General features: G+C 31.6%; 112 protein-coding genes, 7 tRNA genes, 1 other RNA gene and 1 riboswitch (2 of these 121 running past the window's edge). Of the genes, 51 read left to right on the top strand and 69 right to left on the bottom strand.

From position 1 onward, the window contains the following. The 4 genes in view from FH779_RS13795 to FH779_RS13780 are tightly spaced (at most 21 nt apart) and all read right to left on the bottom strand, a layout consistent with a single transcriptional unit that may run on beyond the window. On the bottom strand, nucleotides 1–4 hold the beginning of the coding sequence (locus tag FH779_RS13795; RefSeq protein WP_125349612.1) for a DHA2 family efflux MFS transporter permease subunit. 1,568 nt of this gene lie to the left of the window's left edge; the window shows 4 of its 1,572 coding nt (coding positions 1–4); its start codon is at nucleotides 2–4; its stop codon lies beyond the left edge, outside the window. Nucleotides 5–25: 21 nt separating this feature from the next. After that, nucleotides 26–1,219: an HlyD family secretion protein gene (locus FH779_RS13790; protein WP_038332984.1), complete on the bottom strand. Its 1,194-nt coding sequence runs from the start codon at nucleotides 1,217–1,219 to the stop codon at nucleotides 26–28. A gap of 11 nt (nucleotides 1,220–1,230) precedes the next feature. Next, on the bottom strand, nucleotides 1,231–2,526 hold the full coding sequence (locus FH779_RS13785) for a TolC family protein (protein ID WP_180905118.1): 1,296 nt from the start codon (nucleotides 2,524–2,526) through the stop codon (nucleotides 1,231–1,233). Then, on the bottom strand, nucleotides 2,516–3,145 hold the full coding sequence (locus FH779_RS13780) for a TetR/AcrR family transcriptional regulator (RefSeq protein WP_180905117.1): 630 nt from the start codon (nucleotides 3,143–3,145) through the stop codon (nucleotides 2,516–2,518). The genes FH779_RS13785 and FH779_RS13780 overlap by 11 nt, the downstream gene beginning before the upstream one ends. 105 nt (nucleotides 3,146–3,250) lie before the next feature. Between FH779_RS13780 and FH779_RS13775 the strand changes: the two genes are divergently transcribed. The 3 genes from FH779_RS13775 to FH779_RS13765 all read left to right on the top strand — a co-directional run bounded on the left by FH779_RS13775 (nucleotide 3,251) and on the right by FH779_RS13765 (nucleotide 6,527). After that, entirely contained in the window at nucleotides 3,251–4,522 is a 1,272-nt protein-coding gene (locus FH779_RS13775) for a DUF2851 family protein (RefSeq protein WP_180905116.1), read from the top strand. Then, the gene (locus tag FH779_RS13770; protein WP_038332996.1) at nucleotides 4,523–4,744 is read left to right on the top strand and encodes a PspC family transcriptional regulator; all 222 of its coding nucleotides are present in this window, start codon (nucleotides 4,523–4,525) and stop codon (nucleotides 4,742–4,744) included. A 583-nt stretch (nucleotides 4,745–5,327) separates the two neighbouring features. After that, nucleotides 5,328–6,527, top strand: a complete 1,200-nt coding sequence (locus FH779_RS13765) for a helix-hairpin-helix domain-containing protein (protein WP_180905115.1) — start codon at nucleotides 5,328–5,330, stop codon at nucleotides 6,525–6,527. Between the two features lie 85 nt (nucleotides 6,528–6,612). Here the strand turns inward: FH779_RS13765 and FH779_RS13760 are convergent, their stop codons facing one another. The 4 genes from FH779_RS13760 to FH779_RS13745 all read right to left on the bottom strand — a co-directional run bounded on the left by FH779_RS13760 (nucleotide 6,613) and on the right by FH779_RS13745 (nucleotide 11,818). Then, nucleotides 6,613–9,525 carry a M16 family metallopeptidase gene (locus FH779_RS13760; protein ID WP_180905114.1) on the bottom strand — a complete coding sequence of 971 codons (2,913 nt, stop codon included), beginning with the start codon at nucleotides 9,523–9,525 and terminating at the stop codon, nucleotides 6,613–6,615. Nucleotides 9,526–9,594: 69 nt separating this feature from the next. After that, nucleotides 9,595–9,972 carry a fluoride efflux transporter CrcB gene (crcB, locus tag FH779_RS13755; protein ID WP_180905113.1) on the bottom strand — a complete coding sequence of 126 codons (378 nt, stop codon included), beginning with the start codon at nucleotides 9,970–9,972 and terminating at the stop codon, nucleotides 9,595–9,597. Continuing rightward, nucleotides 9,972–10,118, bottom strand: coding sequence for a hypothetical protein (locus FH779_RS13750; protein WP_180905112.1), 147 nt, complete (start codon nucleotides 10,116–10,118; stop codon nucleotides 9,972–9,974). The genes crcB and FH779_RS13750 overlap by 1 nt, the downstream gene beginning before the upstream one ends. 131 nt (nucleotides 10,119–10,249) lie before the next feature. After that, nucleotides 10,250–11,818, bottom strand: a complete 1,569-nt coding sequence (locus FH779_RS13745; protein WP_180905111.1) for an NAD(P)/FAD-dependent oxidoreductase — start codon at nucleotides 11,816–11,818, stop codon at nucleotides 10,250–10,252. A 105-nt stretch (nucleotides 11,819–11,923) separates the two neighbouring features. Here FH779_RS13745 and FH779_RS13740 point away from each other — a divergent pair, with 105 nt between their 5' ends. Continuing rightward, nucleotides 11,924–12,316: a protease inhibitor I42 family protein gene (locus FH779_RS13740; RefSeq protein ID WP_180905110.1), complete on the top strand. Its 393-nt coding sequence runs from the start codon at nucleotides 11,924–11,926 to the stop codon at nucleotides 12,314–12,316. Nucleotides 12,317–12,365: 49 nt separating this feature from the next. Here FH779_RS13740 and FH779_RS13735 read toward each other — a convergent pair whose 3' ends face one another. The 3 genes from FH779_RS13735 to FH779_RS13725 form a co-directional block, all read right to left on the bottom strand. After that, nucleotides 12,366–13,559 (bottom strand): C1 family peptidase, encoded by a 1,194-nt coding sequence (locus FH779_RS13735; protein WP_180905109.1) that lies wholly within the window; start codon nucleotides 13,557–13,559, stop codon nucleotides 12,366–12,368. A 432-nt stretch (nucleotides 13,560–13,991) separates the two neighbouring features. Then, nucleotides 13,992–14,507, bottom strand: coding sequence for a hypothetical protein (locus FH779_RS13730; RefSeq protein ID WP_180905108.1), 516 nt, complete (start codon nucleotides 14,505–14,507; stop codon nucleotides 13,992–13,994). A gap of 38 nt (nucleotides 14,508–14,545) precedes the next feature. Beyond that, nucleotides 14,546–16,174: a BamA/TamA family outer membrane protein gene (locus FH779_RS13725; protein WP_180905107.1), complete on the bottom strand. Its 1,629-nt coding sequence runs from the start codon at nucleotides 16,172–16,174 to the stop codon at nucleotides 14,546–14,548. Nucleotides 16,175–16,282: 108 nt separating this feature from the next. On the opposite strand from FH779_RS13725, the gene FH779_RS13720 reads away from it, so the two are divergent. Next, the gene (locus FH779_RS13720) at nucleotides 16,283–16,594 is read left to right on the top strand and encodes a DUF3817 domain-containing protein (RefSeq protein WP_180905106.1); all 312 of its coding nucleotides are present in this window, start codon (nucleotides 16,283–16,285) and stop codon (nucleotides 16,592–16,594) included. Between the two features lie 119 nt (nucleotides 16,595–16,713). On the opposite strand, the gene FH779_RS13715 is transcribed toward FH779_RS13720, so the two are convergent. The 3 genes from FH779_RS13715 to FH779_RS13705 all read right to left on the bottom strand — a co-directional run bounded on the left by FH779_RS13715 (nucleotide 16,714) and on the right by FH779_RS13705 (nucleotide 17,001). Continuing rightward, nucleotides 16,714–16,786 (bottom strand) — tRNA-Gly (locus FH779_RS13715). A 26-nt stretch (nucleotides 16,787–16,812) separates the two neighbouring features. Further along, a tRNA-Leu gene (locus FH779_RS13710) sits at nucleotides 16,813–16,896 on the bottom strand. 32 nt (nucleotides 16,897–16,928) lie between these two features. After that, a tRNA-Gly gene (locus FH779_RS13705) sits at nucleotides 16,929–17,001 on the bottom strand. A gap of 143 nt (nucleotides 17,002–17,144) precedes the next feature. Here FH779_RS13705 and FH779_RS13700 point away from each other — a divergent pair. Next, nucleotides 17,145–17,477, top strand: a complete 333-nt coding sequence (locus FH779_RS13700) for a hypothetical protein (protein WP_180905105.1) — start codon at nucleotides 17,145–17,147, stop codon at nucleotides 17,475–17,477. Further along, nucleotides 17,474–18,190 (top strand): DUF2071 domain-containing protein, encoded by a 717-nt coding sequence (locus tag FH779_RS13695; protein WP_180905104.1) that lies wholly within the window; start codon nucleotides 17,474–17,476, stop codon nucleotides 18,188–18,190. Before FH779_RS13700 ends, FH779_RS13695 begins: the two co-directional genes overlap by 4 nt. 1 nt (nucleotide 18,191) lies before the next feature. Here the strand turns inward: FH779_RS13695 and cobC are convergent, their stop codons facing one another. From cobC to FH779_RS13675, 4 genes are all read right to left on the bottom strand, one after another. Then, nucleotides 18,192–18,752: an alpha-ribazole phosphatase gene (gene cobC, locus FH779_RS13690; RefSeq protein ID WP_180905103.1), complete on the bottom strand. Its 561-nt coding sequence runs from the start codon at nucleotides 18,750–18,752 to the stop codon at nucleotides 18,192–18,194. Continuing rightward, nucleotides 18,737–19,513 carry an adenosylcobinamide-GDP ribazoletransferase gene (locus FH779_RS13685; RefSeq protein WP_180905102.1) on the bottom strand — a complete coding sequence of 259 codons (777 nt, stop codon included), beginning with the start codon at nucleotides 19,511–19,513 and terminating at the stop codon, nucleotides 18,737–18,739. Before FH779_RS13685 ends, cobC begins: the two co-directional genes overlap by 16 nt. Next, nucleotides 19,507–20,526 carry a nicotinate-nucleotide--dimethylbenzimidazole phosphoribosyltransferase gene (gene cobT, locus FH779_RS13680; protein ID WP_180905101.1) on the bottom strand — a complete coding sequence of 340 codons (1,020 nt, stop codon included), beginning with the start codon at nucleotides 20,524–20,526 and terminating at the stop codon, nucleotides 19,507–19,509. Before cobT ends, FH779_RS13685 begins: the two co-directional genes overlap by 7 nt. A 100-nt stretch (nucleotides 20,527–20,626) precedes the next feature. Next, nucleotides 20,627–20,747, bottom strand: a riboswitch (cobalamin riboswitch). Nucleotides 20,748–20,757: 10 nt separating this feature from the next. Further along, nucleotides 20,758–21,402: a hypothetical protein gene (locus FH779_RS13675; protein WP_180905100.1), complete on the bottom strand. Its 645-nt coding sequence runs from the start codon at nucleotides 21,400–21,402 to the stop codon at nucleotides 20,758–20,760. 145 nt (nucleotides 21,403–21,547) lie between these two features. Here FH779_RS13675 and FH779_RS13670 point away from each other — a divergent pair, with 145 nt between their 5' ends. After that, nucleotides 21,548–24,808 (top strand): PAS domain S-box protein, encoded by a 3,261-nt coding sequence (locus FH779_RS13670; RefSeq protein ID WP_180905099.1) that lies wholly within the window; start codon nucleotides 21,548–21,550, stop codon nucleotides 24,806–24,808. Here the strand turns inward: FH779_RS13670 and FH779_RS13665 are convergent. After that, nucleotides 24,788–26,134 carry an IS5 family transposase gene (locus FH779_RS13665; RefSeq protein WP_180904470.1) on the bottom strand — a complete coding sequence of 449 codons (1,347 nt, stop codon included), beginning with the start codon at nucleotides 26,132–26,134 and terminating at the stop codon, nucleotides 24,788–24,790. The genes FH779_RS13670 and FH779_RS13665 overlap by 21 nt on opposite strands. 116 nt (nucleotides 26,135–26,250) lie before the next feature. Here FH779_RS13665 and FH779_RS13660 point away from each other — a divergent pair, with 116 nt between their 5' ends. Genes FH779_RS13660 through FH779_RS13645 form a run of 4 tightly spaced genes read left to right on the top strand, consistent with a single transcriptional unit; the run spans nucleotide 26,251 to nucleotide 31,808 of the window. After that, nucleotides 26,251–26,940: a response regulator gene (locus FH779_RS13660; protein WP_180905098.1), complete on the top strand. Its 690-nt coding sequence runs from the start codon at nucleotides 26,251–26,253 to the stop codon at nucleotides 26,938–26,940. Between the two features lie 11 nt (nucleotides 26,941–26,951). Next, on the top strand, nucleotides 26,952–27,308 hold the full coding sequence (locus tag FH779_RS13655; RefSeq protein ID WP_180905097.1) for a response regulator transcription factor: 357 nt from the start codon (nucleotides 26,952–26,954) through the stop codon (nucleotides 27,306–27,308). Nucleotides 27,309–27,312: 4 nt separating this feature from the next. Continuing rightward, on the top strand, nucleotides 27,313–28,377 hold the full coding sequence (locus tag FH779_RS13650) for a HEAT repeat domain-containing protein (protein WP_180905096.1): 1,065 nt from the start codon (nucleotides 27,313–27,315) through the stop codon (nucleotides 28,375–28,377). A 2-nt stretch (nucleotides 28,378–28,379) separates the two neighbouring features. After that, entirely contained in the window at nucleotides 28,380–31,808 is a 3,429-nt protein-coding gene (locus FH779_RS13645; protein WP_180905095.1) for a sulfatase-like hydrolase/transferase, read from the top strand. Here FH779_RS13645 and FH779_RS13640 read toward each other — a convergent pair. The 8 genes from FH779_RS13640 to tamL form a co-directional block, all read right to left on the bottom strand. Continuing rightward, nucleotides 31,805–33,052: a YaiO family outer membrane beta-barrel protein gene (locus FH779_RS13640; protein ID WP_180905094.1), complete on the bottom strand. Its 1,248-nt coding sequence runs from the start codon at nucleotides 33,050–33,052 to the stop codon at nucleotides 31,805–31,807. The two genes, FH779_RS13645 and FH779_RS13640, sit on opposite strands and share 4 nt — an antisense overlap. Nucleotides 33,053–33,142: 90 nt before the next feature. Further along, nucleotides 33,143–33,226 (bottom strand) — tRNA-Leu (locus FH779_RS13635). Nucleotides 33,227–33,249: 23 nt separating this feature from the next. Then, nucleotides 33,250–33,322: transfer RNA gene (locus FH779_RS13630), tRNA-Gly, on the bottom strand. A 29-nt stretch (nucleotides 33,323–33,351) separates the two neighbouring features. Then, nucleotides 33,352–33,435, bottom strand: a tRNA-Leu gene (locus FH779_RS13625). A gap of 35 nt (nucleotides 33,436–33,470) precedes the next feature. After that, a tRNA-Gly gene (locus FH779_RS13620) sits at nucleotides 33,471–33,543 on the bottom strand. Nucleotides 33,544–33,631: 88 nt separating this feature from the next. Beyond that, nucleotides 33,632–34,480 carry an acetyl-CoA carboxylase, carboxyltransferase subunit beta gene (gene accD, locus FH779_RS13615; protein ID WP_180905093.1) on the bottom strand — a complete coding sequence of 283 codons (849 nt, stop codon included), beginning with the start codon at nucleotides 34,478–34,480 and terminating at the stop codon, nucleotides 33,632–33,634. Nucleotides 34,481–34,523: 43 nt separating this feature from the next. Then, nucleotides 34,524–35,591: a class II fructose-bisphosphate aldolase gene (gene fbaA, locus FH779_RS13610; RefSeq protein WP_115001650.1), complete on the bottom strand. Its 1,068-nt coding sequence runs from the start codon at nucleotides 35,589–35,591 to the stop codon at nucleotides 34,524–34,526. A gap of 37 nt (nucleotides 35,592–35,628) precedes the next feature. Continuing rightward, the gene (gene tamL, locus FH779_RS13605; RefSeq protein WP_180905092.1) at nucleotides 35,629–38,232 is read right to left on the bottom strand and encodes a translocation and assembly module lipoprotein TamL; all 2,604 of its coding nucleotides are present in this window, start codon (nucleotides 38,230–38,232) and stop codon (nucleotides 35,629–35,631) included. Nucleotides 38,233–38,236: 4 nt separating this feature from the next. On the opposite strand from tamL, the gene FH779_RS13600 reads away from it, so the two are divergent. From FH779_RS13600 to FH779_RS13585, 4 genes are all read left to right on the top strand, one after another. After that, on the top strand, nucleotides 38,237–38,980 hold the full coding sequence (locus FH779_RS13600; protein ID WP_115001648.1) for a TrmH family RNA methyltransferase: 744 nt from the start codon (nucleotides 38,237–38,239) through the stop codon (nucleotides 38,978–38,980). Nucleotides 38,981–39,068: 88 nt separating this feature from the next. After that, nucleotides 39,069–40,337, top strand: coding sequence for a serine hydrolase domain-containing protein (locus FH779_RS13595; RefSeq protein WP_180905091.1), 1,269 nt, complete (start codon nucleotides 39,069–39,071; stop codon nucleotides 40,335–40,337). Between the two features lie 145 nt (nucleotides 40,338–40,482). Next, on the top strand, nucleotides 40,483–40,866 hold the full coding sequence (locus FH779_RS13590; RefSeq protein WP_125350470.1) for an HU family DNA-binding protein: 384 nt from the start codon (nucleotides 40,483–40,485) through the stop codon (nucleotides 40,864–40,866). Between the two features lie 181 nt (nucleotides 40,867–41,047). After that, nucleotides 41,048–41,461, top strand: a complete 414-nt coding sequence (locus FH779_RS13585; protein WP_180905090.1) for a GxxExxY protein — start codon at nucleotides 41,048–41,050, stop codon at nucleotides 41,459–41,461. Between the two features lie 470 nt (nucleotides 41,462–41,931). On the opposite strand, the gene FH779_RS13580 is transcribed toward FH779_RS13585, so the two are convergent. Then, nucleotides 41,932–43,044: an ABC transporter permease gene (locus tag FH779_RS13580; protein ID WP_038333070.1), complete on the bottom strand. Its 1,113-nt coding sequence runs from the start codon at nucleotides 43,042–43,044 to the stop codon at nucleotides 41,932–41,934. Next, nucleotides 43,044–45,116, bottom strand: coding sequence for a carboxy terminal-processing peptidase (locus FH779_RS13575; protein ID WP_180905089.1), 2,073 nt, complete (start codon nucleotides 45,114–45,116; stop codon nucleotides 43,044–43,046). The genes FH779_RS13580 and FH779_RS13575 overlap by 1 nt, the downstream gene beginning before the upstream one ends. 193 nt (nucleotides 45,117–45,309) lie before the next feature. Here FH779_RS13575 and surE point away from each other — a divergent pair, with 193 nt between their 5' ends. Then, a complete protein-coding gene (gene surE, locus FH779_RS13570) occupies nucleotides 45,310–46,074 on the top strand; it encodes a 5'/3'-nucleotidase SurE (protein ID WP_038333074.1) in 765 nt (254 codons plus the stop codon). A 202-nt stretch (nucleotides 46,075–46,276) separates the two neighbouring features. Here surE and FH779_RS13565 read toward each other — a convergent pair whose 3' ends face one another. Further along, the gene (locus tag FH779_RS13565) at nucleotides 46,277–47,473 is read right to left on the bottom strand and encodes a tetratricopeptide repeat protein (RefSeq protein ID WP_180905088.1); all 1,197 of its coding nucleotides are present in this window, start codon (nucleotides 47,471–47,473) and stop codon (nucleotides 46,277–46,279) included. A gap of 3 nt (nucleotides 47,474–47,476) precedes the next feature. Further along, entirely contained in the window at nucleotides 47,477–50,050 is a 2,574-nt protein-coding gene (gyrA, locus tag FH779_RS13560; protein ID WP_180905087.1) for a DNA gyrase subunit A, read from the bottom strand. A 364-nt stretch (nucleotides 50,051–50,414) separates the two neighbouring features. Between gyrA and rpmH the strand changes: the two genes are divergently transcribed. The 4 genes from rpmH (at nucleotide 50,415) to FH779_RS13540 (ending at nucleotide 53,372) form a co-directional block, all read left to right on the top strand. Next, nucleotides 50,415–50,573, top strand: a complete 159-nt coding sequence (gene rpmH, locus FH779_RS13555) for a 50S ribosomal protein L34 (RefSeq protein ID WP_019974979.1) — start codon at nucleotides 50,415–50,417, stop codon at nucleotides 50,571–50,573. An 82-nt stretch (nucleotides 50,574–50,655) separates the two neighbouring features. Next, complete coding sequence (locus FH779_RS13550; RefSeq protein ID WP_038333079.1) at nucleotides 50,656–51,348, top strand: cell division ATP-binding protein FtsE; 693 nt, start codon at nucleotides 50,656–50,658, stop codon at nucleotides 51,346–51,348. 76 nt (nucleotides 51,349–51,424) lie between these two features. After that, on the top strand, nucleotides 51,425–52,540 hold the full coding sequence (locus FH779_RS13545) for a hypothetical protein (RefSeq protein WP_180905086.1): 1,116 nt from the start codon (nucleotides 51,425–51,427) through the stop codon (nucleotides 52,538–52,540). Nucleotides 52,541–52,550: 10 nt separating this feature from the next. Next, nucleotides 52,551–53,372, top strand: coding sequence for a 2OG-Fe(II) oxygenase (locus FH779_RS13540; RefSeq protein ID WP_180905085.1), 822 nt, complete (start codon nucleotides 52,551–52,553; stop codon nucleotides 53,370–53,372). Nucleotides 53,373–53,385: 13 nt separating this feature from the next. On the opposite strand, the gene FH779_RS13535 is transcribed toward FH779_RS13540, so the two are convergent. After that, entirely contained in the window at nucleotides 53,386–54,504 is a 1,119-nt protein-coding gene (locus FH779_RS13535) for a glycosyltransferase (protein ID WP_180905084.1), read from the bottom strand. 18 nt (nucleotides 54,505–54,522) lie between these two features. Continuing rightward, entirely contained in the window at nucleotides 54,523–54,756 is a 234-nt protein-coding gene (locus FH779_RS13530; RefSeq protein ID WP_052217635.1) for a hypothetical protein, read from the bottom strand. A 76-nt stretch (nucleotides 54,757–54,832) separates the two neighbouring features. Here FH779_RS13530 and kdsA point away from each other — a divergent pair, with 76 nt between their 5' ends. The 4 genes from kdsA to FH779_RS17585 all read left to right on the top strand — a co-directional run bounded on the left by kdsA (nucleotide 54,833) and on the right by FH779_RS17585 (nucleotide 58,258). Then, nucleotides 54,833–55,642, top strand: a complete 810-nt coding sequence (kdsA, locus tag FH779_RS13525; RefSeq protein WP_038333085.1) for a 3-deoxy-8-phosphooctulonate synthase — start codon at nucleotides 54,833–54,835, stop codon at nucleotides 55,640–55,642. A gap of 72 nt (nucleotides 55,643–55,714) precedes the next feature. Further along, the gene (hemN, locus tag FH779_RS13520; RefSeq protein ID WP_180905083.1) at nucleotides 55,715–57,076 is read left to right on the top strand and encodes an oxygen-independent coproporphyrinogen III oxidase; all 1,362 of its coding nucleotides are present in this window, start codon (nucleotides 55,715–55,717) and stop codon (nucleotides 57,074–57,076) included. Between the two features lie 60 nt (nucleotides 57,077–57,136). After that, a complete protein-coding gene (hpt, locus tag FH779_RS17590; protein WP_038333090.1) occupies nucleotides 57,137–57,673 on the top strand; it encodes a hypoxanthine phosphoribosyltransferase in 537 nt (178 codons plus the stop codon). Between the two features lie 6 nt (nucleotides 57,674–57,679). Then, entirely contained in the window at nucleotides 57,680–58,258 is a 579-nt protein-coding gene (locus FH779_RS17585) for an adenylate kinase (RefSeq protein WP_244957965.1), read from the top strand. 64 nt (nucleotides 58,259–58,322) lie between these two features. On the opposite strand, the gene FH779_RS13510 is transcribed toward FH779_RS17585, so the two are convergent. Genes FH779_RS13510 through FH779_RS13500 form a run of 3 tightly spaced genes read right to left on the bottom strand, consistent with a single transcriptional unit; the run spans nucleotide 58,323 to nucleotide 60,442 of the window. After that, the gene (locus FH779_RS13510) at nucleotides 58,323–58,751 is read right to left on the bottom strand and encodes a hypothetical protein (protein ID WP_180905082.1); all 429 of its coding nucleotides are present in this window, start codon (nucleotides 58,749–58,751) and stop codon (nucleotides 58,323–58,325) included. Nucleotides 58,752–58,759: 8 nt separating this feature from the next. Beyond that, nucleotides 58,760–59,791, bottom strand: a complete 1,032-nt coding sequence (locus FH779_RS13505; RefSeq protein WP_180905081.1) for a quinone-dependent dihydroorotate dehydrogenase — start codon at nucleotides 59,789–59,791, stop codon at nucleotides 58,760–58,762. A gap of 45 nt (nucleotides 59,792–59,836) precedes the next feature. After that, nucleotides 59,837–60,442 (bottom strand): hypothetical protein, encoded by a 606-nt coding sequence (locus FH779_RS13500; RefSeq protein WP_180905080.1) that lies wholly within the window; start codon nucleotides 60,440–60,442, stop codon nucleotides 59,837–59,839. A 398-nt stretch (nucleotides 60,443–60,840) separates the two neighbouring features. Here FH779_RS13500 and obgE point away from each other — a divergent pair, with 398 nt between their 5' ends. After that, nucleotides 60,841–61,827 (top strand): GTPase ObgE, encoded by a 987-nt coding sequence (obgE, locus tag FH779_RS13495; protein WP_038333097.1) that lies wholly within the window; start codon nucleotides 60,841–60,843, stop codon nucleotides 61,825–61,827. 23 nt (nucleotides 61,828–61,850) lie between these two features. After that, the gene (locus tag FH779_RS13490; RefSeq protein ID WP_038333099.1) at nucleotides 61,851–62,171 is read left to right on the top strand and encodes a YbaB/EbfC family nucleoid-associated protein; all 321 of its coding nucleotides are present in this window, start codon (nucleotides 61,851–61,853) and stop codon (nucleotides 62,169–62,171) included. A gap of 77 nt (nucleotides 62,172–62,248) precedes the next feature. Here FH779_RS13490 and FH779_RS13485 read toward each other — a convergent pair whose 3' ends face one another. Further along, complete coding sequence (locus FH779_RS13485; RefSeq protein ID WP_180905079.1) at nucleotides 62,249–64,507, bottom strand: zinc-dependent metalloprotease; 2,259 nt, start codon at nucleotides 64,505–64,507, stop codon at nucleotides 62,249–62,251. Between the two features lie 51 nt (nucleotides 64,508–64,558). On the opposite strand from FH779_RS13485, the gene FH779_RS13480 reads away from it, so the two are divergent. Beyond that, entirely contained in the window at nucleotides 64,559–65,008 is a 450-nt protein-coding gene (locus tag FH779_RS13480; RefSeq protein WP_180905078.1) for a hypothetical protein, read from the top strand. Here the strand turns inward: FH779_RS13480 and FH779_RS13475 are convergent. From FH779_RS13475 to FH779_RS13465, 3 genes are all read right to left on the bottom strand, one after another. Further along, the gene (locus FH779_RS13475; protein ID WP_244957964.1) at nucleotides 64,972–65,745 is read right to left on the bottom strand and encodes a rhomboid family intramembrane serine protease; all 774 of its coding nucleotides are present in this window, start codon (nucleotides 65,743–65,745) and stop codon (nucleotides 64,972–64,974) included. The two genes, FH779_RS13480 and FH779_RS13475, sit on opposite strands and share 37 nt — an antisense overlap. Before the next feature lie 67 nt (nucleotides 65,746–65,812). Next, nucleotides 65,813–66,799 (bottom strand): ATP-grasp domain-containing protein, encoded by a 987-nt coding sequence (locus FH779_RS13470; RefSeq protein ID WP_180905076.1) that lies wholly within the window; start codon nucleotides 66,797–66,799, stop codon nucleotides 65,813–65,815. Then, entirely contained in the window at nucleotides 66,796–67,293 is a 498-nt protein-coding gene (locus FH779_RS13465; protein WP_125350525.1) for a hypothetical protein, read from the bottom strand. The genes FH779_RS13470 and FH779_RS13465 overlap by 4 nt, the downstream gene beginning before the upstream one ends. A 50-nt stretch (nucleotides 67,294–67,343) precedes the next feature. Between FH779_RS13465 and FH779_RS13460 the strand changes: the two genes are divergently transcribed. From FH779_RS13460 to rnpB, 3 genes are all read left to right on the top strand, one after another. Further along, complete coding sequence (locus tag FH779_RS13460; protein WP_115001619.1) at nucleotides 67,344–67,994, top strand: NRDE family protein; 651 nt, start codon at nucleotides 67,344–67,346, stop codon at nucleotides 67,992–67,994. A gap of 119 nt (nucleotides 67,995–68,113) precedes the next feature. Further along, a complete protein-coding gene (locus FH779_RS13455; RefSeq protein ID WP_125350523.1) occupies nucleotides 68,114–70,639 on the top strand; it encodes an ATP-dependent Clp protease ATP-binding subunit in 2,526 nt (841 codons plus the stop codon). Between the two features lie 83 nt (nucleotides 70,640–70,722). Then, nucleotides 70,723–71,032, top strand: an RNA gene (rnpB, locus tag FH779_RS13450) — RNase P RNA component class A. Here the strand turns inward: rnpB and FH779_RS13445 are convergent. The 8 genes from FH779_RS13445 to FH779_RS13410 all read right to left on the bottom strand — a co-directional run bounded on the left by FH779_RS13445 (nucleotide 71,032) and on the right by FH779_RS13410 (nucleotide 78,735). After that, the gene (locus tag FH779_RS13445) at nucleotides 71,032–71,805 is read right to left on the bottom strand and encodes a LuxR C-terminal-related transcriptional regulator (RefSeq protein WP_180905075.1); all 774 of its coding nucleotides are present in this window, start codon (nucleotides 71,803–71,805) and stop codon (nucleotides 71,032–71,034) included. The genes rnpB and FH779_RS13445 overlap by 1 nt on opposite strands. Before the next feature lie 185 nt (nucleotides 71,806–71,990). Next, nucleotides 71,991–72,932, bottom strand: a complete 942-nt coding sequence (locus tag FH779_RS13440) for a transketolase family protein (RefSeq protein WP_180906861.1) — start codon at nucleotides 72,930–72,932, stop codon at nucleotides 71,991–71,993. Next, nucleotides 72,932–73,636, bottom strand: coding sequence for a hypothetical protein (locus FH779_RS13435; protein WP_180905074.1), 705 nt, complete (start codon nucleotides 73,634–73,636; stop codon nucleotides 72,932–72,934). Before FH779_RS13435 ends, FH779_RS13440 begins: the two co-directional genes overlap by 1 nt. A 22-nt stretch (nucleotides 73,637–73,658) precedes the next feature. Continuing rightward, nucleotides 73,659–75,125: a hypothetical protein gene (locus FH779_RS13430; protein ID WP_180905073.1), complete on the bottom strand. Its 1,467-nt coding sequence runs from the start codon at nucleotides 75,123–75,125 to the stop codon at nucleotides 73,659–73,661. A 24-nt stretch (nucleotides 75,126–75,149) separates the two neighbouring features. Next, entirely contained in the window at nucleotides 75,150–75,995 is an 846-nt protein-coding gene (locus tag FH779_RS13425; protein WP_115001610.1) for a transketolase, read from the bottom strand. A gap of 145 nt (nucleotides 75,996–76,140) precedes the next feature. Continuing rightward, nucleotides 76,141–76,386, bottom strand: coding sequence for a hypothetical protein (locus FH779_RS13420; RefSeq protein WP_115001608.1), 246 nt, complete (start codon nucleotides 76,384–76,386; stop codon nucleotides 76,141–76,143). 2 nt (nucleotides 76,387–76,388) lie between these two features. Further along, nucleotides 76,389–77,171, bottom strand: coding sequence for a pyrroline-5-carboxylate reductase (gene proC / locus FH779_RS13415; protein WP_115001606.1), 783 nt, complete (start codon nucleotides 77,169–77,171; stop codon nucleotides 76,389–76,391). Between the two features lie 25 nt (nucleotides 77,172–77,196). Continuing rightward, complete coding sequence (locus tag FH779_RS13410) at nucleotides 77,197–78,735, bottom strand: sodium:solute symporter (RefSeq protein ID WP_180905072.1); 1,539 nt, start codon at nucleotides 78,733–78,735, stop codon at nucleotides 77,197–77,199. Between the two features lie 107 nt (nucleotides 78,736–78,842). Here FH779_RS13410 and recR point away from each other — a divergent pair, with 107 nt between their 5' ends. Beyond that, complete coding sequence (gene recR, locus FH779_RS13405; protein ID WP_180905071.1) at nucleotides 78,843–79,457, top strand: recombination mediator RecR; 615 nt, start codon at nucleotides 78,843–78,845, stop codon at nucleotides 79,455–79,457. After that, nucleotides 79,458–80,528, top strand: coding sequence for a glycosyltransferase family 2 protein (locus FH779_RS13400; protein ID WP_180905070.1), 1,071 nt, complete (start codon nucleotides 79,458–79,460; stop codon nucleotides 80,526–80,528). Nucleotides 80,529–80,547: 19 nt separating this feature from the next. Here FH779_RS13400 and FH779_RS13395 read toward each other — a convergent pair whose 3' ends face one another. The 6 genes from FH779_RS13395 to rsfS all read right to left on the bottom strand — a co-directional run bounded on the left by FH779_RS13395 (nucleotide 80,548) and on the right by rsfS (nucleotide 85,532). Continuing rightward, complete coding sequence (locus FH779_RS13395; protein WP_180905069.1) at nucleotides 80,548–80,811, bottom strand: hypothetical protein; 264 nt, start codon at nucleotides 80,809–80,811, stop codon at nucleotides 80,548–80,550. Nucleotides 80,812–80,894: 83 nt separating this feature from the next. Then, on the bottom strand, nucleotides 80,895–81,545 hold the full coding sequence (locus tag FH779_RS13390) for a phosphatidylserine decarboxylase family protein (protein ID WP_038331813.1): 651 nt from the start codon (nucleotides 81,543–81,545) through the stop codon (nucleotides 80,895–80,897). Then, nucleotides 81,542–82,390 (bottom strand): phosphatidate cytidylyltransferase, encoded by an 849-nt coding sequence (locus tag FH779_RS13385; protein ID WP_180905068.1) that lies wholly within the window; start codon nucleotides 82,388–82,390, stop codon nucleotides 81,542–81,544. Before FH779_RS13385 ends, FH779_RS13390 begins: the two co-directional genes overlap by 4 nt. A 2-nt stretch (nucleotides 82,391–82,392) precedes the next feature. Then, nucleotides 82,393–82,998, bottom strand: coding sequence for a hypothetical protein (locus FH779_RS13380; RefSeq protein ID WP_180905067.1), 606 nt, complete (start codon nucleotides 82,996–82,998; stop codon nucleotides 82,393–82,395). Nucleotides 82,999–83,128: 130 nt separating this feature from the next. After that, nucleotides 83,129–85,141: an ATP-dependent zinc metalloprotease FtsH gene (gene ftsH / locus FH779_RS13375; protein WP_038331821.1), complete on the bottom strand. Its 2,013-nt coding sequence runs from the start codon at nucleotides 85,139–85,141 to the stop codon at nucleotides 83,129–83,131. A 22-nt stretch (nucleotides 85,142–85,163) separates the two neighbouring features. After that, on the bottom strand, nucleotides 85,164–85,532 hold the full coding sequence (rsfS, locus tag FH779_RS13370; RefSeq protein ID WP_038331822.1) for a ribosome silencing factor: 369 nt from the start codon (nucleotides 85,530–85,532) through the stop codon (nucleotides 85,164–85,166). Nucleotides 85,533–85,625: 93 nt separating this feature from the next. On the opposite strand from rsfS, the gene FH779_RS13365 reads away from it, so the two are divergent. Genes FH779_RS13365 through FH779_RS13350 form a run of 4 tightly spaced genes read left to right on the top strand, consistent with a single transcriptional unit; the run spans nucleotide 85,626 to nucleotide 87,754 of the window. Then, nucleotides 85,626–86,339: a biotin--[acetyl-CoA-carboxylase] ligase gene (locus FH779_RS13365; RefSeq protein WP_125350509.1), complete on the top strand. Its 714-nt coding sequence runs from the start codon at nucleotides 85,626–85,628 to the stop codon at nucleotides 86,337–86,339. 27 nt (nucleotides 86,340–86,366) lie between these two features. Continuing rightward, entirely contained in the window at nucleotides 86,367–86,882 is a 516-nt protein-coding gene (gene idi / locus FH779_RS13360; protein WP_180905066.1) for an isopentenyl-diphosphate Delta-isomerase, read from the top strand. A gap of 12 nt (nucleotides 86,883–86,894) precedes the next feature. After that, complete coding sequence (locus FH779_RS13355; protein WP_180905065.1) at nucleotides 86,895–87,305, top strand: 6-pyruvoyl trahydropterin synthase family protein; 411 nt, start codon at nucleotides 86,895–86,897, stop codon at nucleotides 87,303–87,305. Then, the gene (locus FH779_RS13350) at nucleotides 87,302–87,754 is read left to right on the top strand and encodes a peroxiredoxin (protein ID WP_180905064.1); all 453 of its coding nucleotides are present in this window, start codon (nucleotides 87,302–87,304) and stop codon (nucleotides 87,752–87,754) included. Before FH779_RS13355 ends, FH779_RS13350 begins: the two co-directional genes overlap by 4 nt. On the opposite strand, the gene FH779_RS13345 is transcribed toward FH779_RS13350, so the two are convergent. From FH779_RS13345 to FH779_RS13315, 7 genes are all read right to left on the bottom strand, one after another. Next, the gene (locus tag FH779_RS13345; protein ID WP_180905063.1) at nucleotides 87,751–87,933 is read right to left on the bottom strand and encodes a hypothetical protein; all 183 of its coding nucleotides are present in this window, start codon (nucleotides 87,931–87,933) and stop codon (nucleotides 87,751–87,753) included. The genes FH779_RS13350 and FH779_RS13345 overlap by 4 nt on opposite strands. Nucleotides 87,934–87,949: 16 nt before the next feature. Beyond that, nucleotides 87,950–88,270, bottom strand: a complete 321-nt coding sequence (locus FH779_RS13340) for a hypothetical protein (protein ID WP_180905062.1) — start codon at nucleotides 88,268–88,270, stop codon at nucleotides 87,950–87,952. Between the two features lie 38 nt (nucleotides 88,271–88,308). Beyond that, a complete protein-coding gene (locus FH779_RS13335) occupies nucleotides 88,309–89,568 on the bottom strand; it encodes a CinA family nicotinamide mononucleotide deamidase-related protein (RefSeq protein WP_180905061.1) in 1,260 nt (419 codons plus the stop codon). A 50-nt stretch (nucleotides 89,569–89,618) separates the two neighbouring features. Beyond that, nucleotides 89,619–90,260, bottom strand: coding sequence for a GLPGLI family protein (locus FH779_RS13330; RefSeq protein WP_180905060.1), 642 nt, complete (start codon nucleotides 90,258–90,260; stop codon nucleotides 89,619–89,621). A gap of 120 nt (nucleotides 90,261–90,380) precedes the next feature. Then, nucleotides 90,381–91,139, bottom strand: coding sequence for a GLPGLI family protein (locus FH779_RS13325; RefSeq protein ID WP_180905059.1), 759 nt, complete (start codon nucleotides 91,137–91,139; stop codon nucleotides 90,381–90,383). Between the two features lie 81 nt (nucleotides 91,140–91,220). Further along, nucleotides 91,221–92,090, bottom strand: a complete 870-nt coding sequence (lipA, locus tag FH779_RS13320; protein ID WP_180905058.1) for a lipoyl synthase — start codon at nucleotides 92,088–92,090, stop codon at nucleotides 91,221–91,223. Between the two features lie 39 nt (nucleotides 92,091–92,129). Continuing rightward, complete coding sequence (locus tag FH779_RS13315) at nucleotides 92,130–92,636, bottom strand: methylated-DNA--[protein]-cysteine S-methyltransferase (RefSeq protein WP_180905057.1); 507 nt, start codon at nucleotides 92,634–92,636, stop codon at nucleotides 92,130–92,132. Nucleotides 92,637–92,721: 85 nt separating this feature from the next. Between FH779_RS13315 and FH779_RS13310 the strand changes: the two genes are divergently transcribed. After that, nucleotides 92,722–93,177, top strand: coding sequence for a copper resistance protein NlpE (locus FH779_RS13310; RefSeq protein WP_180905056.1), 456 nt, complete (start codon nucleotides 92,722–92,724; stop codon nucleotides 93,175–93,177). Between the two features lie 54 nt (nucleotides 93,178–93,231). Here FH779_RS13310 and FH779_RS13305 read toward each other — a convergent pair whose 3' ends face one another. The 3 genes from FH779_RS13305 to FH779_RS13295 all read right to left on the bottom strand — a co-directional run bounded on the left by FH779_RS13305 (nucleotide 93,232) and on the right by FH779_RS13295 (nucleotide 95,865). After that, nucleotides 93,232–93,636, bottom strand: a complete 405-nt coding sequence (locus FH779_RS13305; RefSeq protein WP_115001561.1) for an NUDIX hydrolase — start codon at nucleotides 93,634–93,636, stop codon at nucleotides 93,232–93,234. A 3-nt stretch (nucleotides 93,637–93,639) separates the two neighbouring features. Then, on the bottom strand, nucleotides 93,640–94,653 hold the full coding sequence (galE, locus tag FH779_RS13300) for a UDP-glucose 4-epimerase GalE (protein WP_115001563.1): 1,014 nt from the start codon (nucleotides 94,651–94,653) through the stop codon (nucleotides 93,640–93,642). Nucleotides 94,654–94,749: 96 nt separating this feature from the next. After that, nucleotides 94,750–95,865, bottom strand: a complete 1,116-nt coding sequence (locus FH779_RS13295; RefSeq protein ID WP_180905055.1) for a DegT/DnrJ/EryC1/StrS family aminotransferase — start codon at nucleotides 95,863–95,865, stop codon at nucleotides 94,750–94,752. A 100-nt stretch (nucleotides 95,866–95,965) separates the two neighbouring features. Between FH779_RS13295 and FH779_RS13290 the strand changes: the two genes are divergently transcribed. The 9 genes from FH779_RS13290 (at nucleotide 95,966) to FH779_RS13250 (ending at nucleotide 106,960) form a co-directional block, all read left to right on the top strand. Beyond that, nucleotides 95,966–97,216 carry a 3-deoxy-D-manno-octulosonic acid transferase gene (locus tag FH779_RS13290; RefSeq protein ID WP_180905054.1) on the top strand — a complete coding sequence of 417 codons (1,251 nt, stop codon included), beginning with the start codon at nucleotides 95,966–95,968 and terminating at the stop codon, nucleotides 97,214–97,216. A gap of 154 nt (nucleotides 97,217–97,370) precedes the next feature. Further along, nucleotides 97,371–98,006, top strand: a complete 636-nt coding sequence (locus FH779_RS13285) for a porin family protein (RefSeq protein WP_180905053.1) — start codon at nucleotides 97,371–97,373, stop codon at nucleotides 98,004–98,006. A gap of 134 nt (nucleotides 98,007–98,140) precedes the next feature. Then, nucleotides 98,141–98,518, top strand: a complete 378-nt coding sequence (locus FH779_RS13280; RefSeq protein ID WP_038331851.1) for a BlaI/MecI/CopY family transcriptional regulator — start codon at nucleotides 98,141–98,143, stop codon at nucleotides 98,516–98,518. An 84-nt stretch (nucleotides 98,519–98,602) separates the two neighbouring features. After that, nucleotides 98,603–100,237, top strand: coding sequence for a M56 family metallopeptidase (locus FH779_RS13275; protein ID WP_180905052.1), 1,635 nt, complete (start codon nucleotides 98,603–98,605; stop codon nucleotides 100,235–100,237). A 54-nt stretch (nucleotides 100,238–100,291) separates the two neighbouring features. Continuing rightward, nucleotides 100,292–100,906, top strand: a complete 615-nt coding sequence (locus tag FH779_RS13270; RefSeq protein WP_180905051.1) for a porin family protein — start codon at nucleotides 100,292–100,294, stop codon at nucleotides 100,904–100,906. 125 nt (nucleotides 100,907–101,031) lie between these two features. Next, the gene (locus FH779_RS13265; RefSeq protein WP_180905050.1) at nucleotides 101,032–104,142 is read left to right on the top strand and encodes a UvrD-helicase domain-containing protein; all 3,111 of its coding nucleotides are present in this window, start codon (nucleotides 101,032–101,034) and stop codon (nucleotides 104,140–104,142) included. After that, a complete protein-coding gene (gene uvrC / locus FH779_RS13260; protein WP_180905049.1) occupies nucleotides 104,142–105,950 on the top strand; it encodes an excinuclease ABC subunit UvrC in 1,809 nt (602 codons plus the stop codon). Before FH779_RS13265 ends, uvrC begins: the two co-directional genes overlap by 1 nt. Then, nucleotides 105,931–106,371: a hypothetical protein gene (locus FH779_RS13255; protein ID WP_244957963.1), complete on the top strand. Its 441-nt coding sequence runs from the start codon at nucleotides 105,931–105,933 to the stop codon at nucleotides 106,369–106,371. The genes uvrC and FH779_RS13255 overlap by 20 nt, the downstream gene beginning before the upstream one ends. Before the next feature lie 88 nt (nucleotides 106,372–106,459). After that, the gene (locus tag FH779_RS13250) at nucleotides 106,460–106,960 is read left to right on the top strand and encodes a DinB family protein (protein ID WP_180905047.1); all 501 of its coding nucleotides are present in this window, start codon (nucleotides 106,460–106,462) and stop codon (nucleotides 106,958–106,960) included. A gap of 284 nt (nucleotides 106,961–107,244) precedes the next feature. On the opposite strand, the gene gcvT is transcribed toward FH779_RS13250, so the two are convergent. Together gcvT and FH779_RS13240 are read right to left on the bottom strand one after the other, a co-directional pair. After that, a complete protein-coding gene (gene gcvT / locus FH779_RS13245; RefSeq protein WP_180905046.1) occupies nucleotides 107,245–108,321 on the bottom strand; it encodes a glycine cleavage system aminomethyltransferase GcvT in 1,077 nt (358 codons plus the stop codon). Between the two features lie 78 nt (nucleotides 108,322–108,399). After that, nucleotides 108,400–108,762 (bottom strand): hypothetical protein, encoded by a 363-nt coding sequence (locus FH779_RS13240; protein ID WP_180905045.1) that lies wholly within the window; start codon nucleotides 108,760–108,762, stop codon nucleotides 108,400–108,402. Nucleotides 108,763–108,805: 43 nt separating this feature from the next. Here FH779_RS13240 and FH779_RS13235 point away from each other — a divergent pair, with 43 nt between their 5' ends. Further along, nucleotides 108,806–109,480, top strand: a complete 675-nt coding sequence (locus tag FH779_RS13235; RefSeq protein ID WP_244957962.1) for a YiiX/YebB-like N1pC/P60 family cysteine hydrolase — start codon at nucleotides 108,806–108,808, stop codon at nucleotides 109,478–109,480. A gap of 170 nt (nucleotides 109,481–109,650) precedes the next feature. Further along, nucleotides 109,651–110,811 (top strand): dicarboxylate/amino acid:cation symporter, encoded by a 1,161-nt coding sequence (locus FH779_RS13230; RefSeq protein ID WP_180905044.1) that lies wholly within the window; start codon nucleotides 109,651–109,653, stop codon nucleotides 110,809–110,811. A 65-nt stretch (nucleotides 110,812–110,876) separates the two neighbouring features. Here FH779_RS13230 and FH779_RS13225 read toward each other — a convergent pair whose 3' ends face one another. From FH779_RS13225 to FH779_RS13215, 3 genes are all read right to left on the bottom strand, one after another. Then, entirely contained in the window at nucleotides 110,877–112,112 is a 1,236-nt protein-coding gene (locus FH779_RS13225) for a DEAD/DEAH box helicase (RefSeq protein WP_180905043.1), read from the bottom strand. Nucleotides 112,113–112,188: 76 nt separating this feature from the next. After that, nucleotides 112,189–113,280, bottom strand: a complete 1,092-nt coding sequence (locus tag FH779_RS13220; protein ID WP_180905042.1) for an RluA family pseudouridine synthase — start codon at nucleotides 113,278–113,280, stop codon at nucleotides 112,189–112,191. Nucleotides 113,281–113,291: 11 nt separating this feature from the next. Next, nucleotides 113,292–114,260, bottom strand: a complete 969-nt coding sequence (locus FH779_RS13215; RefSeq protein WP_125348649.1) for a PASTA domain-containing protein — start codon at nucleotides 114,258–114,260, stop codon at nucleotides 113,292–113,294. Between the two features lie 91 nt (nucleotides 114,261–114,351). On the opposite strand from FH779_RS13215, the gene FH779_RS13210 reads away from it, so the two are divergent. Further along, nucleotides 114,352–115,341, top strand: a complete 990-nt coding sequence (locus FH779_RS13210) for a D-alanine--D-alanine ligase (protein WP_180905041.1) — start codon at nucleotides 114,352–114,354, stop codon at nucleotides 115,339–115,341. Next, nucleotides 115,329–115,343, top strand: partial view of a pantetheine-phosphate adenylyltransferase gene (gene coaD, locus FH779_RS13205; protein ID WP_038331887.1) — the 5' portion only. The gene runs 447 nt beyond the window's last position; the window shows 15 of its 462 coding nt (coding positions 1–15); its start codon is at nucleotides 115,329–115,331; the stop codon falls past the right edge of the window. Before FH779_RS13210 ends, coaD begins: the two co-directional genes overlap by 13 nt.

Raw genomic sequence — 115,343 nt, 5'->3', positions numbered from 1 at the left:
CCATAATTTTTCTGAATAGGTGTTATTACTTTGCAGAAGTATTCGATTTTAAAAGAATATCAGCTTCCACGTTCATACCTGGACGAATCATTTTCAACATTTCGTCTTTTTGATCGATAAATTCGATTTTAATCGGAAGACGTTGAACTGTTTTTACGAAGTTACCAGACGCATTATCTGGAGGTAATAACGCAAATTTAGCACCAGTTGCAGGAGATAAAGACGTTACTTTCGCTTTGAATTCGTGGTTTGGATATGCATCTACTTTGATGATGGCTTCTTGTCCAACTCTAATTTTTTCTAATTGAGTTTCTTTGTAATTTGCCACAACCCAAATATTATTTGTTGTCACAATATTAAACAAAGATTGACCAGCTTGAACCAATTGTCCTGGTTGTAAATTAATTTTAGAAACTTGTCCATCTTCAGCTGCAATTACATACGTATAAGACAAATATAATTTTGCATTATCGATGTTTGTTTTGCTTTGACCAATTGCTGCTTCCGCAACTTTAATTTGTGCTTTTGAAGCATCAGCTTGTGCTTTCGAAGTGTTCACTTGTTTTGCTGTAGCTTGCGCTTGTTTTGCTGTAGAAGCTAATTGAGCACGAGAAACACCTAATTGTTCTTGTACAATTCGCAATTGCTTTTCAGCTGTTTCTTTTGCTGCTAAAGCTTGCTCGTATTGTTGTTTTGTGATCGATTGATTTTGGTATAATTTATTGTAACGATCAAAATCATTTTTCGTTCTCCAAACTTGTACTTTTGCTGCTTCTACATTTGCTTGAGCTGTATTAACACTTGCTTGAGCTGTTTCGATTGTTGTATTTGCTGCAACTGCACCAGCTTCTGTCACTCCAATAGCTGCACCAGCTTGAGAAACACCTGCGTGAGCAACTCCTAATTGACCTTCTGCTTGTAATAGAGCATCTTGCGATTGTTGCAATTTCAAGGCAAATTCAGATCCATCCAAAACAACTAATGTATCACCTTTGTGAACCATTTGGTTATCTTCTACTAAAATCTTCTGAATGTATCCTGAAACTTTAGGTATAACAGGTGTTATTTTTGATTCAATTTGTGCATCATCAGTAATTTCGTGCGCTTGTCCGTGTAAATATTTATAAACTCCATATCCACCTCCAAGGATGATTAATGCTCCTAAAACGATGATAAATTTTGAATTTATTTTTTTCTTTTCTTGATTATTTTCTTCCATATCGAGAGGTGTTATTGTACGTTTTCTAATAAAATTCCTGTAGTATAGTAATATTCGTAGATCGCTAATTGTTCGTCAGCATCTCCGACAACTTGATTGATTTTTGCTTGCAATTGTTGTACATCCGCTTCTAATAAATCGTCTGTATCAGCCAATCCGTTGTCATTTTTATCTTTTACAATTCTGTAGTTTTCGTTCGCTTGTTCTACAGCTTCTTTGTAAACATTATTTTTCTTTTTTGCTAAATCATACTTTTGAAAAGCTTCGTTCATTTCAACTTTAGCTTTATCAATTGTCGTTTCTTTTTGCATCTCATTTTCTAATTTCTGAGCTTTTGCAATTTCAACTTCTGCTTTATTTTTATACAAAGAAGATAAATCATATTTCAATCCGACACCAACATTTGTTGCATTTGTAACCGAAGCAACTTTATCAATATCCATCGCAATATATCCAGCTGAAACCGCTAATTGAGGGTAATAAGCTGCTTTCGCAATTTTGATTTGACTATCAGCAATCTGATTTTTTACATCATATGATTTAATATCTGTACGATTGACGTAATCTTGAGAATTTTGATTGATGGTTTTCAAGGTTTCTACATTATCAACATGAACGATTTTACTTTCGTCTTGTCCAGTCAATAAATTCAATCGGTAATTGATGTTTTTGTATTGCGTTTCGGCTTCATCAATTGCAACTTGCACATTCGATGCTTGCAATTTTGCTCTCAACAAATCATTTCTCGCGATGATTCCGTTATCCAAAAAGTTTTGAAAATCTTTCACACGTTGATTTGCTCTCACTAAGTTTTCATTCAACACATCGATAGAACGTTGCGTTTTGTACAATCCAAAATATAAATTAATAGCTTGCCAAACTACATTTTCTTTTGTTGCTTCGATTTGTAAGTTTGATAAATCAACCATCAATTCACTGCTTTTGATTGCATTTTTAATTTTAAATCCAGCAAAAACAGGAACAGAAGCACTTGCTTGTCCTAATAATAATTGATTTGGTTCAACTCCCATTCCTCCACCAGAAGATTGCATCGGAAGTTTGATGTCTACATTTGTTGTAGTAAACAAATGCATGTATTGTCCACTCAACGAAATGTCTGGTAAACGATTGTTTTTAGCGCTTTGTACTTTATACTCACTTGTATTTTTGGCAGCTTCGGCAACTTTCACAGATTTGTTGTTCTGCAAACTTTGTTGAATAACTTCCTGCAAAGAAACGTTGGTTTCCTGCGCATGAGCGAAAGTAGCAACAACTAAACAAATCGGTAAGAAAATTTTATTTTTCATCGTATAGTAAAATTGCTTTTAAAGAATCTATTAAATAAGGGTAATATTCTTCGTGAATATGTTCTGTAAACTCTTCATGAGAAGATAATCCCCATTGTTTCATATATGTTTTTTCGTTCAAAATCAAATAAGATGTTCCGCCAATAACTACCATTACAACAGCTTCGGCAGGAGCTTTTCGTTTAAAAACGCCTTCAGAATATCCTTCACTAATAATATTTGTGATATATTCTAAATTCATTGTTTTTAGCTCATTTACTTTGTTGTCAATCTCAAGAATAGAATCTCTTTTCGAATATTCTCTTGCCATAATTCGATGAAATTCAGGTTTATCCAAAATTCTATTCAAATAAGCTTTTAGGATTGACTGTAACTTTTCAAATGGAGAAAGTGTCGAATTTTGAGAAATCGAAGCCAATGATTCATTGAAAGTTGAGATACGCCAACTAAATAAATTCTCGACCAATTTATCTTTCGATCCAAAATAATAGCTAATCATCGCAATGTTAATGTTTGCTTCTTTTGCAATTTCACGAACACTTGCAGCGTCAATTCCACGTCTTCCAAAAACTCGTTCAGCCGCGCCCAAAATTTCTATTTGCTTTTCACTTAATTCCATCTTATAAAAATTGAACGCGCAAAGTTAAACAAACGTTTAATTAATTTTTAAAAAATAAGTATTTATTTTAATAATTTTTTATAATTCATTGATTAACTTTTGTCTATGAAAGAAATTTTTCTACATCATATTTGGAAATTGAATCAATTTTCACATCAAAGCTTACAAACTTTTCATGGAGATTTCATTGAAATTGTGAAAGTTGGAAAGTTAAATCATCATGCTGGACCAGATTTTTTGGAAGCTGAAATCATTATTGGTGACAAATTGTGGATTGGAAGTGTGGAAATGCATGTCAATTCTTCGGATTGGAATTTGCATCAACATTCGAATGATTTATCGTATCAAAATGTGATTTTACATGTCGTTTGGAATCACGATTGCGAAGTTGATATTTTGCGTCAACGTAATGTGCAAACTTTGATTTTACAAGATTTTGTAAAACCGGAAATTGTTTTTAATTATCAAAATATCATCAATTCTAAATTGGATAAAATTTATTGCGAAGAGTTTTTAAATTCAATTGATTTGAAACAGTTTTCTTTTTGGTTTGAACGAATTTTAATTGAACGTTTCGAAGAAAAAACAAATGATATTATACAAATTTTAGAACACAATAATTCGAATTGGGAAGAAACATTGTTCAGAAGTTTGGCAAAGAATTTTGGCTTGAAAGTGAATGTAGAAAGTTTTGAGATTTGGTCAAATTCTTTTCCGTTCAAAGTTTTGCAAAAAATACAATTTGATGCTCAAAAAGTTGAAGCCTTATTTTTTGGACAAGCTGGATTTTTAGAAGAAAATTATGAAAATGATTATTTTAAACAATTAAAAAACGAATATCAATTCCTGAAAAATAAATATCAATTACAACCAATTGAAAATAGTTTGTTTCGATTTTCGAAAATGCGACCAATTGGTTTTCCAACGATTCGCTTGGCGCAATTAGCATCGATTTATGTGAATTATCAAAGTTTGTTTTCGGAAATTATTCAGCCCAAAAATTTGAAAGAATTCTATAAAATCTTCGAGAAGTTGGAATTAAATTCTTTTTGGGAAACGCATTATACATTCAAAAATGAATCAAAATTTCAGCTCAAAAATCTTTCAAAAGATAAAATAAATAATTTGCTCATCAATTCAATTATTCCGATTCGTTACGCTTTTGAACGTCAAAAAGATGAGATAGAAATTGATTTTTATTTGGATTTATTGAATGAAATGGAAGCGGAAAATAACTCGATTTTAGATGAATTTGAACGAATTGGTTTCGAAAATAAATCGGCAAAAGATTCGCAACAATTAATTCAGCTCAAAAAAAGATATTGCTCCGAAAAAAAATGTTTAAATTGCGCTATCGGACAACAAATTTTACGTTAAATGAAAGATCAAATAAGGAATTTTACAGAAACAGAATGGTTTAATGTTATCTCTCGTTTTGCAGATAAATTAGGAATTCGTGTTGCAAAATTACGCTTGATTTTCATTTATTTAACCTTCGCAACTTTCGGTTTAACATTTGTTGGTTATTTTATTATGTTATTCTTTTTTTGGGTAAAAGATTGTTTTGTCATCAAGCGAAAATCTGTTTTTGATTTGTAATTAATTTATGAAACAAATGAACTTTAGAAAAATTGGTTTTTTAGGTGAAAGATCAATTTTTATAATTTGTTTTATATTCTACATAACAGTCTCTATTCTAGAAACTATTTTTTCTAATTGGACTTTTAAAGATCCTTTTCTAATAGATTTTTTTCATAGTCTTACAAGTTTTTCTCTAATTTTTATCTTATTTATTACTCCAGTTTTCCTTTTTCCTAAAACTAGAATTTTCTTTTATTTTCTAATATTAGCTTTGACTATCGTTTCTACATATTTAAATTTTAAACCAATTGATACATATTAAACACCTAAAGATTATAAAGTTTTAGATGTAAATAATCAAGAAGAAAAATTGATAATTCAATCGAAGTATAGCCTTAAAAATGATAGGATAAAGCATGATACAATATTGGTTAGAGATTATTTTATTTTTCGTAAAATAATCAAATAATCTATTTACAAATACTTAAAACCTATTATTTATTTTAGACTTCTTAACTTGTTAAATATTTGATGGTTATATTGTTTTTCGATATGGTGAGTGTATGATAAGGATTTTATTTTCATTTCTTTTTCAACCAAGATGAAATATTTAAAAAAATCTACTTTTTACCTGAATAAATCACAACGATTTGGCTTGTATTTATTATTTGTTTTGATTCTGTTATTTGAGATTTTTCAACATATTTCAGTTGAAAAAGAAACGTATCAATTATCAGAAGCAGATAAAGTTTTGCTAGCAAATTATCAAACAACTTCGAAGAATTATACATATAATTCTACTTCAAAAAAGCAATTAAAAGATTCAATCAAACCTTTTAATCCAAATGATTTGTCTTTAGAAGATTGGATGAATTTAGGATTTTCGGAACGTCAAGCCGAAGTTATTTTGAAATATAAAGGAATTGTTGGTGGAGAATTTACATCGAAAGAACAGCTTAAGAAATGTTATGTTATCGATGAAGAAAAGTACAAGGAATTAGCTCCTTTTATTCTTTTACCAGAACAATCTAAATCTAGTTTTATAGATTATTCATCACCAAAAACTAAAATCGTTTACAAAAATTTCAATCCAAATGATTTGCCACAACAAGGTTGGGAAAAACTTGGTTTTTCTCCAAAACAGGCAGAAGTTATCATGAAATATAAGCAGATTGTTGGAGGAAAGTTTACGTCGAAAGAGCAATTGAGGAAATGTTTTGTGATTGATGATGCGAAATATGTAGAGATGAAAACGTATATTTTGTTACCAGAAAAATCGAAGGAAGACGAAAGAAATGAAAAAAAACAAGGTGGAAAAAAGATTCAGTATGTAAAATTTAATCCAAATAATTTTTCTGAAAATGATTGGCAAAAAATAGGTTTTTCCTCTAAACAAGCTGCTTCAATTCTAAAATATAAAAATATTTTGGGAGGACAGTTTAAATCGAAAGAACAATTGAAAAAATGTTACATGATTTCCGACGAAAAATATGCGGAAATGGAACCTTATATTGATTTGCCTGAAAATATAATTTATAAAGTTGAACAGCCAAAAGTTGAGCAACCAAAAACAGAGGGAAAAGTAGTTGAAAAAATAGAAATAAAAGGCAAGTTTAATCCAAATAATTTGAGTCATGAGGATTGGATGAAACTTGGTTTTACAGAGAAGCAAGCAAATACGATTCTTAATTTTAAACGTTCGTTAGGTGGGAGTTTTAAAGATGCAAAAATATTGAAAAGATGTTATGCGATAAGTGAAGAAAAGTTTAAGGAAATTGAGCCTTATTTGGTGTTTGAGTGATTATTCATTCATAGGTTAGTTTTAAAAAATAAACGCGTTTTAGGATTTCCTAAACGCGTTTATTGGTTTTTATAATGTCTGATTATTAGTAGTTAAATAATTCTTCTAAAGTCAATTCTTTTACTTGTCCAAGTTTTTCAACAGATGGCCAGTCTAAGTTTTCTTTCTTACCAATTAAACCAACATTGAAGTTTTGACCTTTGATATGTTTTTGGAAAAATTGATCCAATTGATCTAATGTTAATTTAGATGTTTGATCGTAAATATCTTTATTGATATCATAATTTAGACCTTTATCTTGTAACGATAACCAATAAAAGAACACATTTGCTTTTGTATAGCGACTTGTAGCGATTTGCTTAAGTGCAGCTTGCTTAGAATTATTAAATTGATTTTCTGCTTTTGGCATATTATTCATTAATTCTTTCATTGCGTCAACAGCTTGTGGTAATTTGTTAGCTTGTGTTCCAATTACAGCTCTTACATAATTGTAATTATCTTTTTTATTTGCGTTAATGTAATAAGAACCAGCAGAATAAGCTAAGGATTTAGACTCACGAATTTCTTGGAAAACGATAGATGATAAACCTCCTCCAAAATACTCATTGAAAATTCCTGTAGATGTCAACAAAGTAGGATCATATTTAGTATCACGAGCAAAGAAATTAATTTCCGCTTGTACCATATCGTAAGGAGCAAAATATACTTTACCATCTGTTGCTGGTTGCGGATATTCTTTTTTCTTAGGATAATCTAAATTTTTTCCGAAATTATGATTTTGTTCAATTGCTTTTTTCGTTTCTGCTTCATTATTTCCGTAATAGAAAATTTGGTGCTTGTAATTAAAGAAATCTTTGATGATTTGCGTTAATTCTTTTGGATCTATAGCTTTCAAGTCTGCTTCAGAAATAATATCTCTCGAACGGTTATTTGGTCCATATTGCGCATAAGTATTCAACAAAGAAGAAATCACGTTTTTATTCTTTTTAGAATTCTCTCTCGATTTCAAGATTGTTTTCACATATTCTTGGTAAGATTCATTATTTGCAACGGCATCACTTAAAAGGTGTTCAAACAATTTGATTCCGCTTGTCAAATTCTTTTGTAAACCTGTGATATAAACAGAAGTTCTTTCTGTACCAGCATTAACGCCATAATCTACACCAATTTTATAAAACTCTTTTTTCAAGTTTTCTGGCGAATATTTAGACGTTCCTAAATAATCTAAGTAATTAATTGCTAAACCAAGTTTTTTATTGTTGTCCGATCCCATATCCGCGATATAGTAAACAGAACTAATATCGTTTGTCTTGTTTTGAATCGAAGTGAATTTTGCATTCTTGATTTTTCCTTCGTTTAATTCTTTTTTGAAGTCAACAAAAACAGGTTTAATTTCACTTGATTTGATTTTCATGAAATCTTTGTACCAAGTAGATTCAGCATCACGATTTAATTGAATTGGCGTAATTCCAGGATTCGAAACACGTACCAAATCTTTGTTTTCACCTTGACGTTTGAACACAATAACATAATTATTTGCATAATTTTTCTTCGCAAAGTCCATTAATTCTTGCTTCGTCACACGTCCCATATCATCGTATTGATCGACAACTTCTGCCCAAGGAACATCGTTGATATACGATTTGTACAAGCTTGCTGCTAAAGAACGTGTATTTTCCCAGCTTCTCATTCGAGATTTTCTCAAATCATTTACAACAGCTTCAATCATCCAATCATCAAATTCTCCATTTTTGATTTTCTCGATTTGAGCAATTAATAAATCACGAACTTCTTCTAAACTTTGTCCTTGTTTTGGCGATCCAGAAAAAGAATGCATTCCATAATCTCTAAAGAAAGAAGAAGAACTTCCTGCTCCTAATGTTTTTTGCTGTTGATTGATATTTAAGTCGATTAATCCAGCTGTAGAATTACTTAAGATATAATCAATTAATGTTACATATTTTGCATCAGAACTTTTTGCTCCATCGAAACGATAAGCAAACTGTACTCGCTCTGATGAAGGACTAAATACTTCGCTTGTACTGATTATTTTAATCGGATCTTCTTTTGCTACATATTGTGCTGGAGCTGGTTTTGTAGCATAATTTCCGAAATATTTGTCAATCATTGGAACAGCCGTATCAAAATCGAAATCACCGATTAACATTACAGCCATATTGCTTGCTACATAATATTTATCGAAATAATTATGGATTGCAACCATTGATGGATTTTTCAAATGTTCTGAAGTTCCAATTGTAGTTTGTGTTCCGTAATGAGATTTTGGGAATAACGTTTGCATTAATTTATAGTAAACCAAACGTCCGTCGTTATCTTGCGCACGATTAAATTCTTCGTAAACGGCTTCTAATTCAGTATGAAAAAGGCGTAAAGTTAACTCTCCAAAACGCTCAGATTCTACTTTTAACCATTTTTCTAATTCGTTATTCGGAATATTATTATGATAAATTGTTTCCTCTAAAGATGTATGTGCATTAGTTCCTGATGCTCCCAAAGATGAAATTAATTTATCGTATTCATTTGCCACAGCATATTTGGATGCTTCTTGCGAAACTTGATCAATTTTTTTATAAATTTCAACTTTTTTTGCAGGATCTTTTTCTGCTTTATGTTGTTCGTATAAATCTGAAATTTGTTGGATCAAAGGTTTTTCAACAGCCCAATTTTGTGTTCCGATTTTTGAAGTTCCTTTAAAAACCATATGCTCTAAGTAGTGAGCCAAACCAGTATTGTCTTCTGGGTCGTTGTTAGAACCTGTTTTTACAGCTATATGAGTTTGGATTCTTGGTTCGTCTTTTATTTGAGCCAAATAGATTTTTAAACCATTTTTTAGCGTATAAATTCTTGTATTCGAAGGATCATTTTCTACCATTTCGTAGGTATATCCTTTATTGTCAGTTTTTTTCACTGTTTTTAATTGTGCGTGAGTAAATACAGAACCAAAAATGATTCCGCAGATTAAAATAGATTTCCTCATGTATTTTTTTTAAGTTGCTTAAAAGTAGGATATTAAAATGAATAAGAGAAAACTATTTTCGATATAGAGTTATTTTGTTAATCTAAAACCAATCATTGTAAATATTAATCCAATGAGTACACTCAAAAAAATATAAATAATTGGTGTGATGTAATTTTGTTGTTGAATTAAGTTGAAATTTTCATACGAAAAACTTGAAAATGTAGTGAAACCTCCACAAAATCCTGTTATCAGTAAAAAATTGAAATAGGTATTTCCTAAACCATTTTTGATTGAATATCCATATAAAGCGCCAATCAAAAAACAACCGATAATATTTGTCAAAAACGTAGCAAATGGAAAAGGTTGCGAATAATATTTTCCGATTCCGTATGAAATTAAAAATCTTGCAACACTACCAAAAGCGCCACCTAAACCAACAAATAATATAGATTTTAAGAGATTCATTAAATTCTATTAACAATTTTAATCAAAGCTAAAAATAGTAAAATGATGAATGAAATAATTCCTAAAAAGAATAAACCTAATCCAAAATAAACAATTGTAATTGTTCCAATATTCCAACCAATTAAGTTGATTGAATAACCAATCAAAATCAGTACTACTGAAATTAATAAAAATTTGAAATTATTTACTTTTTTTTAGATTCATCATTTCTAAAGATGCGAAGCTGAAACAAGTTCAGCTTGACATCTGTATTTTATTTTGAGTATTAAATATAAAACTATTTTTCGATAAAATTCTTCACAGCAATTGCAACTTTTGCTCCGTCCATTGCGGCAGAAATAATTCCACCAGCGTAACCAGCTCCTTCAGCGCAAGGAAATAAACCAGAAATTTGCGTGTGTTCTAACGTTTCTTCATTTCTCGGAATACGAACAGGTGAAGAAGTTCTAGATTCTGTTGCCACAATATTTGCATTTTCGGTATAGTAACCATTCATTTTTTTACCAAATGTTTGAAAACCTAATTTCAAAGATTGATGAACTTCTTTTGGTAAAACTTCGCTTAATAAACCTGAAGTTAAACCTGGTAAATAAGAGCAATCATTCAATGAATTAGATAATTTTCCTGAAACAAAATCGGTCATTCGTTGTGCAGGTGCTTTTAATTTACCTCCACCAACTTGCCATGCTTTTTGCTCGACCATTTGTTGAAATTTCATTCCAGCCAAAGGTCCAGTAAAACCATATTTAGCAAAATCTTTTTCATCAACTGTTACAACCATTCCCGAGTTTGCAAAAAATCCGTCACGTTTGGAAGGTGACCAACCATTTACCACCAATTCTCCTTCGTCTGTAGATGCGGGCGCAATAATTCCTCCAGGACACATACAAAAAGAGAAAACGCCGCGACCAGCTTCTTGCGAAACTAATGAATACGAGGCAGGAGGAAGAAATTCGTTTCGTTCCGTTCCAACTGGACAATGGTATTGAGCAGAATCAATCAAACTTTGGTGATGTTCTACACGAACACCCAATGCAAAAGGTTTTGCTTCAATTAAAACATTTTTTTCATCTAACATTCTAAAAATATCACGAGCCGAATGTCCCGTTGCTAAGATCAAAGAAGAAGTTTTAATTTTTTTATCATGATTGATTTCAATTCCTTTGATTTGATTATTCTCGATAATAATGTCCGTTAGTTTTGTGTCAAACCAAACTTCACCACCACATTCGATAATTGCTTCGCGCATGTTGGCGATAATTCCAGGTAATTTATTTGTTCCGATATGTGGATGCGCTTCTTGCAAAATACGTTCTGTCGCACCGAAATGTACAAACCATTGCAATGATTTCAGGATGTTTCCACGTTTTGTAGAACGCGTATATAATTTTCCGTCCGAATAAGTCCCAGCGCCACCTTCGCCATAACAATAGTTAGATTCAGGATTTACTTTTCCTTCTTTATTCATCGCAGCTAAATCACGACGACGATCACGAACATTTTTACCACGCTCGATAATAATTGGTTTCAAACCTTGTTCTATTAATTCTAACGCAGCAAATAATCCAGCAGGACCAGCACCAGCAATATAAACTTCGTGTTTGTTTTCTACATTTTGAAGATTTGGATGAAACTCGAAAGCATCAGAAAATTCTTCATTTACAAAAACATTGACTTGTAATTGGGAAATAATATTTCGGCTTCGCGCATCTAATGAGCGACGAATAATTTGGTAAGCATTGATATTCTCCGGTTTTGTTTTAACAGCAGATGCTAAACGTTGTTTCAAAATTTTCTCGTTTGCAGCTTCTGTAGGAGAAATTCGTATCGTTACATTTTGAGGCATAATTATTGACTAAAAAATAAAGTACAAAATTAGTTGAAAAAGCGCTTAGTTGAATAGCTTTATAACTGTTTTTATCAAAAAAATAAATAAAATCATCCATCATAAATGAAAAAAACTTTATTACTAATAGGAAGTGCAACTTTGTTGACAGCGTGTGCGACAAATGCAAGTAAAGAACAAACGATCAATTTGGATACAATCGAAAATGTAAAAACGATTAAACTAAATGAAGGTGATCAGGTAAAATTAGAAGTTACTGCTAATCCTTCTACTGGTTATGATTGGTTTACTTCTGAACCAGAAGATTGTAGTGTGAAAATTGTTGATAAGTCAAATGTGAAAAATCAACAAGAAGGAGTGGTAGGCGCGCCGAGTAAAAATGTATATACTGTGAAAGCGGGAAGCAAAGGCGAATGTACAATTCAGTTTGATTACAAAAGAGGCTGGGAGGAAGCTGCGCCAGCTAATACAAAACAAATTACATTTATTGTGAAATAAAAAAAAATCCACTCATTGAGTGGATTTTTTTAGTTTATTATCTTACAAATTAGATTCCTAATTTTTTCAACGTTTGTTTTTGAACACCGTTTTTATGAACTAAAATATTTGTTGTTTTGTACTGAACAAATGCTTTTGTTACATAAAGATATCCTTCGTAATCGTTAGTTAAACCCCAAGAGTTTTTCACGATGTAGTAATCTTTTCCGTTTTGATCTTTCGCAATACCAACAATGTGCATTCCGTGATCATCAGTCGTTTGGTAATCATCAAAAGCAGCTTGACGCATATCTTCTGTAATTACTTTTTCTGGTTTTGGACCTTTGAACATATCTGCTTTTTGTTGTGCATTCATATCTGCAAAATCAACTTCTGGTACATAAGCCACACCATTTTTCCAGCTAAATCCTTTTTCAGAAACGTCTGTTGCCCAAGCAACTGTAAATCCGTTTTTCAAAGCATAATCAATGTTATCAGTCATTTCTGTCATCGGAACATTGTAGAAAGATTCGTACGCCCAGTTATCAGGAATCGCTAATACAAACGGTTTGTAATAGTCGTGATCTTTAAAAGATGTAATCGCAACATAATCGTTTGGATTAATTCCTACCACTTGATCAGCAAATGTACGTGGTGTGTATTTTTTTCCGTTATACGTGAATTCCTTTGGATATTCTCCTAAATAGCTATCCAAAACAGCTGTATAGGCTTTCTCCCAGTTTGGAGTTAATTTACCATTTGGATTTGCAACAACCGCTTTCAAAACTCCTTCTTGAATTGCAGCCATTTCACCAAATTGATTTGTTTTTGTTCCGTAATTCAAACCTGTGTATACAGATTCTGGAACAGCTCCATATTTTTTGATTGTATTTAAAACATCATAGAAAGAACCTCCATCACCTAAAGTTGTAGCGCCATGCATACGAACATATTGTTTTCCTTTTTCAACATATGTATTTCTGGCATTGAAAATTGGAGACAATTGAATAGGTTGTTTTCCCATTCTTAACATTTCTGATTCGAAGAAAGAATTTCCTGAATATGACCAACAAGTTCCTGATGAACCTTGATTTTCTACTGGAGTTTTAGCTAAATTGATAACATCAGTAAATTTGAAAGCTTCTTTACTATTTTCACTAACATTTTTGTTCAAAGAATTAACTAAATTGTCTTGTGCAGACACCAATTGAGCTGAAGCTAAAAATAAAGCAGAAGCTAAAACTGGATAAAAAATTTTACGCATTTTTAAATTTATTTTGTGTGAGTATTTTATAAGTAGCTAATTTCACGAAAATGTTAACAATAAACCTATAAAAATTTAAAGTTTTTTTAATAAAACTTCTTAGTATTCATTCACACAATACTTTTGGTAAGCTAAAACAGACTTGTTTGTGATCAACCGAGGACTCGGGAAAGGATAAACACACCTGTTTGTAATGAAATTTTCTTTACGGACATTGCAAACGGACATGTTTTAGATTAATGTAGCCTTACATTTATTATAAATAACCTTGTTTGTAATCAAATCTTCTTGACGAACATCGCAAACAGATATGATTGAGATAAACGTAAGTTAACATTTATTACAAACGAACATGTTTTAGATAAATGTAATGTCACATTTATTACAAATGAACTCGTTTTAGATATTAGTAATTAATAGAATTAAAAATAATTAATTAATTTTTTCTAATTCACATCTATATTTATTGTTATCAATCATTTTTATAAATATAAGTTCTTGTCTTTGATTATATTTCAAATCATAAGTAATAGATGCTATATAATTCTCACTATGATGTAAATCTAAGAAGTGTTCAATAATAAATTCAGGATAATTATTGTTATAATAAATGATTTCTACATCAAAATTACTTGCTTGATTATTGAAAGAATATTTTATTAGTCTATTATTTTGATCATAATATTCGACAATATATCCATCTTTTGTTTTGTTTACAAGAGGTCTTATTTCTTTCTTCTTTGATACTAAATGATTTGGAAATAAAGATGGAGTATAAGAATCATAGTGTTTATTATAGAATAATAAATTTAGTTTTTCTTTAGATTTTATAGTATCAATAGATTGAGTATGTATATCATCTCCTAAATAACATGTATTTTTGAATATATATTCTTGAGCAAAATTATTTATGGATATAAATAAAAATATAATTGATAAATATTTCATTATTAAATGTTTATAGAAATTAAAGTAAAATATTTTTTTTAAAACTGACTTAATATCCCAAAATGGATTTTAGATTCTTTGAAGTCGAAAGAAGTTTCGTCTGTTTTACCAACTGCATAACTCAAATTAAAAATTCCCATTTTCGTTAAAAAAGAAATTCCAGTTCCTAAACTTAATAAAGAAGTGTTCAGATTTGCGCGTTTGTTATCAATAAAACCATAATCGGCGAAAAGCCCAATATAAAAAGCTTCGCTTGGAACAAAACGATAATCTGCACTCAGAAATCCGTACATATTTGCCGTAATACTTTCTTCGTTAAAACCTCTAAAACTCCCGAAACCACCAATTCTGTACAATTCGTTTTCGGAAAAATCATCGTCTTTCGTGAGTAAACCTCTAAACTCTGCACCAGCTTTTAAGAAATGCTTTTTGGATAATTCGAACAAACGAAACGTTTTTAGACCAACTTCAACTTGATTGACGGTTTTATTTTCCAAATCTTCTGTCCACGAAAAATTCTTTTCTTTTTTACGAATCGAATTTACCGCAACATTCAACATCGATTTTCCTTCCATCAAACGAAAAGGATGTTTCAGGAAATAGTGATAACTCAAACCAAAACCAATTTTCGAATAATCGTCGTAGCTCGATTTTAGATAAGAATCATCTTCCAACAAAAAGTTAGACGATTGTATAATTCCGCTCACACCAATATTCGAGTTGAGGTTGAGTTGATAAAATAATCGCTCCGAAAAATCCAAATTCACAAAAACAGAATCTTGCTTGAAAAGCTTGAAATTAGTTTCCGAACCAATCGCAGATTTGAACAAATAAGGCACTTTAACACCAATATTCAACGACGTATTTTTATTCGCTGTTCCAATCCAATTTAACCTGATTTCCTCTAAACTATTGAACACATTATTTAACGAAAGTTGTACATTTCCGTTCAATCTAAAATCGCCGTTATCATCAGTTCCAAAACCTAAAACACCATCAAAATAATTTGAATTCACTTTGCGAGGATACAAATATAAAATCGTCGAATCGAGCTTAAATAAAGTTTGTGGTAATTGCGCTTCTGCAATATAATTGGTTTGTTGCATTAATGTCGAAATCGTTGCCAACTTCTGTTCATTGTAGACTTCGCCGGTTTTTATATTAAGTCCATGACGCAAATAACCTTTGGATAATTTTTCGTAACCAACCAATTTTACACCATCAATTTTGCGCTGATTTCCTTTGTCTAAAACCAATTCAATTTTCTGTTCATTTTCTTCAAAACCATTCGAAACAAGTTTTATTTGCGCAAACGGATAACCTTGATTAGTGTTGATTTTGGCGATTTTATTTAGAATAGAATCTAAATTATTTGTTGGGAAATAATTATTTTTATTTTCGAACAATTCATTGTTCTTCACCCAAATTGTTTGGTGCAATTTTCCTTTATTTAGATAAACTTTTTCATTTTTTATCGAATCAATCGTCAAAGTATAATAACCCGTTTTTTGAAGCGAATCTAAAGATGAATCAAGATTTTTGCTTTCGAAATCTTTTGTATACGATTTTGAATCATCATTATAACGAAAAAAATGATACGTTTTTTCTTGCCCAAAAAGCAAAATTGTTTGGAAAAAAAAGAGAAATATGTAAACTAAAAATCGCATTGTTGCTTATAATAACGTGTAAAATAGATGTTAAGTATTTGTTTTACTGATATCTATTAGTGTTCATTTGAAAATTAAAAATTATTTTTGACTTCAAATTTAAGATGAATGTTGAAATTATTTAAAATTACTGGATATTTAGAAGCTATTTCTGCGATAGTTTTGTTTTTTATCGCAATGCCAATGAAATATATTTGGGAAGATCCGACTTGGGTAACGTACGCAGGACGCGTACACGGAGGATTGTTTGTAGCTTATATTATATTGGTTTATTTATTGAAGGAAAAATACAATTGGTCTTGGAAAATTTTTATGATCTTTTTTGTTGCTGCAGTTATTCCTGGAGGAACAATTTGGGCAGAAAAAAGATTAATTGAAGGTAAAAAATACAAACAAATGTTGTCTGAAGAAGCGAAATAAGACAACAATTTAGATAAAAAAGTAAAACCTTAAACGTTATTGTTTAAGGTTTTTTTATGTTTTGGAATCAAATTTTTTCTAAATAAAAAAAGCCGAAGATTAATCTTCGGCTTTTACAGAGCGGGAAACGAGACTCGAACTCGCAACATTCAGCTTGGAAGGCTGACGCTCTACCAATTGAGCTATTCCCGCGTAAATTTTCAAATCAAATTAAAAAGTACCTCAGGCGGGACTTGAACCCGCACGTCCTAATGGACACAGGATTTTAAGTCCTGCGTGTCTACCAATTCCACCACCAAGGCAAAATTTGATTTTTGAATTTAATATTTCAAAGAGCGGGAAACGAGACTCGAACTCGCAACATTCAGCTTGGAAGGCTGACGCTCTACCAATTGAGCTATTCCCGCGTTGTGAGTGCAAATATAAGGTCATTAATATTACTTTTGCAAGTGTTTTTCGAATAAATTTTACAACTTTTTTCTAATAAATTAATTTTGAAATATTTGACTTGTTGATTTTTTTTGAGAAATTAGGGAAAAATATAATTTGAATGACATTTGATGAGTTATTAATACTAATTGAAAGAAATAATTTCAAGTCGAAAGTAGATTTTACGATTGCAATTAAACTTTTTGATGCAGAAAATGATTGGCCCGAAGAATCGATTACAATAAATGAATTTATAAATAAACTTGAAATGGAAATTGGAGACGATATTTTTTATCAAAATTTAGTTTCTAAATTAGATTCATATAATTCTATAAATGACGCTTGGAAAATAGAAAGCTTGATGTCAGTAAAAAATATTTTAGAGTTTGATGTAACACGAAATCTCAAATCAATTATTAATGAATTTGTTGAAAATAATAAAATAGAGTTATGAAAATTCCTACAATTCATGGTATTATAGAACGCAGAATGTTAATCAATTTTTGTGTAGAACCACACTATATTGAGAAGATTTTGCCCCGACCTTTTCGTCTAAAATTGTACAAAGGAAAAGCAATTGCAGGAATTTGTTTGATCCGATTGAAAGATATAAAACCAAAAGGTTTGCCTGATTTTGTAGGAGTGAATTCTGAAAATGCAGCGCATCGAATTGCGGTTGAATGGGATGAAAATGGCGTGACAAAAGAAGGTGTATATATTCCGAGGCGAGATACTTCGCTAAAATTGAATGCACTTGTTGGTGGTCGAGTTTTTCCTGGCAAACATTATTTTGCGAAGTTTAATGTTATAGAAGAAAACGATAATTATCATTTAGATTTCACGAGTTCTGACGATACACGAATTGAAATTGATGCTAAAAAAGCTTTTGAATTTAATTCTAATTCGATTTTCGAAACGTTGGATGAGGTGTCAAAATTCTTCGAGTATGGTTCTGTCGGTTATTCTCCAAATGGAAATAATTTTGAAGGTTTAAAACTCGAAACCTATAATTGGGAAGTAGAACCTTTGGAAGTTTCACATGTAAAATCAAGCTTTTTTGAAGATGAAACGATTTTCCCAAAAGGTTCTGTTCAGTTTGATAATGCAATTCTTATGACAAATATCGAGCATGAATGGAAGTCGTTAGAAAAGATAAAATGTTTGTAATCTATTCTTTTCTCAAAATAAAATCTTCTTCATTCGTTTTTCCTAAATTAAACTGAAATATTTCGCCATAATTTACAGGAATTTTGAATGCATTTTTGATTGGAATTTGCAACAAATAACACCACATCAAACGAATGATTCCACCATGCGCAACAATTAATACTTTTTCGTATTGAGCATTTCGTAATTCGTCCATAAAATCAAAAAAACGGGCAGACATTTCTTGCATCGATTCGCCATTTGGCGTTTTAGTTTTGACAAAATCGTCGTACCAAGGTTCTATCTCTTCCGAAGGAATTTCGTTCCATGATTTCATTTCCCAATCTCCAAAATTGAATTCTTTTAATCGATCATCAAAAATAATTTCATTCGAGAAAGTTTCTGCCAATCGTTGACAACGACTTAACGGACTTGAAAAAATTACCTCAAAATCGTTTTCAAGTTTAGTATGAATTTGTACCACTTCTTGATGAAAAGAGTCAGTTAATTCCACATCAGTTTGCCCGTAACAAACTGATGAAGGAACATTAACTTTTGTATGTCGAATTACAGAAACTTGCATAGAATTAAAATACCAAGATAAAACAAAACTTCGGTAACTTGTTGCACAGTTCCCAAGCAATCGCCCGTATATCCGCCAATATATTTTTTGAAATACCAGCCTAAATAAACTTTTCCTGTGTAACAAAGTGGTAAAATCAACAAGAATTTCCATTCGCCAAAAACAATAAAAGGCACAAGACAGAAAAGAAAACTAATGACAAGATTTTTTATCGGAAGTGCTTTATTTGCCATCGGTTTCGATTTACTTTTGTCAATATCTGTTACATATTCGTGGGTGTAAATCATCATTCCAGAAAAAAAGCGACTAACCGAATGTGCTGCGATCAAGCTGAAAATCATCAACCAAAAGTTATTTTCGGCAATGTGTTGAAGTGATGTGAATTTTAATAATAATAATAAGATAACGCCTATTACACCATAAGCTCCAATTCGGCTATCTTTCATAATCATCAAGATTTTTTCTTTACCATAACCACCTCCGAAACTATCACAAACATCTGTAAAACCGTCTTCATGAAAGGCGCCAGTCAGTAAAACGCTTGCAATCATTGTGATAATAATGGCGATATCAACTGGTAAAATAAACTGACAAATCGTATAAATTAATGCATTAAAAATACCAACCAATAAACCAATTGCCGCATAATATTTCTGTGATTGATTCATAATTTCGTTGCTGTATGGAATTTTGAACGGAATTGGAATTCGTGTAAAAAACATCAACGCTGTTAAAAAATAAGTGATTTCTTTTTTTAGCATTCTACTTGAGTTTCTTTGTTACTCACGCCTGCTGATTCGAAACTCGCCATATCATTGTAGAAATTCACTGCACTTTTGATAATTGGATAAGCCAATGCGCAACCTGTTCCTTCGCCAACACGTAAATTGATTTTCAGAATTGGTTCTTCGTTGAAATAATTCAACAAATATTGATGCCCAGATTCATCACTTTGATGACAAAAAATAGCATTATTTAGAATTTCTGGTTTCAATTTAGACGCAACCAAAAACGCAGCCGAAGCAATATAGCCATCAATCATCAACAACATATTATGTTCGTAAGCAGATAACATTGCAGCTGTCATTTGAGCAACTTCAAAACCTCCAAAAGTGGCTAAAATTTGTTTTGGATCATTAATTTTCTCATGTGTATTCTTCGCTTCATTTAGAATATTGATTTTATTCTGTAATTGCTCATCATTCAAACCTGTTCCGCGTCCTACACATTGTGCGAGAGGTAAATCGGTTAAATAATGTACAAGCATCGATGCAGAAGAAGTGTTCCCAATTCCCATTTCGCCAAAACCAATAATATTTGTTCCGTTTTGAGCGATTTCGTCCACAATTGTCTTCGAGTAATCAAAACATTGTTCCAATTGATCTAAGGTCATGGCAGGTTCGTACAAGAAATTTTTGGTTGATTTGGTCACTTTACAATTTTTCAAAACCGAATAATCTTCGAAATCATAATTCACACCAGCGTCAACAATGGTTAAATCAATCTTATTTTGATTGCAAAAAACATTAATCGCCGCTCCATTATTTAGAAAATTAAAAACCATTTGAGGCGTAACTTCCGCAGGATACGCACTAACACCAGATTGTGCAATTCCGTGATCGCTTGCGAAAACAATTAGATGAGGTTGTATTAATTCTAACTGTTTTTTTTGTTGAACCAAACTAATTTTAAGTGCGATTTTTTCTAATAAACCTAAAGCTCCAAGCGGTTTTGTTTTAAGATCAATAATGTGTTGAATTTCTTCTTTTTGCATTTTATACTAAACTAAATTTTAATAAAAAAATGCTTTCGAAATCAAGTGCAATCAATTCAACAAATAATAAAATACATGTAGTTTTGATTGAGCTTCAATCGCGAAAGCATCATCTAAAAAGTGGTCTGGCTTATAGTTTTTCTCTACTTACAGTTGCGCGACAGCTCGAGATTTGCACTCGATTCCCTTTTGTGTTAGCAAGGTAAGAAAATAATCATAAAAGCAAAAAAACTATTTTTTAATAGCAATTATTCCTTGTATTGTCGGAGTAGTTACAATTTCACCTGTAATTTTTCCTTTTAACTCAAAATCACTTGTGTTAAATTTCAGTTTTTTAGGTAAATTTTGTTTCGTATAACTTTTTGTAATGTCCGATATATTTTCGTTTGAAGCTAATCGAATATCAATTGGTAAACCTTTTTGGATATCGCATTTTATAGTGTATTCTTCACCAACTTTTAAAGTTTGTTCTATCAATTCACCATTAATCAATAATCGGAAAGTAGAAAACTCTTGAATTCTAGAATTAGAACTTTTTGCAACAATTATTTTAAATTCAATCGATTCATTTTCTATAGAATTATTGATTGGGAATGGATTATCATGACAAGCTATATTATGTTTTTGAGCTTTTGATGAAGTACTCATTAATCCTAAAGCAGAAAAAATCATAACATTAGAAATCGTTTTCTTGAAAAGATTTTGACCTAATTGGCTTGGATGAAAAATACCACAATGAACATTTTTTTTCTGAAATTCATTCGAAATTTCGTCATTTGTCAAGTTAGAAAAGTCAGTAATTTTATGTTGACATTTTGCGCAAAAATTATCATCTCGTAATTTTTCTTTGCATGGGGTTGAGATTGTGATTTTCATATTTTTTAAAGTTTAGATTTATAATAGAGATGATTTTATGAATAAAAAGGTTGGTTTGATTTTTAGAAATAATTGATTTCGAATATTTGGATTTATGTAATATCTTTAACCACCTCTACTTTCCTTTAAAATAGCTATTATTTAAATGGAAAATTATCCCATCCCAACGAACGAAAAGCAAAGATTGCAAGCGGTTTACGATTATAATTTACAAGCGCATGATAAAGACGAAGAATTAGAAGTTTTTGCAAATGCTGCGAGTTTGATTTGTAATGCGCCAATTGCGTTAGTTTCTGTTTTTGATGAAAACTATCAAGTGATTAAAGCAAATTGTGGAATCGAGGTAGATATTGTTCCGCGTCAACAAACGATATGTCAATTTTCTTTGGTAGAAAATGAAATTTTGGTGATTGATGATGTGACGAAATTTGAACCTGCAAAAAATATTGCTGGTGTAAAAGCTGCAAATATTCAGTTCTATGCTGGTGTTCCGTTGATTGATGATAATGGAAATGCGTTGGGAACATTGTGTGTAAACGACCATTATCCAAGAACGTTAGACGATAAACAACGTAATTTATTGATTCAACTTGGGAAAAATATTACCAAATTATTGGTTAGTAAAAAGCGAAAAAAAGACGCTTCTTACTTTCAAAATATCTATAAAATATCTAATAATCTTATTGGAGTTGCCGATATTAATGGTGTTCTAAAATCTATAAATCCTTCTTTTAAAGAGGTTTTAGGAATAAAAGATGAAAAGACAATTATTGCAGAAAACTTTTTAGATTTTGTTTCGGAAAAAGATAAGAAGAAAGTTAATACGTATTTATCAAATCTTAAAAATAATACAGATTCAATCAATTTTAAATGTTTGATGTGTTCTCCGGAATCTCAAGAAGGGAAGTTAGTGGAATGGTATACAAAATCTAACTTGAAAATTGATAACGAAATCTTTTTCTTTGGTCGAGATATTACGCTTGAAAATTCGAAAAAAGTAGAATTAGAAAATAGCGAACGTAAGTTTAGAAATTTCTTCAATTCTTCGCTTGGTTTAATGACAATTCATGATTTGGATGGAAATATTTTGTCTATAAATAAGACAGGATTAGAATCTATGGGCTATTCAGAAAATGAGGCAAAAGATTTGAATCTGAAAAAAATAATTCCAAAATCTAATCAAAAAGAATATCAAACCTATATAGAGACGATTTTGAATAAAAAGCAAGATTCTGGTTTGATGAGCTTGATTAAGAAAGATGGCTCGTTAACATATTGGTTATACAGTAATATTTTGGACAAAGATAACGAAGGAAATCCTGTTGTAATGAGTACTGCTGTGGATATGACACAAAGGACTTTGTTGGAAAGAGATCTTAATCGTGTTCGTCAGTTGCTAGATCATACGTACGAAGTTGCGAATGTAGGAGGTTGGAAATATGATTTAGTGAAGCGAAAATTAATTTGGGCTGATATAACGAAAAAAATCCATGAAGTTGAACCAGATTATGAACCAAATGTAGAAACTGCACTCAATTTTTATGAAGCAAAAAGTAGTTATCCAAAAATAAAGAAAGCCTTTAGAGATGCGGTAGAAAAAGGAATCGAATATGATATGGAGTTGCAGATTGTTACCCAAAAAGGAAAAACAATTTGGGTAAGATGTAAAGGGATTCCAGAATTCGTAAACGGAGAATGTGTTAGTGTTTTTGGAATTTTTCAGGATATTAATGAGAGAAAACGTTATACGTTAGAGTTGACAAGACAAAAAGCTATTTTTGAAACGTTTATTAATCATGTACCAGCTTCTGTTGCAATGTTTGATAGTGAAATGAATTATCTAACATTAAGTAATCAATGGTGTGATGAATTTGCAATGAAAAAGAAAAATGTTATTGGAAAATCTCATTATGAAATGTACAATGTTCCAGCAGAAAGAAAAGCGATTTATGAGGCTTGTTTGCAAGGCGAAAATTATTCGAATGAAGATACTATTTATCGCACACCAAAATATGATACGGATCAACACTATTCGTGGGCAATTCATCCTTGGTATATCAATAAAAAACAGATTGGCGGTTTGATCATGTTTTCGCAAAATATAACAGAATCTGTCAAGAAAAATAAAGAACTTAAAAAAGCCAAAAAGAATGCTGATATTGCTAGTAAAGCAAAGTCAGAGTTTTTAGCCAATATGAGTCACGAGATTCGAACGCCGTTAAATGGTGTGATTGGTTTCTCTGATTTATTGTTGAAAACGCCGCTTAATCCAACTCAAAAACAATATTTGAATTTTATTAATGATTCTGCAAATTCATTATTGTCAATAATAAATGACATTTTAGATTTCTCTAAAATTGAATCAGGTCGAATGGATGTTTCGATAGAAAAAAATAATCTGTTCGAGTTAGGAAATCAAGTAATCAATGTGATTCTTTATCAAGCCGAAAACAAAAAAATTGAATTGTTGTTGAATATAGATAATAATTTACCTCAATTTATTTGGATTGACGAAGCTCGATTGAAACAAGTGTTAATTAATCTACTTGGAAACGCTGTGAAATTTACGGATAGTGGAGAAATAGAACTAAAAATTAGTCCAGTTGAACCAATTGTGAAAGGAGAAAAAGCAAAACTGAGATTCTCTGTTCGTGATACAGGAATTGGGATAAAACCAGAAAAACAAGCCAAGATTTTTGATGCATTTACACAAGAAGATAGTACTGTTAGCAAACGTTTCGGAGGAACAGGTTTAGGTTTAACAATTTCGAATAAATTATTAAATTATTTCGGAAGTCATCTAGAATTGCAAAGCGAAATAGATAAAGGTTCTACATTTTTCTTTGATTTAGAAGTTGATTACGAATATAATATTGAGCAACAATTTGATCATTTGGACGAAATAAATCATGTGTTGATTGTAGATGATAATCAAAGTAATCAAATGATTTTGCAACATATGTTGAAGTTCAAAAATATAACATCTGATATTGCGAATAATGGAATGGAAGCGCTTCAGAAAGTTTTGAATGGTGATATTTACGATGTTATTTTGATGGATTATCACATGCCAGTTTTGAATGGTTTAGAAACAATTCAGAAAATAAAAGAGTATTTTATAACAAAGAACACAAAAACTCCTTTAGTATTATTGCATAGTTCTTCTGAGGATGAATATCTAATTCAGAAAGCAAAAGAATTGGGAATAACTTCGCGTTTATTAAAACCAATTAAGTCTGAAGAATTGTTTGATACGCTGCGTAAAACGATTATTGATTCGAAAGAAATTCAAACCATAGAAATTGAAAATCAAGAAGAAATTTCGCAAGATTTTTCGAAACAATTTCACATTTTAATTGCTGATGATAATTTAGTTAGTCGTTCCTTAACAAAACCCACTATTTAATTTATTTTTAAAAACAGGATTAGAAAACAGCATAATTTGTATCTTATAAAATAAGATAATAATTTTCTGTTTCAGTAGTTCCATCATTTTCTTCATGTTCCAAGCGGTTGCAGCTAGTAATGCATTGATTTGTGGTCCCGTTTCTCCCATGAAGTAATTTTTTGCCAGCCTAAAATCGGTTTTTAAATGTCCGATGATAGGTTCTATTGCCGCTCTGGTTCTAAATTTTTTGCGCTTTGTCTGCTTTTGATAAGCAGTGTCTTTTTTTCTTGGAGTGCTTGGGATGGAGATTTTCACGCCCTTTATTTCTGATTTTCCTCTGCCACCTCTATCGTAAACGAGTTCTTTTGGGAGCTTTTGACCACCGGTTTCCATCTGTTCCAAAAGTGGTTCTATGGTGTGACCATCGTAAGGAGTTTGCAAAAATGCTTTAATCCCGAGAATGATTTTCTTGCCTTTGTTGGCGGTGGTTATCAAACCTACCTTATTCCCAAATTCATACTGGCTATGCGCTTTTCCTTTGGCAATACATCGGGTAAAAGGCTTGTGAATGCTGTAAATTTTATCGGCATCGTTTCTTTTTTGTGTGACAACCTTGGTGTACAATGTCATTAAATCTTTATAAAATTCTTGCTGTTCTGCATTAAAATTCCGTTGCAATTCACGAATCAGTCTCATGGCGATGGTTTTGAGCTGTCTTTGAGATTTCCTTGCCGCTTTTGCCCGCTTGGGATGTTTTCCGTTGTAGGTGTTGCGCACCATTTGTTTGCTGACTTTTGTGTAGCGTTGTCTTTGTTTTATGCCTTCATTTCCGGCTATTTTGTTGCAATAATCGATCACTTTTTTGCACAATTTTGCATCGGTAGGAAAAGAGGTATTATTCTCCTGAACGGTAGTATCGGACAAAACAAAATTTGAGGTGTTCGTCTTGGCATCGTGCATTCTTACGCTGTAGGCAAAGATTTTTTCGATGCCTTTTTCGCCAATTCTTTTTCGGAAATGAACAAAATTACTCGGGTCACAAGGAAATTCGTGTTCAAAGAAAACCCTGCCACAAAAATGCTGCATATAAGGATTCATGATCCAGGCTTTTTCCAACGTCTCATCGCCCAAATTATACAAATGTTTCAGTAGCAAACAACCCACCATAAACCGAATCGGATGGCTCGGATTGCCCACTTTGGAATACAAGGACGAAAATTCTTTCTCAAAATAATTCCAATCTATTTTTTCTGAAAGTAGAACAAGTTCATGCTCGTGGTCAATAAAATCCACCAACATTGGGCGGAATAATTCTGGCTTCTTTTCTGGATTTTTCCCCAACATATTTGCAAGGTTTTAAAGCTCTAAGATACAAATTCTTGCAATAAAAAACAAACTTTTTAAACCCAAAATACTAATAATCAGTAAATTATAAGTAGTTTAAGGAGAGACTAGTTAATATGGCTTTAAATCAGCAGATTATAAAAAATATTGCGCCAAATTCTATTTTATATACAGCTGCAAATGGTGTGGAAGCAGTGTCGATTTGTCAAGAAAATAAAGTCGATTTAATCTTGATGGATATTCAAATGCCAGAAATGAATGGTATTGAAGCAACTAAGGTTATTCGTTTATTAAACAATTTTCAAGAAACTCCGATTATAGCAGTGACAGCGGGAAATGTAAAAGGCGAAAAAGAAAAATGTCTTGATGCAGGATTGAATGACTTCTTAGCAAAACCAATTCGAGAAAAAGATATTTTTGATGTCCTAGAAAAATGGTTAGACTTTTCTCAATATGAAAAGATTGAAACCAATGATTTTGGAAATCACCTTGATCTTTCGATGATAAATAATTATACGAAAGAAGACGAATCGTTTAGAAAAACATTTATAGAAATAATTATTAATGAGTTAGAAAAATCTATCCTAGAATTTGAAACTTATTCCAACAAACAAAATTTAGAAGGATTAAATCAATTAGGTCATAAAGTAAAAGGAACAGCAAAAACTGCTGGACTAACAATTTTGGCTGATTTAACCGAACAAATAGAAAAATCAACTTCAATCAATTACCTACAAGAAAACCAGCTGATTATTAAAGTAAAAACCGAAATAGAATTAGTTATTAACTATTTAAAAAATATTTAAAAACCAATATTATGCAGATTTTAATTGCCGAAGACGATGAATTGATTTTAAAAACAATTGAGCACAAACTGAAAAAAGAAGGTTACAAAGTTGTTTTAACACGAAATGGAAAAGAAGCAATCAGTAAGATTGAGACTGAAGATATTGATTTGATTATTACCGATATTATGATGCCTTTTGCGTCTGGTTTGGAGATTATTAGTGCTGTTAGAAAAAGTAAGAATTCCGAAACACCAATGATTATTTTGTCTTCTTTAGGGCAAGAAGATGTGGTAGTGGAAGCATTTAATTTGGGGGCAAATGATTTTATGGTGAAACCATTTAGTCCTATTGAATTGTCTGTTCGCGTGAAGAAATTACTAAAATAAAAGCATGATTATCCTACAAATTATAACCTATACCGAGTTAATCGTAGGAATCTACGTTCTACTTATTTTACTTTTTTTGACAATTATTTATACGTTATTGACAAGTATAATTGAATATAAAATCATTACAAAGAAAAATAAGTGGAATGCTATTATTGATCAAGAAATTTATGAAACAATTTTGGATGATCAATCCAATTCGAATACTGATTTTACGGATTATTTGAAATCAAGTTCATTCAAACATTATTTTATCAAAAAATTACTAAAAGCGGAACAAAATTTTTCTGGAAATTCAAAAGAAAGTATTCAAAATTTATTTGACCATTATCAATTAAAAAAAATATCCTTACAGAAATTAAATAGTCAAAAAAATCATGAAATTGCAGAAGCAATACAGGAAGTTACGGCGATGAATCATGTTGAAACTTTACCGAAAATCAAAAGTATGTTACAACATAAAAATGATTTAGTTCGATCTGAAGCGCAATATGGTTTAGCAAAATTTTCGGGTTTCGAAGGATTATTTTTTTTAGACAATTTACAGGAGCAATTGACGGATTGGCAGCAATTGAAGTTGTTGGATGCAATTACAATTTTACCGAATAATGATGAGGTTGATATCATAATTTCGAGTTGGTTAAAATCACCTAATCAAAGTGTAAAAATTCTTGCTATGAAATTAATTCGCAAGTTTCAATTGTTGCAAATGCACGATTTGGTCGCAGATAATTTGCATGTTTCTGATGAAAAAGTTGTGGAAGAAACGATTAAAACATTAGTCAGAATCGAAGATGATTCAACTTCAAAGCTATTGATTGAACAATATCAAACGTGTAACGAAAAGTTTCAAATTCAAATTTTAAAAGCCTTAGATAAAATTTCTAATCCAGAAAACAACACATTTTTAGAAACTCAAGCAAAGGAAAATCCTTCATTTTCTATCAAAAAAGCAAGTGTAAAAGCGTTAAATAATTGTTGTTCAAAAACCGATTTACAAAAACTTGCACATCAATCAAACTCTCCTGAATTAAAACAAATTATTAATCAAATTATCCAAGAAAACTAATCATGAATTGGCTAGAAACGGCTTTCGATTTTTTTATTTACGGCTTCCTTTTTTACTCAGTCCTATTAATTTTAGTGTATGGATGGATAGGTTTTTACGCAAAAGGAGCGATAAAATCTTATATCCGAAAAAACAGTTTTACAGATTATTCGCTTATTGCAACATCGCCCAATGCGCCAACTTTTAGCCTTATTGCGCCCGCTTATAATGAAGGTGCAACGATTGTGGAGAACGTGCGTTCTTTGTTGTCGTTGTATTACAATCAACTCGAAATTATTATTGTAAATGATGGTTCCAAAGATGATTCGTTGCAACGATTAATAGAAGCGTATGATTTGATTAAAATTGATTATTTCGTTGAAGGAAATATAGAAACGAAACCAATTAATGCGATTTATAAAAGTATAAATCCTGTTTTCAAGAAATTAATTATTGTTGACAAAGTAAATGGAGGAAAATCGGATGCGCTAAATGTCGGAATTAATATTGCAACAAACGATTATATTGTTTGTATTGATGTCGATTGTATTTTAGAACAAGATGCGATTCTGAAGCTAGCAAAACCGTTTATGGATGAAGCAAAAGCAAAAGTAATTGCATGTGGAGGAGTTATTCGTTTGGCGAATAATTGTACCATTGTTGACGGAAAAATTGTCGATGTTAATTTGCCAAAAACTCGTTTAGGAAGAGCGCAAGCGTTAGAATACATTCGAGCATTTCTTTTGGGAAGAATGGCGTGGTCGCGCGCCAATGGTTTGATGCTGATTTCGGGTGCTTTTGGTGCTTTTGATCGTGAAATTGTACTCCAGTGTGGCGGTTACGATCACAATACAGTTGGCGAAGATATGGAGCTTGTTGTGCGAATGAGACGTTATATGCACGAACAAAAATTGGCCTATAAAGTGGTGAATATTCCCGATCCGCTTTGTTGGACCGAAGTGCCAGAAAGTAAAGAAATTTTGACCAAACAACGCAATCGTTGGATGCGTGGAACGATAGAAACATTGTGGAAACATCGTATTTTATTTTTCAATCCTAAATATGGAAAACTTGGAATGATGAGTTATCCGTATTGGTTTTTCTTCGAATTTTTAGGACCGATTATCGAATACATTGGTTGGATCATTTTCGTAGTTTTATTCTTTTTAGGATTTATTAATTGGCATATTTTCTTTCCTTTAATGGCTTTTGTGTTGCTTTATGGAATATTATATTCGATTTATGCCATTCTGATTGATTTGATGACGTATAATGTTTATCACAAAAAAGGCGATATTCCGAAATTATTTTTTACGGCGTTTATAGAGCCGTTTACATTTCATCCGTTTGTTGTGATGGCAGGCGTGAAAGGGGTGAAGGATTTCTTTCTGAAAAATAATTCGTGGGGAGAAATGACGCGACAAGGTTTTGGTGGAAATCAATCGAAAGAATTATCTATTTGGCAAAAACTGAAACTTGGATTCATTAATTTAATTCAGCAAACTACGTTCATTTCATTGGTTTATTTGTTACTTTTTGGATTGTCAACAATTCTTGAATTTTATCTTTATCAAGAAAATCTTACAACAACTTCTAATCAAACTTTATTTTTTGACTTATTCGTACATAATATCGTTTTTGCTTTAGATAGTATTTTTGTTGTAAGTTTTATATATTTTTTACTGCAATTTTATTCGATAAGTTGGGCAAAAAAATGGATCGTTTTTGCGTATTCTTTTTTAATTATTTCAAATGTTTTATTGATTAAATATTTTCAAACAACGCTCAATTTATTAGGTTCAGATTTGTTTTCTTATACGTTCGAAGAATTGAAATTAATTATTGGTGCATCAGGCGTTGTAAATATTACAAACATTCTTTTGTCAATCGTTGCAATTGCTATTTTAACAACGATTTTTATTTACAGTTATAGATTAAAAATCAATCAAAAATTTCTTCAATTTCCATTAATAGTTTTGAGTTTTTTATCGTTTATTATTCCAATTAATTTGTATTTGAAAAGTACTCAAAATGATGAGTTTTCATCTAATCTAATTTTGAGTAAGTCGTCTTATTTTTTCTCAAATTCGTTTGAACAATATGCAGAAGATAAACTTTCGGAAATTGATTTTTTAAACTCAAATTCGAGTTCAAATAAAGAAGATAATCGACATTATTTTGATAAAACTAATTATCCATTTTTGTATCAAGATGAGAATAAAAATTTCTTCGCGGATCAATTTAATCTAACAACAGAAAAACCGAATGTTGTTTTTAATGTGATTGAAGGTTTGGGACGAGCTTTTAGTAACGAAGTTGCATATTTAGGTTCTTTTACACCATATATCGATCAGCTTTCGAAAAAGAGTTTGTATTGGGAAAATGGATTAAGCACGACGGGAAGAACATATGGAGTTTTACCTGGATTGACGGGGTCTTTGCCATTTGCTGAAAATGGTTTTATGGAACAAAAAAACTTACCTCAACATTTCAATTTGTATAATTTGTTAAAAAGTAATGGTTATAAAACTGGTTATTTTTACGGTGGTGATGCTGATTTTGATTTTATGTCAAAATATTTGAATTATTCGGGTGTTGAAACAATTATTGATGAAAATGATTACGAAAATAATTATGCTAAAATTCCATCAAATAATGGATTTTCTTGGGGATTTGACGATCATTCAGTGTTCAAAAAATATTTAGTAACGCAGAAAGAAAATAATCAACCATATTTTAATGTTTTGATGACGTTAGCGACGCATAGTCCTTTCTTAATAAACAATGTTGAGAAATATAATAAGCAGTTTGAAACGTTGATTAAATCACGAAATTATGATGCGTCGACTTTGACGACAGTAAAAAAGTATAAACAACAATTGGTTACTTTTTTGAGTGTTGATGAAGCAGTAAAAAACTTTTTTGAAGCATATCAAAAACGTTCAGATTTTAATCAAACTATTTTTGTGATTACTGGAGATCATCGAATGCCTGAAGTTCCGATGGAAACAAAGATCGATCGTTTTCATGTTCCGATAATTGTCTATTCTCCTTTGTTAAAGACACCGAAAAAGATGTCAAACATTGTAACGCATTTTGATGTTGCACCGACTTTTGTGACATATTTTAGAGATTCGTATCAAATGAAATTACCGAATTATGTGACTTGGATGGGACAGAATTTAGAAAACGGTAAAGCAAATTATAGAAAACAAGGCGTTCCATTAATGCAAAATAAAAATATTTTGGATGATTATGTTTTCCAGAATTATCATTTATCGGGAGGGAAATTATATCGAATCGAAAAGAATTTAACAGAAGATGTTGAACAAAATTCGAAAATGGAAACAGAGTTGAAAAATCGATTGAAAAGCTTTAAAACAAAAAACCATTCTTTGAAAAATACTCAAAAAATGGTTCCTGATTCTATATTTAATCATTATATCAATTAGAATTTTCGGCTGTACGAGACACTTATATCAAATTGATTTCCTTTTTGATTTGGACGATATTCTTGATTGTAATAATTTGCACCAATTGAAATTAAATTTAAATCATTGATTGAAAAATTATAATCTGCTCCAATTTTGAAGGACTTCAATTTGTAAGTTGTATCCTCTAAAAGATTGTTGTTAAAATCTTCAGGCGAAATACCTGTACCAATCGCTAAGCTTAAATAATTGTTTGCATCGCCCGTATAATAACGCATTGTGAATGTATACGAATGTGAAATATTGTTGTTACTTGGTGTCACAAATGCACGTAAATTGAACCAATAATTTTTATAATATTTTCCAATTGATCCTGTAAACATCCAAACATCATCCGAAAAATGAAGTTGACGATAACCTAACTCGGCTTCAAAACTTTTAGGTAAATTAGCGTAAAGAGAGGCTCCTGTGCGATATTTAGGGAAAATTCCATCACTATCGGAATATCCACCACCAACGTACATGTAAAATGTATTAGAAAGTCTTGGATAAGCTTCTACTTCATATTGAACACCGTTATCTTTAAATTTGTTTGCGTAATTTACTTTAAAGACCAATGAACCTATCGAAGTTTGTCTTTTATAACTAACCGAAACTTGATGCCAATCATCTGCAAATTGCTTGTCAAAATGTGAGTAATTATAATTTACACTAATTGCATTTTTAGTATTATTGATTTCGATTCGATTTGCTAATTCACGTGCTTCAGTATTTTTAGGATTGATCGCTAATAATTCTTTGATTGTTTTTGAAGCTTCTTCATAAGCATTATTCGAATTAAGAACTTTAGCTTTCAATAACAATAATTCTTCATTTTTAGGATATTTAATTAATCCACGATCAATAATAGAAACGGCTTCTGTATAATTATCATTCCAATATTCAAGTGATGTGTAAGCTAAATAGAAATCGGTAGAGGGATCCATGTTTTTTTCAACATTCTGAAAAACTTTTCTCGCTTCTTCGGTTTCATCATTCCACGTATATATTCGTCCCAAAAAAACAGCGATATCTGTATATTCTGGCGATTGATCTAAAGCTTGTAATGCAAGTTTCTTGGCAGTTGTATAATCTTTTTCTTCGAAAGCTTTGTGACGCGCTTCTTGAAATAAATCATCCGAACTTTTCGATTCTTGGCTATACGAAAATAAAGGTAAAAAGGTAAGAGTAAAGAGTGTTTTTCTTAGAAATGATTTTTGAATCATGTGATAAAAACGTACTTTATTATGAGGATAAAGATATAATTATTTGGAGCATAAAAAAAGCTCAAGAAAATAAATTCTTGAGCTTTGTTGTACCTCAGGCGGGACTTGAACCCGCACGTCCTAATGGACACAGGATTTTAAGTCCTGCGTGTCTACCAATTCCACCACCAAGGCATCCACTTCTAGGAAAGAAGTTGAGCGGGAAACGAGACTCGAACTCGCAACATTCAGCTTGGAAGGCTGACGCTCTACCAATTGAGCTATTCCCGCGTGCAAATTGTAAAAATCAAATTAAAAAGTACCTCAGGCGGGACTTGAACCCGCACGTCCTAATGGACACAGGATTTTAAGTCCTGCGTGTCTACCAATTCCACCACCAAGGCAAAATTTGATTTTTATGAATTTTTATATTTCAAAGAGCGGGAAACGGGGCTCGAACCCGCGACCTCAACCTTGGCAAGGTTGCGCTCTACCAGCTGAGCTATTCTCGCGATTGGAGTGCAAATATATAAAATCAATTTCTAATAATCCAAATCAAATTTGAATAAAATTTTAAAAATATATTTGCACTTATTTTAATTAGTTGATAGGCATTAACATATCAGCTACTTCTTTTATTTTATCTTTCATCTTTTTACGGTGAACGATCATATCAACGAAGCCTTTTTCTAATAAAAACTCAGAAGTTTGGAATCCTTCTGGTAAATCTCTACCAATTGTTTCTTTGATAACACGTGGTCCAGCGAATCCAATTAATGCTCCTGGTTCTGCCATAATAACGTCACCAATTGATCCGAAAGATGCTGTAATTCCTCCGAAAGATGGATTTGTTAAGATTGTAATGTAAGGAATGTTGTTGTCTGCTAATTGAATTAATTTAGCTTCTACTTTTGCTAATTGCATCAACGAAATTGCAGCTTCCATCATACGCGCACCACCAGATTGTGTAATGATAATGTAAGGTGTTTTGTGTTTGATAGAATAATCAATTGCACGAGCAATTTTTTCTCCCATTACAGATCCTAAAGAACCTCCAATAAATTTGAAATCCATACAAGAAATTGTAATGTCACGTCCATGAATTTTTCCTGTCGCATTGCGAATAGAATCTGTCATTCCCGTTTTCTTTTTAATTTCTTTCAAACGATCTTTATAAGGTTTTGTATCTGTCCAATTTAATGGGTCTTTACTTTCTACTTTTGTATCTAATTCTGTGAATTTACTATCATCAAACAAGATATCAAAGTATTCTTGAGAACCAATTTGTACGTGATGATCATCCTCTGGACTTACATACGCATTTGCTTTCAGTTCTTCAGTTTCAATAATTTTTCCTGATGGTGTTTTATACCATAAGCCTTTCTTAACGTCTTTTTTAGACTCTGTAGGCGTTGTAATATTTTTCTTGCTTCTAATAAACCAAGGCATATTCTCTGTTTTTATTTGGGTAAGAATAATCTTAGTGAAAAGATTATCCTAAAGTATTAACATTATTTAAATCGTGGAAAGCTTGGATTAATCTATCTTTGAAAGTAACTTCTCCAGCTCTTAACCACACGCGTGGATCATAATATTTTTTGTTAGGAGATTCTGGACCTTCTGGGTTTCCAATTTGCCCTTGTAAATAAGCTGCATTTTCGTCAAAATATTTACGAATTCCTTCCATAAATGCATATTGTAAATCTGTATCAATATTCATTTTGATAACTCCGTAGCTAATTGCTTCTCTAATTTCTTCTAAAGTAGAACCAGAACCTCCGTGGAATACGAAGTTAACAGCGTTGTCTACACCATATTTTTCGTTGATGTATTTTTGCGAGTTATCTAAAATTTTAGGAGTCAAGACAACATTTCCTGGTTTGTAAACACCGTGTACATTACCAAATGCTGCAGCAATCCAGAAATTATCAGAAATAGATTTTAAGTTTTCGTAAACGTAAGCAACTTCTTCTGGTTGAGTGTATAATAATGAATTATCAACATTAGAATTGTCAACACCATCTTCTTCACCACCTGTGATACCTAATTCCATCTCCAAAGTCATTCCAACTTTAGACATTCTTTCTAAGTATCTTTTGCACGTTTCTACGTTTTCTTCTAAAGGCTCTTCAGATAAATCTAACATGTGAGAACTAAATAAAGTCTTTCCGAATTTATTAAAATGTTCTTCGTTAGCGTCCATAATTCCATCAATCCAAGGCAATAATTTTTTTGCACAATGGTCTGTATGTAAAATTACAGTAGCTCCGTAAGACTCAGCTAAAGTGTGAATATGTTTTGCTCCCGCAATAGCACCTTTGATAGCAGAAAGTTGATTTTCTCCTTTTAATCCTTTTCCGGCATTAAAAGCAGCACCTCCGTTAGAAAATTGAATAATAACTGGAGAGTTTACTTCAACTGCAGCTTCCATTGCAGCGTTAATAGTATCTGAACCGATGACATTACACGCTGGTAAAGCGTATTGATTTGCTTTTGCATCATTGATAATGTCTTGAACTAATGAACCGGTAGCAACACCGGCAGGAAATTTTCTGCTCATTATGTTAGTATTTTGTGAAACAAATATAGATGTTTTTTTAGAAAGGATAATTAATTCCGAAGTGGATTCTTGGTTTAAGCAAATTAAAATTGTCAAATTGCCAGCGATCACCTAATTCATAAGAAGGGTCATAAATTTTGTAACCCAAATCAAATCTTACAATTGCAAACGTACCAATGTGATAACGGAAACCTAATCCAGAACCAATTCCGAATTCTTTGTAAAAATCTTTGAACTTAAATAATGTTTCTGGACGATTTTTATTAACACCCCAAATATTACCAGCATCAAGAAAATATGCACCTTCCAAACTTCCAAAAAGATTGAAGCGATATTCAGCATTGAATAATAATTTCATGCTTTCGAATTCTAAACTTTGATTTTTAGAATCGATACGTGGTTTACTTCCAGGCCCCAATGTTAAAGGAGCCCAACCACGAACATCATTTGCTCCTCCAGCCGAATAACTTCTTACAAAGGGTGCAACATCTGAGTTTCCATATGGTTGAATGATTCCGAATAAGAAACGTCCTGCTACGCTAGAATTTGAATTTAATTTGAATTTTCGTCTAACATCCACATCAAATTTTACGAATTGAGAATAAGGAATTCCAAAGATCAAACCTGCTTGATTTCCTTCTCGATCTGGTTCTGCTTTATTAAAACCAAAAGCCTTGTCTAAACCTCTTAATACATTTCCTGCTAATTCAATTCTCGCTTGAATAAACCAAGGATTACTTTTTGGTCGAAATGAATTTTCTTGATTAAATGTAAATTGATAGATAAAAGAGTTGATTAACACATTTTGAGAAATATTAGCTTTTCTATATAACATATTCTCAAAATCAACATACAACTTTGCATCTTCTCCTGTTAATGAACTTTGGAATCCTTTGTCAGCTTCGATTGCGTCTGTTAATTCATCGTCCGTTACATAAATTGGTGCATTAGGATTGTATGCGTAATATAAATCTTTTACTTCGTTTTTTGTATTATTATCTTTTGTAAATACTTCGTAATAGCGATCTTTTTTACGATTACTAATAAATTCCGTATTAAACAAAGAGACTTTGTGTTGAAACTCCGAACTCGAAATATCCATATCAAAACCAAAACCATAAGTCGTTTTGTCTAAACCTACATTTTTTTGCGTACTTGCATTCATTCTAATAGCAGATTCGGCAGTAAAACGTTTTGGTAAAATATTATCAAGATTAATTGGTGTCAATAAATAAGGAAATTTCAACTTTGTTTCGATAGCGATTTCATAAGCATTTAAGAATGCTTTATTCATTGAGAAATCTTTGTTGACAGAACCTAAAGTTCCTTTCAAAGTTGTTTCTAAATTTTCTCCTCCTCCAAATAAATTTCTCGAAGTTAAAGTCATTCCGGGAGAAATTGCAAAGTTCATGTAGCGAGAAGCATAACTTTCGACAAAGAGATTCAAGTCATATTTCTTTTTTGGCGTAAAGAAAACGTCTACATTTAGGATAGAATCTTGTTTATTAATTCTGAATCCATGTAAGTTAATATTTTCTTTCTTGAAAATATTACGTTTTGTCTGAATTTCTTGTCGTTGACGATACAGTTGACCTGGACGAATTACAAATGCATCTGTAAAATATCTTGGTCGATATTCTGGTTCTTTTGTATATAAAACGTTATAATCTTTATATTCTTCTTTGATTAATTTACTTTCATCATCAACAAAACTGCGAGAATCTGCATAAATGTTTATCTTCCCAAAACGGTATTGCGTAAAAGGTGTAATACTATCCGTTTTCAACGAATCTTGAATATATTTATCAATAAACATCGTTACATCAAGACGTTTGTTACTTTTTAATGTATCGGCTTCAAAATATAAATCTTCGCCCGAATCATTGAAATCATAGTAGCCTCTATTCTTTAACAAATCGATGATACGATCGCGTTCTTCTTCAAATTTGTCAAAATTATATTGATCTCCGGGATGCAAAACAGTTTGTTTCCCAATTGGAGAATTAAGATATTCTTCTATTTTTTGATCAGATATTTTTTGATCATATGTTTCGATATAAGAAGGTTCACCTAACTTAATATCATAAATTGTTTCTGCTTTTTTTGCAACAGAATCTTTATTATAGGAAACAGCTACTTTCGAATCGAAATAACCTTTGTCATGAAATAATCTATTTAAGTTCTTTGCCGAAAATTCTGATTGTTGTTCATCCAACAAAACTGGAGCCTCACCTTGACTATAATAAAGACGTTCTTTCCATAAACTGTGCCCAACATATTCGCTAAGATTATTCTTCGTTAGTAAACTGTCCAATAATTTTTGGTTACGAACCGAAGCATCTTGTCGATAATATTCCTGAAAAGTTTCATCAAATTTTGCAGGAGACCAATTATAAACCCATTGCCAAAGAGGGAAAAAACCAAGGAACTTACCAGCTGGTTTTTGTTTCACATAATCACTTAAATCTTTGTTGATTATAGTTTTTTTCTTCTTAATATCGGGATCTTCTTTATCGTAGATAAATTTGTTCTTTACAAACAAATATTCTCCTTCAGGTACTTTTTTAGTTGTACTACAGCTATAAAAAAGTAAACCTAAACAAGAGATAAGTGTTATATTTGTTGTAATTTTTTTTTGCATAAATATGTTATCAAATAACGTTATTAAGATAATAACTTCTCTGGGTTCTAAAAAATATAGACAAAAATATAATTTGTTTGTCGTAGAAGGTGTTAAAAATATTGGGGAAGTTATAAAAAGTTCTATAAATATTAAAGAATTATTTATAACTGAAGACTTTTGGCCAGAAGCTACACATATCAAAAAGACTTTTATTGAAGAAAAAGACTTGAAAAAGATCAGTTTCTTAACTACTCCGAATGTAGGTTTAGCACTTTGTGAATTACCTAATTATAACGAAAACATCAAGTTGAATGGTTTAAGTATTGCTTTGGATGATATTCGAGATCCAGGTAATTTAGGAACAATTATCCGCTTGGCTGATTGGTTTGGTGTAGAGGATATTTTGTGTACCAAAGAATCTGTTGATATGTACAACCCAAAAGTTGTGATGTCGACAATGGGCTCTTTTACACGAGTGAAAGTTCATTATATCGATTTGGAGAAATACTTGTCTGACTATAAAGGAAACATTTTCGGGACTTTTATGGAAGGAGAATCTATTTATGAACAAACACTTCCACAAGAAGGTATCTTGGTAATGGGGAACGAAGCGAATGGAATTTCTCCAGAAATCGAGAAGTTAACGACAAATAAACTAAGTATTCCGTTCTTTGGGAAAAATGGTTCTACCGAAAGTCTCAACGTAGCTGTTGCAACAAGTGTCATCTTAGGCGAATTTAAGTCTCAACTTTCTCACAAATCATAAAAAAAACTTAATGTTTCTAAACGGGTAACTATTCCACAAATAAATATATACTTTAGTAGAAACAAACAATAAGATTAAGAAAAAACACATGAAATATGTAGCGGTTGTTCTTGCTTCTGCAATGCTGTTTATGGGAAGCTGTAGCAAGAAAAACGAACAAAAAGAAGAAGTTAGAAAGAAGGATCCTCACGCTTTGCGCTATGATTCGTTGGATTGGAAAGCAGATTTCAAGCCAATGAAGTACACACAAGCAGAACTTAATGACTACAGAAATAAACTAAACACTTATTACAAAGACTTTTGGGTTGACGGAAAAGTGAGCGGAGGTTTGTTGGTTGTGAAGAATGGGCAAGTACTTTTAGAGCAATATCAAGGGATGGCAGACGAAAGACATAAGCGTCCAATCACTGCCGAAACGCCTATTCACATAGCATCTATCTCGAAAGTTTTTACATCTATGGCGATACTTAAGCTGGTCGAGAAAGGTAAAATCAAATTAGATCAAAAAGTAAATACAATATTAGAAGGTTTTCCTTACGATGATATCACGGTTCGTAATTTGCTAAATCACCGCAGTGGTTTGCCAAATTATGCCAATGTTTTGTGGAATAACAAGAAGGTAATGATGGATCGCGAGAAACCAATTTCTAATCAAGATGTGTTAGATATCTTTAGAGAATTTGACGTTAAGCAAATTCGTCCCGCAGACAAAGGGTTTTATTACTCGAATACCAACTTCGCTTTTCTTGCTTTAGTAATCGAAAAGATTATGAAAATGCCTTATCCGAAAGCAATGAAATACATGGTTTTTGACCCTCTTGAGATGAATCATACCTTTGTTTTTGAGTATGATCGCGATAAAGATACAGTAGCACGTTCTTACAAATACAATGGTTACGAGTGGGCTTGGGATGATTTTGACCGCACGTATGGAGACAAAAATATCTACTCAACGCCAAGAGATTTGTACAAGTTAGATGTTGCCATGTATTCAGATGATTTCTTACCGAAGAATATAAAGAAAGAAGCTTTCCAAGGATATAGTTACGAGCAGAAAGGTTTCAAGAATTATGGGCTTGGAATGCGCTTGTTAGAATATGACAATGGTAAAAAACTATTGTATCACAATGGTTGGTGGCACGGGAATAACACCGTTTTTGTACACGATGTTAACAATCAATTTACGGTAATTGCATTAGGAAATAAGCAGAATAAGAATATATATAGTGCATTCAAATTGGCTGGACTTACAGGAACTTATCCGCTAAAAGCACCTAATAAAGACTCGATGAGGTTGCATAAACAACCAATTGTACCAAAAACAACAGCAAAACTTTCGACCAAAGTTTCAAGATAATAGCAAGGCTTCCTTATATATGGAAGCCTTTTTTATTTTTGTGTTATAATGTATTTTATTGATAATCAATAGTTTTATTTTGTTAATTAAATATAAAGTATTAAATTAGAGTTAATTAACTCTTAATTTATAAATACTTTTAATTATGGCTGTAAAATACAACGTTATTCAGAAGGCTTACCCAGGAGATCCTACGGGGCCTAAAAAGTTCTACGCAAATTCTATTGCAGATGGTGAAGTATCACTTCGAAATTTGAGTAAAGAAATTGCGCAAACCTCATCTATTAGTGAGAGTGATGTATATGCAACATTAATTGATTTGGCTAAAATGTTATCGAAACATTTGTCTGATGGAAAGATTGTTCGCTTGGGAGATTTTGGTTCTTTTCAAATAAGTATTAGTAGTGAGGGCGTGGATACTGCAAACAAAGTAAATTCTGCGACTATTAAAGGCGCTAAAATACTTTTTAGACCTGGTCTCGATTTACGAGATACTTTAGCTACTTTAAAGTATGAGAAAAAGAAATAGTTAAGATAATTTTTCTAACTTCTAATTGAAGTAAATAAAAAACGTCAAGTGGTTTTCATTAAAATCACTTGACGTTTTGTTTAAAACCTCCTTAGGTTTTATATAAAAGGTAGGGAGGTTTTTATAGAAAGTTTATTTATATCTCACTTGAATAATCATTAACAACATAGAAACATAGACTATGATAACTAAAAAATATTTAGATGAATTAACTTATGAAATAATAGGTTCTGCTATAGAAGTCCATAAAATAATGGGTAGAGGATTATTAGAAAGTGTTTATCATCAATGCTTAAAAGAAGAATTAAATCATAGGAAAATAAATTTTCTCACAGAAATGAAGGTTCCGGTTATCTATAAAGAAAAACTACTTGATCTCGATTTTCGTTGTGACCTCTATGTAGAAAATAGTATAGTTGTTGAGTTAAAAGCCGTGCAAGATATTGTTCCTGCTTATGAAGCTCAATTATTAACTTATATGAAACTACTGAAATGTCCAAAAGGAATATTAATCAACTTCAATTGTTTTAACATATTTAATGAAGGACAAAAAACGTATGTTAATGAGTTTTTTACTCATCTTCCAAATTATTAAACCGATGTATTTATATTGTAAAAACAGATAGGTTTTAAATTTTGTTTTGGTAAAATATTAACCACATAGAAACATAGAAATTGATTAATTGTGATTTATTTATAAACTTTCAGTTATTAACTTAAGTAAAGTTACTGTGAAAACTATAAGTCTATTCTAATATTTCTAAGAATTAAACCTATGTATCTATGTAGATAAAAAAGAAATATTTTAAATTTTCTTTTGGTAAAATCTTAACTACATAGAAACATAGAAATTGATTAATTGTGATTTGTTTATATACTTTCAGTTGTTAACTTAAGTAAAGTTATTGTGAAAACTAAAAGTCTATTCTAATCTTTATAAATATATAACCTATGTCTCTATGTGGTTAAAAAAGATAAAATATTAATCATATAGAGACATAGATAAAGATATAACTTGTGTTTTAAATTATTTAAAAAAAGAAAATATAAAACTTTATAAGTTTCTTACTGCTTAATATCCATAATATCTCGCAATACATTTCCAAAGATATTAAACCCAAGAACCAATAACATAATCGCTAATCCCGGTAGGATAGCCAAATGTTGTTTCCCTAAAATAATATGATTATAATGTTCTTTTATGATATTTCCCCAAGACGGAGTAGGAGGTTGTGCACCAATTCCAAGGAAACTAAGACCGCTTTCTACTAAAATTGCCGAAGCAAAATTGGCAGCAGATATAACGATAATAGGAGCAATAACATTAGGTAATATTTGATTGAAGATGATTCTTGTGTCCGAAAATCCTAAAGCTTTTGCTGCTTCTACGAATTCTTTTTCTCTGTATGATAGGAATTGTCCACGAACTACACGTGCAACTTCTACCCACATCGTTAGTCCAACTGCGATAAATATCTGCCAAAACCCTTTTCCGATAGCTAAGGTAATCGCAATAACCAATAGTAATGTTGGTATAGACCACACAACGTTTATCAACCACATTATTATGTTATCTGTTCGTCCCTTGTAATAACCTGCAAGAGCACCCAAGGAGATTCCGACAACTAATGAAATGAAAACAGCAATAAACCCGATAAGAAAAGAAATTCTTGTCCCGATAATTAACCTCGAATAAAAGTCTCTTCCGTAAGAATCTGTTCCAAGTAAATAGGTTTTTGTATAGATAAAATCCTTCTCTATATCTTGCGTTTTGATGTTATGCTTTGTCCAAGTTGACAAATCTATCTTTACTGCTTCACCACTTAGTCCGTTTCCTATATAAGGAACATAAGTAATGCTTTGTCCATCTCTTTTGTAAGATGTAATACTTATTTGTTCGGTATCGATCTCTTTCCCGAAAATAAAATCAGAAAAGTTAGTCTTTCCTGAATAATTAGGTAAAGGGATTTCGATTGTTTTTTGCTGATAACCTATAGGTGAATATGCAATGGTTAGGTCCTGTCTGTTTGCATTTTCCGTTTTGTCGGACGCAAAGACATAAGCAAAAATAGAAATGATTGCAGCTAATACTATTACACTAAAAGAAAGAACACCAAGGGTGTTCTTTCTTAATTTATTGAATACGATATGAGAAAATGAACCGTTTTCTTGTTCCATTATTTAATGTCTCTTAAAACGTTAACAGCTTCGTTTAAATAAAAGTCTTTTTGCATTCCTTTGAACCAATTGTTACGTTTAGCTTTCAGCACAGTATCTGTTTTTGTAGTTGCCAAATCGTTTTGATTCATTGTAAATTTGAAATTGTTTTTATACTTGTCTAAAGCTTCGAATTTCTTGATTTTATCTTCGCGTGTTTTACGGTACGTTTTGTAATCTTCTAAGTTCAAAGGAATCTCTTTTACATCTTCCATTGATTTGATGAACTTGAAACTTTCGTTCATTAATGCTAAGTGAGCATTGTTTGCCAAACGAGTTTTACTGTTCGCTTTAATCTTCGCTAAATCGAAAGCAGAAGGCCATTTTGCAATAACCAATGGTTTGATTTGATCCCAGTTCAAGGCTTCTGGTCGAGAAGCTTCGCTGATATCTTCGTAAGTGAATTGATCAACTAATGCAATGTCCGACTGAACTCCTTTCAATTGTGTAGAACCTCCGTTTACTCGGTAGAATTTTTGTATTGTTAACTTAATAGCACCTAACTCATCACTTCCCGACTGACGATCTAAAGGCAAGATTGTTTGTACAGTACCTTTACCAAAGGTTTGCGGAGAACCCACAATAACAGCGCGACCATAGTCTTGCATTGCTGCTGCAAAAATCTCTGACGCAGATGCAGAAAGCTCGTTAACCATTACTACTAAAGGTCCGTCGTATGCGATAGAATTATCTTTGTCTTCGTGAATTTTAAGCATTCCGTCCGAACGTCTCACCTGAACAATTGGTCCTTGATTGATGAACAATCCAGAGATTTTAACTACCTCTTCAAGAGAACCACCTCCATTATTTCTAACATCGAAAACAAGACCTTTGATGTTTTCTTTCTTCAAGATTTCAATTTCTTTCTTGATATCATCCGAAGGGTAACGTCCGCCTTCTTTACCCATCGGCGTATAGAACTCAGGTAAATAGATGATTCCGTATTTATCTCCTTTCTCGTCCGTAATAACAGATGAGCGAGCAAACACTTCTTCGGATTCAATTACTTCACGAATCAAAGAGATTGTTTGTTGAGAACCGTCTTTTTTCTGAATAGTTAAGACAACTTCTGTTCCTTTCTTCCCTTTAATCAAGCGAATAGCATCGCTCAAAATCATCCCAACGATGTTTTTAGCTTCACCATTTTTCCCTTGTGCAACTTTAATGATCTTGTCACCAACTTCTAATTTATTGCTCTTCCAAGCTGGTCCGCCTACAATTAATTCAGCAATTGTAGCGTAACCTCTTTTGTCTTGTATTTTGGCTCCAATTCCTTCCATTTGTCCAGACATTTCGAACTCGAAATCTTCTTTACTTGTTGGAGAAAAGTATGTTGTGTGCGGATCGTATTGTTCTGTAAACGAGTTCATGTAAATAGAAAAATAGTTCTCGCGTTTTGTCTGCTTTATACGACGGAAATAATCAGAAATTAAGTCTTTAACTTCTTCACGCGCCATTTTTTCTACTTCTGCAAAAGGAGTATCTTTTGTGATTTTCTTTTTCTCATCTGCCAAAGGATCTTTTACAGGTTTTATAGAAGAAGAGTTGTCTAATGTATCTTTCTTTTGACCTTTTAATTCGTCTTGCATTGAAATGATTTCTAACATCACGTTATATTTCAAATATTTGCGCCACAAATCTTTCGCTTCGTTCTTATCTTTCGCGAATTTTGATGTTTTATAATCGATGTTGAAATTCTCTTTTTGATTAAAATCAAAAGGTTTTGACAAGGCATCCATCGAATATTTTTCAGCTTCAGCAATACGTTTGTAGATTGTATCAACAGTAGAATTGTAGAAACCTAAGTTTTCTGATTTGTAATAATCATCTAAATTGTGATAATCTTTTTTGAATAGATCATAATCAGATTGCAATAAAAAACGTTTGCTTGGATCAATGTATTCTAAATATTTATTGAAAACATTTTCCGAAAATTTATCATCTACAGTAGCAGGTTTGTAATGTAGGTAAGTTAGGGTGTTTCGTGTATTTTTTACGATTAACTTTTCTCTTTCTTCATCTGTGTCTAACATGGGTTTGCAAAAGCAAAAAGCAAGCAAACTCATTGATAAAAACGATAGTAATACATACGTTTTTTTAATTAACATATTGCGTTGGTATTATATAAATTAATAATTTAAGACTCCTTCAAATATAAAACAAAAAAGAAATTAGAAGGAAGTTTTTTACATTTGTAAAAATGATGAATAAAAGTAAGAATAAAATATGGAAAGACCGCTAATTTTAGTTACAAATGATGATGGAGTAACTGCGCCTGGAATAAGAGCGTTGATAGAGATTGCAAAAGGATTTGGAGAAGTTTATGTTGTTGCGCCAGATAGTCCGCAAAGTGGAATGGGACATGCGGTGACAATAAATTCGACATTGTTTTGTGATGAAATAGAAGTTGATGAAGATGTAAAAGAGTATGCGTGTTCTGGAACGCCAGTGGATTGTGTGAAATTGGCTGTTTCGCAAATTTTGCCTCGTAAACCAGATTTGTGTATTTCGGGAATTAATCACGGATCAAATTCGTCGGTGAATGTGATTTATTCGGGAACAATGTCTGCTGCTGTAGAAGCTGGAATAGAAGGAATTCCTGCGATTGGTTTTTCGTTGTGTGATTTTGCTTATAATGCAGATTTTAAAGCTGGAGAAGAATTTATTAAAACAATTATTGATCAAGTTTTAAAACATAAATTACCAAAAGGTGTGGTGTTGAACGTGAACATTCCGAAGTTGAAAGAACATGAAATAAAAGGAATAAAAGTTTGTCGTCAAGCTGATGCTAAATGGGAAGAAAAATTTGATAAACGTGAAGATCCTCGTGGAAGAACGTATTATTGGATGAGTGGAGAGTTTAAAAATCTTGATAAAGGTGAGGATACAGACGAACGTGCTTTAGAGGAAGGTTATGTTTCGGTTGTGCCAGTTCGTTATGATTTGACAGCACATCATTTTTTACCAGATTTAAGAAATTGGGATTTGTAGATTTGTTCTAAGTTCTAAGTTCTAAGTTCTAAGTTCTAAGTTCTAAGTTCTAAGTTCTAAGTTCTAAGTTCGTTTTCATTCTGAACTCGTTTCAGAATCACATGATACAAATTGATAAGAAGCTGAAATAAATTCAGTTTGACAAATCATAAAAAAAAAGGACTTCAATTGAAGTCCTTTTTTTTGTGTTATATTGAAATAATTATTTTACTAATTTTTTCTCAGCATCACGATAAAAATTTTCTTTTTGATCGTTTCCTAACGTTTTGTAAGCTTGAATTAAGTTACGAATAACTTGACGATTTTCTGGTTGAATTTCGTACATCTTTTCAAGGTAAGGAGCTGCTTCTGTAAATAAAGCTTTACGTTTTGCTTCGTTTGCGTTGTAAACTTCTTTCTCTTTTTTAGATGTTCCTAAATTGTTGTTCATTGTTTCAACAATTTCTTTATCTGGTTGCAAAATAGCTAAAACTAAATTGTTGTAAGACTCGAAATGTTTAGGATTTAATTCAATCGCTTTTTTGAACAAGTTTTTAGATTCTCCAGCTTTAGAAGTGTCATCTAAATATAAAACACCTAAGTTGTAATAATTTTGCGCATCGTTTGGATTAATTTTAATCGCTTCTTCGATACGTTTTGTCATTTTATCAGCGTTTCCAGAAACTTGGTAAATTCCAGTTGCGATATTGTTGATGTCAGCATCTTTTGGATATTTTGTAGTTGCTTCTTCTACGATTGCATCATATTTTTTTGCATTATATAATCCATTAAGAGCTAAAACATACATATCACGGTTGTAATCTTTTGTTTGATTAGCTGATTTACCTGTGAATCCTTTTGCTGCTAATTCTTTCAAAATCGTTAACGATTTATCGTAATCATTTGCATTGTAAAAACAGATTGCTGCTTGATATTTGTAGATATCTTCTTTTGTACCTAAAGCTTCAACTAAGTTGAAAACATTTAAGAATTTTGTTCCAGCTTCTGTATATTGTTTAGCGTCCATTGCTTTGTTTGCTGCGTCTAATTCTTTGTTTGCTAAATTAGAAACTTCAGATTGTAACAAGAAACCATATTTTGGTTGTAAAGCAACTTCTTTTGCTTTTGCGTAATTACCACCAGCTGTAGCTTTATCTAAATCAGCTTGAGAATAGTAAAATTCGTCTTTTTTAGAGTCTTTATTTTTGACTTGCCAAACTTTACCGTTTTCGTATTTAGATAATTTTGCTAAATCTTGACTTGCTTTTGTAACGTCACCTTTTGCTAAGTTTTCTTTAGCTGATTTATTGTATTTTTCAGCTAAAACCGTAGGTTCTGTCGTTAATTCTTCTGTGTTAGTTTGAGCGAATGATGTTGACATTGCTAAAACTAATCCTAAACTAAATAATAATTTTTTCATTGATTATTCATTATTTGGATCCTCAGCAGGCGTTTCTTCTGCTTGAGTTTCGTTGTTTTCGTTTGTGTTTTCTACAACAATTGGATTTCCTTCTTCATCAAGTTCTACTTCATCCTCCAATTCTTCTTCAACCTGTACTTTTGCAATTGCTGCAATTTCGTCGTTCTTTTTCAAGTTAATCAATCGAACACCTTGCGTTGCACGACCCATTACACGAATTTCATCTAAACCAGTTCTAATTGCAACTCCAGATTTATTAATAATCATTAAATCATCTTCGTCTGTAACAGCTTCAATCGCGATTAATTTTCCAGTTTTATCAGTAATATTAAGAGTTGTTACACCTTTACCACCACGATTCGTTTCGCGATAATCTTCGATAGAAGAACGTTTTCCGTAACCTTGTTCAGAAACAACTAATACAGTTTCTTTTTCTACATCAGTCACAACAATCATCCCGATAACCTCATTATCTGGTTGATCTCCTAAATTGATACCACGAACTCCAGAAGCAGTACGACCCATTGGACGAACTTTTTCGTCTTCGAAACGGATAGCTTTACCATATTTAGAAGCGATCATGATTTGAGATTTCCCATCTGTTAATAATGCTTCTAATAATGTGTCACCTTCGCGAACTGTAATTGCGTTGATACCATTTACACGTGGACGAGAATAAGCTTCTAAAGATGTTTTCTTGATGATACCATTTTTAGTTACCATGATTACGTAATTATTATTTACGTATTCTTCGTTCATTAAATCGTGTGTAAGGATATATGCTTTTACTTTATCATCTGGTTCGATGTTAATCAAATTCTGAATTGCACGACCTTTTGATGTTTTAGAACCTTCTGGAATTTCGTATACACGCATCCAAAAACATTTTCCTTTTTCTGTAAAGAATAACATGTATTGGTGGTTAGATGCCGAAACCATATATTCTAAGAAATCTTCGTCACGTGTTGTAGCGGCTCTGTTACCAACTCCTCCACGAGATTGTTTGCGGTATTCAGAAAGTGGTGTACGTTTGATGTAACCCATGTGAGAAATTGTTAAAACAACTTGCTCATCAGGAATTAAATCTTCGATATTTAAATCTCCACCTGCATAATCGATATCTGTACGACGTTCGTCACCATATTTTTTACGAACTTCTAATAACTCATCTTTGATAATTTGCATACGTAAATCTTCGTTTGCTAAAATATCTTTCAAGTGGTTAATCATTTTCATGATTTCTTCGTACTCTTCACGAATTTTATCAATCTCAAGACCAGTTAATGTACGTAAACGTAGATCTAAAATTGCACGTGCTTGAATTTCTGATAACTCGAAAGCTTCCATTAATCCTGTACGCGCTTCGTCTGGTGTTGCAGATTCGCGAATGATTTTAATTGCACGATCAAGATCATCTTGTGTACCGATTACTTTCATGTAACCTTCTAAGATATGAGCTCTTTCTTGTGCTTTTCTCAATTCATATTCCGTACGACGAACAATCACTTCGTGACGGTGTTCTACGAAATGATAAATCATATCTTTCAAGTTCAATTGCTCTGGTCTTCCTTTTACCAAGGCAATATTATTTACACTGAAAGATGATTGTAATTGAGTAAATTTATATAGTTTATTTAAAACAACGTTAGGAACCGCATCCATTTTAAGGACATAAACGATACGCATACCTTTACGGTCAGATTCGTCACGAATTTCAGAAATACCATCTAATTTACCATCTTTTACTAACTCAGCAGTTTTTGCAATCATATCTGCTTTGTTAACTTGATAAGGAATTTCTGTAGCAATAATACAATCGCGACCATGTACTTCTTCGAAATTAGTTTTTGCACGTAAAACAACACGTCCACGTCCAGTTTCGAAAGCTTGTTTTACACCATCGTAACCATAAATTGTACCTCCTGTTGGGAAGTCTGGTGCTTTGATGTATTGTGTTAATTCGTCAATTGTAATCTCACGATTGTCGATGTAAGCAATTGTTCCGTCAATAACTTCTGTTAAGTTATGTGGCGCCATATTTGTTGCCATACCAACTGCAATACCAGATGCACCATTTACTAATAAGTTTGGAACGCGAGTAGGTAATACAGTAGGTTCTTGGATAGTATCGTCAAAGTTTAGTTGAAAGTCAACTGTCTCTTTATCTAAATCAGCTAATAATTCGTCTGAAATTTTTTGAAGTCTTGCTTCAGTATAACGCATTGCAGCAGGTGGATCACCATCTACAGAACCGTAGTTACCTTGTCCGTCAACCAATAAGTAACGCAAAGACCAAGGTTGCGCCATACGTACCATTGTGTCGTAAACAGAACTGTCGCCGTGTGGGTGGAATTTACCTAAAACTTCCCCTACAATACGTGCCGACTTTTTGTAAGAACGATTAGAAAAAACACCTAATTCATACATTCCGAATAATACTCTACGGTGTACAGGTTTTAAACCATCACGCACATCCGGAAGCGCACGAGATACGATTACCGACATCGAATAATCGATGTAAGCGGATTTCATTTCATCCTCAATGTTAATTGGGATTAGTCTTTCTCCTTCAGTCATATTGTTTTGTTATATAAGGTGGCTAATATACGAATTTTAAGCTAAAAAAAGACTGATAAAAACAAGATATTTGATGTTTTATGAAAGTTTTAAGGAAACTTTTCTAATCCTTCTAAAAATAGCTTCGTTTGATCTTCGCAAATGATATTGTTGATAAGTTTTAATTGTTATTGTTTTAATTTTCTCTTGCTTAACAAAAAAATGTTTTTATATTTGCACTTCGAAAATTACAAAGTGTAGAACGGAACGCGGTTTACTATTAATTCAGCTTTTTTGTAATTTTCTATCAATTTGATTTTTGAATTAATAATAATAACTGTATATTTGCAACCCATTCGAGTAATGGATTAGAAACTTAGTAAAGATGAGTAAGAGAACATTTCAACCAAGTAACAGAAAAAAAAGAAACAAACACGGATTCCGTGAGCGTATGGCTTCTAAAAACGGGCGCAAAGTATTAGCTGCTCGTAGAAAGAAAGGAAGAAAAGCATTAACTGTTAGTGAAGTAAGAGCTAAAAGATAATCGCTACAATTCATAAAAAATAAGCTTGAAGGTCGTTCTTTCAAGCTTTTTTTTTACATTTGTTTTAAAGACTGTAGAAAGTATGGAAGCTAAAAATGTAATTGAGTTAAGTCAATCATCTATATATCAAAGAAATCATTTAGTATTATCTGACGTTAATTTCACACTTAACGAAGGAGAATTTGTTTACCTAATCGGAAAAACAGGAAGTGGAAAAAGTAGTTTATTGAAAGTGCTTTATGGTGATTTGCCGCTTCAATCAGGACAAGGTTCTGTGGTTGGAATGGATTTGAAATCACTGAAAACAAGTAAAATTCCTGATCTTAGAAGACATTTAGGAATCGTTTTCCAGGATTTCCAATTGTTAACAGATCGTACGGTAGAGCAAAATTTAACGTTCGTGTTGAAAGCAACAGGTTGGAAGGATAAAGCGACAATCGATAAACGTATTGATGAGGTTTTAGATTCGGTAGGGATGTTGTCTAAAAAGAAAATGATGCCGTTCCGTCTTTCTGGAGGTGAGCAACAACGTGTTTCTATAGCTCGTGCATTGTTAAATCATCCTGAATTAATTTTAGCCGATGAGCCAACAGGAAATTTAGATCCAGAAACATCAAATGATATTATGGATTTGTTGCTGTCAGTATCGAAAGAAAATAATTGTGCAGTTTTGATGGCTACACACGATTACGAAATTATTCGTCGTTATCCTGCGCGTAAGGTACGTTGTGAAGACGGAAGATTATTTGAAGTTGCAGAAGCGATATCAGAATAAGATAAATTACACAATATAATTTTAAAGAAAGAGTTTACTTAGTTGTAGACTCTTTTTTTTGTTAAATAATTAACTAATGTATCAAGGTAGAAAACTTCATTTTATAAGTATGGATGTTCCATTTCCTCCCAATTATGGAGGCGTTATAGACGTTTTTTATAAATTGAAAGCATTTCATCAACTTGGGGTTGAGATTTATTTACATTTGTTTGGATTTAACGAAACAGAAAGCGATGTTTTAAGAAAATATGCTAAAGAAGTTTATTTTTATCCAATAGATCAAAAGCCTTATTATATTTTTCAGAAATATCCTATTTCAGTAAAATCTAGGGATAGCAAATTATTGTATGAACGAATTAAATCGTTGAAAGCACCTATTTTTTTTGAAAGTCTAAAAACAACATTTATTTTGAATAAATACAACCTTGAAGGTTATTCTAAATATTTGCGACTACATAATATTGAACAAAATTATTTTTCTGGATTAGCAGAAAGCGAAAAGAATCTAGTGAAAAAAGCATTGTTTTATATTGAGGCAAAAAAATATATTCAATACGAAAATATTATTCATCAGTTTGATGAAGTTTTTACACTCTCTAAATTTGAACAAAATTATATTCAAGAAAAATATAATAAAGGAAAATTTGTTCCTGTTTTTCACGGAAATGAAACTTTTGAATCATTAAGTGAGAAAGGAGAATTTGCTTTATATCATGGAGATTTGAGAGCTTCGGACAATTGTAAAGTAGTCGATTTCTTGATAGAAGTGTTTAAAGTAATTGATTATCCTTTCGTTATTGCTTCAGGTTCTAGAGAGAATTGGGTAAAAGCAAAAATTAAAAATCATCCACATATACAATTTGTTAAATTGAAAGATTTTAATCATTTGAAAAATCTTTTCGAAAAAGCACATCTCAATATAGCGTGGTCTTTTCAGGAATCTGGAACAAAACTAAAAGTGATAAATGCATTATTCAATAGTCGTTTTTCGATAATTAATGAAAATGTGATAGATGATGAGAAAATTAGTGGACTTTGTGTTCAAGTTTCGAATAAATCAGAGCTGATAAAAGCTATTAATCATTTAAAAAATCAATCTTTTTTGGCGTCAAAAGAATATATTGATACGCTTGAATATGATTTGAATGATAAATTGAATGCAGAAATTATTTTGAAACAAATTTTTAATTAACTTTATGATTATGAATAGAAATCAATTTGCAGATATAATTTTACAACGATTAATTGATCAAAAGGAAGAAATAAGTCAACAATATAATAGTAGCAAAGATAAGATCGGTTATTTTTGGGTTGATGATTTATTGCCAGAAGAATTAGCTTTGGAGATAAATCAAGTTTTTCCGCAAGAAAAAGAAATGGTGTTGAAAAAAAGTTTGAAAGAAGATAAATATATTGCAGTTCAAATGGATCAATATCATCCTATTTTAGAAGAAATTATTTATGCTTTTCAAGATGAAAGAATCGTAAATTTGATTGCTGAAATTTGTGAAATAAAACAACCTATTCCAGATTCGTCTTTGTATGCTGGTGGTTTATCTATGATGGGAAATCGTCAGTTTTTGCAGCCTCATTTGGATAATTCTCATGATGCGAAAAGAGAATTGTGGCGTGTGTTGAATTTGTTGTATTATGTAACGCCAGATTGGAAAGAAGAATATGGTGGAAATTTGGAAATTTGGCCAAATGGATTGAAAAATGATCAGATTACAATTTTTAGTAAATTCAATCGATTAGCAGTAATGGCAACGCATAATGATTCTTTGCATTCGGTTTCTCCAATAAAGTTTAAAGGTTTTAGAAAATGTGTTTCAAATTATTATTTTTCTAAAGAACCTTTAAGAGAGACAGATTCCTTTCATGTGACTTCGTTTAGAGGTCGTCCAGAGCAAAAGGTTTTGGATCAAGTTTTACAAGTTGATAATGCTCTAAGAATGGGCGTTAGAAAAGTATTTAAAAAAGGAGTAGTGGAAAATCCACATATTTATAAAAAAGAAGAAAAGTAGATTAAAATTTAATCTACTTTTTTATTTTTTCAAAAATCTCCTTCAATTTTAATTCTTCATTTTCCCAACAAAGTTCGTTTGCAGCATTAGCAAGGTTTTCTTGGTAACTTCTTTTTCCTTCGTTTAAGATTTCTTGTAGTTTTTCAGCCAAATGTTTTGGTTCGTGATTGTCAATCACTTTTCCAACTTTATATTCTTCGACCATTTTTTTGATTTCAGGTAAATTTGTTGCTAAAATTGGTACTCTAGCTTGAATAAAGTCAAATAATTTATTCGGTAGAGCGTAGCGATAGCTTAATCCTAAATCTTCTTCCATACTCATTCCTACATCAGCTAAAGGTGTTATAGTTTTTAAAGTTTTTGGGGGAATATTTCCTAGAAAATGAATGCGATTAGTTAAATTTAGATCTCTTACCAATTGTTCGTATTCAGTTTTTTTAGGCCCTTCGCCAGCAATCCAAAATTGACAATTATTAATGTGTTTAAACGCTTCAATCATTTTGTCAATTCCTCGACTCATGTTAATTGCGCCTTGATACAATAATATTTTATCGTTTGTTGGATTTTCGGGTAAGCGAAAGAAAATTAAATCTTGTTTATCGTTAAGTTTTGTTCGGTTGGGAACATTTCTAATCACAGCCGGATTAGCACCATATTCCTTGCGAAACCAATTGGCATATCCATCACTTACTGTATAAAAATATTTGATTTTTGGAACAAGAAAACGTTCTAAAGTTTTCCAAACTTTTTTTGTTTTAGGACGATTGTGTAATGATGGTAATTCTGAATAAATTTCGTGACTATCAAAAACTAAAGGAATTTTTTTGATTTTACTAACCAAATAAAAAGGAAGTAAACTATCCAAATCATTCGCTAATAAAATAGTTTGTTTATCCGCTTTTTTAAGCAAAGTGAAAAACAATTTGTAATTGAATTCTGTATACTTTTTCATTGTTGATTGATTTTTTTGTTCCATCAAAAATGTCTTGTACGGTTTATTCAATTCTGGTCTTCCGTTTATAGTCGCGCCAATCAATTCTACATCGTACCCAAATTTTAACAAAGAATGGCAAACTTTATCTAATCTTTGATCCGTTTCAATATTATTTAGTACAGCAGATAGGATTTTCAATTTTATGGTTTTTTAAGATTATTTTCCAGGTTTGAAGACGATATAATACGCCTGAACTAAAAATAAAATCGCATTTGGAATAAGGACTGGCCAAGCCTCAATCATAGCAGCATAAATTACAAAACATACACAACCAATTGCATTGATAATGCGGATAATTGTAATCTTCGAAAAAAAGAATGCTAGTACAATAAAGACTGAAGCGAGATAGCCAAAAATATCAGCTATACCAATGTTAGATAAAAAATCCATAAAACGATAAATAAGAATGATAAAGTATAGGCAAAATTATGAAAAATAAGTCGATAACTTTGTGTAAATTTGCACAATGATAGAAACTTTATCAAAGATAAAACACAAAGATTCGCCAAACTTCTTTTTACTTGCTGGTCCATGTGCCATCGAAAGTGAAGATATGGCTTTGAGAATTGCTGAAAAAGTAGTAACCATTACTGATAAGTTAGAGATTCCTTATGTTTTTAAAGGATCTTTCAAAAAAGCAAATCGTTCTCGTATTGATAGTTTTACAGGAATTGGAGATGAAAAAGCATTGAAAATTATTCAAAAAGTTGGAGAAACTTTTGATGTTCCAACAACTACAGATATCCATGAACCTTTTCATGCAGAAATGGCGGCGGCTTATGTAGATGTGTTACAAATTCCTGCTTTCTTGGTTCGTCAAACCGATTTAGTGGTTGCAGCTGCACAAACAGGGAAACATGTTACATTGAAGAAAGGTCAATTTCTTTCGCCAGAAGCAATGAAATTTCCTGTAGAAAAAGTAACAGATTCTGGTAATAGTAATGTTGCAATTATCGAACGTGGAACTATGTTAGGTTACGGAGATTTAGTGGTAGATTATCGTGGGATTCCTGTGATGCAGAATTATGCGCCAGTTATTTTAGATATTACGCATTCTTTGCAACAACCAAATCAAGCTTCGGGTGTAACAGGAGGAAAACCAGAATTAATCGAAACAATTGCAAAAGCTGGAATTGCTGTTGGTGCTGACGGTATTTTTATCGAGACGCATCCAGATCCTAAAAACGCAAAAAGTGACGGAGCAAACATGTTACAATTAGATTTGTTAGAAGACTTATTAACTAAATTGGTTAGAGTTCGTCAGGCAATTCTATAAAAATAATTTTTAAAGAAAATTTATTAAATAATACTTAGTCAAGTTGATTAAGTATTTTTAATTTTTTAGATAATGAATAATTTAATTCAGAAATATAATATTCCAGGACCTCGTTACACAAGTTATCCAACTGTTCCGTTTTGGGACAATGATGATTTTACTAAACAAGGTTGGATTGAAACTTTTCAACGATCTTTCGATGAAAGTAATGCTGAAGAAGGGATATCAATTTACATTCATTTACCTTATTGCGAGTCGTTATGTACGTTTTGTGCATGTAACAAACGAATTACGAAACAGCATTCGGTAGAAGTTCCGTATATTGATACAGTTTTGAAAGAATGGAAATTATATGTGGATTTATTTTCATCTCGACCAAAAATTAAAGAAATTCATTTAGGAGGAGGAACACCAACGTTTTTCTCTCCAGAAAATTTGAAGAAATTAATTGATGGTATTTTTGAATATGCGGATGTTGCCGAAGGACACGAATTTAGTTTAGAAGGTCATCCAAATAACACAACAAGAGAACATTTACAGGCTTTATACGATTTAGGTTTTAGACGTATTTCGTATGGTGTACAAGATTATGATCTAAAAGTTCAGGAAGCGATTAATCGTGTTCAACCTTTCGAGAATGTGAAAAGAGCAACCGAAGAAGCGCGTGAAATTGGTTTTACATCGATTTCTCACGATTTGATTTTTGGTCTTCCACATCAAACAATGGAAGGAATGATGGAAACGATTAATTTGACAAAAGAATTAAATCCAGATCGTATTTCGTTTTACAGTTATGCGCATGTTCCGTGGATAAAAGGTGTTGGACAACGTGGTTTTCATGATGATGATTTGCCTTCACCAGAATTGAAACGCGCATTATATGAAGAAGGAAAGAAAATGTTCGAAGAAATGAACTATTTCGAAGTTGGAATGGATCATTTTGCTTTAGAACAAGATTCGATGTATCAATCGATGAAAAACCATACATTACATCGTAATTTTATGGGATATTCTTCTTCGAAAACACAATTAATGGTTGGTTTGGGTGTTTCTTCTATCAGCGATTCTTGGTATAGTTTTGCACAAAACGAGAAGACGGTAGAAGAGTACGAAAAATCAATAAATAACGGAGAATTATCCGTTTTCAAAGGTCATATTTTATCAGAAGAAGATTTGATTATGCGTCGTCATATTCTAAATTTAATGTGTAATTTAGAAACTTCTTGGGCTGATGATAATATGAAATTTGATGATGTAGATCGTATCAAAACTATGTTGCAAGATATGGTTGACGATAATTTGATTGAATTTGTAGAAAATGGTTTGATCGTAAAAGAAGAAGGACGTCCATACGTGAGAAATGTATGTATGACATTCGATAAGAGAATGATAGATAACGAGCCAGAAACACGCATTTTCTCAATGACAATCTAATAAAATAGATAAATGTTTTAAACTTTATCAAAAAAAGTATATATTTGAATATCTCAAACAATGAAAGAAATAGAAATTCACGGTAAAAAATTTATTCCGTACATCGCTTTTGAAGAAATAGAACACGCCATCAAAAATATGGCAAACGAAGTTTACGAAGAATACAAAGACGAAAGACCGATTTTTGTTGGTGTATTAAACGGAGTTGTAATGTTCTTCAGCGATTTCTTAAAACAATATCAAGGAGAATGTGAGATTTCGTTCTTGAAATTAAAATCTTACGAAGGAACAGAATCAACAGGGAAAATTACTATTGAGATGGATATTCCGATGAATGTTGAAGGACGTCACGTAATTATTTTAGAAGATATTGTAGATACAGGTAATACGTTAGTAGAGTTGCACCGAATCTTGAAAGAGAAAAAGGTAAAATCATTAAAAGTAGCAACTTTATTATTTAAGCCAGACGCTTACAAAAAAGATTTAAAAGTAGATTTAGTAGGAATCTCTATTCCTGATAAATTTGTAGTAGGTTATGGGTTAGATTTTGACGGATTAGGAAGAAATTTACCAGATATTTATCAAATAAAACATTAAAACAAAATGCTAAACATTGTATTGTTCGGACCTCCTGGCAGTGGTAAAGGAACACAAGCTAAATTTTTAGAAGAAAAGTACCAAACTCCTCAAATTTCTACTGGAGACTTATTTCGTTTCAACCTTAAAAATGAAACAGAATTAGGCTCTCTTGTGAAATCTTACATGGACAAGGGACAATTAGTTCCAGATGAGGTAACAACAAATATGTTGGTTGATCATTTAGATAACAATCCAAATGCGCAAGGATACATTTTTGATGGATATCCACGTACAACATCTCAGGCAGAAGCTTTAGATAAAATCTTAGCAGATAAATACGAGAGCGAAGTTTCGATTACATTAGCATTAGTTGTGGATGACGAAATTTTGGTTCAACGTTTATTAGAGCGCGGAAAAACTTCTGGTCGTGCTGATGATGTGGACGAAAAAATTATCCGTGATCGTATTACAGAGTATTACGAAAAAACTGCAATTGTAGCAGAACACTACAAAGCGCAAGGAAAATGGGTTGAGATTGATGGAGTAGGTTCTATTGAAGATATTACCGAAAAATTGAACGCAGCAATTAAAGAAGTTTTATAAGAACAACTTTTACATTATATAGGAAAAGGATTCTCAATTGAGAATCCTTTTTTATTATCAAGCTTCATCTATTTTCATCTTTTAGGAAATTCTTTAAGTTTTCAGGAATTTTTTCCCAGATATGATTAGGAATACCAAGTTCAAATTTTTCAAATAGTTTCTCTTTATTGTTCCAAATTGTTATATCATCCCAATATGTAATAAAAAATGTAGATTCATCTGAATATTCAGAACCATTTACATAATCCATCCAACCTTCTGCAATTAAATTGTTAGAATTATCATAGACATAAATTTCAGAATAATTTTCCAAAGAACTATTAAGATAGTCACTTAGATGACCTTCAATACAGCTATTTGACCAATCAAATTTTAAATTATCAGATTTCACACCGTAATATTTTAAGTCATCAATTAATTGTTCTTCAACTAATTTTCTTAGTTCAATACTCATGGGAGACGATAATCCTAAATTTAAATAATTTGGAGTCATAAACGTTTCTATTTTCCTTCAACCAAGCCTTTACAAATGTTTTTTACAACAGCAGGACCTTCATAAATAAAACCTGTATAAACTTGTAACAAACTTGCACCAGCTTCCAGTTTTTCTTTCGCGTCCTCGGCTGTATGAATTCCACCAACTCCGATAATTGGAAATGCTTTGTTCGATTTTTCAGAAAGATAACGAATTACTTCTGTTGAGCGATTTTTAAGTGGTTTTCCCGAAACTCCACCAGTTTCTTTTACAATTTCTGGATCAGATTTTAATCCTTCTCTCGAAATAGTTGTATTTGTCGCAATCACTCCAGCAATTTTAGATTCTAATACAATATCTATAATATCATCTAATTGCGAATCTGTCAAATCTGGTGCGATTTTAAGTAAAATAGGTTTCGATTTTTCGTTTTGATTATTGTATTGTTGCAAATAATTCAGAATGTACAATAAAGGTTCTTTTTCTTGCAAATCACGTAATCCAGGCGTGTTTGGAGAACTAACATTGACTACAAAATAATCTACATAATCAAACAATGCATTGAAACATTTGATATAATCATCAACAGCATCTTCGTTTGGCGTTAATTTATTTTTACCAATATTTCCGCCAATAATATAGTTTTCACGATTTTTTAATTCTCTAATTTTCGAAACAGCAAAATCAACACCTTTGTTATTAAATCCCATTCGGTTGATAATTGCTTCATCTTCTACCAAACGAAACATACGCGGCGCATCATTCCCAGGTTGAGGTTTTGGGGTAACGGTCCCAATTTCGATAAAGCCAAATCCGAAGTGGTTCAATTCTTCAATATATTCAGCATTTTTATCAAAACCAGCAGCCAAACCAATTGGATTTTTGAATTTAATTCCAAAAACTTCTCGTTCTAAACTTGGATGATTGTATTGATAAAATTTATCTAATAATTTTCCAACTCCAGGAAATGCAGCATAATTTTTTAGATTTCGCGTAACGAAATGATGTGCATCTTCGGGCTGTAATTGAAATAAAATGTTTTTGAATTGTTTGTACATGTTGCAAAATTAATCAATCCTATTCATTATAAAAATATGTTTTGATTACTTATTTTTTGCGATTGATTGTATTGTACCAATTGGCGAAATTTCTACAGTTTTTTGACCTTTTACAACATAAAAATAGTAGAGACTATTGGTATTGATAAGATAAATTTCTTTTTTCTCACCAGAATTGAAAGTTAAGGTCTGTCCATATTTTTCGAATTTTAAATCTCCATTTTTTATTCGTTTTGACAGAAAATTACCACCACCAATTCCAAATCCTAAAAAGAAACAAATTAATAATGCAAAGAAATAATTGATTAGAGTTTTATCAATTATCTTTTCGAATTCTGTATGTGTTAATACTTTACTTTCATCAATTTTGAAATATTTTTTTAAAAATTTCTTAATAAATTTTTTCTCTGGATGTTTCAATGAATATTGTTTGAAACCATAAAGTAGAAAAATGAGAAGAATAAAAAAGATTAGTAAGAAAGGATGTGCGGTGATTTCGGCTATTGGACTAATTAAAATATCCATAATGCTCGAAAATTTCAGAATATTAATATCCAATTGATAGTAAAAAATAGATTCTTTAATAATCCCCATGATGACTAAATAAATATAACCAAAAGGAAGTAAACGTTGTAAATGTTCGTTATTCATAAATCTCCAATCTATTTTTTGCGTAGTTTTATCTCTTTATTAATCACAGAAAGTTTGGCGATTAGAGGCATTAATGAAACAGAAGTTCCACATCCAATAGCTATGAAGGCATAATTACTGGTTTTTATTGCGGTGTAGATAAAGAATATAAACGCAAGAAACATAAAAGATCCAAATATAATTACAATATTTTTTGTTTGTTTTTGAGTTATTAGAAGTTCTTCATCAGTATATTCGGACAGATTTTTGTTAGTATTCATATTAGTGTGTTAATTAATTGAATAAATATAAATAAAAATCTGAGTCATTATAAATTATTCATTCAAAATAGATAAAGCAAGATTTTAATAAACAAATTAGAAATCGTACTTTTGCAGACTAATTAAAAGAAAAAAATTATGCAATCAAATTTTGTTGACTACGTAAAAATAAATTGTAGAGCCGGACATGGAGGTGCGGGTTCAGCAAGTTTGCATCGCGAAAAATATATTGACAAAGGTGGACCAGATGGTGGAGATGGTGGACGTGGAGGAAACATTACGCTTCTTGGAAACTCAAATCTTTGGACCTTGTTAGAATTTCGATTCAAAAGACATTTCCGTGCGCAAAACGGTGGACGTGGAGGTAAATCTCGTTCTACTGGAGCTGACGGAGAAGATATTATTTTGGAAGTTCCGATCGGAACAATTGCCAAAGATGAAGAAGGAAATATTATTGGCGAAGTAACAGAAAATGGGCAAGAATTAATTATTGCACAAGGAGGAAAAGGAGGTTTAGGAAACTGGCATTTCCGTTCTGCAACGCGTCAAACGCCTCGTTATGCACAACCAGGTTTGGATGGTGACGAGCGTCAAGTTACATTGGAGCTGAAAATTTTGGCAGATGTTGGTCTAGTTGGTTTTCCAAATGCAGGAAAATCTACTTTATTATCAGCTGTTTCTGCGGCGAAACCAAAAATTGCAGATTACGCTTTTACAACGTTAACGCCTAACTTGGGAATTGTAGAATACCGTAATCATCAGTCATTTATTATGGCAGATATTCCTGGAATTATAGAAGGTGCGGCAGAAGGAAAAGGTCTTGGACATCGTTTCTTGCGTCATATTGAGCGTAATTCGAACTTATTATTTTTAATTCCTGCGGATACAGAAGATTATAAAAAAGAATATGAAATTCTATTGAATGAATTGAAAAAATTCAATCCTGAATTGTTAGATAAAGAACGAATTTTAGCAATTTCTAAGTCAGATATGTTAGATGATGAATTGGAGGCTGAGATTAAAGCGCAATTACCAACTGATATTGATACGATATTTATTTCGTCTGTTTCTGGAAAAGGAATCACAGAATTGAAAGATTTATTGTGGAAAAAACTACACGAATAACTAATTATTAAAGATAAAGACAAATGTTTGGAAATTTTGGAGACATCATGGGAATGATGGGAAAAATCAATTCATTTAAAGATAAATTTTCTGATTTGAAAAATGAATTAGATGGAGAAATTTTTACAACGACTTCTAACGATGGAAAAGTAAAAATTACAATGTCTAAATTGGCAACTGTAAAAGATATTGAACTTGCCGAAGGAATGGAAAAAGAAGAAATTGAAGATTTGTTAGTAATGACGTTAAACAAAGCGTTGGAACAAGTAAAAACAGAAGCAATTGACAGAGCGAAAAAAACTGCTCAAGAAAACTTACCAAACATTCCTGGAATGCCTTTCTAAGAAGAATTTGAAAAAAAATAAAACCCCTGAAAATTAATTTTCAGGGGTTTTTGTTTGATATCTAATTAAAAATAGAATTATTTAATAATCAATTTTGATGTTGATTGACCTTCATTAGATGAAACTTTTATGATATAAACTCCTGATGGTAAATTTGTATCGATTTGTTTCTTTAAATTTCCAGAAGCATTTTCAGAAACTGAATAAACTACTCTTCCATTAACATCAACAATCTCAATATTTACTTTTCCAGAAGCTTTTTGTTCAATTGTGAATTGCCCATTAGATGGATTAGGATAAATAGTAGATTTAGTTGTGTTTAAATCTTTAGTAGCTAATACTCCTGTCGAGAATTTTTTTACAGCTAAATAAACATTATCAACAGCTTCAATCATGATATAACCTTCTGTAACATCTTTAGCGTTACTAGGCATTTGGAAATTAGCTGTTCCTGTATTATCAACAATTCCTAATTCTTCAAATGTTTTTCCTGCATCCCATGAAATTGAGACTTTAACTTTTGTAGTTTCGATAGGAGCTTCGTTAGTTTTGGCAACATCCCATGTTACATCAAAATTAGAAGCATTAATTGGTAATTTGCTATTTGTTGTGTCTGGAGTAAGAACAACAAAAGGACCAACTCCAGCGGTAGCCATTACTTTTACACTTCCGTTTTGAGTTTGGGGACCTTGTACGTTATAATCTCTCGCAGTAACAGTAAAATCATATGTTCTTGCAACAGAAGTTAGAGATTCCCAAACTACATTTCCTGTTCCCGTGTGTAATAATTTACCTGCTAAAATAGAAGTGAAGTTAGGGAAATATCTGTATGTTTCTTTAACAGGAGAAAAAGATCTAAAGTTAGGACCTGATGTTTTTGTTTCCTTCACTCTACTATTTGCATTTGCCGTAGCACTTGTTCCAGAGTTATTTTGTTCCCAAGTTGTTAAAACAGCATCATTTTCAGCATCAGTAATTTTGGCATCTAATTTAAATGCAGTTCCTACAGGAATTCTGTATAAAGCTTTTTCTAATTGTATGCTTGGAGGAGTGTTTAGAATTGGTTTTTCTACACCACAACCTTTAGTTTTTAAGTTGTTCTGAACTTGAGCTATACTTCTGTATGTGAAATAATCATCAGAATTTGATTGAACATTATAAGATGTAATACCTGCATATCCCATGATCGTCGAGCCACTTCCAGGTTCAACATTAACTCCTGTACCTTCATAAATGTGAGAATAAGTATGATTAGCTCCCATTTGATGTCCAATTTCATGAGCAACATAATCGATATCAAATTTATCTCCAGAAGGAATTTTGTTAGCAGGAGAAGTCATACCACTCCCTTTTCCATCAGGAAATGCTGTATCACATACACATCCAATACACCCTGCATTTCCTCCTCCTCCTTGAGAGCCAAAGAAGTGTCCAATATCATATTTATCTTCACCAAGATTATTTGTTAAATATGTTTGTAATTCAACTTGCCATGTAGATAAATAATAAGGGGCTGAACCATATGTAGGGTGATCTGCCATACCTTGTGCAGGAGCTGAATATGGATCAGTACTTGCATCTGTAAATATTAAATCATCAATATTATCAATGAATTGGAAATTAACTGACATATCTTTTTCAAATACTCCATTTACACGTGTCATGGTATTTGTCATAGCTGCCAAAGCTTTTTCTTTTGTACCACCAAAATAAGCCGAATATTCTCCAGGAACAGAAAGTGCTAATCGATATGTTTTAAAAACTTGATTATTGGCTTTGTTCTGTAAGTTCGAAGAATCTTCATTATTAGCTTGATGTTTTGAAATTAGTTCATTTGTTGAACAAACAAAATTACTTACAGCTTTACTAGAACTATGAACTTCGTAATATGTTGAACCTTCAACATCATAAGATTCAATAAAGTCTGATTTTCCTTCATTTCTAAATATAGAAGAACTCAATCCTAGAGGAGTTACACTAAATCTTAAATAAACAGATGGATCATCTAAACTTTTTCCAACGTATGAGCGAATATTAGGATATTTCTCTTGTAATTTTGGAGATAAGATTGAAGCTTCCCATATCATATATTTTTGAATGCTACCATCAGATGTGGGCATGTCAACAATCACTCCTGATTGATTACTAGTATTTGATGGGGCTAATGTTAATTTGTTTTTTAAAGTATTGATATCCATTGAATATACTTTTGAATTTTGATATTCAGTAGTAATATTTTTACTTTTTAAAAAATAACTAGGTACCTCTTTCCAGTTTTGTGCATTAGCATAACCGAATAAGGAGAAAACTGATAGAGTGAATAAAAGTTTTTTCATTAAATATTGTTAATTATATTTGTTAATTAATGATAAAACTAATAAAATTTTATGAGAATAGCTTTTTATCTTACAATATTTTTAGGAATTATTACTTTAACAGCATGTCAAAAAAATAATTATTCTAACCAAAATAAACAAGAAAATATATTATCTGTAGAAAGAATAGAATCGTCAAGAAAAATGCATTATAACCTAATTGTAGATAAACATGCTGTTGCATTAATTAAAAATGAGAACGATACAATAAGGATCAAAAATACTACAAAAGAATGGGAGAATTTAACAAAACTTATGAATCAAATCTTGTTAGAAAAATTAGATAATATCAAATCTCCAAGTCAAGCTTTTATGCATGATGGTGCTCCAAATGTAGTTTTGAAATTTCAAACAAAAGATTCGACTTATTATTCAAATCCATACGATAAAGGTAATCCAGCAAAAGAATTAAAGAAAATAGATGATTATTTGATAGAATTATCGACTTCTTTATCTAAATAAAATTTGTCTTCCTCATCTAACGATTCCAAATATTCAGCTTTCAAACGTTCTTGTTCTTGGTAAATATCCCATAAACGCTCAGCTTTCGGGTCATAATAATTTTCTTGATCCCATTTCGGAATTTCTTTTTGCGGACCAATATTTCTGAACAGATAAGCGAAAAATGCACCCGAGATAAATCCACTCAAATGTCCTTCCCAAGAAATAGAATTGCTACTTGTATCTGTTTTTAACTGCGGTAAAATTTCTTGAGGAACCATTCCCCAAATCATTCCGCCGTATAATAAAATAATGATTAGTGAAATCGCCATCAAACCACGTTCTTTTCTAATGATACCACTAAAAAATATGAATGAAGCCAGTAAGTAAACGATAGAACTTGCTCCAATATGACAACTTACATTATCATCTAAAAAAGGTGGATTTCCAATGATCCAAAGAATAATTCCTGATAAAATCCAACCAAAGAATATCACGTAATAAGCCAATCTATCGTACATCAAAAGTGCGATAAAGCTAAGAAAAGCTAACGGAAAAGTATTGCTGATGATGTGTTTCCAACCTGAGTGAAATAAAGGCGAGAACAGAATTCCTTTCAATCCAACGAAAGTTCTCGGAATAACGCCGTAACAACTATCTAAATTGTATCCGTTTTGTTGAAACAAAAAGATAATCCACATTGGGATAAGTAGTAGCAAAGGAATTATAATAGTTTTCTTTGGAAAAGGATAACTCATAAAATTGGTTTCGAAAACATCTTTCAATCTTTATTCCTTTCCAGAAATTCTGCCAATTTTGGTCAAATTAAGCTTTTCTACGCTTCAATAATTCTTTTGCGAGCAATTTCCAATCGGTCCATTTTACACCAAGTTGATGATTTTGGATAGCAATTTTATGTTGATAATTCAAATGCTTAATCACTTCTTTATAAGCTTTTATCAAATTAAAATTCGGATCGTAAATATGAGTCGCTTCAGAATTTGCACCATTAATTTCGAGTATGACAAAATTTCCGTTCTGAAAATCCTCTAAGCTTTTTGCTTTCAAATCGATTCGTCCATAATAAAAACCATCAATTTTTTTTGCAATTTGATCTATAGTTTCTTCTAATTTAGATGTCTTTAGAGAGGATCCGTCTAAAAAAGTTGTACCTCGACTATGATTTCCAATTGGTTCAACCAATAATTTTTCATCTTTTTGCAGAACTGAATTTAGTTCGTTTTGAAAACGTTTAAACAAATACTCTTTTCGATAAAAAGCTCTTAAATTTTGTTCGATTAATTCTTTCAATGTTGATTTTCCATCACCTGTAAACGTCAAAAAATCTTTAGCTGTTATAGAAAGTATTTTACCATTTTTTTCTTTTGGTAATCGAACATAGAAAACACCAAATTCAAAGTTTGATTGAATATATTCTTGTAAAATTAAATCGCGATTATTTTGTTCTAAATAATTTTTCCAATCAATTTTATTTCTGATTAATTCAACACCAATTCCACGTTCACCAAGATTTGGTTTCGCAATAAAAGGAAAATCAAACGGAATTTCTTGCGTTGTAAATTCTTCAAAAAAAATGGTTTTTGGCTTATAATTTTTATCAATTTGATTGAGTAAATCAATTTTAGAATAATCAATAAATCCGCCCCATTTCATTGTAGGATTTGCCGAGCAAAAGTAAGCTGGAGCGCCTGTTTGAAAGATTTTATAAATGTACCAAGGTGTCAATGGCGCATAAAATAACCAGAATGGCCAAAATTCGTATCGTGTCCATTTTGTTATTTTCGGATTCATTTTTCTTGATTTTGAAAAGCAATTGTAGAAGATGCAATTCCAAAATTTTGTGGAATTTTAATCGTTGAAAAATGAGTTTCGATCGCAATTTTAATCAACGCAAAATGATGAATGCTATGATCAAAACAATACATTAATTCGCGATAATTTGTGGTATTAATTGTGAAATTCTCTCCGTAATAATTCTGTTTTAGCTGAATTGTTTTTTCTAAATCTAAACGTTCTATTTGTGATTTTAGATGATTCAGCGTATTCAAACTTTCAACAACCGAATTTTCTAAAGCACGATTTCGCTCTCTATCATCATAACAAATACAATTGTTTTTTTGCGCTTGTAAAAAGCACGAATAAAACTCGATAATATGACGAAAATGTTGACCAACAGAAGCACCAGAAATGATTTCTAATTCCTTTTGAAAAGACAGATCGTCAAATTGCAAAAGAATCGATTTCATTTCATCAAAGGAATGCGCTATAGTTTTCTGAATACTCATAATTCTTTGCAAAGATAAATTTTTACATTTGAACTAAATTGAAAAATGAGATGTGTATAATCAGTTTTTACAGAAATGAGGATGAATTTGTGTTGACGCACAACCGAGATGAGGAAATAAATCGTTCTTCTTCTAAAGAGATTGTGGAGCAAAAGCGTTTTGATAAAACTTATTTTTCGCCTGTAGATGAGCGCGCAAATGGAACTTGGATTTTTTATTCGGAACAATATGTTGCGTGTATTTTGAATGGAGGAATCGAAAAACCAATGCATTTCAAAGAAAAATACAGAGAAAGTAGAGGAATTATTTTATTAGATTTATTGAAATATAATTCTGTAAATGAGTTTATTAATTCGGAAAATTTGTCAGGAATCGCACCTTTTACAATTTTTGTTTTTGAAAGACTAACTAAAAATGCTTACCTTTTGTTTTGGAATGAAAATAAACTGAGCGTAAAAGATATTTCGCAAGAAAAAATTGTGACATGGTGTTCGTCGACATTGTACAGTCCTGAAAGAAGAAATGAAATTGATGAAATTTTTAATCAAAATAATGATTTAAAATCCGAAGAAATTTTAGAACTTCACGATGATTTGAAAATGAAAAAAGGTGATTTGTACGATTTTTTAGCAACGACATCTATCTCTCAAATTATTATGAATTCTTTAAGAATTGATATGAAATATTGTCAGCTATTTTGAAATTAATAGACAATAATTCGTTATTTTAAGGAATCATCAAATCATTTCGGACATAGGCATAATTTATGCTATAGTCTATCAGAATAATTATATTTGTTAAAGACAGCTTAAATAATAAAATGAACGATAATTTCTCACAACAAGTAAAAGACGTTATTTCTTATAGTAAGGAAGAAGCGTTGAGATTAGGCCACGACCAAATAGGAACGGAACACCTTCTGTTGGGGATTATTCGCGACGGTGAAGGGAAAGCCATTTCTGTCTTAGAAGCATTGAATGTCGATTTAGACGAAATGCGTCAAAAAATAGAAAACCTAAACCCAGCAAAAGAAACTCCAGGTAATAATATAAAAAATTTGAGTTTGACAAAACAAGCTGAAAGAGCGTTGAAAACAACATTCTTAGAAGCAAAATTGTTTAAAAGTCCGACTGTAAATACAATTCACTTATTATTGTGTATTCTTCGTAATGAAAACGATCCGATTACAAAATTGATGAATAAGTTGGATATTGATTACAATACAGTAAAGGAGGAATTCAAATTTCAATTTCAAGATGAGGAAATTCAATCTCCTCGTGCAGAAAATCCATCTTTTGATGGAGGTGATTCTGATAACGATTTTGAGCGTGCATCTACAAGTAAACCTACTTCGAAAAGTAAAACACCAGTTTTAGATAATTTCGGACGAGATTTGACAGCGATTGCGCAAGAAGGAAAATTAGATCCTGTAGTTGGACGCGAAAAAGAAATAGAACGTGTTTCGCAAATTCTTTCTCGTCGTAAAAAGAACAATCCATTGTTAATTGGAGAGCCAGGTGTTGGTAAATCTGCAATTGCAGAAGGTTTAGCGTTAAGAATTGTACAACGTAAAGTTTCGCGCGTATTGTTCAACAAACGTGTGGTAACATTAGATTTAGCATCATTAGTTGCTGGAACTAAATATCGTGGACAATTTGAAGAGCGTATGAAAGCAATCATGAATGAATTAGAGAAAAATGATGATATTATTCTTTTCATTGATGAGTTACATACAATTGTTGGAGCAGGAGGAGCTACGGGTTCTTTAGACGCTTCTAACATGTTCAAACCTGCTTTGGCGCGTGGTGAATTACAATGTATTGGAGCAACAACGTTGGACGAATATCGTCAATATATTGAAAAAGATGGTGCATTAGTTCGTCGTTTTCAAAATGTGATGGTTGAACCAACAACTCCAGAAGAAACATTACAGATTTTACATAATATCAAAGATAAGTATGAAGCGCATCATAATGTAAATTATACAGATGAAGCGTTGCAAGCTTGTGTAAATTTGACAACACGTTATATTACAGATCGTTTCTTGCCAGATAAAGCGATTGATGCTTTAGATGAAGCGGGTTCTCGCGTGCATATCAAGAATATAAAAGTTCCTCAAGAAATTTTAGATCTTGAAGCAAAATTAGAAGAAGTTCGCGAAGAGAAAACGAAAGTTGTAAAATCTCAAAAATACGAAGAAGCTGCTCGTTTACGTGATTCAGAGAAACAAATAGAAAGTGATTTGAAACGTGAGCAAGCAAAATGGGTACAAGAATCGAAAGAGAATCGTGAAACAGTTACAGAAGAAAATGTAGCGGAAGTTGTTTCGTTGATGTCTGGCGTTCCTGTACATCGTGTAGCTGAAAAAGAATTGAAAAAATTGGCTCAGATGAATGAGTTAATGAAAGGAAAAGTAATTGGTCAAGATGAAGCGGTAACGAAAGTTGTGAAAGCAATTCAACGTAATCGTGCAGGTTTGAAAGATCCAAATAAACCAATTGGTTCATTCATTTTCTTAGGAACTACGGGTGTTGGTAAAACACAATTAGCGAAAGTTTTGGCGAAAGAAATCTTTGATTCTAACGATGCATTAATTCGTATCGATATGTCAGAATACATGGAGAAATTTGCCGTTTCTCGCTTAGTTGGAGCACCTCCGGGCTACGTTGGTTACGAAGAAGGTGGACAATTGACTGAAGCAGTTCGTCGTAAACCATATGCGGTAATTTTGTTAGATGAGATTGAGAAAGCGCATCCAGATGTATTCAATATTTTATTACAAATTTTGGATGATGGTCATGTAACTGATAGTTTAGGTCGTAAAGTTGATTTCCGTAATACGATTATCATTTTAACGTCTAACATTGGTACAAGACAATTGAAAGAGTTTGGAGATGGTGTCGGATTTGGAACTTCATCTAAGAAAGATTCTGCCGATGAACGCGCAAAATCAACAATTGAAACAGCTTTAAAACGTGCTTTCGCGCCAGAATTTTTGAATCGTATTGATGATATTATCTTCTTTAATTCATTAACAAAAGAAGATATCATGAAAATTATCGATATTGAATTGGCAAGTTTAATAGAGCGTTTAACAGCTTTAAATTATCATATTGAATTAACAGAGGAAGCGAAGAATTTTATCGCAGACAAAGGATTTGATAAAGATTATGGAGCTCGTCCGTTGAAACGTGCTATTCAGAAATACATCGAAGATCCAATGGCAGAAGAAATCATCAACGCTGTAATTAGTGAAGGAGATGAATTAATCCTTGACTTAAATGAAGCAAAAGATGGCGTTAAAATTTCTGTAAAAGGAAAAACGAAAGAAGAAAAATCAGAATAATTTCTAAGTTTCTATAATAGAAAGGCTTGAACAAAAATGTTCAAGCCTTTTTTATTTCGGTAACTTTTGCCGTACATTTGCGCTCAGCAAGCCACTTTGTCGCTTCATGTATGTGAAGAGGAAAGTCCGGGCTCCAAAGAGTAAGCATAGCGGGTAACGCCCGTCCGTCGAGAGGCGAGGACAAGTGCAACAGAAAGTATGTACAGTTCGGCTGTAGTGAAACCAGGTAAACTCTATGCGGAGCAATGCCATGTATACCAGCAGTTAAGAGCTACTCGTTCGTTGCTGGGGGGTAGGCAGATTGATATTTTAGGTAACTAAAATACTAGATAAATGACAAAGCATCTTGATTTATTAAGGTGACAGAACCCGGCTTATCGGCTTGCTTTTTTCTATTTTTTGAAGTAAAGACTAAATAATTCTGATGTATTAGAACAATCGTTTTTCTTCAAAATATTTCTTCGATGTGTATCAATAGTATGTTTACTTAAGCCAATTGCATCAGCAATATCCTGACTTGTGTAACCTTTGATCAGAAATTCTATAATCTCCGTTTCTTTTTTTGTAAGTTGTAAAGATGAATTTGTTTTTGAATTAAGAAGATTATTCAATCCATCTTTGATGTTGTAAATATGCATGGTCGGTTTCCCTCCAACCTTTATTTGTGTGATGTCAGTCGCTAAGCAAAAAACTCGATTTGGTAAAAAATTCTTACTTAATTCGTAAAAGAAATGTTGCAAATGAATTTGATGAATTTCACCTTTTTTATCTATCACACGAAAATCATAGGTGAATTTATAATTGATTCTTTCTTCTGGAACAATTTCCATACTGAAATTTGAAATTCGTTGCTGAATATCAATTACATGTTGCAAATCATCTGGATGTACGATTTCTACGCATAATTCAGCAGTGTATTCGTTAGGTAGATAACCCAAAATATCCTCGCATTGAGGAGATACATATTCGAAAGTTGCAGAATTAGGACTGATAAAATACATGAAAGATTCACCAAGAGCAAGACTTCCTAAAGTTTGTAAATAATCATTAATCGATTGAAAACTCTCATCTTTTTCGTTAAAGGTTCTACTATCTGTATTTTCACTCCACAATTTTTTTACAATACTTGCATATTCAGTTATAGATTTTTGATTTGCTTTTTTCATATGCTTACAAGTAAAAGATTAATAAAATACCATTAAATGAGTATTTTTTGAATTAGCAATATAAACTAATTTTGCAAAATATCTATAGGATTAAAGCAGTTTTGCTTTTTTCAACCAACCTATTTATATTTAACCTATAAAAAAAGGAGCTAAATTTTTAGCTCCTTTTTAATATTATAATGGAATTAAAGTAAAGATTTTACTTTCTCGATTACAGCAGTAGAATCGATTCCATATTTTTTCATTAAATCTGAAGGTGTTCCAGATTCACCAAATTTATCATTAACCGCAACAAAAGCTTGTTTTGTTGGTAATTTTTGTGCTAAAACTCTTGCAACAGATTCTCCTAAACCACCTAAAATATTGTGTTCTTCAGCTGTTACAATTTTTCCTGTTTTCTTTACAGAGTTTAAGATAATTTCTTCATCCAATGGTTTGATAGTATGAATATTGATTACCTCACAAGAAATTCCTTCTTTTTCTAACTCAGCAGCAGCAACTAAAGATTCCCAAACTAAATGACCTGTCGCAACAATTGTTACATCAGAACCTTCGTTCATTAAGATACCTTTACCAATTTCAAATTTTTGGTCAGCTGGCGTGAAAACTGGAACAGCAGGACGTCCGAAACGTAAGTAAACAGGACCTTCGTATTCAGCTGCAGCAATTGTAGCCGCTTTAGTTTGATTGTAATCACAAGGATTGATAACCACCATTCCTGGTAACATTTTCATCAAACCAATATCTTCTAATGTTTGGTGAGTTGCACCATCTTCTCCTAATGTTAAACCAGCGTGCGATGCAGCGATTTTTACATTTTTGTTAGAGTAAGCGATAGATTGACGAATTTGATCGTACACACGAGCTGTAGAAAATTCAGCGAAAGTTCCTGTGAAAGGAATTTTACCTCCAATTGTCAAACCTGCAGCAATTCCCATCATGTTTGCTTCAGCAATACCAATTTGGAAAAAACGCTCTGGGTTTTCTTTGATAAATTGATCCATTTTCAATGAACCAATCAAGTCAGCACACAATGCAACAACGTTAGGATTTGTTCTTCCTAACTCTGTCAATCCATCTCCGAATCCACTACGTGTATCTTTTTTTTCTGTGTATGTTAAGTCTATCATTGTTTTTGTTTTTTGTATTCGTTTTTGTATTTTTCTACTTCTGTTTTTTCATCAAATTGATAAATAAAATCATTTGGCGAAACATTAATTTCTTCTTCCTCTTCGGCGCTCTTTTTTATCCAATTTTCTAAGATTTCAACATTTTCTAACACAATATTATGTCCAACTCGATAAATCAAGCCTTTCAAATTTAGTTCAGAATTGATAAACGGAACGGTGTTGATGTTAGAATTTGTATCGATGCAAATTTCTGTACCATTGTCGTTGTCATTATCTTTTCTGAAAATGTTATACACTTCACATTGTTTATTTAGAATCGTTTCTTTTTGACCAGTTCTATTCGCAACATAACTATTTCCGATTGCGGAATTTGTTAAACTTGGATTATTAGTCGCTAAAAAAGAATTTCCTAATAAATCTTTTGTGCCTTCGAAATCAATTTTAAAAACCTTCGGATTTTCTTCTTCGCTGTAAACAGAATACATATTGTCGTTTACTTTTAATGAAGCGAAGTTTCCCATCGGTGTTCGCGTAATCATCAAATGTGCTTTGTAATCTTTGGTTGATAAAATGTCCAAAAAATCTGAATAGAAATCACTTTTGATACGATATTGAATAACGTTTTCGAATTTATACGATTGCATTTGAGCGAAAGTTAAACATGTAAAAAGCGTTAATATAAAACTGATTGATTTTTTCATTATCGAATTGATTTGATAAGTATTAATCCAAAGAATTCAAGAAAGTAGTTAACTTATCTTTGTCTTCTTTTTTCAGTTTATCATATTTGTTATTGATTTCTAAAACACTTTTTCTTATTGCATCAATTGTTCCCGAAAGAGCAACACTTCCGCTTTGATAAATGTACATATCGCACACTTGTCCTGCGTAATTGTAAACCAAATTTCCTAAATCTTTATCTGTAAAAGTCGGAATTTTAGCTTTCAAATTTTTGCAATGTTCTGGTGCAACTTTCATGAAATCTTGAATGTCTGGATTGTCGATTGCCAAATCGATTTTGCTAATATCTGTCGTTTTGTAAGCAGATGTATAAGGATCATAATATTCGGCTAAACTAACTTCTGTTGCAGCAACAGCAGAATCTACTGCTACAGCCGCTTCATCATAATCTGTTGAAACTTCTGTTAATTTAAACTTTTTAGCATCATCGAAATACGTTTTGAAAAGGTTATTTAATTCTTTTACTTCGCTTTTGTTTGCTAATTTATTCTTTTTGAATTGTTTTACCAATTGATTTGTAGAACCTTGCGCAGTTGCCAAAGCTTTAGAACGCTCTATATCAGGATTTCCATCATAATCACTATCATTATAAATCAAGCTATAATTTAATGAAGCAACAGTTCCAAAAAGACTATTTACGTTATCACTTTCTGATGTTTGATAATTGTAATAATTAATAATAGGATCCTCGTAACGATTGTCTGGTGAATAAGCTACTGCTTCGGCTGCATAAGCCGTATCTACAGACGACATCATGTTATCGTATTCTTGTTTCTTTTTTGCCAATTCGTTAGTAAAACTTTCGATTTCTTTTTTCTCATCAAAAGTTACTTTTACGTTAGAATTTGCAATATTTTGAATTGTTAATCCATTAAAATCTCCTGCGTCATATCGTATCAAAAGACCTTTCAGTTTTGTTTGAGGAAACATAATCGCAACGTTATTAATTGCATTTTTTTCATCAACACATAATGTAGAAGATTTTGTTTCGAAATCTGTTTTAGATGTTAATTCGTATTCATTACACTTGTATCCATTGATCGTTGTAGATGAATTTAGATTTTTAACTGAAATAAATTTCTCGAACAAATTATCCGAATAAGGTTTTAAACTATCATCCGACATGCCTTCATAATAATAAGGTGCTTTTATCGATAATTGATTTTCTAATGAATTGGCATAGACTTCGAAAAACTTGCTGTTGTTGATAAAGAAAGCATCTTTACTGAAGCTTCCTGAAGTGTAAGGACCTCCTTCCGAAGTTCCTAAAACAGCGTCTTTAGAAATATAGGTTACAAAAGATAAATCTTTTTGACCATCCAAATAAGTTTGATATTCTTCTGGTAAATTGATTTTGTACGATACTTTTTTGTCAAAAGAATATGTTTTTTCCTGCCCAAAGGCTGTCAAAGAACAAAGCGTAAGTATAGAATAAAATAACGTTTTCATAGTATTGTGGTTGTATTCAAATTATTAATAATCTGTCAATTCAGTTTCAGGATTTTGCTCTAATGCAAATGCTAATTGCTCATCGTTAGGCGCTTTTCCGTGCCAAGAGTGGCTTCCCATCATATAATCAACTCCATTACCCATTTCTGTGTGTAATAAAATTGAAACTGGTTTTCCGTTTCCTGTTAATGTTTTAGCTTCTTCTAAAATAGCAATTACTTTTTCTAAGTCATTTCCATTTTTTTCTTCTAAAACAATCCATCCAAAAGCTTCTAATTTAGCTTTCAAATCTCCTAAAGGTAAAACGTGGTCTGTGTCACCATCAATTTGACGACCATTGTAGTCAATCGTTGCAATTACATTATCTACTTTTTTACCAGCAGCATACATAAAAGCTTCCCAAACTTGACCTTCTTGTAATTCACCATCACCGTGTAATGTGTAAACTAATTTATCGTCGTTGTTTAATTTTTTTGCTTGCGCAGCACCTAAAGCAACAGATAAGCCTTGTCCTAAAGAACCAGAAGCGATACGAATTCCAGGTAAACCTTCGTGTGTTGTTGGGTGACCTTGTAAACGAGAATCTAATTTTCTGAATGTAGCTAATTCGCTTACTGGGAAAAATCCTGAACGAGCTAATGTGCTGTAGAAAACTGGTGAAATGTGACCGTTTGATAAGAAGAATAAATCTTCTCCTTTTCCGTCCATAGAGAAGTCTGTAGAGTAAGTCATGATTTTACCGTATAATGCAGCAAAATATTCTGCACAACCTAATGATCCACCTGGGTGTCCACTATTTACGGCATGTACCATTCTCAAAATATCTCTCCTTGTTTGTTGTACTTGTGTTTGAAGTTCTTGAAGTGTCATTGTTTGTTTATAAAAATTTGAACAAAAATAATCCTTTTTTGTAGGGCAAAAAAATCGTAGAACATAAATCACTACAATTGGGGAGGAGATTTTATGCGATTTTTAAAACAATAAAAAAGACGAAGCTAAACTTCGTCTTTTTTATTTATTCTTCTTCCGAATGCCATTCGCCACGGTGAGGGATCAAAGCGTCACGAACTTGTATCATTTCAGATTCTACCACCACCAAATAAGCAACTGCATATTCTGGTTCAACCTCTACAAATTCAGAAAATGTACTTTGTAACTTTTCTTTTTCTGCGTATTGTTTCAGGTGAACTGCATGATGTTTTGCAGTTGGTATAGCATCGGGACCATAAAAATCCCAGATTAATTTTAATTTCTTTTCCATAATTATATTTTATCAAAAGAAGTTTTAATTCCTTTTATTAAAGCAGAACTAAATCCTTGATGTTCCATTTCATTTAATCCAGCAATCGTACAACCTTTTGGTGTCGTCACTTTATCAATTTCTTGTTCTGGATGCAAACCGTTTTCTATTAATAATTCAGCAGCTCCTTTTACAGTTTGTGTCACAATTTTTGTAGCAGTTTGTGTGTCAAATCCAATTTCGATTCCACCTTGAATCATTGCTCTTATAAATCGTAAAACATAAGCAATTCCGCAAGCGCCAATTACAGTCGCTGCATTCATCAACTCCTCATTTATAACAACTGTTTCGCCAATTGGATTGAAAATCGTTTTGATTTCATTTAAAATGTTTTCATCTTTCGAATTTCCACAAATACATGTAATCGATTCTTCCACAGAAGCAGCTGTATTAGGCATTGCACGAAAAATTGACATACCTTGTGATAAAATATTTTGATACGTTTGCAATGAAATTCCTGTTGCAACTGAAATTAATATTTTATTGGTCGTAAAATCGTCTTTTAATTGCGTCAAAACTTCTTCCACTTTGTACGGTTTTACACACAACAGAATATAATCAGCTTCTTTTACAGCAAAATGATTATCATTTGTAATCGTTACACCAAGCTTTTTAAGATGTTCAATTTGATTCAAATTATTTCTTGTAGCGATAATTTGATTTGGATCGAATGCTTTATTCTTAATTAAACCCTCTGTTATAGAAATTCCTAAATTTCCTGCTCCAATAATGGCGATTTTTTTCATAGTTGTAGAGTGTTAATTGTTCTGATTATGAATGAATAATTGTTTCTTTTTGACGATTAGAACTTACCAACCATAGACCGATAAAAGTTAATAAACCATTCAGAATGATTAATTCAACACCAATTTTGTAATCGGTAAAATTGATCACTAATTCGTTGATGATATAGGTAAAAATAGGCGCTAAAATCGCAACTGTAATAATTGAATATTTTTTGTAAATGTTACGTTTCGTTAAAATTCCGAAAGCAAATAATCCTAATAACGGTCCGTATGTATAACCTGCAATTTCCATCACAAGATAAACAATAGATTTGTTGTTAATCGCTTTGAAAACCATAATCAAGATAAAGAAAACTACCGTGAAAATCAAGTGAACACGAATACGAATCTTTTTCTTTTCTTTTTCTGATTTTTCTTTGTTTTCGTTGATGTTTAATAAATCGACACAATATGAACTTGTAACCGCTGTTAAAGCACCATCGGCAGAAGGAAATAAAGCAGAAATTAATCCGATGATAAAAATTACAGAAATAATCATTGGGAAATGATGTCCTAAAAGCGAAAGTGCAGGAAACATATCATCACCCATAATATTTTGTCCGCCTTGTTCCATAAAGAAACCATCAGTAGTATAAAAACCACCTTCGCTCATTGCGTATAAATAAAGCAATCCGCCCAAAAATAGGAACGCTAAATTCACAATCAATAATGTTCCAGCGAACGTCAACATATTCTTTTTTGAGTTTTGAAGATTATCAACCGAAATATTTTTTTGCATCATTTCTTGGTCAAGACCAGTCATAGCAATTGTGATAAACATTCCGCCCAAAATAGTTTTTAAGAAATACGTTTTCGAATTTGGATCAAAGTTAATGAAATGCGTATAATTTTTGGCTTGCATCATATCGTAAGCTTCACCAACAGATAAATTAAGATGCGAAAGGATAAACCAAATACAAGCAATCAAACTAATGATCATAAACGATGTTTGCAAGGTATCTGTTACGACAATTGTTTTTACTCCACCTTCAAACGTGTACAATAATATCATCAATAATAAGACAAATGTTGTAGCCCAAAATGGTACGCCTAAATTGTCTAATAAAAATATTTGTAACACATTTACAACTAAATATAAACGTGCTGTTGCGCCAATTCCACGGGAAATAATAAAGAAAACCGATCCCATTTTATGTGCTTCAACATTGAAACGTTTTCCTAAATACGTGTAAATCGAGGTCAGATTCATACGGTAATAGAGCGGAAGTAATACACCCGCGACAATAAAATAACCAAGAAAAAATCCGATCACCATCATATAGTATTCGAATCCTCCATAAATATATTCAGAACCAGTTAATTTTCCGACCGTTCCTGGAACTGATATAAAGGTAACGCCACTAAGACTTGTCCCAATCATTCCGAAAGCCACCAACCACCATTTACTTTTTTTGTTTCCGTTAAAAAAAGATTGATTGTCAGAATTTCGACTGGTGAAGTAAGAGATCACTAAAAGTCCTACAAAGTATACGATAACACAAAGTAGTAAAATTGTTGAGTTCATAATTTATTTAGTAAATAAGCCCAAATTTAATATTTTTGAGTGAATGATGATAGATTAATTTTCCGAAGATAAAATTGTAAATTTGTTGTCTATAATTTTTTGAACGAATGAATTACCCAAGCAAGGTTTTAGAGCGAGCTGTAGAAGAGATGTCAAATTTGCCAGGAATAGGAAAGAGAACAGCTTTGCGACTTGTTTTACATATGCTAAATCGTCCCAAATCTCAAACGACAGCTTTATCCGAAGCGCTTTCTCATTTGGTAGATGATGTTAAATATTGTCAACATTGTCATACAATTTCTGATGATGAGGTTTGTGATATTTGCAACAATCCATTGAGAGAAGAAACTATAATTTGTGTAGTGGAAGATGTGCGTGATGTGATGGCGATTGAAAATACAGGACAATTTAAAGGACAATATCACGTTTTAGGAGGAAAGATTTCTCCAATGGAAGGCATTGGACCTGGTCAATTGAATATTCAAACGTTGGTTGATCGTGTTCAAAATGAAAATGTGAAGGAAATAATTTTTGCTTTAAGTTCGACAATGGAAGGAGATACAACTGTTTTCTATTTGTACAGACAATTAAAGAATGCCGAAATTATTTTTTCTACCATTGCACGAGGTCTTGGTGTAGGAGATGAGTTAGAATATGCAGACGAAGCGACGTTGGTTCGTTCTATACAACATCGAATCCCGTATTCAGAAAATAAATTTTAGATGAAATTATCGATAATTATTGTTAGTTATAATGCGCCAAAACATTTAGAGCTTTGTCTTGATTCGTGTCAGGAAGCTTTAAAAAATGTAGATGGCGAAATAATTGTAATTGATAATAATTCATCGGAAATTGATTTTATATTCCTAAAAAAAACTTTTCCTACTGTAAACTTTTTACTTCAAAAAGAAAATCTTGGTTTTGCAAAAGCGAATAATATTGGGGTTGAGAATGCTTTGGGAGAATATATTCTAATTCTTAATCCAGATACAATTCTTCCAGAGAATTTATTCGAATCTTTGGTTGAATTTCATCAGTCGAAAGAAAAAATAGGTTTTGTGGGAATACGAATGATGGATACAAACGGCAATTTTCATCCAGAATCAAAACGTAATATTCCGACAGCTAAAAATTCATTTTCTAAGTTGTATAGTCGATTTAATCATTCAAAGAAAAATAATTATTACAAGTTAGAAGTTAGTGAATTTGAAATTGCTCCTTGCGAAATTTTAGTTGGTGCTTTTATGTTCACCACGAAGAAAATCTATCAGGAAATTGGAGGATTTGATCCACGTTATTTTATGTATGGAGAAGATATAGATTTGTCTTTTAGTGCAGAATTGGCTGGTTATAAAAATTATTATAAAGGAGATATAACGGTTTTACATTACAAGGGAGAAAGTACGAAAAAAGATAAAAAATATTATAAACATTTTTTTGAAGCCATGATGATTTTCTTAGCGAAATATTATCAAAAAAATTGGTTGCATTATCAACTTTTACGTTCGGGAATTTTGATTAAATATTTAATTCAATTATTTAAATTTTCTTTACATTCACCTAAAAATACTTCTAAAATAGAAGTAAATGCAGAAGATTTATTTTGGATAAATAAGAAATCAGATTTCAAATCTTTATCAAATAATCATATTGCAATTGATACAAGTTTGTTTACTTATCAAGAGATTTTATCAATCATTTCTGAAAATAACTCTTCTTTACGTTCATTTTATATTCGTCCTAAAAATAAAAATTATGTAATAGGCGATGATAAACAGATTATAAATCTATAAAAACAAAAAAAGCTGAATCTTAATGACCAGCTTTTACAGTATCTTTTTTCTCAACTTTCGGAGTTTCTGCCGTTTTTGTAGAATCTTTCACTTCTTCGTGTTTTTCTTCAACAGCTTCCTCATGTTTTCCGTGACCTTCGTGAGCAGCTTCAGATTTGTGGTGCATTTCTTCTGCAGTAGCTGGTTCGTGAACAACTGGAAGAACTCCGTGATTTACACTTGCTTTAGAGTTACAAGAAGTAGCGAATGCTGCAACAGCTACTAAAAGAATTAATTTTTTCATGTCTTACAAATTTATTGTATGGGTATATTATTATATATTGTTTTGACAAAATTAGTTAAAAACATTGAGTTCAACTAACTGATTTATTTCAATTGTGCAATTTTCTGAATTCCACCTTTTGTTTTATCTCCAACCTTTACATTGATCTCTGTATCAAGTGGTAAAAAGATATCAACACGCGATCCGAACTTGATAAAACCATATTCTTTACCCGCAACAGCATCGTCATTCTCTTTACTGTAACAAACAATTCTTCGCGCAACTGCACCTGCAATTTGTCTGAAAAGAACTTTTGTATGATCTGCATTTTCTACAACAACAGTTGTTCTTTCATTTAATTCTGATGATTTTGGATGAAATGCAACCAAAAATTTTCCTGGATGATATTTCGAATAAATCACTTTTCCATTCACAGGATAACGCGTTACATGTACATTAAGAGGTGTCATGAAAATTGATAATTGAATACATTTTTGATTCAAAAATTCGCTTTCAAATACTTCTTCTAATACAACAACTTTTCCATCAACTGGTGCGATTACGCAGTTTTCTGACGAATCTGATTCACGAATTGGGTTTCTAAAAAACCAAACGATAAATCCGTAAAGTATCCATAATGGTAAGGCAAAGTAAAAACCATATACAGGAAAAAAGTAATGTAATACTCCTGTAGCGATTGCAAATAAAATTAAGCAACCTATCAAAATTGCTGTTCCTTCTCTGTGAAGTTTCATAAAGTATATACTAATAAATAATATAAATAAACAAATGGTACGACAAATATAAAACTATCTAATCGATCTAAAAAACCACCATGTCCTGGAATAAGGTTAGAGCTGTCTTTTACATTGAAAAATCGTTTTAATTTAGATTCTGTCAAATCTCCTAATGGACCTAATGCAGCAACAATCAAACCAATAATCATCCAGTTTCCGTGCAAGTTTTCTCCAAAATATTTCTGAATCAAAAATCCAGCTAATAAAGTAAAAACTATTCCTCCAAAAAAACCTTCCCACGTTTTTGCTCCCGAAATTTTAGGTGCTAATTTGTGTTTTCCAATTAAGTTTCCTGTTAAATATGCAAATGTATCACTACACCAAAGTAATAAGAAAACGAAAAATACTTCGTAATGCATCACTTTTTCGCCTAAATTATAATCAAAACTAGGTAAAGTTAAGGCTAAGGCAAATGGTGCGATAACGTATGTTAATCCTAAAGTAGCTTTTCCAAAATCGTTCAACAATTCGTTGGTTGATTTGAAAATAATATAAATACTAAAAACAAATAAAACCGGAATGATGAAATATAAACTTCTTAAATGAAAATAGTAATGATTTGAAGTTTCAAAAGCTTCTAAAAATTCTTTTCCATAATATCCAAAAACAACTAATGCGACTAAAAGTGCACCTAATTGATAAAGTTTATTGGTAAGATTAGTAATTTTAAAAAATTCGTACAAACAAAAAAGTCCAAAAACCATCATCAAAACAATCAAACCTTTTGGGGTTATCGTTGTCCCGAAAAATATAATAAGTGCGTAAATAAGTCCAGAGAAAGCTCTAATTGCTAAATTTTTCATAGCTAATCTTCAACCAATAACAAATAAATATTCTTCGCATTGTCTACGTTCGGAAATTTGTGCATATTTTTTCCACGAATCGAAGTTATTTTAGATGGAAGGTTATCTTTTTTTAATGTTCGTAATTTCTGTAATGCCACGCTCACATTTTCCACTAATTGTGACGGGCGTGCATAGATAATAAAATTTGACGGAAAATCAGCAATATTTCTACCATAAGTTTGATGTGCCGATAACATAATACTTCCATCAAAAGCAATCAGAAATTCGCAACCAAGAAAACTAAGTGTATAACGAGAATCGCATGGGTTTTCGACAAAAGGAATATTGACTGAATTAAGAACCTGTTGTAAATTCGGATCAGGACAAATTAATTCGGTCACATTTTCGTAATTGACAATTTCTTTAAGGTTTTTAGATGCTTCTTCTATATTATCACAAAATAAAAAATGTCCACCACCTACATTAAAGTTTGTAGCAAAAACTTCGTCCATAGAAATCTTTTGGTCAGCATAATTTGGATGAAACAAATCAATGTGATTATCATCTGAATTCTCTGCTGATTTTTCAGTAGCTTTTTTAAGTAGGTTTTTAATTGCTTTCCACATGAAAACTCATGATTTTATATGAAATTAATCAATTACAGCCTAAAGGTAATAATTTTTAACAATATAATAAGAAGTAAAAAAAAAATCGTCCGATTTGGACGATTTTTTCTGTTATTTTGAATGAATTTGATTAAATATCATTTCCAGCTTCTGGTTGAATCACTTGTTCTGGACCAGCTTCTATAGCTTCTTCTTGTTTTTCTTCGATTTGATCCAATTCGCTTACAAATTTTCTTGGTCCGAAAATTTCTTCCAAATCTTCTCTAAAGATAACTTCTTTCTCAATTAATTTTTGAGCTAAAACATCTAATTGATCGCGATGTTCACGTAAAATATCTTTTGCTCTATCATATTGAGCTTCGATCATTGTTTTTACTTCTTTATCAATTACCTGAGCAGTTTGTTCTGAATAAGGCTTGCTGAAACCATATTCATTTTGTCCAGATGAATCGTAATAAGAAACATTACCAACTTCTTTGTTCAATCCGTAAATACTTACCATTGCAGAAGCTTGTTTTGTTACTTTTTCCAAATCACTTAATGCACCTGTAGAAATATTATTGAAAACAACTTCCTCAGCAGCACGACCACCCATTGTCATACACATTTCGTCTAACAATTGTTCTGTCGTTGTAATTTGTCTTTCTTCTGGCAAATACCAAGCGGCACCTAATGAGCGTCCACGAGGAACGATAGTTACTTTTACCAATGGCGCAGCGTGTTCTGTTAACCAACCAATTGTAGCGTGACCAGCTTCGTGATAAGCGATACGTTTTTTCTCAGAAGGTTTAATCACTTTACTTTTCTTCTCTAATCCACCAATAATACGGTCAACAGCATCTAAAAAGTCTTGTTTTTCTACGACTTCTTTGTTTTTACGAGCAGCAACTAAAGCCGCTTCATTACAAACATTGAAAATATCTGCACCAGAGAAACCTGGCGTTTGTTTTGCTAAAAATTCGATCTCAACATCTTCTCCTAATTTTAATGGACGTAAGTGAACCGCGAAGATTTCTTTACGTTCGTTTAATTCAGGTAAATCAACGTGAATAATACGGTCAAAACGACCTGGACGCATCAATGCTTTATCCAATACATCAGCACGGTTTGTTGCAGCAATCACAATTACGTTAGATTCTGTTCCGAAACCATCCATTTCTGTTAATAATTGGTTTAATGTATTTTCGCGTTCGTCATTAGAACCTGTAAAGTTAGATTTTCCACGCGCACGACCAATTGCATCAATCTCATCAATAAAGATAATTGAAGGAGATTTTTCTTTTGCATTTTTGAATAAGTCACGTACACGAGATGCACCAACTCCCACAAACATTTCTACGAAATCTGATCCTGATAATGAGAAGAAAGGAACTTTCGCTTCTCCAGCAACAGCTTTTGCTAATAAGGTTTTACCTGTACCCGGAGGTCCTACTAATAAGGCTCCTTTTGGGATACGTCCACCTAATTTTGTGAATTTTTCTGGGTGTTTCAAGAATTCAACGATTTCTTCAATTTCTTCTTTTGCACCTTCTAAACCTGCAACATCTTTGAAAGTTGTTTTGATATGATCATCACCTTCAAATAATTTCGCTTTCGATTTTCCGACAGAAAAAATTCCTCCGCCACCTCCAGCAGATCCGCCTCCGCCCATTCGTCTAAATAGTAAGAAGTAGATTAATCCGAAGAAAATTAATGAAATGAAAAGATTCATAAACAAACTTCCAAAACCATTTGAAATTTGTGTGTTAAGAACGGCAGTTTTATTCGGACTCTTTTCTACGTTAGCATAAAAATCTTTTTCAAAATTTCCTGCATCAGCAACATTGAAAATAAAGTTTGGAGCACCTGTAGCAAAAGGATTTAAAGTTTCGTTTGATTTTTTAAACTTTTTAAATTCTTCAGTATTCAGAGCTGCGTCCGTTAAATATACACTTACACGTCCTGATTCTTTTTCTAGATTGGCTTCTTTTACGTAACCTTTTTCTACATAAGAAAGGAAAGTCGTACGGTCTATGTTTTTAGTAGTTCCGCCGGCACCTCCAATATTATCAGAAAATAATAGAAAGGCAATCAGCAATAATCCAATAATGGCATATATCCATGTAGGATTAAACCCCGAAGGTTTAAAATTATTTTTTTTCAATTTTTTTTGGTTTCAGTTATGATTAATATTCCATTTCGATACGCGTCTCTACGGCATCACCCCAAAGACTTTCGATATCGTAATATTCTCTGTATTCTTTTTGGAAAATATGGACAATAACATTAGTGTAGTCCAACAAAACCCATTGATTATTTTGCGTTCCTTCTACATGAAAAGGTCTTTCTGACATTTCTGTTTTTACAGTTCTTTCAATCGAACCTGCTAAAGCACTAACTTGTGTATTTGAGTTTCCGGTACAAATAACGAAGTATTGACAAAATGCATTTTCAATTTCGCGTAAATCTAAAATTGTAATTTCTTCTCCTTTAACATTTGTAATTCCGTCAACAATGCTATCTAGCAAGTCTTTTGTATATTGAGTATCTATCATCTTTTATTTTGTAATTCGCAAATTTAGTGAATCCTTATTAAAGTTTAAACTTTTTAAAATAACTTTAACCACTCTATAAAAATAGTAAAAAAAATGTATTTAATTAGTTTTGATTCTTTGCCTAATACGAATGAGTTCTTGGTGGATTTGTCCAAAAAAGATGCCAATAGTTGGACTGTCATACATGCTAAAAATCAAACAAAAGGAAAAGGTTACGCAGGAAATGAGTGGAAAGTTGTCGCAGGAGAAAATTTAACCTTTAGTTTTTTGCTGAAAACGGATTATAGTTTTCAAGAATTAATTTATTTTAACGAATGGATTTCGAATGTTATTTGTCTATTTTTAAAACAATTTCATCCAAAATCCAACGTAAAATGGCCAAATGATATCATTTTAAATGATAAAAAGGTTTGCGGAATTTTAATCGAAAATCATCGTTCCAATGGAATTATGAATTCTGTAATTGGAATTGGAATTAATGTCAATCAAGCTGATTTTAATCACTTACCAAAAGCAACATCTATTCGAAAAGTAACTGACAAAGAATATGACATCGAGGAAATTTTGGCAGATTTAATGCATCATTTCGAAAATGAATATCCAATTTTAGAACAGAAAAATTTCGAACAAATTCATCAAACTTATTTAGATAATCTATTTAGAAAAGATGAAATCTCACATTTTAGATTGGATGGAGTAGAAGTAGACGGAATTATTAGAGATGTAAATGAAGCAGGAAATTTACTAATTGAAATCAATCAAGAATTGCGAGAATTTAAACACAAAGAAATCGAACTTCTTTTTTAATCCTATAGAAAAGGCTATTTTTGTTTTATGGAAGAATTTGTAGTTTTAGTTGATCAGGACGATCAAAAATTAGGATTGATGGAGAAGCAACAGGCTCATATAGCTGGTTTGTTGCATCGTGCATTTTCTGTTTTTGTATTTAATTCTAAAGGAGAATTGATGATTCAGCAACGAGCTGCGAGCAAATATCATTCGCCAACGTTGTGGACGAATACATGTTGTAGTCATCCGCGCGATAATGAAACTTACGAACAAGCGGCGCACAGACGTTTGGGAGAAGAAATGGGATTTGATTGTGAATTAGAATATAAATTTAATTTCATCTACAAAGCACATTTAGAAAATGATTTGATTGAGCATGAATTAGACCATGTTTTTATCGGAACATTTGATGATGAACCAAAGCTAAATCCTGATGAAGTGATGGCATATCGTTGGGTAGAATTGGATGATTTGAAAAAAGACATGGAAAAAAATCCTCAGAATTATACAGCTTGGTTCAAAATAATTTTTGAACATTACGTTTCGTATATCGAAGAATAAAAATTTATACAGATGAAAGTTACTGTCAACAGAAAAGCACATTTTAACGCTGCGCATCGATTGTTTAACAAGAATTGGAGTGATGAACAGAATTTTGAAGTTTTCGGGAAATGTTCTTATCCAAATTATCATGGACACAATTATGAAATTATTGTGGCGGTGAAAGGCGAAGTTGATCCAGAAACTGGTTTTGTGATGAATTTGGACGAATTACGAAAAATTATCGAAGTTGAAGTTGAGGATTATTTGGATCATAAAAATCTGAATGTTGATATTGAAGAATTTCAAAATGTCAATCCAACAGCCGAAAATATTGTGATTTTGATTTGGAATAAAATTAGAGCAAAATTAGCAACTGATTTAGAATTGAAAGTAACCTTATACGAAACTCCACGTAATTTTGTAGAATACGCAGGCGAATGAAATTAGGCGATCACATACCAACTTTTTCGTTGGAGGATAACAAAGGAAATTGGTTTAATTCGGACGAATTTTTGTACAAAAAATATTTTATTTTATTCTTTTATCCAATGGATTTTACGCCAATGTGTACAAAAGAGGTGTGTCAATTTCGTGATGTAAATGAAGATTTTAATGCTTTAGATGCTGTGATTGTTGGAATAAATGGACAATCAACATCTTCTCACGAAAAGTTTTATACAAAACATCAACTAAACTTTCCGTTACTTTCTGATAAAGGTGCAAAGTTGTCGAAATTGTTAGGAATTAAAAAGAAATTTGGATTAATCACACCACGAGAAACTTTTGTATTCAATAAACAAGGAAAATTAATCAAACACATTGTTTCAAATGTAGCCGAAACGCACATCGAAGAAGCAATGCAAGCAATAAAAAAAGACCAAGGAAATTAGTTTTCTTGGTCTTTTTGTTTGTATAACATTTTTCTTACAACAACACGATAAATAAAAAAGATAACTGTTCCAATTGCCGAATAAACCAACATTGTTTGCACATCGCTTTTATCGAACAAATATTTTAGTCCAAATAACGCAAAAAAGAAAATGATACTATAAATGATATTTTGTTTCATGTGGTAAAAGTAGGGATTAATCCCATTTCATATTAGTTTTTTTCATGTCATCTGTTGGTTCATCAATTTCTATTATATTAACTATAATCCAAATAGAATAATCACAATTTCTAAATATTTCATTTTCTTTCTGTTTTTCTTGGGTTATTACTTTTGCATTGTCTAAATCTTCTTCATCTAAAGTTAAATGTATTGTTGATGAATTATCAGTAAAATAATATGATTCATTTTTATCTTTTAAAACTTTACCATAATATACTTTTATGTCATCTTCTTCATTTGAATTTTCTAGGATTAGGCAGATAGATTTATTTAGTAGTTTTTTACGATTTCTCATTTATTAATTCATAATGCTTGTGATTTTCTAAAAAATTATTAACACTCCTCTCTCACAAACTGAATTGCCAAATTAAGTGCATTATTCGAAACAATTTTGATGAAATCTTCTCGATCTAAATAGGGATAAAAATATTTTTTATTCCATGTTGAATGACCATTTGTAATCGAAATCCAAACTGTTCCAACCTCTTTTCCATCTTCACCTTTATTTGGACCAGCGACACCAGTTGTAGAAATACTAATATCCGTTTTTAATTGATTTCGAACACCTTTTGCCATTTGTTCAGCAACTTGTTCCGAAACTACTGTAAATTCATCAATATCAGATTGATTCACATTTAGCAAATTTACTTTTACCGAAGTGTCGTATGAAACTATTGTTCCAAAATAATAAGCAGAACTTCCCGAAACAGAAGTGATCAAACTTGCTATATTTCCTCCAGTACAACTTTCGGCAGTCGAAATTGTCAATCCTTTTTCTTTTAAAATATCACCCAAAATTTGCTGCGCATTTCCTGAATTTTCAGAAACTAGAAATTCTCCTGCAATTAATTTGAATTGATTGATTTGATGCTGAATTTCATTTTGTAAAAATTCTTTATCTGTTCCAAACGCTGAAAATCGTAAATCAATAGAAGTTCGATTCGGTAAATACGCCAAATGAATAAATTCGGGCAAATTATTTTCCCAATCTTCTAACAAAATTGCTAAATCACTTTCAGGAATTCCACTTATCAAAATATCACGATGAACAATAGTTTCTGATTGAAATTGGTTTTGTAATCTTTGAATAATTTCATCGCGCATCAAACCTTTCATTTCAAAAGGAACACCTGGCAAATTGATGATGATTTTATCATTAATAGTAGTCCAAAGACATGGCGCCGTTCCGTATTTGTTCTGAATAAATGTAGATTTTTCTGGAATTAAAGCTTGATCTTGATTCAGACTATTTAATTCTTTTGTGTAACCTCTTGTTTGAAATAATTGAACAATATTCTCTAAAATTTTTGGTTCTTGAATTAATTCACAATCTAAAAATTGACACAAAGCTACTTTGGTTTTATCATCTTTTGTCGGTCCTAAACCTCCTGTAACAATTACAATATCTGATTTAGAAATTCCTCGTTCGAAAGCTTCAATAATATGATTCATTTCGTCTTGAACAGAAATAATTTCTTCCACTTCAATCCCAATCGTATTCAATTGTTTGGCGATAAATGCCGAATTTGTATCCACAATTTGTCCGATAAGAATTTCATCACCAATTGTGAGTAATGTCGCTTTAATTTTCATACACAAAAAAACTTGCTTAAAGTTAAGCAAGTTTGTTATGTATTCTTTTATTATTTTTCAACTCCTTGGTTAGCTGCTTCTCGTTGTATTTGATTTGAATCTTCGATCATTTTTAGAAATTCTGCTTGATAAACTTTTTTCAATTGATTATTGATTTTGAAAACTGGTGATTTTTTCAACTCTTTTTTCTTTACAGCAATCCAAGAAATCATCACTTCTACATCATCTTTGATGAATTTATAGTGTAATTCTAAAATTAGTCCTTTTGTTCCATAAAATTTATCTGGCGAATATTCATACGAAATTTGAGGCGCATACCAAGCAATTAAATCATAGTTTTTGTATTTCGTTATCGCTTCTTTTACACCAAAACCCAATATATTTTTAGTTTTTCTAGTTTCTACAAAATTCACTTTTTGCAAAGAATCATATATCACCATTTTATTACCTGTAAACATATCCGTTTCGTAGTAATATAAATTCTCTTTATAACTAAATATCGGATTACTCCCAATATCTGGTCGAATTCCCATCGACATTTGTGAAGGTTCTTGAGTATTATCAACTCTCAAAATATAAGAAGTTTGGCTTTTGGTTTCATTGTATTTGAAACTATAAAATTGTTTAGGAATTTTTTTCGCAGATTCTAAAAATTCTTCACGTTGTTTTTGATCTGGATAATATTGTTTCAAATTTTCTAAAGCTTTATCCGTAAAATGAATTTGAGGTTGTACCTCGCGTATTCAATTTCATAAAATTGAGCATTTGCAATACTAGAAATCAGAATAATTAGTGCGATTATTTTTTTCATATTAGTCCTTTTTTTCTATTCCTTGATTATTAGCTTCATTTCTTTTTTTATCAAGATCTTCCCAAATTATCTCTAATTCATCGCTCGAAATTCTATTTCCTTTTGTCGGAACAATAAATTTGAATTTAGTTTTTTCTTTGATGGAATTTGCTTTATAAACTACAAAATATTTCCCCATTTCATCTTCATAAAAAATTTCAAGATCAAGGACTAAACCCCCTGGACTTTTGAAATTAATAAGCATCAAATCTGTTTTCATTTCTGGAACAAACCAAGCTACAAATATTCTGTCATTAAAATTTGCTGTTGCTTTTTGTACTTTATATCCGAGAATATTTTTTGTTTCATTTGATAATTTCCAATCAAGATTATTTATTTTATCGTAAACAATATATTTTTTTCCATAAACATCTTGTTGCATCAACGTTTCTTGTTTTGCATGATTGAAATAAGTTGTTCCAAAATACATATATGGTGCACTTTTCTTGATAAAAACAATCTGTCCTTGCCCATTCTGAACTTTTGGTAATTCAATTGTATTTGCTTCATCTTTATTCAAAATAAATTTAAAATCTAAAGCAAGAGGATTTTCATTCTGATCAATATTTTGTTTTCTTACTTCAGGATCAGAAATCTCTTTATAAAAATCTAAACCTTTTTCATTGTATTTTACTTTAATCTGGGTTTCATATTCTACTTCATAAATCTGAGCATTTGCAAAACTTGAAAATAATATAATAAGTGTAATTAGTTTTTTCATATTTAGTTATTAAGATTTAAATATAACAAAAAAGAGACATAATAGCTTGTGTCTCTTTAAAATATGATGAAATAAATCTATTTATAAAATATGTTTCTCTGCGTGGTAAGAAGAACGAACTAATGGTCCAGATTCTACATGACGGAATCCTAATCCACGTGCGAAATCTTCGTATTTTTTGAATTGTTCTGGCGTGATAAACTCTTTCAAAGGTAAATGTTTTTTCGTTGGTTGTAAATATTGACCAATTGTAATGACATCTACATTTGCATCAGCAACTTCCTGAATTGTTTCAAAAACTTCGTCTTCAAACTCACCTAAACCAAGCATGATTCCAGTCTTTGTACGACGTTGACCTGCTTCTTTTGCATAACGTAGAACTTCTAACGAACGATCATATTTTGCCTGAATACGAACTTCTCGTGTTAAACGACGAACCGTTTCCATATTATGAGAAAGCACTTCTGGTGCAGCTTCTACAATACGATCGATGTGTTTTTCAATTCCTTGAAAATCTGGAATCAAAGTTTCCATCGTTGTTCCTGGGCTAATTCTACGAACAGCATGTATCGTTTCTGCCCAAATAATAGATCCCATATCTTTTAAATCGTCACGGTCAACAGACGTTAAAACCGCATGTTTTATTTGCATTAATTTGATAGAACGCGCTACTTTTTCAGGTTCTGCCCAATCCACTTGATCTGGACGACCAGTTTTTACGCCACAAAAACCACAAGAACGTGTACACACATTTCCCAAAATCATAAATGTTGCTGTTCCTTCACCCCAACATTCGCCCATATTAGGACAACTTCCACTTTGGCAAATTGTGTTCAATTTATATTTATCAACTAAACCTCTTAATTCACGATGTTTTTTCCCTGTAGGCAATTTTACACGCAACCATTCAGGTTTTTTTACTCTTCCATCTGGTAATAGCTCAACACTCATACATTACTTTTCTGATTGGCTAATTTACAATTTATTTTTCTAAAATAAATTCAATTGTTGCGATTCTAATTCCAACAAAAATTGTTTACGTTTCTTTCCGCCTGCATATCCAGTTAACGAACCATCTGAGCCAATTACGCGATGACAAGGTACTACAATTGCAATTTTATTCTTTCCATTCGCATTTGCAACTGCTCGTATCGCTAATAAATCTCCAACAGCTATCGATTGTTCTTTGTACGATCTTGTTTCTCCAAACGGAATTTTAATTAATTCGTTCCAAACTTTTTTCTGGAAATCTGTTCCAATCAAATCAAGTGGAATGGTAAATTCTTTTAAATTTCCTTTAAAATAATCGTTCAATTCATTTTCTAAACGATTCAAAATTTCATCATCTTTTTCTAAAATTTCACCTAAGTTTTCTATTTCTTTGAGTTGTTTTTCGGTCGATTTTCCATCAAAAAACTCTAACATACAAAGTCCTTTTTCCGACTTTATTGCAAGCATTTCTCCAAGAGGTGTTTGTATTTTTTTTGAGCGAAACATTTTATAAAATTTTAGTTGAAAGTTAGAAAAATATAGTCGTAATTTGGTATCAAATTTGTTGTTAAAAATATCATAAAATTAATTTATGAAAAAATCTATATTCGCGAGTATTTTCGCATCCTTCATTATATTCTCTTGCCAATCAAAAGGTGTTCAACAAGAACAAAAAAACAATAGTATTGATAATGCTATTCCTGCTATTGTAGCTATGGCAGAACATAATTCTAAAAACTCTTTGAATTGGGTAGGAAAATATGAAGGAATTTTACCTTGTGCCGATTGCGAAGGAATAAAATATATTGTTGAATTGAAAAAAGATGGTAACTTTTTTATTGAGCAAGAATATTTAGGAAAAGAAACAGTTTATCAAGACGAAGGATTTTATAAATGGGATGCTTCTGGAAATGTTTTACATTTAAATTCTAATGTAAATCCATTAGTGTTGAAAGTTGAAGAAAATAGATTGAAAGTTTTGGATCAACAAGGAAAAGAAATTACAGGAAATTTGAAAGATAAATACATCTTGAAAAAGACTAAATAATAAAAAATAAAAGGCAATCTCGATTACGGATTGCCTTCTATTTTTGAAATTATTTTAGTTCAATAAATGATCTTTTGTTAATTTTTCAAAAACTTTAATTACACCAATTACTTGAATTTCTTCTTGTAAATATTCTTCAAAAGTAAAATAGTTGTAAGCTTCAATTTCATTTGTTGGTTTTATTTCTTCGTTCAAATCGTACAAAAAACAATCTTGTTCCATCATAAGATCCTGTTCTCCATATGCTTCAGCTGTAATATGACAATAAAAATTGAGCTCTTCTCTTACCAAATCCAAACTCAATTCTTCTTTTATTTCTCTTACCAAAGCTGTTTCAGAATTTTCACCTTTATCAATTTTTCCACCTGGTAAATACCACGCTTTTTTATTTTTGCTAAATGTCAAAAGCAGTTTATTATTTTTAATAACTAATAAACCCGCTGTTGGTAATTGAATCATCTTTTATTTTTCTAAACTTTTTTGCCATTCCCAGGCAGTACGCATACTTTCTGATAATTTTGTTTCAGGTTTCCAACCCAATTCTTTTTCTGCTAAAGAGTTATTTGCATAAGCTTCGATAATATCTCCTGCGCGACGCTCTTTGATTTCGTATTTCAATTTCAAATCATTGGCATCTTCAAATGCGTGAACAACTTCTAAAACCGTAGATCCTGTTCCCGTTCCAAGATTAAAGAATTCTAGCTTTGCTTTATTTTTATTTTCGATCAAACGAGTTACCGCTTTTACGTGTGCATCAGCCAAATCATTTACATTAATATAATCACGAATTGCCGTTCCGTCACGCGTTGGATAATCATCTCCCCAAACCGATAATGCTTCTCTGATTCCAGCTGCAGTTTGTGTAACATAAGGAATTAGATTATTTGGAATTCCTTTTGGTAATTCTCCAATTTTAGCAGTTGGATGCGCACCTACTGGATTGAAATAACGTAAACAAATCACATTTTTATCAAAGGCTGCTGAGAAATCTTCTAAAATTTCCTCTCCCATTTGTTTCGTTTTTCCATAAGGAGATTCAGGTTTTTTCAGTGGAGTTTGCTCATCAATAGGCATTTTATCCGCTTGTCCGTAAACTGTACAAGACGAACTGAAAATAATATTATTAGCATCAAAATCTTTCATTGCATCCAAAAGATTAATTAAACCTAAAAGATTATTTCGATAATACATCAACGGTTTTTCAACAGATTCTCCAACTGCTTTATGCGCTGCGAAGTTGATAATTCCATCTATTTTATTTGTTTTGAAAAATTCGTTTACTTTTTCTTGATCTTTTAAATCAATCTCGAAATAAGTTGGTTTTGTTCTAGTAATAGAAGTAATTTTATCCAACACGCTAATTTCTGTGTTCGATAAGTCGTCTATAATCACAACTTCATAACCTGCATTTTGTAAAGCTACAACTGTGTGCGAACCAATGTAACCCAAACCTCCAGTTACTAATATTTTACTCATTTTTAATATTTAGTTTTTATAGTGAAATCAAATTTAGGAAAATAAAAAAGCTTCTGAAACTAATCAGAAGCTTTTTCGTATTATTTTTAGGATAAATTATTTTCCAAAAAATTCGCGAACAGCAGAAGTGATGTAAGCCAATTGCTCCTCATCTAACTCTGTGTGCATTGGTAAAGACATTACTTCTTCTACCAATTTGTTTGTATTTGGAAAATCTGCATCATTATAATGCCCGTTATCATACGCTTTTTGTTTGCGTAATGGAACAGGATAATAAATCATCGCAGGAATTTCTTTTTCAGTCAAGAAAGCTTGTAATTCATTACGTTTACCATTTGTTACACGTAACGTATATTGATGGAATACGTGAGTTGTGTCTTCTCCTTTTACAGGCGTTAATAATGCATCAATATCTTTAAAAGCTTCTGTATAATAAGCCGCAGCTTTGTTACGAGCAGCGTTATAATCATTTAAGAAAGGTAATTTACGACGTAAAACTGCTGCTTGAACAGAATCCAAACGAGAGTTAACACCAACTTCATCGTGGTAGTAACGTTTGTACATTCCGTGATTTACAATTCCACGTAAACGATGTGCAATATCATCATCATTTGTAAAAATTGCTCCACCATCACCATAACAACCTAAGTTTTTTGAAGGAAAGAAAGATGTACAACCAATGTGACCAATTGTTCCAGCTTTTCGACCTTTGTAATCCGCTCCAATAGCTTGTGCAGTATCTTCTACAACATATAAGTTATGTTCTTTTGCAATTGCCATAATCTCGTCCATATTCGCACATTGACCAAATAAATGAACTGGAATAATTGCTTTTGTTTTTGGCGTGATTGCCGCTTTTAATTTTTCTGTATCAATTGTAAAAGTATCATAATCAACGTCAACTAATATTGAATTTAATTTCAATAAATCAACAACTTCTACTGTTGCAGCAAATGTAAAATCTGCCGTAATCACCTCGTCACCTGGCTCTAAACCTAGCGCCATCAAAGCAATTTGCAACGCATCAGTTCCGTTTCCACAAGGAATTACGTGTTTTACATTTAAGTAATCTTGCAATTCAGTTTCGAATTGTTTTACTTCTGGTCCATTAATAAAAGCAGCCGAATCCAAAACATTCAAAATTGCTGCATCAACGTCTCCTTTTATTTTTTGATATTGACTTTGTAAGTCAACCATTTGTATTTTTTTCATAACTTAATGAATCTTTCAAAATCTACAACTTTAAAAAGTCGTTATTATTACAACAAATGTACAAAAAAAGCTCATTCTAAATTTTTAACTTTGCAACATTGTGCAAGGATTTTATAACACATCAATTAAGGCGTACGGAATGGCGCTAAAATTGGCTTCGAATTTTAATGAAAAGGCAAAACTTTGGGTAGATGGAAGAAAAAATTGGGAAGAAAAAATAGCTTCTAAAATTTCAGAAACCGATAAAGTTTTGTGGGTGCATTGTTCATCTTTAGGCGAATTTGAACAAGGTAGACCAGTGATCGAAGCGTTGAAAGAAAAATATCCAACACATAAAATTGCTGTTTCATTTTTCTCTCCTTCTGGTTATGAAATTAGAAAGAATTATCAAGGCGCAGATGTTATTTTTTATTTGCCTTTAGACACAAAATCGAATGCAGAAAAGTTGATAAAAGTACTTCATCCAGAGATTTTGATTTTAGTGAAATACGAATATTGGTTCAATTTGATTACAGAATTACATCAGCAAAACATTCCAACAATTGTGGTTTCGTCTATTTTTAGAGAAAGTCAAAACTTTTTCAAAAAACATGGAAAAAATTGGTTTGCGAAAAAATTAAGTTTGATAAATCATTTCTTTGTTCAAAATCAAAAGTCAAAAGATTTATTAGATTCTATTCAAATCACTCAAAATACAATTGCGGGCGATACGCGATTTGATCGTGTCAAACAGATCATTCATCAAGATAATCAATTGGATTTTATGAATGATTTTAAACAAAATTCGAAATTAATTGTGGTAGGAAGTTCTTGGCCAAAAGATGAAGAGTTATTTGTGAATTTAATCAATCAAAAATTAACTGATGATTGGAAAATTGTTTTTGCGCCACATAATTTGAATGATACTGAAATCAATTCGTTTCTAAGTAAAATCAATCAAAAAGCAGTTAAATTCTCTGATTTAGAAAAAACTTCGCAACAATACTTAATCGATTCGAAAATATTTATTCTCAACACAATTGGGATTTTATCAAAAGTCTATTTTTATGCAGATATTACCTATATTGGCGGAGGTTTTGGTGCAGGAATTCATAATACTTTAGAAGCGGTAACTTTCGGAAATCCTGTCGTTTTTGGACCTAAATACAAAAAATTTCAGGAAGCTGTGGATTTAATAGAAGTTGACGGAGGATTTTCTATTGCTAATCAAAATGAATTTGATACAATTATGAATCGTTTGATGAATGATGAAAATTTCCGAAAAGAAAGTGGAAAAAAAGCTGGAGATTTTGTTCAAAATTCACCAAATGCGACTAAAATTATTTTAGAATATTTAAATGATATTTTGTAAATCTTAAAATTTTATCAATTTTTAACAAAAAAGGCACAGAAATTGTGAATCAAAAAAGTATTATTGATTTTTTTAAGTGTAAATCAATCTTCAGTATGAATAAAACTTTACTTTTGAATTAAATATTATAACTCAGACTTAAGTAATAAAAAAAATGAAAAAACTAATCTTAGGAATAGCACTTTTTGGTGGATTAAGTGCAGCAAACGCGCAAATTGATTTAGGAGTAAAAGGAGGTCTTAACTTTCCAACTTTATCTGGTGATTCTAGAAAAATTTACTCTGATAGTCAAGGAAATGGTTTAGGGACTAAATTAAGAACAGACTTTTATGTTGGTGGTTATGCAAACTACAAAATAACGGATCAAATTAGTTTTCAACCAGAACTTCTGTATTCTAAACAAGGAGCTGGATTAAAAACAAATGACAATTCAAAAGCTAAATTTGTAACACATAATATTAATATTCCTTTAATGGGACGTTATGAAATTATGGATGGTTTAAATGTTGAGTTTGGTCCGCAATTAGGATTTTTAGTTTCTGCTAAAATGAAAACTGAAGAAGGAAAAACAGATACTAAAATAAAAGCTACAGACAATTTCAAAACATTTGATTTTGGTTTAAACTTCGGAGCTGCATACAAAATTACTGATGAATTAGAAATTAATGCTCGTTTTACAAAAGGATTATCAAACATTAATGATTATTATCCGCAAACAGTTAATGACAATTACAAAATTACAAATACTTACTTTAGTATTGGTGTAGCATACAAATTAGCTGAAATGTAATTTATTTCGAATTTAAATATAGGAAGGAGCTTTTTTGCTCCTTTTTTTGTGCTTTATCGTTAAATAATTCTAAAAAAACTTTGTCATGTTAAATTAAATTCTATATTTGTAGTAGTGAAAATACAGTTGTAGATATGAAAGTTAAATTATCAAGAAGAGAAGAGGAAGTGATGGAAGTTATCTGGAGCGGAAAACAAGTTTTTGCGAAAGATATTATCGATTCTTATGACGATCCAAAACCTGCGAATACTACAATTTCTACCTTATTAAAGAGGATGCACGACAAAGGTTATATTGATTACGAGCAAATGGGAAACTCGCGTCGATATTATGCTTTGGTAAAAAAAGATGATTATTTTTCGAAAGAAGTAAAAGGAATGATTTCCAACTTTTTTAATAATTCGGCAACACAATTTGCTTCATTTTTTGCTAAATCGAACAATATGTCGGTCGAAGAATTAGAAAAATTACGTGACATAATTGACAATGAAATAGACCGTAAAAAGAAATAATCTATGGTTGCGTTTTTTATAAAATTTATTCTTTGTTCCGGATTTTTATATTCCTTTTATAAACTTTTTTTGGAACGTGAAAGCATGTATAAAATCAATCGATTTTATCTGTTGTTTTCGTTGATATTTTCGTTAATCGCGCCTTTGTACAAAATTGATTTGCCTATCACAGCGACTGAAACGAATATTTCGCCCGAACTTTTGGCTTTTTTGATGCAAAATCCTGAATTGTTACAACAAGAAAAAGGAATCAATTTTGGAGATATTTTGAATATTATTTACGTTTTGATTGGATTAATTTTTCTTGTAAGATTTATCTATAATTTGTACGAATTGATGTTCAAAATTAAGACAGAAGAAAAAATAAAAGATCAAGAAATCACATATATTCTCGATTTAGATTCGAATCAACCATATAGTTTTTGGAAATATATTTTTATTCCGAAAAAGCAACTGAAAAGTTTGCATCAAAACTTAATTGATCACGAAAAAGCGCATTGTATTCAGAAACACAGTTTGGACATTTTGTTGATAGAGATTTTTCAAATTCTTTTTTGGTTCAATCCGTTTATTTATTTCTATAAAAAATCAATCAAACTAAATCATGAGTTTTTGGCAGATGAATATGTTTTGCAAAGAAACTCAGATTTAAAAACGTACCAACATCAAATTTTGGATTGTATTGCAACGCAAAATCCATCGATGATGGCGAGTAATTTCAATTTTATTCTAACCAAAAAACGCCTACTTATGATGACAAAAAATACATCAAAACGAAAAGTAAAAATTCTGTCTTTTGCTTCTTTGCCTTTTATATTGAGTGCTTTTGTACTTTTTAGTCAAAAATCGTTTGCGCAAGAAGTAGAGAAAAAAGCTCAAAAAGTGGAACAAGCGTTGGAAAAACCTGTTCAATCGCAAGCCCAAATTCTTCTTGGACAAGCAACTACTTTAAGAGATTCGCTTCTCAAAACTGATCAAGTCAAAACAGCTACACCAATAGAAAAAGTGATTACGAAAGATGAGTTAAAAACGATTTTGAAAAGTAATGCACAAAACAAAATTATCTTGAATGATGCTGGAGATATTATTCTGAATGATTCTATCAAAATAAAAGATATTGTCTTGAAAAAAGAGTTGACTCCAACGATTTTATATGGAACGGACGGAAAAATTTTGCAAAAAATTGATCCAAAAGATATCGAAAAAGTTTTTGTAAGAAAAAGCGGAGGTGAAGATTTTATTGAAGTTATCAAAAAAGATTCAAGTATCATCAAAATTTTCAATTCAGAAAAAGATATTCCGAATATCAATAAAAAAGTAAAAACAGCTAAAATGCCAACAGTAAAAAATAATATTACGTTGAAAAATGGTTATTCAATTTACACGGACAAAAACGGCGTTGAGCATAGAATTATTAGTTCAGAAATTGATAAGGTTTATATTACAAATAATAAAAATGGTGAATTTGATTTATCCAAATCTCCTAAAACAATTACAAGTTTAAAAGTTAATAATATAAATAGTGATGATGTGAATATTACGATTCTTCCAAAGAATGGATATTCAGTAGAATATAAATTTACGGAATCTAATGAATCATTATCTAAACAATTAGATAAAAAGCGAACAGAGTTGAAGCTTGATGAGCAAAATACTAAAAAGCAAATAAAAGAAATCGAAATACTACAAAAAGGAGAGCGTAAAAAGAATAAAAGTTAGTACCTTTTTTACATTATTGTTATATCTTTACTCAAACTTTAAAATTTTACTTATATGAAAAAATGTTTATTTTTTATTCCATTATTAGCTTTCGCTATTAATACAAATGCTCAAACTAAATTTGGAGCTAAAGCAGGTCTTAATGTATCAAATTTATCTGGAGATAACCAAAATGCTGATGCAAAAGTAGGTTTTCATGTTGGAGGTTATGCTAATATAAAATTTGCTGAGAAATTTGCGTTTCAACCTGAATTGTTATATTCAGCTCAAGGAGCTAAAGAGTCAGGACAAATTTATGTTAATCAAGAAATTGGAAATGTTAATGCAGACGTGAAATATAAATTAGATTATATTAATGTTCCATTAATGATCAAATTCTATCCAACTCAAAATTTTAATATTGAAGCTGGACCTCAAATTGGTTTCTTAGTTAATGCAAAAGCTAACGTTAAAACAACAGCTTTAGGACAAAAAATAGACACTGATCAAGACATGAAAGATTACTTAAAATCTACAGATTTTGGTTTAAACATTGGATTAGGATACGAATTTTCTAATGGTCTTAATGCAGGAGCTCGTTACAATTTTGGACTTTCAAATATCTCTGATGAAAACGGAGGAGATATAAAAAATTCTGTATTTTCAGTTGGTTTAGGATATTCATTCTAATCATTCTTTTATAACATATTCAAAAAAGGAAACTCGCACGAGTTTCCTTTTTTTGTACGTCATGTTTTGGCATTCTGATTTCTTATTTTTGAGAAGATTGTTTAACTTTCCTAAAAATTCAGAATTTGTTACAAGCAGGCGATTTCAAAATTTACAATGCTTCCGCTGGAGCAGGTAAAACTTACACTTTGGTAAAGGAATTTCTTTCGTTGTTATTGACGAATGAAAGCGATTATCATTTCGAACACATTTTAGCTATTACGTTTACGAATAAAGCGGCGGGTGAAATGAAGGAACGTATCATCGAAACTTTAGAAGAAATTGCAAAAAATCCTAACCCAAAAGAAGATCAATATATTCTCGAATTAGCTTCGGAACTGAATTTGAAGCCTGAAATCATTAAGACAAAAGCATACAATATTCTGATTGCGATTCTTCATAATTATTCCAAATTTTCGATTTCTACGATTGATAAATTTAATCTTCGATTGATGAAATCTTTTGCACAAGATTTGGGTTTATCAATGAATTTTGATGTCGAAATGAATACAAATGAAATCATTAACGAATCGGTTGATTTGTTGTATTCAAAAATTGGAGAAGACGAAAAATTAACGCAAACAATGATCAAAATTGCGTTGGATAATATGGATGAAAATAAATCGTGGGATATTCGAAAAACGCTTTCTTCAGACACTTCGGACATTTCTAATGATCGCCATTTACAAGATTTAGAAAAGTTGAAAAACATTTCGTTAGACGAATTTATTAGTTATCGAAAAGTTGTTTTTGATGATATAAAAACTTTGAAAGATGGTTTGATTACAATTGGAAATGAGTTTTTCGAATTGCTTGCAAACAATGGAATTTCGGTAAATGAATTACCAGGAAAAAGTCGAGGAATTGCTGCTTTTTTCCAGAAATTAAAAAACTTTGATGGTTTTGGTTTGATTTTACCAACCGATGCTAATACAAAAGATATTTTGGAAGAAGGTTATCTTTCGAAAGTGAAAGATGCAACTGCTGAATCTATTTTTTCTAAAGTGAAAGATTTGTTCGAAAAAGCTGCAAAAATCAACGATCACTTACTTTTATTAACTTCAATTCAAAAAAATATATCGTCGATTTCGTTGATTAATGAAGTTGAAAAATCATTAGATTCGATCAAAAAAGATTCAAATGTTTTGTTGATTAATGAATTCAATACCATTATTAGTAAAAATCTGCAACAACAACCTGCCAATTTTATTTATGAGCGAATTGGTTCGCGTTACAATCATTATTTTATTGATGAATTTCAGGATACATCGACGTTACAATGGAATAATTTAAATCCGTTGGTCGAAAATGCACGCGCCCAATCTGACACAATTATGTTGGTTGGCGATGCAAAACAATCTATTTATCGTTGGCGAGGTGGAAATCCTGCGCAAATGATTGATTTAATTGATCGAAAAGAAGAAGAAAATATTAAAGTTGAAGAATTAGAAAAAAACTGGCGAAGTCACGAAAATATTATTCAATTTAACAATGAATTGTATTCGTTTATCGCGTCACAACTCAATTTGCCGAGTTTTCAATATTTGTACGAAATCGGAAATAAACAATTGACCAATCATCAAAAAGATGGTTTTGTCAAAATAAATTTTATTGAACAAGAAGGTCGTTCGAAAGATTTATTTAAAGAACAAAATTTAGAATTAGTTCTAAAAACAATTGAAGATTGTCAAGCAAATGGTTTCTCATTAAATGATATTGCGATTTTGGTTCGTAGTAATGCGCAAGGGATTTTGTTAGCGAAATATTTGACCGAAAATAATTTGGTTGTGATTTCTAATGAAGCTTTGTTGTTAAAGAATTCTTTCGAAATTCAATTGATTGAATATTTATTCAAAATCACCTCAAATCCACAAGATGAACAATCGAAAATTCGTTTTTTGATGGTGGCTTATGAATTAGAATTATTCAAAACAGATGATTTAACAATCACAGTTGAAAAAGCATTAAAAGGCGATTTGCCAAAGTTTTTAAAATTAACCAAATCACTTGGAATTGATTTAGATTTTATTCAAGATCAAAACCTTTCGTTGTATGATTTTACAGAAAAAGCGATTCGAACTTTACATTTACAAGAACGTTCGCCCGCTTATATTTTAAGTTTTTTAGATGTTATTTTAGAATATTCATCAAAAAATGAATCTGATCTGAATTCATTTCTCGAGTTTTGGTCGACAATCAAAGATAAAGCGAGTATCAAAACGCCAAAAGGTGTCGATGCAATTCAGATTATGACGATTCATAAATCAAAAGGATTGGAATTTCCAGTTGTAATTTTGCCGTTTTTAGATTGGCAAAGTAAGAATTCTAAAATTTGGATTCCATTACAAAAAGATGAAGAAAATCCGTTTGAAACATTTTATGTTGGAATTAATAATGAATTAAAATCAATCAAAAATGAAGCGATAAAATCGAAGATTGACGAAGAAGAAAATTTGGTTCAATTGGATGAAATTAATACGCTTTATGTTGCAACAACGCGTGCAAAAGAGCAATTGTATATGATTGCGCAAAAACCAAAAGAGTCTTCGAAATCTAAAAATATTGCAAATTATTTACACGAATTTGTTTTCAGTAAAGGTTTTTCTGAAGATGAAGTTATTTTGAAAGGTTCTCCTGAACGAATTTCAATTCCAAAAATTATAGAAAATTCTTCGGCTGAATTAAAAATTTATTCTTCGGATTGGAATACGCGTTTAGTAATTAATACCAATTCGGAAAAAGCACAGGAAAAGTTGAAATTCACCGAATTTGGAAATACAGTTCATAACATTTTATCGCAAATTGTGACACAAAATGATTTACCAAAAATCATTGAAAGTGAAAAACAACGTGGTACAATTTCAGCCGAAAATGTAGAACATCTGCAAAAAACCTTGCAAAATTTATTACAAGATGCTAAATTAGTTCCATATTTTGCTAGAGGTTTAACGGTTTTGAATGAACGCGATTTTATTGATGAAAATGGACAAATTTTCAGAGCCGACCGTGTGGTAATTGATGAAGAAAATAATTGTTCGATTATCGATTATAAAACTGGTCAACCCGATTTAGATCATCATTTTCAAGTGAATAGATATGCCGATTTTTTTAGAAATTTAGGTTATAATATTCAGACCAAAATCTTGATTTATATTGATGATGAACAGCAAAAAATAAATGTTGTAGAGGTATTTTGATGAATGAAAATGTAAAATTAAAATTAGCGAGTTTACCCGAAACACCCGGTGTTTATCAGTATTATAACAAAAAAGGAGATTTGTTATACATTGGTAAAGCGAAAAACTTGAAGCGTCGCGTGAATTCGTATTTCAATAAACAACACGATTCGAAACGTTTGCGTGTTTTGGTGAGTAATATCGATAACATCGAAACCATCAACGTAAATTCTGAATATGACGCGTTGTTGTTGGAAAATAATTTGATTAAAGAGCATCAGCCACGATACAATATCCTGTTAAGAGATGACAAAACCTATCCTTGGATTTGCATCAAAAATGAACGATTTCCACGTATTTTTTCGACTCGAAATGCTATCAAAGATGGTTCGGAATACTTTGGACCATATTCTAACGGAAAAGCGATGAAAGTTTTGTTAGGTTTGATCAAAGAATTGTATCAACTAAGAACATGTTCGTATGATTTGAGTGAGAAAAATATCGAAAATCATAAATTCAAAGTTTGCTTGGAATACCATATTGGTAATTGTCTTGGGCCTTGTGAAGCTTATCAAACCGAGGAAGAATACAACGAGCAAATTTCGGCAATTCGTAATATCATCAAAGGAGAATTTAACGAACCAAAGCAATATTTGGTTAACCAAATGACAAAATATGCATCGGATTTGAAGTTTGAAAAAGCGCAAATGATTAAAGAAAAAATCGAAGCGTTACAGAATTATCAATCTCGTTCTACAATTGTTTCGCCTACGATTACCAATGTTGATGTTTTTTCGATTACGTCGGACGAAGAATATGCGTATGTCAATTTCATGAAAATTTATCACGGTGCAATTATACAGTCGCATACGGAGGAATGGAAAAAGAAATTGGACGAAACGGACGAAGATTTATTAGAACGCGCAATTATTGATTTCTCAGATCGATTTAATTTAACTTCGAAAGAAATTTATGTTCCATTCGAATTGAGTTTAGAAATTCCGTTCAGAAAAATTACAGTTCCAAAAATTGGAGATAAAAAACATATTGTCGATTTATCGTTAAAAAATACCCGAATTTATCGTTTAGAACAGCTTAAACAAACTAAAATCGTCGATCCTGATCGTCATACAAATCGTATCATGAATCAGATGAAAGTTGATTTGCGTTTACCCACAGAACCTCGACATATAGAAGGTTTTGATAACTCTAACATTCAAGGAACGAATCCTGTTTCGGCTTGTGTGGTGTTCAAAAATGGAAAACCAAGTAAGAAAGATTATCGCATTTTCAATGTAAAAACCGTAGAAGGACCAAATGATTTTGCAACAATGGAAGAGGTGATTGAAAGACGATATTCGAGAGTTTTGGCTGAAGGAGAATCTTTGCCTCAATTAATTTTGATTGATGGTGGAAAAGGACAATTAAGTTCGGCTCTAAAATCGATTAATCGTTTGGGTTTACGCGGAAAAGTTTCGGTGATTGGAATTGCGAAGCGTTTAGAAGAAATTTATTATCCAGATGATCCTTATCCGTTATATTTGGACAAAAATTCTGAAACCTTGAAAGTGCTTCAACATGTGCGAGATGAATCGCATCGATTTGGAATTACACGCCACCGAAATCGACGAAGCAAAAACGCTTATAATTCGGTTTTGGAAGAAATAGAAGGTATCGGTCCGCAAACAATTAAAGAATTATTAACAAAATTTAAATCGGTCGAACGAATAAAAAATGCATCTTTGTTAGAATTAACCGATTGTATAGGAAAATCTAAAGCAAAAAAAATAAAAGATTATTTTTCGAATGATGAAAAATCTACTAATTGACAGAGATTTAACGTCTCTTTTGAACAATCCAAAGCTACAAGCCACTTTGGCAATTGTTCCTATCACTTTATTTGTACTTGGCTTGTTAAGTTATTTTGGAATTTTTTATTCTATGTTTAGCACGCTCGATGCGCAGCTAGGACATTTAGGAAGTTCTAAATCGTTATTGAGTGCGTTATTAGGAAATCTTATCATTTTTATCTTCTTGGTATTGATGAGTTTTTTCACTGGCGTGATTTCTTTTGTATACTTTATTGTACACGCTTTAAAGAATCCAAATTTGATAAAAAGTGATGATCGCTTGGTCTGGATTACGATTATTATTTTTGGAAATGGAATAGGAATTTTTGTCTATTGGCTGACTCAAATCAAGCGAAAAAAACCTCGTCCAATTATTGATTTATACACAGACGATATTTAAAAATATAAACTGCTTTACAATTTAGTAAAGCAGTTTTTTTATGAATTATTTCAAAAATTTGTACCTTTTAACTACAAATCAAAACAACATGAAAATAGTAGAATTATTAGCAAAAGAATTGCAAAACGAGTATCAAATTACTAAAGAATTTATTGCAAGATTTCCTGAGGATAAAACGACATATAAACCTCACGAAAAAAGTATGGACATTACAATGTTGACGAATCATATCGTCGAAATATTTGCTTGGCCAGCATTAATATTAACTACAGATAAATTAGATTTTGCTACAGGAGATTATAAACCGACAAGTTTTACTTCTGTGCAAGATTTACAAAAGAAATTAGACGAAGATTACGATGCGGGTGAAAATGCCTTGAAAAACGCAACAGACGAACAATTGAATAATAATTGGAAAATTGTTGCAGGTGATACTGTCTTTGCAGATTTCACAAAATATGAAGCAATTCGTCATGCACTAAATCAAATCACACATCATCGCGCTCAATTAGGGGTATTTTATCGTTTATTGGGAATAGATTTACCTTCTAGTTATGGACCAAGTGCTGATTCTCAAAAGTTTAAATAAAAAAAGACCTCTTAAATAAGAGATCTTAAAATCATAATTAGTGTTAATTGTATTACTGATCAGTAATATTGTTATCTCAAAAATATAACATATATCATATTTAAACAAATCTAAGTTGTGTTTTTTTTAAGAAATATTAACAATTTTATAATATTCGTAGTTAATAATCTATTTTATTAATTTTATCTAAAAAAGACATCTATAAAAGTATCAATTAATATGAATTCATAAAAAAAGCTTTCGAAATCCTCGAAAGCTTTTTTGTATTTTGACTTTATATTGTTTTAAACAAAAGGAGTTTTTACAACTTCTGCTAATACATTTTTATCACGAATTTGAATTCTGATTGTTGTTCCAACTTTAGCAAAATCTGTATGAACGTATGCTAAACCAATTCCTTGTTTCAACATTGGAGACTGCGTTCCTGAAGTCACTATACCAATTGTATTTTCGTTATCATCTACAACTTTATAATCGTGGCGAGGAATTCCTCTTTCGATCATTTTGAAACCAACTAATTTCTTCTCAACTCCAGCTTCTTTTTGAGCTTTCAAAATATCAGAAGAAATAAAATTTGTATCCAATTTTGTTACCCAAGCAAGACCAGCTTCTAATGGAGTTGTATCATCGTTGATATCATTTCCGTATAAACAGTAACCTTTCTCTAAACGCAATGTATCACGAGAAGCTAAACCACAAGGCTCGATATCGAAAGATTTTCCAGCTTCCATAACTTTGTCCCACATTTCGTTTGCTTGCTCATTCGCGAAATAAATCTCGAAACCTCCAGAACCAGTGTAACCTGTTGCAGAAATAATTACATTTTCCATACCTGCAAACGTACCAATTGCGAAATGATAGAACGGAATTTCAGCCAAATTAACATCTGTCAACGCTTGCATTGCTTCAATTGCTTTTGGACCTTGGATAGCTAACAAAGACATCTCATCAGATTTGTTTGTTAATTCTGCACCAAACGTATTGTGTTTGTTCATCCATTCCCAATCTTTATCGATGTTAGATGCATTTACAACTGCCATCCATTCATCTTCAGAGATTTTATAAATGATTAAATCATCTACAATTCCTCCTTTTTCGTTTGGCATTGCATTATATTGAGCTTGACCAATGGCAACTTTCGTTACATCATTCGTCAATAAGTGTTGTAATAAGTCTGTTGCTTTTTCTCCTTTTACAAAAAATTGTCCCATGTGAGAAACGTCAAAAACACCAACTTTTTCGCGAACAGCAAAGTGTTCTTGGTTAACACCTGCGTATTGCACTGGCATTTCATATCCAGCAAAAGGAACCATTTTCGCACCTAAATCTTTGTGCTTTTGGTTTAATGCAGTTACTTTCATTGTTTGTTTGCTTTGATAAGTTTATAATTCTCCCAAAAATAAGGAATTAATTGTTAGGAAAATTTCTTAAATAGAAGATTATCTAATTTTGTGAATAATTTTTAAATTCCCTTCCGTCGCTTTATACGGCTCGAAACGCATAACCGATTTTCCTTTACCAAATTTGTTCATAAACTTTTCGTTTATTTTTCCTGATAATTTCAACGGTTGACAACCTTCACAAGGAATAATCAAAATGGTATCGTTTGTTTTACCTTTTACTTTTACAATTTCGTACGAATAATCTGTATCCAAACGAGAATTAATAACATTTTCAATTGGTTTATCGAAGCTTTCAATAAAGAAAACACGTCGATCTTTGTTACTTCCAATAATAATTGCAACACCAACTAAAATCAATAAAACGACAATTGATATGGTCAAAATTTTTTTAAAATCCATCTTTTTGGTTAATTCGTAGATTAAAAGTAATAATTCATTCTGAATGAAAAAAATATTCGTTTTATTTCCTATCTTTTTACTTCTATTTACATTGAAAATGAATAGTTGTACAAAATCAAAAATATTAAAAGAAAAACATTCAATTTCATTACAAAATATTCAAAATGGTGATTTGATTTTTGTTGGTGCGCAAACAGAAGAACTTTCGGGCGCAATAAATAGAGTGACAAAAATAAATGACGATACCAATTTTGATCATGTTGGATTGATCGAAAAAACGGCTGATTCTATTTTTGTTTTACACGCTGCTCCAATGGGCGGATCACAACGAGAGGAAATTCATCATTTTTACATTTCTCAAACCGAAAAGAATAATAAAATTGTTATTTATCGTCTCAAAAAAGAATATCAATCAACGATTCCTCATGCAATTGAAAAAGCTAAAACAATGCTCGGAAAACCTTATAATTGGTTATATATTTTGAATGATGACGAATTATATTGTTCCGATTTTGTGGAAAGAGCCTTTCGTGATGATAACGTTTTTGAACTAATTCCGATGAATTTTAAAAACAAAGAAACCGGAATTATTGATAATTTTTGGATAGATTTTTATCGTAAAAAAGGAAAAGAAGTTCCGCAAGACGAACCTGGAACAAATCCAAATCAATTGGCTACTTCTGAGAAATTAATTAAGGTTGGAGAGGTGAAACTTTAAAATAATTTTGAAAAACTAATATGCTTGTTGTAGAAATCAGAATGACAGTATATTTTTATTTTGTACTTTTTTAATGTCATATAATTTAGTAAAGAGATTTAAATATTTTCTAAAACATATTTAGTCTATTAAATTAATAGAGTTTATATTTGTCGCAAATTTTGTGTCAAATGTTAAAAAAGATTGCGAGCAATACATTATTTCGATTGCTTTTGGGTGTGATTGCCGGTTTGGTTTTAGGAAATTATCTGAATGAAAATACAATTCAAATTGTTTTATCCTTAAAATATTTTACAGGACAATTAATCTTCTTTTTGGTTCCGTTAATTGTAATCGGTTTTATTGTTTCTTCAATTACGAAATTAAGCGAAGGCTCAGCTAAAATAGTAGGTTTTTCATTATTAATTGCCTATTTATCTTCTATAGGAGCGGGGTTATTTTCGATGATTGCAGGTTATCAAATTATTCCAAATTTATCTATTCCAACTTCTGTTGATTCGTTGCGAGAAGTTCCAAAAATTTTATTTCAATTAGATATTCCGCCAATTTTTTCGGTAATGACAGCATTGGTTATTTCGTTGATGTTGGGAATGGGAATTTTGATTACAAAAGCGAAGGAATTAGAAAAGATTTTTGATCAATTCAAAGATATTGTAATTCTTTTGGTAAACAAAGTTTTGATCCCGATTTTACCTTTTTTCATTGCTGCGAATTTTGCAATTTTAAGCTACGAAGGTTCTATTGAAAAGCAATTGCCAGTTTTCTTGAAAGTAATTTTGATTGTTATTGTTGGTCATTTTATTTGGATGACATTAATGTATACAATCGCAGGATTTTATCATAAAACAAATCCATTCAAACTTTTAAAATATTATCCACCTGTTTATTTAACGGCAGTTGGAACAATGTCTTCGGCGGCGTCTTTGGGGGTTGCGGTAAAAGCGGTGAATGATAGTAAGGTAATTAAATCTACGATTTCTAATTTTACGATTCCATTTTTCTCGAATACACACTTATGTGGTTCAGTTTTGACGGAAGTTTTCTTTGTAATGACGGTTTCGCAAGTATTGTACGGTCATATTCCAGATGTTGGAACAATGGTAATTTTTGTCTTGCTTTTAGGCGTTTTTGCTGTTGGTGCACCTGGAGTTCCGGGTGGAACAGTTGTCGCTTCGTTAGGATTAATATCAAATGTTTTAGGATTTGATGAAGCTGGAGTCGCTTTAATCTTGACTATTTTCGCATTACAGGATAGTTTTGGAACTGCGTGTAACATTACAACTGATGGTGCATTGAGCATGATTGTAGATAAATATGCTGAAGAGAAATAATTTCAACTCATCTGTGAAAAATATAAAAAAAAAATCACTTCATTTCGAAGTGATTTTTTTATGAATTATTTTCTTCTTCCTCGATGAGGATTCTTTGGTTTTGTATCTTTTTTTGGTTTAAAACCAGTATTATTTTTCTTGAAATTATTATTGTTACTATTCGCGTCAGGTAATTTATAAAACTCTTTTGGTGTTTTAATCACTGTTACATAATTACCAATTAATTTCTCAATATTTGCCAAATCGCCTCTTTCATCGGCAGCACATAAAGAAATCGCTTTTCCTTCGCGTCCTGCTCTACCAGTACGTCCAATTCGGTGTACATATGTTTCAGGAATATTCGGTAATTCGTAATTGATCACATAAGGTAATTGATCAATATCGATTCCACGAGCAGCAATATCAGTGGCAATTAATACTTTTAATTTTTCTTCTTTGAAATCATTCAAAGCACGTTGTCTGGCATTTTGAGATTTATCGCCATGAATTGCAGCGGCTGGAATTCCAGCCTTTTCCAAGTGTCTTACCAAACGATTTGCGCCGTGTTTTGTTCGTGTAAAAATCAAAGTACGATCTTCTGGATGTTCATTTAAAATGCTAACCAAAAGTTTTACTTTCATGTCTTTGTCTACATGATAAACAAATTGCTCAACCGTTTCGGCAGTCGAAGAAACAGGTGTTACGCTGACTTCTTTTGGACGACGAAGAACTGAATGAGAAAATTTTCGAATGTTTTTTGGCATTGTTGCCGAAAAGAAAAGTGATTGTCTTTCTTTTGGAATGATTTCTAAAATCTTTTTGATTTCATGAACAAACCCCATATCCAACATACGATCGGCTTCATCTAAAACAAAAATCTCGATTTGATTAATTTTTAGATGTCCTTGTCCAATCAAATCTAACAAACGGCCTGGCGTTGCAATTAAAATATCAACACCATTTTTGATGGCTCCAATTTGTGGATTTTGATTAACACCTCCAAAAATCGCCAAATGTTTTAACGGTAAATTTTTACCATATAATTTAAAACTTTCGTTGATTTGAATGGCTAATTCACGCGTTGGCGTTAAAATTAATGTTCTAATTTTTCTTCTTTTACTCGGAGAATTTGTTAAGTTTTGTAGAATAGGAATCGCAAAAGATGCCGTTTTTCCTGTTCCTGTTTGCGCGCAACCAATAATATCATTTCCTTCTAAAACTAAAGGAATAGATTGCTCTTGAATTTCGGTTGGTTCTGTATATCCAGCCTCTTCAATTGCTTTTAAAATTGGTTCAATTATATTTAATTCTGAAAAATTCATTGATTAAAATCGTGTAAGTTTTTATATAGAAATAGATAAGCACTTCCGTCGAAGTGCTTTATAATTAAAAATAAATCTATTCCATTTCTTTTGCGTTGCGATCAATTTTTTCATCAGGTTCTGTTGCATGAACAGAGTTTACCGAATAATTTCTCCAACGTTCTAAAATATCTATCATATCAGCAGGCATCGGAGATTCGAAATACATACGTTCTCCTGTTGTAGGATGATCAAATCCTAATGTACGTGCGTGTAAAGCTTGGCGTGGACAAGCTGCGAAACAATTGTCAACAAACTGTTTGTATTTGTTGAATGTTGTTCCTTTCAAAATGCGATCTCCACCATAACGAGCATCATTGAATAATGGATGTCCCAAATGTTTGAAATGTGCTCGAATTTGATGTGTACGACCAGTTTCTAATTTACATTCGACCAATGTAACGTAAGAAAAATTCTCCATTACTTTATAATGTGTCACCGCATGTTTACCTTGATCTCCATCAGGAAAAACAGCCATTTGCATACGATCTTTTAAGTGTCGACCAATATGTCCCGTAATTGTTCCTTCTTGTTCTGCCAAAACTCCCCAAACCAATGCATTATACAAACGGTCTGTTGTGTGAGCTGCAAATTGTTCTGCTAAACTTGTCATTGCAACTTCTGTTTTCGCAATAACCAAAAGTCCGCTTGTGTCTTTATCGATACGATGTACCAAACCAGGACGTTCCATTTGATCTGACATTGATGGTAAATTATCAAAATGAAACTTTAAGGCATTTACCAAAGTTCCTGTATAATTTCCATGTCCAGGATGCACAACCATTCCAGGTTCTTTATCAATTACGACAACTTGATCATCTTCGTAAATAATTTTGATCGGAATATTTTCTGCTATAACTTCATTCTCACGTGGAGGAGTTTCTAACATAATCTGAATAAAATCTCCAGGCTTTACTTTGTAATTCGATTTTACAGATTCATTGTTCACTAAAATGTTTCCGTTATCGGCTGCTTGTTGAATTTTATTTCTTGTCGCGTTCTCAATTCTAACCATTAAGAACTTATCTATACGCAATAACGATTGACCTTTGTCAACCGTTATTGAAAAATGCTCGTATAATTTATTGTCGTTTTCCTCTTGTAAGAAATCTTCTAAATCTTCTGTCATTTATTCTCTTTCTATTCTATAATAATCTCTTCTGGAGCTTTAGGCGCTTCTGTAGGCTTTTGTTGCTCTGTAGGCTGATTATTTTGTTGTTGCTGTTGTTGCATATCTTTGATCTGCTGTTCAGCTTTTTGTGTTATAATATCTCTATATTGAGAACCGCTAATTGTATCTTCGCCAAAGTTTTTGTACTGAACATCTAATTCTTTTAACTGTGTTCTAATTTTATCGCGAGGTTCTGTTGATAACCAAATATCAATTGGTTGACCTTGATCGTAAGTATCCGTAGCAAATGGGAACTGATAAACAACTCTTGCGTTGATTGTATCATGAGAAGCTCCAATAAATTTGATTTGACCAATCTCGAAGAAATTATCTTTGATTGATTTTTTAGCTTCTGTCAATGTTAAATTAACCAAATTAGGCATTCTAACACCAGATAACATTCCGCGTCCTAATACCAAATCAACTGTCGCAAAACGAGGTAATTGTTCGCCTGCTTTTACAATTTTTCCGTTGTATAATATTTTAAGAACGGCATCTTTTGCTAAATCTGGCTCGTAAATTATTTTTCCGATTTTAAGACCAGAAATTTCTAATTGTGTAAAAGCCAAACGTTTTGATTTTCCAACTAAATCTGGTAATTCAACCGGGCGATATGTTTTCGGATTTGACTTAATAAAGATACGACGACCTTCTTTTACACGTGATTCTGCTGCTGGATAAAAATCCATAATAGCAAAAGGTTTCGTATTTGGATCAAAACGAGAACTATCTACTTCGTATGTCAAACCAAGTTCTTCTAACTTAGCTGTAGCATCAGTAATATTCATTTTAGATAAATCCGGAACTTCAACAAATTCATTGTGATTTGTATACGAATCTAACCAAACGTTAAAAATAAAATGGTAAAGCCCAAATGATAGCGCTATTACAATAGCTACATTCAGCAAAACTTGAATGATTGATTTTACTCCTTTCATTGAAATGATAAATTGTCGCACAAATATAGTTTAAAAATAATATTTATGATTGATGTCAAAGTTCTATATTTGAATAAATTTTAAATTAAACATGTTAAGAGTAGCAGTTGTAGCAGGTGGATATACGGATGAAAGCGTGATTTCGTTGAAAAGTTGCGAGTTAATTTACTCAAGTCTAAATCCAGAAAAGTACGACAGAACAAGGGTTCGAATCTTAAAAGAAGGTTGGTTTGCCGAAATTGATGGCGAAAAATATCCAATCAATAAAGGTGATTTCTCATTTGAAAAGAATGGAGAAAAAATTACGTTTGATGTCGTTTTTAATACAATTCATGGTACGCCAGGAGAAGATGGTTATTTGCAAGCGTATTTTGAAATGATTGATTTGCCATACAATGGATGTCCTTTTTATCAATCTGCCTTAACATTTAATAAAAAAGATTGTATTGCAGTATTGAGCAAATATGGGATTCCGCATGCGAAATCAATTTATATTAATCAAGGAGATCAATATTCTGCAAAAGAAATTATCGATCAAGTTGGTTTACCTTGTTTTGTGAAACCAAATCGTTCAGGATCAAGTTTAGGAATTTCAAAAGTTCATAAAGAAGATGAATTTGAAGCTGCAATGCAAAAAGCTTTTCTTGAAGATAAAGAAGTTTTGATCGAATCTTTCTTAGATGGAACAGAGGTTTCGGTAGGAGTTTTAAATTACAAAGGAGAAACAATGGTGTTGGGAATTACGGAAATTGTTTCGCACACAGAATTCTTTGATTATGATGCAAAATATAACGGTTTGTCTGACGAAATTACGCCAGCTCGTTTAACGCCAGAAGTTGAAGCAAGAGTAAGAGAAATTGCAGCTAAAGCATATAAATGTATTAATATGTCTGGATTTTCTCGTTCAGAATATATTATTGTAAATGGAGAACCGCATTTTATTGAAATGAATACGTTACCAGGTTTTTCTCCTGCAAGTATTTTTCCTCAGCAAGCTGCTCATGCAGGAATTGCATTAGAGGATTTGATGGATAGTGAAATAGAATTTGCTTTAAATAGACCTTCAGCATGGATAGAGTAGCC

This window comes from Empedobacter falsenii, from assembly GCF_013488205.1.
Classification (GTDB): domain Bacteria; phylum Bacteroidota; class Bacteroidia; order Flavobacteriales; family Weeksellaceae; genus Empedobacter; species Empedobacter falsenii_C.
This window is presented reverse-complemented; position numbering and strand designations above follow the sequence as displayed.

Excerpts from the sequence above, each read along its gene's own strand:
- FH779_RS13790 (WP_038332984.1), bottom strand. The coding sequence starts at position 1,219 with ATGGAAGAAAATAATCAAGAAAAGAAAAAAATAAATTCAAAATTTATC.
- FH779_RS13785 (WP_180905118.1), bottom strand. The coding sequence starts at position 2,526 with ATGAAAAATAAAATTTTCTTACCGATTTGTTTAGTTGTTGCTACTTTC.
- FH779_RS13780 (WP_180905117.1), bottom strand. The coding sequence starts at position 3,145 with ATGGAATTAAGTGAAAAGCAAATAGAAATTTTGGGCGCGGCTGAACGA.
- FH779_RS13775 (WP_180905116.1), top strand. The coding sequence starts at position 3,251 with ATGAAAGAAATTTTTCTACATCATATTTGGAAATTGAATCAATTTTCA.
- FH779_RS13770 (WP_038332996.1), top strand. The coding sequence starts at position 4,523 with ATGAAAGATCAAATAAGGAATTTTACAGAAACAGAATGGTTTAATGTT.
- FH779_RS13765 (WP_180905115.1), top strand. The coding sequence starts at position 5,328 with ATGAAATATTTAAAAAAATCTACTTTTTACCTGAATAAATCACAACGA.
- FH779_RS13760 (WP_180905114.1), bottom strand. The coding sequence starts at position 9,525 with ATGAGGAAATCTATTTTAATCTGCGGAATCATTTTTGGTTCTGTATTT.
- crcB (WP_180905113.1), bottom strand. The coding sequence starts at position 9,972 with ATGAATCTCTTAAAATCTATATTATTTGTTGGTTTAGGTGGCGCTTTT.
- FH779_RS13745 (WP_180905111.1), bottom strand. The coding sequence starts at position 11,818 with ATGCCTCAAAATGTAACGATACGAATTTCTCCTACAGAAGCTGCAAAC.
- FH779_RS13740 (WP_180905110.1), top strand. The coding sequence starts at position 11,924 with ATGAAAAAAACTTTATTACTAATAGGAAGTGCAACTTTGTTGACAGCG.
- FH779_RS13735 (WP_180905109.1), bottom strand. The coding sequence starts at position 13,559 with ATGCGTAAAATTTTTTATCCAGTTTTAGCTTCTGCTTTATTTTTAGCT.
- FH779_RS13730 (WP_180905108.1), bottom strand. The coding sequence starts at position 14,507 with ATGAAATATTTATCAATTATATTTTTATTTATATCCATAAATAATTTT.
- FH779_RS13725 (WP_180905107.1), bottom strand. The coding sequence starts at position 16,174 with ATGCGATTTTTAGTTTACATATTTCTCTTTTTTTTCCAAACAATTTTG.
- FH779_RS13720 (WP_180905106.1), top strand. The coding sequence starts at position 16,283 with ATGTTGAAATTATTTAAAATTACTGGATATTTAGAAGCTATTTCTGCG.
- FH779_RS13700 (WP_180905105.1), top strand. The coding sequence starts at position 17,145 with ATGACATTTGATGAGTTATTAATACTAATTGAAAGAAATAATTTCAAG.
- FH779_RS13695 (WP_180905104.1), top strand. The coding sequence starts at position 17,474 with ATGAAAATTCCTACAATTCATGGTATTATAGAACGCAGAATGTTAATC.
- cobC (WP_180905103.1), bottom strand. The coding sequence starts at position 18,752 with ATGCAAGTTTCTGTAATTCGACATACAAAAGTTAATGTTCCTTCATCA.
- FH779_RS13685 (WP_180905102.1), bottom strand. The coding sequence starts at position 19,513 with ATGCTAAAAAAAGAAATCACTTATTTTTTAACAGCGTTGATGTTTTTT.
- cobT (WP_180905101.1), bottom strand. The coding sequence starts at position 20,526 with ATGCAAAAAGAAGAAATTCAACACATTATTGATCTTAAAACAAAACCG.
- FH779_RS13675 (WP_180905100.1), bottom strand. The coding sequence starts at position 21,402 with ATGAAAATCACAATCTCAACCCCATGCAAAGAAAAATTACGAGATGAT.
- FH779_RS13670 (WP_180905099.1), top strand. The coding sequence starts at position 21,548 with ATGGAAAATTATCCCATCCCAACGAACGAAAAGCAAAGATTGCAAGCG.
- FH779_RS13665 (WP_180904470.1), bottom strand. The coding sequence starts at position 26,134 with ATGTTGGGGAAAAATCCAGAAAAGAAGCCAGAATTATTCCGCCCAATG.
- FH779_RS13660 (WP_180905098.1), top strand. The coding sequence starts at position 26,251 with ATGGCTTTAAATCAGCAGATTATAAAAAATATTGCGCCAAATTCTATT.
- FH779_RS13655 (WP_180905097.1), top strand. The coding sequence starts at position 26,952 with ATGCAGATTTTAATTGCCGAAGACGATGAATTGATTTTAAAAACAATT.
- FH779_RS13650 (WP_180905096.1), top strand. The coding sequence starts at position 27,313 with ATGATTATCCTACAAATTATAACCTATACCGAGTTAATCGTAGGAATC.
- FH779_RS13645 (WP_180905095.1), top strand. The coding sequence starts at position 28,380 with ATGAATTGGCTAGAAACGGCTTTCGATTTTTTTATTTACGGCTTCCTT.
- FH779_RS13640 (WP_180905094.1), bottom strand. The coding sequence starts at position 33,052 with ATGATTCAAAAATCATTTCTAAGAAAAACACTCTTTACTCTTACCTTT.
- accD (WP_180905093.1), bottom strand. The coding sequence starts at position 34,480 with ATGCCTTGGTTTATTAGAAGCAAGAAAAATATTACAACGCCTACAGAG.
- fbaA (WP_115001650.1), bottom strand. The coding sequence starts at position 35,591 with ATGAGCAGAAAATTTCCTGCCGGTGTTGCTACCGGTTCATTAGTTCAA.
- tamL (WP_180905092.1), bottom strand. The coding sequence starts at position 38,232 with ATGCAAAAAAAAATTACAACAAATATAACACTTATCTCTTGTTTAGGT.
- FH779_RS13600 (WP_115001648.1), top strand. The coding sequence starts at position 38,237 with ATGTTATCAAATAACGTTATTAAGATAATAACTTCTCTGGGTTCTAAA.
- FH779_RS13595 (WP_180905091.1), top strand. The coding sequence starts at position 39,069 with ATGAAATATGTAGCGGTTGTTCTTGCTTCTGCAATGCTGTTTATGGGA.
- FH779_RS13590 (WP_125350470.1), top strand. The coding sequence starts at position 40,483 with ATGGCTGTAAAATACAACGTTATTCAGAAGGCTTACCCAGGAGATCCT.
- FH779_RS13585 (WP_180905090.1), top strand. The coding sequence starts at position 41,048 with ATGATAACTAAAAAATATTTAGATGAATTAACTTATGAAATAATAGGT.
- FH779_RS13580 (WP_038333070.1), bottom strand. The coding sequence starts at position 43,044 with ATGGAACAAGAAAACGGTTCATTTTCTCATATCGTATTCAATAAATTA.
- FH779_RS13575 (WP_180905089.1), bottom strand. The coding sequence starts at position 45,116 with ATGTTAGACACAGATGAAGAAAGAGAAAAGTTAATCGTAAAAAATACA.
- surE (WP_038333074.1), top strand. The coding sequence starts at position 45,310 with ATGGAAAGACCGCTAATTTTAGTTACAAATGATGATGGAGTAACTGCG.
- FH779_RS13565 (WP_180905088.1), bottom strand. The coding sequence starts at position 47,473 with ATGAAAAAATTATTATTTAGTTTAGGATTAGTTTTAGCAATGTCAACA.
- gyrA (WP_180905087.1), bottom strand. The coding sequence starts at position 50,050 with ATGACTGAAGGAGAAAGACTAATCCCAATTAACATTGAGGATGAAATG.
- rpmH (WP_019974979.1), top strand. The coding sequence starts at position 50,415 with ATGAGTAAGAGAACATTTCAACCAAGTAACAGAAAAAAAAGAAACAAA.
- FH779_RS13550 (WP_038333079.1), top strand. The coding sequence starts at position 50,656 with ATGGAAGCTAAAAATGTAATTGAGTTAAGTCAATCATCTATATATCAA.
- FH779_RS13545 (WP_180905086.1), top strand. The coding sequence starts at position 51,425 with ATGTATCAAGGTAGAAAACTTCATTTTATAAGTATGGATGTTCCATTT.
- FH779_RS13540 (WP_180905085.1), top strand. The coding sequence starts at position 52,551 with ATGAATAGAAATCAATTTGCAGATATAATTTTACAACGATTAATTGAT.
- FH779_RS13530 (WP_052217635.1), bottom strand. The coding sequence starts at position 54,756 with ATGGATTTTTTATCTAACATTGGTATAGCTGATATTTTTGGCTATCTC.
- kdsA (WP_038333085.1), top strand. The coding sequence starts at position 54,833 with ATGATAGAAACTTTATCAAAGATAAAACACAAAGATTCGCCAAACTTC.
- hemN (WP_180905083.1), top strand. The coding sequence starts at position 55,715 with ATGAATAATTTAATTCAGAAATATAATATTCCAGGACCTCGTTACACA.
- hpt (WP_038333090.1), top strand. The coding sequence starts at position 57,137 with ATGAAAGAAATAGAAATTCACGGTAAAAAATTTATTCCGTACATCGCT.
- FH779_RS17585 (WP_244957965.1), top strand. The coding sequence starts at position 57,680 with ATGCTAAACATTGTATTGTTCGGACCTCCTGGCAGTGGTAAAGGAACA.
- FH779_RS13510 (WP_180905082.1), bottom strand. The coding sequence starts at position 58,751 with ATGACTCCAAATTATTTAAATTTAGGATTATCGTCTCCCATGAGTATT.
- FH779_RS13505 (WP_180905081.1), bottom strand. The coding sequence starts at position 59,791 with ATGTACAAACAATTCAAAAACATTTTATTTCAATTACAGCCCGAAGAT.
- FH779_RS13500 (WP_180905080.1), bottom strand. The coding sequence starts at position 60,442 with ATGAATAACGAACATTTACAACGTTTACTTCCTTTTGGTTATATTTAT.
- obgE (WP_038333097.1), top strand. The coding sequence starts at position 60,841 with ATGCAATCAAATTTTGTTGACTACGTAAAAATAAATTGTAGAGCCGGA.
- FH779_RS13490 (WP_038333099.1), top strand. The coding sequence starts at position 61,851 with ATGTTTGGAAATTTTGGAGACATCATGGGAATGATGGGAAAAATCAAT.
- FH779_RS13485 (WP_180905079.1), bottom strand. The coding sequence starts at position 64,507 with ATGAAAAAACTTTTATTCACTCTATCAGTTTTCTCCTTATTCGGTTAT.
- FH779_RS13480 (WP_180905078.1), top strand. The coding sequence starts at position 64,559 with ATGAGAATAGCTTTTTATCTTACAATATTTTTAGGAATTATTACTTTA.
- FH779_RS13475 (WP_244957964.1), bottom strand. The coding sequence starts at position 65,745 with ATGAGTTATCCTTTTCCAAAGAAAACTATTATAATTCCTTTGCTACTA.
- FH779_RS13470 (WP_180905076.1), bottom strand. The coding sequence starts at position 66,799 with ATGAATCCGAAAATAACAAAATGGACACGATACGAATTTTGGCCATTC.
- FH779_RS13465 (WP_125350525.1), bottom strand. The coding sequence starts at position 67,293 with ATGAGTATTCAGAAAACTATAGCGCATTCCTTTGATGAAATGAAATCG.
- FH779_RS13460 (WP_115001619.1), top strand. The coding sequence starts at position 67,344 with ATGTGTATAATCAGTTTTTACAGAAATGAGGATGAATTTGTGTTGACG.
- FH779_RS13455 (WP_125350523.1), top strand. The coding sequence starts at position 68,114 with ATGAACGATAATTTCTCACAACAAGTAAAAGACGTTATTTCTTATAGT.
- FH779_RS13445 (WP_180905075.1), bottom strand. The coding sequence starts at position 71,805 with ATGAAAAAAGCAAATCAAAAATCTATAACTGAATATGCAAGTATTGTA.
- FH779_RS13435 (WP_180905074.1), bottom strand. The coding sequence starts at position 73,636 with ATGAAAAAATCAATCAGTTTTATATTAACGCTTTTTACATGTTTAACT.
- FH779_RS13430 (WP_180905073.1), bottom strand. The coding sequence starts at position 75,125 with ATGAAAACGTTATTTTATTCTATACTTACGCTTTGTTCTTTGACAGCC.
- FH779_RS13425 (WP_115001610.1), bottom strand. The coding sequence starts at position 75,995 with ATGACACTTCAAGAACTTCAAACACAAGTACAACAAACAAGGAGAGAT.
- FH779_RS13420 (WP_115001608.1), bottom strand. The coding sequence starts at position 76,386 with ATGGAAAAGAAATTAAAATTAATCTGGGATTTTTATGGTCCCGATGCT.
- proC (WP_115001606.1), bottom strand. The coding sequence starts at position 77,171 with ATGAAAAAAATCGCCATTATTGGAGCAGGAAATTTAGGAATTTCTATA.
- FH779_RS13410 (WP_180905072.1), bottom strand. The coding sequence starts at position 78,735 with ATGAACTCAACAATTTTACTACTTTGTGTTATCGTATACTTTGTAGGA.
- recR (WP_180905071.1), top strand. The coding sequence starts at position 78,843 with ATGAATTACCCAAGCAAGGTTTTAGAGCGAGCTGTAGAAGAGATGTCA.
- FH779_RS13400 (WP_180905070.1), top strand. The coding sequence starts at position 79,458 with ATGAAATTATCGATAATTATTGTTAGTTATAATGCGCCAAAACATTTA.
- FH779_RS13395 (WP_180905069.1), bottom strand. The coding sequence starts at position 80,811 with ATGAAAAAATTAATTCTTTTAGTAGCTGTTGCAGCATTCGCTACTTCT.
- FH779_RS13390 (WP_038331813.1), bottom strand. The coding sequence starts at position 81,545 with ATGAAACTTCACAGAGAAGGAACAGCAATTTTGATAGGTTGCTTAATT.
- FH779_RS13385 (WP_180905068.1), bottom strand. The coding sequence starts at position 82,390 with ATGAAAAATTTAGCAATTAGAGCTTTCTCTGGACTTATTTACGCACTT.
- FH779_RS13380 (WP_180905067.1), bottom strand. The coding sequence starts at position 82,998 with ATGTGGAAAGCAATTAAAAACCTACTTAAAAAAGCTACTGAAAAATCA.
- rsfS (WP_038331822.1), bottom strand. The coding sequence starts at position 85,532 with ATGATAGATACTCAATATACAAAAGACTTGCTAGATAGCATTGTTGAC.
- FH779_RS13365 (WP_125350509.1), top strand. The coding sequence starts at position 85,626 with ATGTATTTAATTAGTTTTGATTCTTTGCCTAATACGAATGAGTTCTTG.
- idi (WP_180905066.1), top strand. The coding sequence starts at position 86,367 with ATGGAAGAATTTGTAGTTTTAGTTGATCAGGACGATCAAAAATTAGGA.
- FH779_RS13355 (WP_180905065.1), top strand. The coding sequence starts at position 86,895 with ATGAAAGTTACTGTCAACAGAAAAGCACATTTTAACGCTGCGCATCGA.
- FH779_RS13350 (WP_180905064.1), top strand. The coding sequence starts at position 87,302 with ATGAAATTAGGCGATCACATACCAACTTTTTCGTTGGAGGATAACAAA.
- FH779_RS13345 (WP_180905063.1), bottom strand. The coding sequence starts at position 87,933 with ATGAAACAAAATATCATTTATAGTATCATTTTCTTTTTTGCGTTATTT.
- FH779_RS13340 (WP_180905062.1), bottom strand. The coding sequence starts at position 88,270 with ATGAGAAATCGTAAAAAACTACTAAATAAATCTATCTGCCTAATCCTA.
- FH779_RS13335 (WP_180905061.1), bottom strand. The coding sequence starts at position 89,568 with ATGAAAATTAAAGCGACATTACTCACAATTGGTGATGAAATTCTTATC.
- FH779_RS13325 (WP_180905059.1), bottom strand. The coding sequence starts at position 91,139 with ATGAAAAAACTAATTACACTTATTATATTATTTTCAAGTTTTGCAAAT.
- lipA (WP_180905058.1), bottom strand. The coding sequence starts at position 92,090 with ATGAGTGTTGAGCTATTACCAGATGGAAGAGTAAAAAAACCTGAATGG.
- FH779_RS13315 (WP_180905057.1), bottom strand. The coding sequence starts at position 92,636 with ATGTTTCGCTCAAAAAAAATACAAACACCTCTTGGAGAAATGCTTGCA.
- FH779_RS13310 (WP_180905056.1), top strand. The coding sequence starts at position 92,722 with ATGAAAAAATCTATATTCGCGAGTATTTTCGCATCCTTCATTATATTC.
- FH779_RS13305 (WP_115001561.1), bottom strand. The coding sequence starts at position 93,636 with ATGATTCAATTACCAACAGCGGGTTTATTAGTTATTAAAAATAATAAA.
- galE (WP_115001563.1), bottom strand. The coding sequence starts at position 94,653 with ATGAGTAAAATATTAGTAACTGGAGGTTTGGGTTACATTGGTTCGCAC.
- FH779_RS13295 (WP_180905055.1), bottom strand. The coding sequence starts at position 95,865 with ATGAAAAAAATACAAATGGTTGACTTACAAAGTCAATATCAAAAAATA.
- FH779_RS13285 (WP_180905053.1), top strand. The coding sequence starts at position 97,371 with ATGAAAAAACTAATCTTAGGAATAGCACTTTTTGGTGGATTAAGTGCA.
- FH779_RS13280 (WP_038331851.1), top strand. The coding sequence starts at position 98,141 with ATGAAAGTTAAATTATCAAGAAGAGAAGAGGAAGTGATGGAAGTTATC.
- FH779_RS13275 (WP_180905052.1), top strand. The coding sequence starts at position 98,603 with ATGTATAAAATCAATCGATTTTATCTGTTGTTTTCGTTGATATTTTCG.
- FH779_RS13270 (WP_180905051.1), top strand. The coding sequence starts at position 100,292 with ATGAAAAAATGTTTATTTTTTATTCCATTATTAGCTTTCGCTATTAAT.
- uvrC (WP_180905049.1), top strand. The coding sequence starts at position 104,142 with ATGAATGAAAATGTAAAATTAAAATTAGCGAGTTTACCCGAAACACCC.
- FH779_RS13255 (WP_244957963.1), top strand. The coding sequence starts at position 105,931 with ATGAAAAATCTACTAATTGACAGAGATTTAACGTCTCTTTTGAACAAT.
- FH779_RS13250 (WP_180905047.1), top strand. The coding sequence starts at position 106,460 with ATGAAAATAGTAGAATTATTAGCAAAAGAATTGCAAAACGAGTATCAA.
- gcvT (WP_180905046.1), bottom strand. The coding sequence starts at position 108,321 with ATGAAAGTAACTGCATTAAACCAAAAGCACAAAGATTTAGGTGCGAAA.
- FH779_RS13240 (WP_180905045.1), bottom strand. The coding sequence starts at position 108,762 with ATGGATTTTAAAAAAATTTTGACCATATCAATTGTCGTTTTATTGATT.
- FH779_RS13235 (WP_244957962.1), top strand. The coding sequence starts at position 108,806 with ATGAAAAAAATATTCGTTTTATTTCCTATCTTTTTACTTCTATTTACA.
- FH779_RS13230 (WP_180905044.1), top strand. The coding sequence starts at position 109,651 with ATGTTAAAAAAGATTGCGAGCAATACATTATTTCGATTGCTTTTGGGT.
- FH779_RS13225 (WP_180905043.1), bottom strand. The coding sequence starts at position 112,112 with ATGAATTTTTCAGAATTAAATATAATTGAACCAATTTTAAAAGCAATT.
- FH779_RS13220 (WP_180905042.1), bottom strand. The coding sequence starts at position 113,280 with ATGACAGAAGATTTAGAAGATTTCTTACAAGAGGAAAACGACAATAAA.
- FH779_RS13215 (WP_125348649.1), bottom strand. The coding sequence starts at position 114,260 with ATGAAAGGAGTAAAATCAATCATTCAAGTTTTGCTGAATGTAGCTATT.
- FH779_RS13210 (WP_180905041.1), top strand. The coding sequence starts at position 114,352 with ATGTTAAGAGTAGCAGTTGTAGCAGGTGGATATACGGATGAAAGCGTG.